This window comes from Chelatococcus albus (assembly GCF_030067675.1).
GTDB classification, from domain to species: domain Bacteria; phylum Pseudomonadota; class Alphaproteobacteria; order Rhizobiales; family Beijerinckiaceae; genus Chelatococcus_A; species Chelatococcus_A albus.
This window is the reverse complement of the sequence record NZ_JASJEV010000011.1, coordinates 1-111,565: the sequence shown is the minus strand read 5'-3', so window position 1 is coordinate 111,565 and position 111,565 is coordinate 1. Positions and strand designations below refer to the sequence as shown.

Sequence of the window (111,565 nt, the reverse complement as noted above, 5' to 3'; positions counted from 1 at the left end):
GCGCCATGGCGGCGCGCAGGTCGCCGATCGCCTCCGGTTGCGAACGCCCGCCGCCCCAGTTCCACCGGCCGCTCACCTCACGGTTGAGAACGTAGTAGCGTGCATCGACCCGGTAGTTGAGGGTGCGGGCGAGGTAATCGACCATGGCACTTGTCAGGGGTGCCACGTTGGCGTCGAGCAGCGGGTCGTCGAAACTGGAGCGCGCCGCGGTCGGATTGGGATTGAAGCCGGTCACCGCCCCGTCATAGAGGCTCGCGACGCGCTCCTTGTCGCGGTGGAGCTCGCGCACGAAGGTGCCCGTGTCGATCCGCCCGGCGAGGCGTTCCACCACGCCGCGATCGAGGCCCGAGAAGGCGGTGACGCGGTCGACCATGCGTGCCACCGCGGCCTTGTCGCGCGGGCCTCTGAGATAGTCGGCGATGTACTCCCCGGTGGCGTAGCGTTCCACCTCGGCGAGCCTCTCGCGCGTCACGGGCCCCTGCCCGCGTGCCTCCATGGCCGCAGCCGCGAGCGCCGGGAGCCGCGCGGCGGAGGCGAGCGGCAGGACGGAGCTGTCCACGCGCAGCGCGAAATCGAGGACGGGCGAGATCAGCACGAGGCCGGAGACGCCGACACCGTGACCGGTCTGCAGTTCCTGCGCCATCTTCGGCACGCGGAAGCCGCCGTAGCTCTCGCCGACGAGCACCTTCGGCGAGGTCATGCGGCCGGCCTCCGCCAGGTACTGCGAGACGAAACGCGCGAGCGCGTGGATGTCGCCCTCGACCGACCACATTCGCCGACGCACGTCCTCGCCCGCCTGCAGGAAGCGGCTGTAGCCGGTGCCGACCGGATCGATGAAGACGAGATCGGTGAAGTCGAGCCAGGTCTCGGCATTGTCGACAAGCACCGGAGGGGTCGAGGGGCCGTCGCCCTGGTTGCCGAAGGCGAGTCGTTTCGGCCCCATGGCGCCGAGATTGAGGAAGGCGGACGAGGCCCCCGGGCCGCCGTTGAGGACAAAGGTGATGGGCCGCTTCAACGGATCAGCCTCGTCAAGAACGTAGGCGACATAGGCGATCTCGGCGAGCGGGCGCCCCTCGGCTTCCCGCAGGGTGAGGCTTCCAGCTGTCGCGGCATAGCGCAGGATGCGGCCGCCGGCCTCGAGCACGTGCTTTGCCGTGACCGGGGCCGGCAGGCGCTGCAGGTCGTTGGCGGCAGGCTCACGCCGTTCAGGGCGGCCTGCTTGCGCCGTCTGCTGCTCCGCCCCACCGTCGGGCTCCCCGCGCTGTGCCGCGGCCGGGGCTGCAAGACCGAGACACAGCACGAATGCCAGGGACGAGGCGACTGTTCCCTTCATGCCCGCCTCCGCAGTTCGGCGCGACGCCCCGCGCGATCAATCCGCAACCAGGCGGGACCGCCCGATCGCAGGGAAGTTGATCGACCCCAACCGCTTGCGCATGATGCCCTTCAAGAGGTGGCTGCCGCTCTCCGGCATCATGCTCCAGGGACATGTCAGCTCCCGGCACCATCTTCAAGACCGCTCATGCCTTCTTCTGCCAGCGGCCGTTCTCATCCTGCTGCCAATAGGTCGCGGCATGGCCGGCAACCTTGGTCTTGCGCCACTCGTCGCGGGCCCGCGCCAGCGCCTCCTCGTCATTGCCGTTGAACAGCACGACGAGACGCTCGTAGGCAGCCGCGTCGTCCGGGACGCCGGCGCCGTCGACGAGGAAGCGAATGGCGGCACCGTTCGGATTGCCGGCGCCCGTGGTCAACACCACCGGCTGCTCGGCGGCGTCCGGATCGCGATCCGTACCGTGCGGCAGGAAGGCCGCATCGCTGTAGGTCCACAGGTGATCGTCGAGCGCGGCAAGCCGCTCCTGAGCCGGGACCTCGATGACGGCGCGCCACCCACGTTCGAGGCTCTTCTCCACGAGCGTCGGCAGCACGGCCTCGAGCGGCTGGCGCTGCAGGTGATAGAAGAGGACGTCGGTCATCGCTCGGCTTCGTCAGGCGTCGGCGCCGTTTCCATGCCGCCCCTCTCCCGCGGCGAAGCGCGCCGCGCCGCGCGCCCCCTCGCTCTCGATGAGACCGGCGGCGTTCTGCCATTCGAGGCGCATCGCCTCCATCACCGGGCGTCCGTGCTGGAGGCGGACCGCCCGTCGGTCGGCGCGCACGGCACCTTGCGGGAAGAGGGCGATCTCCTGCGCCAGCGCCTCTTCCGCGGCGCGCGCCTCGCCCCTGGGAACCACCCGGTCGCACAGGCCGATGCGGGCCGCCTCGTCGGCCGTGACCTTGCGGCCGGTGAGGATGATGTCGAGCGCCCTGCCCTCGCCGACGAGGCGCGGCAGGCGCACGGTGCCGCCATCGATCAGCGGGATGCCCCAGCGCCGGTTGTAGACGCCGAAATAGGCGTCCTCCTCCATGACGCGCAGGTCGCACCAGAGGGCGATCTCCATGCCGCCGGCGACCGCGGGACCCGCGATCGCGGCGATCACCGGTTTTGACAGTTCGAGCCGCGTCGGGCCCATCGGGCCGTGGGGAACAGCTTCCCCGGCAGGAGGGAAATCGAGCGCCGCGAGCGGCCGCTCCTGGCCCATGAGGGCGGCCGCGTGCTTCAGGTCCCAGCCGGAACAGAACACGCCACCCGCCCCCCACAGGACGGCGACCGAGGCTCCGGGATCCTGCTCGAAGGCCAGGAAGGCCTTGGCGAGCGCTTCGGCGCTCGCCGGATCGACTGCGTTGCGTGCCTCGTGGCGCGCGTGGATCACCGTCGTGACGGCGCCTTGCTTCTCGACGGTGACGGTCATGGCTCAACCTTCGTAGTGATCCCTCACGAGGCGGTCGAGCAGGCGCACACCCCAGCCTGCGCCCCAGCTCTTGTTGGTCTCGGTCTGGGGCGAGGCCATGCCGGTGCCGGCGATGTCGAGATGCGCCCACGGAACACCGTTGACGAAGCGCTGCAGGAACTGCGCGGCGGTGATCGAACCGGCGTTGCGGCCGGCCGAGTTCTTCATGTCGGCGACCTTCGAGTCGATCAGCTTGTCGTACTCAGGCCCGAGCGGCATGCGCCACACCTTCTCGCCCGTCGCCTTGCCGGCGGCCGCCAGGCGCTCCGCCAGCGCATCGTCGTTGGAGAAGAGGCCCGCGTGCTCGCTGGCGAGCGCCACGAGAATGGCGCCGGTGAGCGTCGCGAGGTTCACCATGAAGGCCGGCTTGAAGCGCTCCTGGGTGTACCAGAGCACGTCCGCCAGCACGAGGCGCCCCTCGGCATCGGTATTGATGATCTCGATGGTCTGGCCCGACATCGAGGTGACGATGTCGCCCGGGCGCTGCGCCTTGCCGTCCGGCATGTTCTCCACGAGGCCGATCACACCGACGGCGTTGACCTTGGCCTTGCGCGCGGCGAGCGCGTGCATGAGGCCGACGACGCAGGCGGCACCCGCCATGTCGCCCTTCATGTCCTCCATGCCCTGCGCCGGCTTGATGGAGATGCCGCCGGTGTCGAAGCAGACGCCCTTGCCGACGAAAGCGACAGGCTTCTCGTCGTCCTTGCCGCCGTGCCACTGCATGACGGCAACGCGGCTCTCGCGGGAGGAGCCCTGGCCAACGCCGAGGAGCGCGCGCATGCCGAGCTTCTTCAGCTGCTTCTCGTCGAGGATCTCGACTTCGACGCCGAGCTTGGAGAGGGCTGCAGCCCGGTCGGCGAATTCCTCCGGATAAAGGACGTTCGGCGGCTCGTTGACGAGATCGCGGGCGAGATTGACCCCGGCCGCCACGGCCTCCCGCGCCTTCGCGGCCTTCCTCGCCGCGGCCGGGTCAGCCACGTGCAGCGTGACCTTCGCCGGAAGCGCACCGTTCTCGTCGTCCTTCTTCTTCGTCTTGTACTTGTCGAAACGGTAGGCGCGCAGCTGCAGGCCCAGCGCGGTGTCGGCCGCGGCATCCGCGGTCACGGCCGGTTCGCCGGGCAAATCGAGAAGGACATGGGCGGTCGCTTCCGGCGACAGCTTGCCCATGACGAGGCCGCCGAGCGCGACCCAATCGAGCTTGGCGCGCTCGTCGCCCGCGCCGACCCCGGCAACGATCAGGCGATCGGCCTCGAGCCCCTGCGGCGCGGGAATGACCAGCGCCTTCTGCGCCTTGCCCTTGAAGCGCTCCGCAGCCGCGGCGCGGATGATCGTGGCACAGGCCTCGTCGCCGACGAGTCGCTTCACGTCGGCGGACGGCGCGAGGTCTTCACCGACGAAGACAACGACGTCGCCCCCGGCAGGACGCTCGAGGGGCTTGAACTCGACCTTGACGCGATCGGCCATGAGAACCTTCCTTGCAAGAATGCCGAGGGGCGCGGGCGCAGTCATGATCGAGGGCGAATCCGGGCTCCCGTCTCGTCGCGAGATATAGCACGGCCGATGGCGGAGTAAGGGCAAAGCGCCGGGCGCCGCCACGAAAGCGCCCTCCTCGCGGATCAGGGATTGCGCTACCCGCGTTCGCGGGCCTTGCAGGACGGGCGCGGAGCGTTTAGCTCCCCGTCTCAAGGCACGCCGGGAACGAAAAACGACAGCGCAATGGGTCTCATCGAGCGATACATTCTGCGCAACGCGGCGGTGGCCTTCGTCGCCTGCCTCGCGGCGCTCACGCTCGTCATCTGGATCACGACGATCCTGAGAGAGCTCGACCTGCTGACCGGCAAGGGCCAGACGCTCGGCATGTTCCTGCTCGTGACCGCCCTGTCGCTGCCGGCGCTGGTCACAATCATCGCTCCCGTCGCGCTCTTCATCGCCACGGTCTATGCTCTCAACAAGCTCAACGGCGATTCCGAACTCATCGTCATGAGCGCCGCCGGCGTGCCGCCGGCGCGCCTGCTGCGGCCCTTCGTCGTGCTCACGGCGGTGGCGGCGATCCTCGTGGGCACGATGACCATCTACCTCATGCCGGCGAGCTTCCAGGGACTGCGCGACCTCGTCACGAAGATCCGCGCCGACTTTGTCGCCAACATCGTCAAGGAAGGCCAGTTCACGACGCTCGATACGGGCATCACCTTTCACTACCGGGAGCGGGCCGGCAACGCCCTCCTCGGCATCTTCATGCAGGACCGGCGCGAACAGGACAAGACGATCGTCTACATCGCCGAGCGCGGCCAGACGACGGAGGTCGACGGCAACAGCTACCTCGTGCTGGAGAAGGGCTCGGTGCAGCGCCAGGTGCCCAACAGCCGTGATTCCAGCATCGTCGTGTTCGACCGCTACGCCATCGACCTTTCCGCCTTCAGCCAGGACAGCGGCATCATCGTCTACAAGCCGCGCGAGCGCTCCACCTGGGCCCTGCTCGCGCCCGATCCGAACGAGCCTTACTACCAGTCGCAGGAGGGGCGCTTCCGCGCCGAACTGCACGACCGCTTCTCGGCGCCACTCTATACCGTCGCCTTCATGCTGATTGCCTTCGCGGCGCTGGGCGAGGCCCGCACGACCCGCCAGGGCCGGGGAACGGCGATCGCGGCGGCCGTGGCCGCAGTCGTGGGCGTGCGCGTACTGGGCTTTGCCGGCTCGAGCGCCCTCGTGAAGTCGCCCCCGGCGGTGCTGCTCGTCTATGGCGCGCCGCTCGGCGCCGCGCTCGCTTCGCTCTTCGTCATATTCCAGGGGCCCCGCGTGAAGGCGCTCGTCGGGCGGGTCAGCCGATGGCTGGCCATGCGCGTCGGTCCCCTCCTGCCCATGCCGCGGGGGGCCTGATGCTCATCGGCGCAACCCTCGGCCGCTATTTCTCGGCGCGCTTCCTGCGCATGATCCTCGCCGTCTTCGGCACGGTCTTCGTGCTCGTCTATACCCTCGACTTCGTCGAATTGATGCGGCGGGCCGGCGATGCCGAAGGCGCGTCCGCCCGCCTCATGGCGACGCTCGCCCTGCTGCGGACGCCGACGGTCGCCGAACAGGTGCTGCCCTTCGCCGTCCTCTTCGGCTCGATGGCGACGCTTCTCACCCTGAGCCGCAAGCTGGAACTGGTCGTGGCCCGCGCGGCCGGCGTCTCTGTCTGGCAGTTCCTGCAACCGGCCTTCTTCGTCGCGCTCGCCATCGGCGTCGTATCGGTCACCGCCTACAATCCGCTGGCCGCCCTGCTGAAGCAGCACGCCACGAGCATCGAGGCGCGCATCTTCGCCAAGAGCAGCAAGGCTTCCTCCGGCAAGGACCTGTGGATCCGCCAGCGCAGCGTCGACGGCCAGGCGATCATCCGCGCCGAGTCGGCCATCGACGCCGCCGGCGCGCTGGCACGCGTCACCGCCTTCGTCTACGAGCCCGGCGGCGCATTCCGCGAACGAATCGAGGCCCCCCTGGCACGGCTCCACGACGGATACTGGGAGTTCCAGGACGCGCGCGTCCTGTCCGTCGGCGAGGAACCCCAGAACTACGGCGCCTACCTCCTCGCCACCACGCTGGACCCGGCGCAGGTGAGGCAATCCTTCACCCCGCCGGAGACCGTGCCCTTCTGGCAACTGTCGACGGTCATCGAGCGCACCGAGCGCGCCGGGCTCGACGCCACGGCCTATCGCCTGCACCGCGATGTACTCCTTGCGCGGCCTCTGCTTTTCGTCGCGATGGTGCTCGTGGCCGCGTCCGTTTCATTAAGATTCTTCCGATTTGGTGGTGTAGCGCGGATGGTTCTCGGTGGCGTCGCGGCGGGCTTCATGCTTTATGTCGCGACCGAACTCATGGAGGACCTCGGCGCGTCGGGACTGGTTGGCCCCGTCGTCGCCGCCTGGTTCCCGGCGGTCGTTGGAAGTTTGCTCGGTGCGCTCGCACTCCTCCATCAGGAGGACGGCTGATGGGCGCGGGCAATGACCTGGGTAGGGGTATGGCTTTCGGTCTCGGCACGGTCGCGCGGCTCGCTTTCGCCACGGCGCTCGCCACCCTGGTGGTGCCGCTGCCGGCGAGTGCTCAGACCGTCAGCGAGCGGCTCGCCGCCCAGGCTCAGGGCAACAAGGACGACAAGCTCCTCGTCGAGGCGAGGGAGATCGTCTACAACACTGACAAGAATACGGTTTCCGCCGTCGGCGACGTGCATCTCTACTACCAGGGCCGCACGCTCGAGGCCGACAAGGTCACGTACGACCGCAACAGCAAGCGCGTCTTCGCGGAGGGCAACGCCCGTCTCACCGAGAAGGACGGCACGGTCGCGACCGGCGACCGCTTCGAGCTGACCGACGACTTCAAGGACGGCTTCATCGAATCGCTGCGTGTGCAGCAGTCGACGGTCGCCGACGGCTTTCCGGTGACGACCCGCTTCTCCGCGCCGCGGGCGGAACGTACCTCCGGCGAAACGACGGTGTTCGACAAGGGCACCTATACAGCCTGCGAGTCCTGCAAGAAGGACCCCGGACGCCCGCCGTTGTGGCAGGTGAAGGCAGCCCGGATCATCCACGACAACAACGAGCGGATGATCTACTACGAGGATGCGACGCTCGAATTCTGGGGCCTTCCCGTCGCGTACATGCCCTATTTCTCGATGCCGGATCCGACGGTCAAGCGGAAGACCGGCGTCCTGGCTCCGCGTTTCCGCTATTCCAAGGCCCTCGGCGTCGGCGTGGGCGTGCCGATCTTCTGGAACATCGCGCCGAACTACGATCTCACCTTCACGCCGATGGGCCTGTCGCGCCAAGGCTTCCTCGGCGAGGTGGAATGGCGCCACCGCCTGATGAACGGCTCCTACAACATCCGCGCGGCCGGCATCTTCCAGCAGGACAAGAACGCCTTCCTGGCGCCGCCCTACGGCGCGCAGAACAAGGATTTCCGCGGCTCGATCGAGACGACGGGCCGCTTCGCCATCAATCCCCAGTGGAATTGGGGTTGGGACGTCGCCTTCCTGTCCGACAAGTGGTTCCTGCAGAACTACAAGATCAGGAGCGAGAGCCTTTCGAGCACCTACTTCCGCGAGTCGACCTCGACGGTCTACCTCACCGGGCAGAGCGAGACAGCCTTCTTCGACCTTCGCGGCTACTACATCCGTACCCTGTCCTACCAGGACTGGCAGAAGCAGCAGCCGATCGTCCATCCGACGCTCGACTACAACAAGCGCATCCAGACGCCCGGCAGCATCGGCGGCGAGCTTCAGGTCGACGTCAACGTCACGAGCCTGTCGCGAGACGCCGCGCAGTATCAGGGCCTCGGCACGAACGTCGCCACCATCGGCGGCGTCTACCCCACCTGCAACACCTTCAACCCGAGCAGCTGCTTCGTGCGGGGCATCGGCGGCAACTACACGCGCGCCAGCGCCAGCGCCTCGTGGCGCCGCAGCTTCATCGATCCGCTCGGCCAGGTGTGGATGCCCTTCGCGGGATTGCGCGCTGACGGCTTCTTCCAGGATATCAACACCACGCGCTATCAGAACGCGCAGATCGCCAATTTCATCGATCCCGATACCGATACCTCGGCCCGCTTCATGCCGACCATCGGCGTCGAGTATCGCTACCCGCTGATCGCGGCGACCAACGGCTTCGGCATGCACACCGTCGAGCCGATTGCCCAGCTCATCGCGCGTCCGACCGAGACGCGCATCGGCCGCCTGCCGAACGAGGACGCGCAGAGCCTCGTCTTCGACGACACGAACCTGTTCGAGTGGAACAAGTTCTCGGGCTATGACCGCGTCGAGGGGGGCGTGCGCGCCAATGTCGGCGTGAAATATGCCGTCACGACCGACACCGGCGGCTACAGCGATCTCCTCTTCGGACAGTCGTATCAGCTCGCCGGCAGGAACTCCTTCGCGGCGGGCGATCTCGCCAATACCGGCCTCAACTCGGGCCTCGAGACAACGCGCTCCGATTATGTGGCGCGCCTGCACGTCGCGCCCAATTCAAACCTGTCCTTCACGGGACGCGGCCGTTTCGACGAGCGCACGTTCAACATGCGCCGCATCGAGCTGCAGACGAACGTCACCCTCGGGCCTGTCACCACCTCCGCCATTTACGCGCGCTACGACGCGCAGCCGGAGCTCGGCATCGACCGCCGGAGGGAGGGACTCTATACGAGCGCCGGCCTCAGGCTGACACCGAACTGGTCGCTCAACGGCTCCGTGCTGTTCGACCTCGATCGCTATCTCCAGGATCGCCTGACGAATCCGACGGGCGCGCGGTCCACGCCTTGGTCGGTGGCCGGCCTGTCGCTCGGCGTCCTCTACCAGGACGAATGCACCGTCTTCGGCATCACCTATTCGTCGAGCTACAAGGACGCCGCCACCGGCACCAAGGATCGCGACACGACGGTGATGCTGCGCCTGGAGCTGCGCACTCTCGGCGAGATCAACATCTCGCAGAATCTGAGCGGCGGGGGCAGCCAGGACGGCATCAGCCAGTGACAGCGCGTCGGGCCTATCGAACCGAGGTGGTGCCCATTGCCCTGACCCAGGGCGATCCGGCCGGCATCGGACCGGAGCTGACACTCAAGGCTTGGCTGGCTCGACACGAGCGCCACATTCCGCCCTTTGTCGCGCTCACCGATCCGATGCTCCTGCGTCGGACGGCCGAGCATCTCGGCCTCGCCGTTCCCATCGCCGAGGTCGCGCCGGGAGCGGCCATCGACGCCTTCGTCGACGTTCTGCCCGTCGTGCCTCTCGGCCTGCCGGTCATGGCCGAAGCCGGGAGACCGGACCCAGGGACCGCGGCTGCGACACTCGCCTCGATCGATCAGGCGGTCGCGCTGGTGCGGTCGGGCGCGGCTTCGGCCGTGGTCACCAACCCGATTGCCAAGCGCGTGCTCTATGCCGCCGGCTTTCGGCATCCCGGCCACACGGAATATCTTGCTGCGCTCGCTGCAACGCCGGGCCAGGCCGCACCGCTGCCCGTGATGATGCTGTGGAGCGAAGCGCTCGCGGTGGTGCCCGTGACCATCCACGTCCCGCTGCGGGCCGTCCCGGATCTCCTGACGACGGATCTCATCGTCGAGACCGGGCGCATTGTCGCCCGCGATCTCGCGCGCCGCTTCGGCGTGGCGCATCCTCGCCTCGCGCTGGCGGGGCTCAACCCACACGCCGGCGAAGGCGGGGTCCTGGGACGGGAGGACGACGCGGTCATCGCGCCGGCGGTCGAGCGGCTGTGTCGGGAAGGCATCGACGCGCGCGGGCCCTCTCCTGCCGATACGCTCTTCCATGCCCGAGCACGCGCCACCTACGATGCCGTGCTCGCCATGTATCACGATCAGGCGCTCGTCCCGATCAAGACCATCGCCTTCGACGAGGCGGTGAACGTCACGCTCGGCCTGCCCTTCGTGCGCACCTCCCCCGACCACGGCACGGCCTTCGACATCGCCGGGCGGGGCGTGGCACGGCCGGACAGCCTCTGCGCCGCGCTCGTGCTCGCAGCGCGTCTCGCCGCGAACGAGCGGCAGGCCGGGGCATGAGCGCCATAGACGATCTGCCCCCCCTGCGCGAGGTCGTCCGCAAGTACGACCTTATGGCCCGGAAGGCACTCGGCCAGAATTTCCTCTTCGATCTCAACCTGACGGCGCGCATCGCGCGCGCTTCAGGACCGCTCGAAGGGGCAACCGTCGTCGAGATCGGTCCAGGCCCCGGGGGACTGACCAGGGCGCTGCTCGCGCTCGGCACCAAACGGGTGATCGCCGTCGAACGCGATGCGCGCTGCCTGCCCGCCCTCGCGGAAATCGCCGCCCGCTACCCCGGGCGGCTGACGGTGATCGAAGGTGACGCGCTCTGCGTCGATCTCGCCGCACTCGTCGGCAACGAGCCGGCGCGCATCGTCGCCAATCTGCCCTACAACGTCGGCACCGCGCTCCTGACCGGCTGGATCGCCGCCGAGGCCTGGCCGCCGTGGTGGGAGTCACTGACGCTGATGTTCCAGCGCGAGGTGGCGGAGCGCATCGTCGCGGACGAGAACAAGCCCAAGGACTACGGTCGTCTCGCCGTCCTGTGTGGCTGGCGCACGCGCGCCTCCATCCTCTTCGACGTCGCGCCGTCGGCCTTCGTGCCGCCGCCCAAGGTCACCTCCTCCGTCGTCAATCTCGTGCCACGGCGCGAGCCTCTGCCCTGTCGGCTCGGAGCGCTCGAGGCGGTCACGCAGGCTGCCTTCGGCCAGCGCCGCAAGATGTTGCGGCAGAGCCTCAAGAGCCTCACGCAGGCACCACTGGCGCTGATCGAGGCTGCCGGCCTTCCCCCTACGGCGCGCGCCGAGGACATTCCCGTGCAGGATTACGTCGCCCTCGCCCGCGCCTGGGACGCAATGCGGGAATCGCGCTAGCCTCACCGACGCAAGATCCCCTTGCGGCTGCGCAATCTGTACGTGGTGCCTGGAGTTACCACGTTTTCGCGCATCCAGCCGCCCGCCAGCGCGGCCCCTCGCCCGGTTTGCCTCCCCATGCAAGTCATCGACAGAACGACCGTCCTTCTCCTCGCCAACGGCGCCGTACTCGCCGCCTATACGCACATGGCCAAGTTCGCGAGCGCCGCGGGCGCTCCGCCGCTCACCTTCGCGCTCGCCCTCTCGGGTGGGGCCGCCATCCTCCTCTGCGTCCTCGGGCTCGCACGCCGGCAGGTGTCGGCCCCGAATGCGCGCCTGGTCCGCTACGGGCTCGTGGCGGGCCTCCTGTCCATCGCCCTGCCGCAGGCCCTCGTCTTCGCCGCGGCGCCGCGGATCGGCGGCGGCATCGCCGCGCTCGCCTATGCCTTTCCGACCCCGCTCACCTTCGCCCTTGCCGTCACGCTCGGCATGGAGCGGGCGACTGCCCTGCGGACGCTCGGCCTCGCCGTCGCCTGCGCCGGGGCGGTCTGGCTCGCCTTCGCCCGATCGGCTTCGATCGGCGGAGAGATCATCTGGATCGCGCTCGCCATGCTCGCGCCCTTCGCCATCGCCGGAGGCAACATCTTCCGCGCCCGCAATTGGCCTCCCGGCGCGACTTCCTTCGATCTCGCGCTCGCCATGGCGCTCGGCGCCGGGCTGTGGCTTGGCACGGCGATCTGTGGCCTGACGCTGCTCGCGCCGAATTCGCCGGTGCTGCCCGTCCAGGACGCGGGCTACACCTACCTCGCGGCCGTCGCGGTTCTCGCCGCCTTCGGCTGGATTCTCTATTTCGAGCTGCAGAAGTCGGCCGGCATCGTCACCTTCAGCCAGATGGGCTATGTCGGAGCGGGCTTCGGCCTGCTCGCGGGCGCGCTGCTCTTCGGCGAGAGCTACAGCGCCGCCGTGTGGGCCTCGGTCAGCGTGATCGCCACGGGCATCGTGATTGCCGAATGGGCCAGGCGGCGTGCGGCAGCCGCCTGAGAGGGGCCCATCAGCAGCGTTCCGCCAGCAACCTGTCCACGAAGGCCGAAAGGCCGACGCGGCGCTCGCGCTTCAGGCGCTCGCTGTGCAGGATCATCTCGAGGTCGCGGAAGGTGACACCCAGATCCTCGTTGACCAGAACGTAGTCGTAGAGCGCCCACCGCGAGATCTCACCACGGGCGTTCTCCAGCCGTTGGGCGATGACCTCCGGCGCGTCCTCGGCCCGGCGCACAAGGCGGGCCTTCAGCTCAGCCATCGACGGCGGCAGGATGAAGACCGTGACGACGTCGTCGCGCATCTTCTCGACGATCTGCTGCGTGCCCTGCCAGTCGATGTCGAAGACCATGTCCCGGCCGGCGGCCAGTGCCTGCTCCACCGGCTTGCGCGGCGTGCCGTAGAAATTGCCATGGACTTCGGCCCATTCGAGCAGGTCGCCGCGATCGCGCTGGAAGACGAACTGGTCCTTCTCGATGAAATGGTAGTGGACGCCGTCGATCTCGGAGGGCCGGCGCGGCCGCGTCGTTACCGAGATCGACAGGCGAAGCTCCAGCTCCGCCTTCTCGATCAGGTTGCGCGTCAGCGTCGTCTTGCCCGCCCCCGAGGGCGAGGACAGGATCAGCACGAGGCCGCGACGGGTGATGCTCTTGTCTGCCGTCATCACGCTCACTCGACGTTCTGAACCTGTTCGCGGAACTGCTCGACGACCGTCTTCAGATCGAGGCCGATCGTGGTCAGCGACACATCATTGGCCTTGGCACAGAGCGTGTTCGCCTCCCGCGAGAACTCCTGCGCCAGGAAGTCGAGGCGGCGGCCGATCACGCCGCCCTCGGCGAGCAGGGCGCGCGCCGCCGCGACATGGGCCCTGAGGCGATCGAGCTCTTCGCGGATGTCGGCCTTCGCGGCAAGGAGGACCGCCTCCTGGTGCAGGCGCTGCGGGTCGAGGCCGCCGTTCGCCTCGACGAGGCTCGCGACCTGCTCCGCAAGGCGCGCCCTGATCGCCTCGGGGCGCCGGGCCGGGCAGAGTTCGGCGGCCTCGGTGAGATGGGCGATGCCGTCGAGATGGTTGAGGAGAATCGTGCTGAGGGCCGCTCCTTCGCCGCGCCGAGCCGCCAGAAGTGCATCGAGCGCCCGGGCGAGCGCCGCGCGAAGGTCGGCGAGAAGCGCCTCGGCAAGGGCCTCGTCGTCGGCGTTCTCGACCACCTCGACCACGCCGCGCACGGCGAGCAGCCCGTCGAGGGACGCTGGGCCGACCGCCGCAGGCAGCGTCATGCGGCCCACGGCCGCCACGAGCGCGCCGAGCACATTCTCGTTCACCCGCACCGTCGGCTCGGCCTCAGAGCGGGTGATCGTCAGGCCCGCGTGGCAAGTGCCCCGACCGATGGCCTTGCCGATCGTCTGGCGGGCTTCCTCGCCGAGCGCATCGTATCCCGGCGGCGTCCGCAGCCGCACGTCGAGCCCTCGCGCATTGACCGTCTTCAGCTCCCATGCCCACCGGTAGGGCCCGGTAATGCCCGCCTCGCGGGCAAAGCCCGTCATACTTGCGATCGTCATGAAAAGCGCCCGAAGCCCTGCTGCGGAAGGCCGGCACCATAGTGCGCGCCCTCGGCCCCCTCAAGCGCCCTGACGCAGGCTCTCCCCATGTGACGCCCGGTGCCGCTCCCGCACGGCGTCGGCCGCCACTTCCGAGGTGCTTGACGCTCGCCCCCGGGGCCGCGGGCCGTTCCGTCACGGACGGATGGCGGGCACCGTTTTCGGCGAGTTGAGGTCGTAGGTCTTGTTGCGCAGCGGGTCCCTGTCGGTGCCCTCGGACGCGTCGAAGGCGCGGCTGCGCTGCCCCGGCTTGCCGCCGGGCTGGCGGCCGGCCGGCACGGGGAAGGTTTCGACGCCGGTCGGTGCGAAGGCGGCCGCACCGGCCGGCACGGCCGGGGCATCGCCGCGCACATCGTCCTTGGTGGGATCGACGCGGTCGACCGCGGTATCCGCCTTGCCCGCCGCCGCCTTCTGCGCCTCGATCTGCCGCCAGCGAGCAACGTTCTTCGCGTGCTGGTCGAGGGTCTCGGCGAAGACGTGGCCGCCGTTGCCGTCGGCCACGAAGTAGAGATCCCTGGTGCGCGAAGGATTGGCCGCCGCCTCGAGCGCCGCCCGGCCCGGATTGGCGATGGGCCCCGGCGGCAGGCCGTCGATCACGTAGGTGTTGTAGGGCGTGGCCTGGTTGATCTCGCTCTTCAGGATGCCGCGACCGAGCGTACCCTTGCCGCCCACGATGCCGTAGACGATGGTCGGGTCCGACTGCAGCTTCATCTTCTTCTGCAGGCGATTGATGAAGACGCCCGCGACGCGCGTGCGCTCGTCGGCACGGCCGGTCTCCTTCTCGACGATGGAGGCGAGGGTGACGAGTTCGTGCGGGGTCCTGATCGGCAGCTCGGGCGAGCGGCGCGCCCAGACCTCGTTGACGACCTTGCGTTGATCTTGCGCCATTCGCTCGATGATCGACTGGCGGGTCGTGCCGCGCGGCACCTTGTAGGTCTCGGGCAGGAGGCTGCCTTCCCGCGGCGGCTCACGGACCTCGCCGGTCAGAACGTCGATCTCCATCAGCCGCGCAACGATCTGCTCGCTGGTGAGCCCCTCGGGAATGGTGATGGAGTGCAGCACGGTCCGGCCGGCAACGAGCGTGTCCATCACGTCGCGCATGCTGGCGCCCTGCCTGAAGAGGTACTCGCCCGCCTTGATGTCGTCGTTCGCGCCGGACAGGTGCAGGCCGATGACGAAGAGCATCGGCTGCGAGATGACGCCCTCTCGCTGCAGCGTCTCGGCCACGGCCTGATTGCCGCCCTTGACGATGACGACCTTGTCCTCCGCCAGCGGCCCCGGCGTCGAGAACTGGCGCTTTCCCACATAGACGGCCCCACCGACGCCGAGGGCCGCCACGGCGAGGAAGGTGAAGAATCCGCTGAGGGCCGAGAGGAAGCCGCCGCGCCGCCGACGAACCGTCTTCGGCGGCGGTGGAGGCGCCGCCATGGGCTTGATCGCTTCGCTCGGGCTGCGGGGCGCGACGCGTGGCGCTGCGGCACGCTCGCCGGAATGATCGTTGTCGCGTTCAGCGAGTGCGTCGTGATTGTCGTCAGCCATCAGATGGCTCGGCTTCCTTCGAAAACGGCCGGGCCTTGCAGCCAACTGCCGGCGAATGTCATCCATTCGCTGGCGGAGAGCCGGCCACGACTCCTCGATCCACTCCTGGTCCGGCCCCGAACGACACTGCCCGCCGGCGCCCAACCAAAAAGCCTCGACCCTGCGGAGCGCACCGTTGAACCGGGGTCCCCGCCGGACGCGACTCACCGGCGACCGCTTGGCCCAGCCGGCGCCGTAACCCTAACGCGGATTATGGCGAAAGCGAGCCGGTACCCGCTTCCACGTCGAAGCACGGGGCGCAAGCGCGCAATACCACCCTTCGACCGGCGGCCGCAGCTCGCCAACCGCAATCATCCTCGCGCGCTTGGACTGCTCAGTCCAGGCGCTCCGTGAGCTAGGCCATGCGCCGCAGCACGAGCGAGGCGTTCGTACCGCCGAAGCCGAAGGAATTGGACAGGGCGACCTCGATCTCGCGCTTCCTGGCCTGGTGCGGCACGAGGTCGATGGCCGTCTCGACGGAGGGATTGTCGAGGTTCAGCGTCGGCGGAACGATCTGGTCGCGGATGGCAAGGATCGAGAAGATCGCCTCGACCGCACCGGCGGCGCCGAGCAGATGGCCCACTGCCGACTTCGTCGACGACATCGCAAGCTGCCCGGCGGCATTGCCGGCCAGCCGCTCGATGGCGCGCAGCTCGATCTCGTCGCCGAGCGGTGTCGAGGTGCCGTGTGCGTTGACATAGTCGACGTCGGCAGCCGACAGCCCGGCGCGCTTCAATGCCGCCTGCATGCAGCGATAGGCGCCGTCGCCGTCCTCGGAGGGCGACGTGATGTGATAGGCGTCGCCGGACAGGCCGTAGCCCACAACCTCGGCATAGATCCTCGCGCCGCGCGCCTTGGCGTGCTCGTAGTCCTCCAGCACGACCACGCCCGCGCCCTCGCCCATGACGAAGCCGTCGCGATCCCGGTCATAGGGGCGTGAGGCGCGCGTGGGCTCCTCGTTGAAGCCCGTCGAGAGCGCCCGGCAGGCGGCAAACCCTGCGAGCGACAGGCGATTGATCGGCGACTCGGCGCCGCCCGCCACCATGACGTCGGCATCGCCCAGCGCGATCAGGCGGGCGGCGTCGCCGATGGCGTGCGCGCCCGTGGAGCAGGCGGTGACGACCGAATGGTTCGGCCCCTTCAGTCCGTGCTCGATCGAGACGTAGCCCGAGGCGAGATTGATGAGACGGCCCGGGATGAAGAACGGCGAAATGCGCCGCGGCCCCTTCTCGGCGAGCGTGATGGAGGCGTCGTAGATGCCGCCGATGCCGCCTATGCCGGAGCCGATGAGCACGCCGGTCGAGACCTGATCCTCGTAGGAGGCAGGATGCCAGCCGGCATCGTCCAGCGCCTGCCTCGCCGCGGTCATCGCATAGACGATGAAGGGATCGACCTTGCGCTGCTCCTTCGGCTCCATCCACTGGTCGGGATTGAAGGTTCCGTTCGAGCCGTCGCCGCGCGGGATCTGGCAGGCGATGCGGCAGGGCAGGTCGGACACGTCGAAAGCCTCGACCTTCGATGCTCCGCTTTCGCCCGCGATGAGGCGCTGCCAGGTGGGCTCCACGCCGCATCCGAGCGGCGTAACCATACCAAGACCGGTGACGACGACTCGTCTCATCGAACGCTCAAATCACTGCCGCAGACAGAAAAATCGCGCGGACACTCCCGATGCTACAGCATCCCGGGGCGCTCCGCGCGATCGATGCTTACGCCGAGGCGTTCTTCTCAAGGAACTTGATGGCATCGCCGACCGTGACGATCGTCTCGGCCGCATCGTCCGGGATCTCGACGCCGAACTCCTCCTCGAACGCCATGACGAGCTCGACGGTGTCGAGGCTGTCGGCGCCGAGATCGTCAATGAAATTGGCGTTGTCGGTCACCTTCTCGGCGTCGACGCCCAGGTGCTCGACAACGATCTTCTTCACGCGCTCGGCGATATCGCTCATTGCTTCGTCCTCGTTCCACTCGTCGGAGGTCCTCGGACGGCACGTCCCAGGACAAGAGAAAGCTCGGTGCTGTTCGGCGCGGAGCGCGGCCGGCCGGCGACCGTCTCGTCCGCATCGCCCGCGCCTTGCGCAGGCTGCCTCAGCGCCCCCGCCTGCGCCGGGACCGCAAAGCCTTGCGGCGCCCGGCGGCGAGACAGGTGTGAACGGTTGTTAACATACCCCGATCGGGATGGCGAGAGGCAGAAAAGAGCTCTCAACCTGATTCCGATACAGGCCGTAACACCTTCAGATCATTGCCATTCCGCCGTTGACATGCAAAGTCGCACCGGTGACGTAACCGGCTTCCTCGGAGGCGAGATAGAGGACGGCGGCGGCAACATCGCGCCCCGTGCCCAGCCGCCCCGCCGGCACGTTCGCCAGGATCGATTCCCGCTGCTTGTCATTGAGCGCGTCGGTCATCGGCGACTCGATGAAGCCCGGCGCCACACAGTTCACCGTGATGTTGCGGCTCGCCACCTCGGCCGCGAGCGCCTTGCTCATGCCGACAAGACCGGCCTTGGAGGCCGCGTAATTGCCCTGCCCCGGGTTGCCAGTCGTCCCGACCACGGAACCGATGGACACGATGCGCCCGTAGCGGCGGCGCATCATCGTCTTCACCGCGGCGCGCATCAGGCGGAAGGATGCGGTGAGATTGACGGCGACGACCGCCTCCCACTCCTCGTCCTTCATGCGCATGAACAGATTGTCGCGCGTGATGCCGGCATTGTTGACGAGGATGTCGAGCCCGCCCATCGCCGCCTCGGCAGCGGGCACCAGGCCCTCCACGGCCTCCTTGTCGGAGAGGTTGGCGGGCACCACGTGGGTTCGGCCGCCGAGTTCGCCGGCGAGCGCGTCCAGTGCCTCGCGCCGCGTGCCGGACAAGGCGACCTCCGCGCCCTGGGCATGCAGCGCCCTGGCGATGGCACCGCCGATGCCGCCCGTGGCGCCGGTGACGAGCGCCTTGCGTCCGCTCAGATCGAACATGAAGTCCTCCGTTGTCAGGCGCGCGCCGCCTTGAAGGCGGCGACATCCTCGGGCGTGCCGACGGCAATGCCCTGCGCGCCGACGGCAATGCGTTTCACAAGCCCCGTCAGGACCTTGCCGGCCCCGACCTCATAGAATGAATCAACGCCCTGATCCGCCATATAGGCGACGCATTCGCGCCAGCGCACCGTACCGGTGACCTGGCGCACGAGGCTGTCCCGGATGGCGTCGGGGTCGCTGATGGCACTGGCCGCTACGTTTGCGACCACCGGCACCTTGGGCGCTGCGAGCGCGACCTCCGCGAGGGCGGCGCGCATGGCCTCCGCGGCCGGCTGCATCAGGGCGCAATGGAAGGGCGCGGACACGGGCAGGAGGATCGCGCGCTTGGCACCGCGCTGCGGCGCGAGCGCGACGGCCCGCTCCACCGCCGCCTTGTGGCCGGAGACGACGACCTGGCCACCGCCGTTGTCGTTCGCTGCCTCGCAGATGTCGCCGGCGGCGCCGCTGCGGGCAGCCTCCGCCGCGACCTCGGCGGCGGCCTCGAACTCGAGCCCGAGAAGGGCCGCCATCGCCCCCTCGCCGGCCGGCACGGCCTTCTGCATGGCGTCGCCGCGGATGCGCAGGAGGCGCGCCGTATCGGCAATGGTGAAGGTTCCCGCCGCCGCCAGGGCCGAATATTCACCGAGCGAGTGCCCGGCGACGAAGGCGACGTCACGCGCGAGATCAAGCCCTGCTTCCGCCTCGAGCACGCGCAGCACGGCGAGGCTCACCGCCATGAGCGCCGGTTGCGCATTGGCGGTCAGCGTCAGTTCCTCGGCCGGCCCTTCCCACATCAGCCGCGACAGGTTCTGCGACAGGGCGTCGTCCACCTCCGCGAAGACGGCGCGCGCCTGCGGGAACGCCTCGGCGATTGCCTTGCCCATGCCGACGGCCTGGCTGCCCTGCCCCGGAAAGGTGAATGCGACGGACATCGACAACTCCGTTCGAAAAGTCGCGCCGCAGTGCATGGACCCGGGCGGCATGTCAAGCGCGGGCCGCGATTCCGGCGCGGTTCTCCCCGATACGCTTGCGCTCGACGGCGCCACGGTGTAGTCACGCCCTTCAATCCGTTACAATCAGCCTGTGCGAGAAGGAGCCCTCACCATGGCTCGCGTCACCGTCGAAGATTGCATCGACAAGGTCGATAACCGCTTCGAGCTCGTGCTCCTCGCGAGCCATCGCGCTCGCCAGATTTCGCAGGGCTCGCAGCTCACGGTCGAGCGCGACCGCGACAAGAACCCCGTCGTGGCCCTGCGCGAGATCGCCGAGCAGACGATCACGCCCGAGGACCTCAAGGAAGACTTCATCCATTCGCTGCAGAAATATGTCGAGGTCGACGAGCCGGAGGCGGACGCCGTGCCGCTCATCGGCACGACCGTGGAGGGTGCCGGCAGCGACGACAGCGAGGTGCAGTTCGATCGCATGAGCGAGGAGGACCTGCTGCGCGGTCTCGAAGGTCTCGTGCCTCCGGCCGAGAGCGACGACGAGGAGTGAGCCGCGGGCGGGACTGCCTGCTTGCAGCGCTCCCGCGAGGGATTATGAAGAAAGCCCGGCCCTTGTGCCGGGCTTTTGCATTGGCCCTGCGACGCGAAGGCGCCGTGCCGAAGCTTGCCGCCGTAGCCTATCGTCATGATAAATTTTCAGAAACACGAGAGGGGAGGTCTTTCGTCCGCCCATGCGCCCCATGATGCGGCAATACGAGCTCGTCGAGCGGGTCAAGAGCTACGATCCCAACGCGGATGAAGGCCTGCTCGACCGCGCCTATGTCTATGCCATGCAGGCGCACGGGTCGCAGAAGCGCGCGTCGGGCGATCCCTTCTTCTCCCATCCCCTCGAAGTCGCCGCGATCCTCACCGACCTCAAGCTCGACGACGCCACCATCGTGGCCGCCGTGCTGCACGACACCATCGAGGACACGGCGGCGACGCGGGAGGAGATCGATCGCGTCTTCGGCCCCGAGATCGGCGCGCTCGTCGACGGCCTGACGAAGATCAAGAAGCTCGACTTCGTGTCCAAGAAGGCGACACAGGGCGAGAACTTCCGCAAGCTGCTGCTGGCTATCGCCGCCGATGTGCGCGTGCTGCTCGTCAAGCTCGCGGACCGGCTGCACAACATGCGCACGCTGCACTACGTGCCGCCCGAAAAACGCCTGCGCATCGCCGAGGAGACGCTGGAGATCTACGCCCCGCTCGCCGGGCGCATGGGCATCCAGGAGATGCGGGACGAGCTGGAGGACCTGTCCTTCCGCTACTTCAAGCCCGAGGCCTACGAGACCATCACCAAACGCCTCGAGGAGGTGACGCTCAAGAACGGCCGCCTCATCGAACAGATCAAGAAGGACCTCAGCGCCCGCTTGTCCGAGCGCGGCATCGAGGCCGTGGTGCGGGGACGGCAGAAGCGGCCCTATTCCATCTGGCGCAAGATGGAGCGCAAGTCCGTCGCCTTCGAGCAGCTGTCCGACATCTTCGGCTTCCGTGTCATCGTGAAGACGGTCGACGAATGCTACCGCGCACTCGGTGTCGTGCACACGACCTGGCCGATGGTGCCTGGTCGCTACAAGGACTACATCTCCACGCCCAAACAGAACGACTATCGGTCCATCCACACGACGGTGATCGGCCCGGGCCACCAGCGCGTCGAGCTGCAGATCCGCACCGAGGAGATGGACAATATCGCGGAATACGGCATCGCCGCCCACGCGCTTTACAAGGAAGGGCGGACCGGCGACGGTTCGACGCTCGCCAACGAAAGCCGCGCCTACCAGTGGCTGCGGCGCACCGTCGATCTCCTGGCCGAGGGCGACAGCCCCGAGGAATTCCTCGAGCACACCAAGCTCGAGCTCTTCCACGACCAGGTGTTCTGCTTCACGCCCAAGGGCCGCCTCATCGCCCTGCCGCGTGGCGCGACGCCGATCGATTTCGCCTATGCCGTGCACACCGACGTCGGCAACACCGCCGTCGGCTGCAAGATCAACGGGCGCATCGCCCCCCTGCTCTCCCAGCTGCAGAACGGCGACGAGGTCGAGATCGTGCGGGCCGAGGGGCAGGTGCCGCCCGCAGCCTGGGAGTCGCTCGTCATCACCGGCAAAGCACGCGCCGCCATTCGCAGGGCGACGCGCGCGGCCGTGCGCCGGCAATATGCGGGCCTCGGCCGGCAGATCCTGGAGCGCGCCTTCGAGCGCGCCGCCAAGGCCTTCTCGGACGACAAGCTGAAGGCCGCCCTGCCCCGCCTCGCGCGGGCATCGACCGACGATGTGCTCGCGGCGGTGGGGCGCGGCGAGATGTTCTCGGGAGACGTGGTGAAGGCCGTCTACCCCGATTTCAAGGAGGAGAAGAAGCCCAATGCCGAGGGCGCCACCGGCCAGGGCTGGTTCGGCGTCAAGGGAGGCGGCTTCAAGTTCAAGGTCCCGGAGAGCGGTGCGCCGGCCGAAGGCCGCAGCGCCATTCCGATCCGCGGGCTCAACAGCGACCTGCCCGTGCGCTTCGCGCCACGGGGCGGCGCGGTTCCGGGCGATCGCATCGTCGGCATCCTCACTCCCGGCGAGGGAATCACCATCTATCCCATCCAGTCGCCGGCTCTCGCCGCCTTCGAGAACGAGCCCGACCGCTGGCTCGACGTACGCTGGGACGTCGACGACGCCAATCCGCAGCGATTCCCTGCACGCATCGCTCTCGAATCGATCAACGAGCCCGGCACGCTCGCGCAGATCACGCAGGTGATCGCCGAGCACGACGGCAATATCGACAACATCAACATGAGCCGTCGCACGCAGGACTTCACTGATCTGACGATCGACGTCTCGGTGTGGGACCTGAAGCACCTCAACGCCATCATCGGCGAGCTGCGCGCCAAGCCGATCGTCAGCAAGGTGGAGCGTGTCACGGGCTGAGCGGTGCCGGATCGTCGCTGGCTGCGCGACATGGCAGGGCAACGGGGAAAGGCCCGAGGTGAATGGGCAATGGCTGCGGGCCACTCATGTGCCGGCAGCAGGCTCGTCGGGAATGACAAATCGGAATACCTGGGCTAGGAAGCTTAGAGTTGGGATAATCTGCAAAGCTTCCATGCTCCCCCTGACGACGTTCTCGCCGAGTTCCGCGCCGTCGGTGCCATCCATGACCGGCTCCCTCCCGCCCGCATGGCGCGCAGCGCCGTCGCGGTTCCGTCACGACCGGCGCCGCCGGCAGCGCCCCCGAAGCCGACCGCGGCAGGGCGCCGCGACCGCCGTCCCGGCGGGGGCCCCGGGTCGCGCCGTGATTTCGCGGCCACCCGCCGTGAGCCGCAATTTCGCCCGTCAGACCGGATAACCGCGGATCTTCCCATGGGGGTCGCCCGATCCGCGCGACATCTCGCCACCGTTAACCTTGCTGGTGAACTTCGGTAAAGATCAAGCGATGGGTCTCATTGCGATCCTTGACGAGATCTCGACACGATCGCTCTACTTCTCACACGAGACGTCCAGGGCCGAATTGTGGCCGATGTCGGCAATAGTAGTAGTGCCCCAATACCGACCGGCTCGATCCGATTTCGTCTAGCTTCCATCGGCCAAGGGTGCGGCCATTCCGCAATGAGCAACCGAGTACTGTTCTAATGACACAACCGCAACGTCTCGCCCTGTTCATCGACGGAGCGAACCTGTACGCCACGACCAAGACGCTCGGGTTCGACATCGATTACAAGCGGCTTCTCAAAGAGTTCCAGGGACGCGGCCGCCTCGTTCGGGCGTTCTATTACACGGCACTGGTAGAGGATCAGGAGTATTCCTCGATCCGCCCGCTTATCGACTGGCTCGATTACAACGGCTACCGCGTGGTCACCAAGCCGACCAAGGAGTTCGTCGATTCCACTGGCCGGCGGAAGGTCAAGGGCAACATGGACATCGAGCTCGCCATCGACGCGCTCGAGCTCGCCCCCTACATCGACGAGATGATCCTGTTCTCCGGGGACGGCGACTTCCGCTCGCTCGTCGAGGCCATGCAGCGTCGCGGCGTGCGCGTGTCGGTGGTCTCGACCATCTCGACCCAGCCGCCCATGATCGCCGACGAGTTGCGCCGGCAGGCCGACGAGTTCATGGAGATCATGCAGCTCGCTCCAAAGATCGGCCGCGATCCGGCGGAACGTGCCGAGCGCATGCAGCAGCGCATGCAGGCCGGCGGCTTCGAGGAGCGCGGCGAGCGCTACGAAGGCCCGCGCCCGCGCGGACCGGCACTCGAACGCCGCTACGGAATCCGGCAGCCCTCCCCGGCGGTCGACGACGATACCAGCGAAGGCTGATCGCCCGTCGCCGATCGAAGGTCCACGATGATCGACCCCGGCCGCGACTGTCCGACGTGCCCGCGCCTCGTCGCCTTCCGCGAGGCGTGGCGCGCGCGCGAGCCGGGCTGGCACAACGCGCCCGTCCCGTCCTTCGGTGCGGGCGACGCCCGCCTGCTCATCGTGGGGCTGGCGCCGGGCCTGCGCGGCGCCAACTGCACGGGCAGGCCCTTCACGGGCGACTATGCCGGCGACCTCCTGTACGAAACGCTGATCGAGTTCGGCTTCGCTCGCGGCACCTACGCTGCCTCGCGCGACGACGGGCTCGAGCTGACCGGCGCCATGCTGACCAACGCGGTGCGCTGCGTGCCGCCTGAAAACAAGCCGACCGGCGCGGAGATCGTCGCCTGCCGGTCGTTTCTCGCCGAGACCATCGCCCGCCTGCCCGAGCTGCGGGCCATCGTCGTCCTCGGGCGCATCGCCCACGACTCGACGGTACGGGCGCTCGGCCGCACCCCTTCGCGCGTCGTCTTCGGCCACGGGGCCGAGCACGACATCGGCAGGGTGCGCCTCTTCAGCAGTTACCACTGCTCTCGCTACAACACCAATACGGGCGTGCTGACGCCCACGATGTTCAAGGCGGTCTTTGCCCGGGTGCGCAGCTTTCTCGGCGCTGCCAATTAGGACGGCCGGCCCGCGACCGGAACCCCACGGCCACGGACCGGGCGAAGGGCTCAGCCCTTCTCGCGCATCAGGCGCGACTTCTCGCGCTCCCAGCTGCGCTTCTTCTCGGTCTCGCGCTTGTCGTGAAGCTTCTTGCCGCGCGCCAGTGCGATCTCGATCTTGGCGCGGCCGCGCTCGTTGAAATAGACCCGCAGCGGCACGATGGTGAAACCCTCGCGCTGGGTGGCGCCGATCAGCTTGTTGATCTGGCGCCTGTGCAGCAGGAGCTTGCGCGGCCGGCGCGGCTCGTGGTTGAAGCGGTTCGCCTGCAGGTATTCTGGGATATTGGCATTGAACAGCAGGATCTCCTCGCCGGAGGGTCCGGCGTAGGATTCGCCAATGGTCGCCTTGCCCTCGCGCAGCGATTTGACCTCCGTGCCCGTCAGCGCAAGGCCCGCCTCGAAGGTCTCCACGATCTCGTAGTTGAAACGGGCCTTCCGGTTGTCGGCGACGACCCGGACGGCCCCCTTGCCGCCAGCCGACATGACGTCACCCGTTGATGAGGCCGGCGTGGATCATCGCCTCGCGCACGGCCTTCTTCGTCGCTTCGGAGACTGGCACCATCGGCAGACGCACCTCGTCGCTCATGCGGCCGAGCAGCGACAGCGCATATTTGGCGGGCGAGGGATTTGTTTCCAGGAAGAGGCTCGTGTGCAGCGGCATCAGCCGGTCCTGGATCGCGAGTGCGACGGCATAGTCGCCCTTCAGGCAGGCCCTCTGGAACTCCGAGCACAGCTTCGGCGCGACGTTCGACGTCACCGAGATGCAGCCATGGCCGCCGTGCGCCATGAAGCCGAGCGCGGTCGCATCTTCGCCCGAAAGCTGGTTGAAATCGGGCCCCATCGCCTGACGCTGCAGGCTGGCGCGCGCCACGTTCGCGGTCGCGTCCTTGACGCCGGAGACGTTGGGCAGCTCGTAGAGCCGCGCCATGGTGTCGACCGACATGTCGATCACCGAGCGGCCGGGAATGTTGTAGATGATGATCGGAATACCGACGGCGTCGTTGATCGCCTTGAAATGCTGGAAAAGTCCCTCCTGCGTCGGCTTGTTGTAATAGGGCGTGACGACGAGCACGGCATCCGCCCCCGCCTTCTCGGCGTGGCGGGCGAGGTCGATCGCCTCGTGCGTATTGTTCGAGCCGGCGCCGGCGATGACGGGCGCGCGCCCCTTCGCCTCGGCGATGCACCATTCCACGACCTTCTTGTGCTCGTCGTGGCTCAGCGTCGGGCTCTCACCGGTTGTGCCCACGGGTACGAGGCCGTGCGTGCCGTTCTCGATCTGCCAGTCGACATGGGCGCGGAAGGCCTCCTCGTCGAGTCCGCCGTTCCTGAACGGCGTCACGAGGGCGGTGAAGGAACCCTTGAAGAGGCGGTGTGTCGTCATGCTCTGGCTCCCCGCGGCGTCCCGCGAGATCTCGCTGTCGTATCGTGTTATCGTGGCTTCCGGCCGGGCGGCCGCACGGGAAAGGAACACATAGCCGCTCGCGCACCGTAGCGCAAAGGGTCCGACGCCGTCCGGCGTTGGTTAGCACTTCCTCAACAGGATTGGTCCGAGACTGAAGGCTCGCAGGCTGATGCCCCACTGTTTTTGTGTTCCAGGAGTACGCCTGATGAAGCCGCTGACGCGCCTGCTGGCGTCCACCGCGTTCGTGACCCTGGCCGTCGTCACCGCCTGCGCCGAGAGCGAGCGGCTGGGCTGGACGCTGGGCGCCATTCCGTCGGCGGAGAGCGATGAGGTGACGGGCTCACTCCCGCAGCGCAACGGCGGCGCCCCGCGCGATGCCTCCGGCGCGCGCCTCGGCAGCTTCGATATGGAGCAACTCAAGCAGGCGATCGCCTGTTACCGGGACGGCGACATCGTCGAGGGCGACAAGCTCGCCGCGACCATTCGCGATCCCGCCGCCCGCGGACTGCTCGAATGGGTCGCGATCCGCCACAACGGCGCGGCGCTCGGCTTTGCGCGCATCACCACCTTCCTCAGGGAGCATCCGGGCTGGCCGGCCGCGACGACGACGCGGCGACGCGCCGAGGAGGCGCTCCTGAAGGAGGCCCGGCCCGCCGCCACCGTACGCTCCTACCTCTCCGCCAACAAGCCGGTGAGCGCGGCGGGCAAGGTGGCGCTCGCCCTCGCGTTGAAGGAACAGGGCGTCGAATCCCAGGCCACGGCCCTGGTGCGCGAGGCCTGGCGCGAGGATGCCCTCGGCAAGGAGCTCGAGGATCGGATCCGGGAGGAGTTCCGCAATGTCCTCACGCGCGCCGACCATCGGCAGCGGATGGAGCGCCTTCTCTTCAAGGGAGAATGGGAGGCGGCGCTGCGCGTCGCCGCCTTTGCCGGCCCGGACCATGTGCTTCTGGCCAAGGCGCGTGTCGCGGTCGGCCGCAAGGCTGGCAACGCTGCGGCCGCCCTCGACGCGGTGCCGGCGAGCCTTCGCTCCGACCCCTCCTACCTCTTCGCCCGGGCCCAATACCTGCGCCGCCAGGACAAGCCGGCGGAGGCGGCCAAGGTGCTGGCGGATGTGCCGCGCGACGCCAAGCTCCTCGTCGACGGCGACGAGTGGTGGACCGAGCGGCGGATCATCGCGCGCGCGCTCCTCGACGATGGCGACGCACGGGCCGCCTATCGCGTGGCGCGCGACCATGCCGCCGAGAGCGATGCGAACCGGATCGAGGCAGAATTCCATGCCGGCTGGATCGCACTGCGCTTCCTCGACGATCCTGCGACCGCCGCGCGCCATTTCGCCAGCGCCGCGAAGTTTGCCGAGACGCCGATCTCGGTGGCGCGTGCTGCCTATTGGCAGGGGCGGGCCGCCGAGGAACTGAAGAACGGCGACGCCCGGCACTTCTACGAGCGCGCGGCCAAGCACGCCGTGACCTACTACGGGCAGCTCGCGCGCATGAGGCTCGGCCTGCGTGACGTGCCCCTGCGCCGCGCGCCGGACGCGGGGGCTGCGGCCAATGCCGCCCTTGAGCGGCTGGAGACTGTGCGCGCCATCCGCATCGCCTATCAGGCGGACATGCGCGATCTCGCCATTCCGCTCTTCGCCGATCTGGCGCAGCGCCTCGCCGAGCCCGCCCAGCTCGACGCACTCGCGGATATCGCCGTCGGCTTCAAGGACGCCCGCGCCCTCCTCCTCGTCGGCAAGACGGCCGTGCAGCGTGGCTATCCCCTCGACACGGCGGCCTTCCCGACCATGGGGCTGCCGTCGTTCCAGCCGGCGGGCGAGCCGGTCGAGAAGCCGATGGTCTTTGCCATCGCGCGCCAGGAGAGCGCCTTCGACCCCAAGGTCGTGTCGAGCGCGGGCGCGCGCGGCCTGATGCAGCTCATGCCGGCCACGGCCAAGCGTACGGCAAGCCGTTTCGGCATCGGCTTCGACGTCAACAAGCTGACAAGCGACCCGTCCTACAACGCCAGGATCGGCGCGACCCACCTCGGTGAGCTGGTGGAGGAGTGGAAGGGCTCCTACATCCTCACCTTCGCGGCCTATAACGCGGGCTCCGCCAATGTGCGGAAATGGATCGCCGCCTACGGCGACCCCCGCTCCGGCAAGGTCGATCCCGTCGACTGGGTGGAGCGAATCCCCTTCTCGGAGACGCGCAACTACGTGCAGCGGGTGATGGAGAACCTGCAGGTCTATCGTCACCGCCTCGGCCAGCGCACGGCCCTCCTCATCGAGAGCGACTTGCGCCGCGGCTCGCCCGACCGGTAAATCCGCGCCGTGGACCGCACGGCAGGAACGCAACGATGGACGACGAGCGGGGCTTCGACAGCCGCTTCTTCTCGGCACGGGACGGCCTGAAGCTGCACGTGCGAGATTACCCCGCCAATGGCGCCAACGGCCTGCCGGTCGTCTGCCTGCCGGGGCTCGCCCGCACCGCGGCCGACTTCCACGAGCTCGCGCTGGCGCTCGCCGGTGACGCCAAACATCCACGCCGGGTGCTGGCACTCGATTATCGCGGCCGGGGCCTGTCCGAATACGACCGCAACTGGCGCAACTATGACCTCCGCGTCGAGCTCGACGACCTGATGCAGGTCCTGAGCGCAACCGGGGTGACGGAGGCTGTGTTCATCGGCACGTCGCGCGGCGGTCTCCTCACCATGGCGCTTGCCGCGGCGCGGCCCGCCGCCATCCGCGGGGCGGTCCTCAATGACGTCGGGCCAGTCATCGACGCCAAGGGCCTCATCCGTATCCGGGGCTACATCGGCAAGCTGCCCACGCCTCGGGACTTCGACGAGGGCGTGGACATCCTGCGCCGGCTCCTCGACGCTCAGTTCCCCAAGCTCACGGCCGCGCAGTGGCACACGATGGCGCGGCGCACCTGGCGACGCGTCGATGGCCGCCTGACGCCCGCCTACGACCCCGCCCTGATGAAGACGCTCGAGATCCTCGACCTCGAGGCACCGCTGCCGGCGCTGTGGTTTCTCTTCGACGGCCTGAAGGACGTGCCCGTCCTGGTGCTGCGGGGGGCCAATTCCGACCTGCTCTCGGAGGCGACACTCGAAGCGATGAAGGGCCGCCACCCGCATCTGGAGGCCGTGGTCGTCCCGGACCAGGGGCATGCCCCCCTCACCTCCGACACAGAGATGATCAACCGCATCCGCCGCTTCGTGGGCCACGTCGAGCGGACCTGAACGAACAGGACCACCGGTTGCGCCGCCGCGGTCTGCGCCCACGTCCGGCGAAGAACCCCGGCGGCATGCGCCGGGGTTTGCATGCGGACCGGGCAGGTCGATCAGAAGTCGCGCTGGAAGCGGATGCGCGCCTCGATGGCGTCGGCCGAACTCCTGGTCACGCCGGGCGCCACGAGAACCCGACCGCGCGGATCGAGCTTCGTGTAGAGAACCTCCACGCCGATGTCGAAATCCTTCTCCGGCGACCAGATGACGTTGGAGCCGACCGACCAGACCTTGAAGTCGCCGAAGCCGGTCTGCGCGGTGGCCGTGGCCGAATAGTCGACCGCCGTGTAATTGCCGAACAGCGCCTGGCGCACGGAAGGGGTCCAGTAGTGCAGGAAGGCGGCAGTGACGCCCCAGCCTTGTGTCCTCTTGACGGTGTCGCCCACGACCACGCCATCGGTGAGGAAGCCGGAGACCGGCCCGATCGTCGTCGGGCCCACACCGAGATAACCGATGGCGCCATCCGCATAGGCGGCCTGCACCCACAGCTGGTCGCCGGGCGCGAGGGCAGGAAGGTTGACCTGCGCTGCGCCCTGGACAGCGAAGCCGTATTCCGTATCGACGCGATTGCCGGCCGGACCGAGATAGACCGAGTTCAGCTGGTGCACCGCGCCCGACAGTTGGGCGGCGCCCCAGGACTGGTCGACGCGCAGCGCCGCCACGCCGTCGGGCACGCGCTCGCCGGCCGGATTGAGCGCCGGCACCGCGGCTCCAACGCCGTTGACGTAGTTTGCATCGGTGAGCCGCTGGTTGCGGTCCTCCACCGCAAGAGTGGCTGAGAAGCCCGAGCCGAAGGTTGCGGTATAGGCGAGCAGGTTCGTCTGGCCGGCGTCCGAGCCGTAGCTGCCGCCCCAATTCAACTCGTTGGCATAGAAATCGAAGAACGACTGGGCGACGCCGGCCGTCATGCCGGCAAACTGGATGAAGCCCTTGTCGAGGATCGCCGTACTGGCACCGTATACGCCGGTGTTGGCGGTCAGCTCATAGCGGAAGAAGGCACGTAGCGTGCCGTAGGCCGTGTCGGTGCGAGCGTCGATGTTGAGGCGCGCGAGCGCACGAAACCCGATCGCATCCTTCGCCCGTCCGTTCCCGGGCACGTCCCACAACGGCTCGCTGTAGCGATACTCGGCGCGCACGCGTCCCCCGATGCGCAGGCAGGTATCGGTGCCGGGAACATAGAAGAAGCCCTCCCCATGCGTAGCGCATACGCGGATATATTCGACCGGCGTCGCCTTGCGCATCGGCAGATCCGCCGCCAAGGCGAGACCGACCGAGGCCAATGCCGCGGCCGAGGCGAGAAGAGAGTAAGAGACCACGCGCATTATCATTGGCTCCTCAAATCCGATGGCTGCGTGCCCCCCGTGCCATCAGCGCGGATCGACCTTCGCCGATCGAGGAACGTTGGCCAACAGCAGAATGCGCCGCTCAATGCTCCATCAAGCATTCGACATACCTATCGTGACGCGAGCGCAACAGATCCTGACGATATCCTTATGTCTCCCGCCCAAACCGCTTGCAATTGCTTTGCATCCAGGCAGCAAACGCAGCACGATTAATCAAGAATAGTTCAAAAATAGGATACGATCGGCGGCCCGGCAAAGATCAACGCGGAATCAGCCGGCACTACTGGGGGCGTCCCGCACGTCGGCGACGAAGCGTCCGCGACGGAGCAACTGCCCTTGCGCGGCGCAGGCAAGAGATCGCGCGTTCCCGCCCTCGCATTCTGATACGGGGATCAGGGCCGGTCGTTGCCGAGAGGGGCATCGGCGCCCGCCGGCGCGCCATTGCCTTGGCGGGTTCCGATCCGACCCTGGGAAGGCCGAGAGCAGCCCCCCCTGCGGAAGGGCCCTGGACGCCCCCGTCCGGTCGGCGGTTCGACCGCATCTCCAAGGGCCATGGCCCGATCATGCTGCGAGACAAACGAAAACCCCGGCGCAGGGCGCCGGGGTTCCCGAATTCAGACCGGTTTGACCGATCAGAAGTCGCGCTGGAGGCGGAGACGGGCTTCCCACACGTCCTCCGAACCGCGGGTGCGGCCCGGCGCGACGGCGACACGGCCGCTCGGATCGAGCTTCGAGTAGAGAACCTCGACGCCGATGTCGAAGGCCGAGACCGGCGACCAGATGAGGTTCGAACCGATCGAGTAGACCTTGAAGTCACGCAGCGCGGGAACGCCACCGATCGTCGTGGCAGCAACGGTGCTGCTCGAGAAGTCGATCGAGGTGTAGGTGCCGAACAGCGCCTGACGGATGGACGGCGTCCAGTAGTGCTGGAACGCAGCGGTGACGTTCCAGCCCTTGGTCTTCTTGATGTCGCCGTTGACGAGGACGCCATCGGTCGCCGTGCCGGTGAGCGCGCCGATCGTCGTGCCGGAGCCGACGCCGAGGTAGTTGAGCGCGCCATCAGCATAGGCAGCCTGCAGCCAGAGCACGTCGCCGGGGGCGAGCTGCGGCAGGTTGACCTTCACGCCGCCCTGGACGGCGAAGCCGTACTCGGTGTCCGAACGCGAGCCGAGCGCGCCCGAGCCGACGCCGGCGCCGACGAAGCCCGCACCGATGTTGGTCGAGTTCAGCTGGTGCACGGCACCCGACAGCTGAGCCGAACCCCAGCCCTGGTCGACGCGGAGAGCGGCAACCACGTCCGGAACACGCTCACCAGCCTGGGCGTAGTTCGCAAAGCCGGCCCCCTGGACGGTGCGCTGGTTGCGATCCTCGAGCGACAGGGTCGCCGAGAAGCCCGAACCGAAGGTCGCCGTGTAGGCGAGGAGGTTCGTGGTGCCGTTATCCGAGCCGAAGCCCGCGAGCGGGCCGGTCGACCAGTTCAGGTCGTCGGCATAGAAGTCGAAGAACGACGCCGTAGCACCTGCCGTGATGCCGGCCCACTGGATGAAGGCCTTGTCGAGCCGCGCCGAGTTCCCGCCGTACACACCGGTGTTGGAGGTGAGCTCATAGCGGAAGAAGGCGCGCAGCGTGCCATAGGCCGTGCTGGTGCGCGCGTCGACGTTCAGACGACCGCGAGCGCGGAAGCCGATGGCGTCAACGTTGCGGCCATTGCCGGGGACCGACCACAGCGGCTCCTGGTAGCGATACTCGGCGCGGACGCGGCCGCCGATGCGGATGCAGGTGTCCGTGCCGGGGATGTAGAAGAAGCCCGCACCGTGGGTGGAGCAAACGCGCACGTACTCGACAGGCGCAGCCTTCTTCATGGGAAGATCGGCAGCCTGAGCGCCGGCCACCGCGGCAAAACCGGCGGCGGAACCGAGCAGAAGGCTCTTAACGAGCTTCATTCTGACCTCCAAAGTTTCGAGACCCTTCGGGAGCGGGTTCTGTCTTCTCTGGATCGGTCCCTCACGGTCCCAGGCCAGCGAAGCCCCTTTTCCCCTTGTCTTTCGAGCCCGTCGCCATCCTCGCCCGTTGCGAGGTGAGAATGCCGATAGACTCGGTGCGACTGGGGTGCCCCCGTCGCAGGGTCACCATGATCGAGGCACCCTTCCCGATCAACCGGAACGAGGGCCTGGAACGGCTCCAGACGCTGCTTTGTGCAGGGGCTGTTGCAGAAAGGGCACGAAGCACCCCGCCACAGCCGCTTTTCCTAAACAGGGCGTAAACGGGCGGCCCGACGCGGCGCCCGCAGGACGCCTCTCGCAGGTATCCGAGGACGGCGAATCCCCTGCCCTTCGGGCAACGTCGGCACAAGCCGACGCGGCTGATTCAGGCTTCGGTTCCCCGAGCGCCCCCGGCCATCATGGACGCAGAACCTGCCGGCCACTTCACGGAGCCCGGGGCGGCGCTGCCGGGGCGAGGGAGTTGCCCCGGCAGCGCTCACAGCGGCACGATGGTCACGTCGCGATCGGCGAAGCCGAGCCAGACGTCGGCGCCGGCAACGAGCGGCTCGTTCTTCACGCGGTCGATGACGAAGAGTTCGCCGAGCGGGCTTTCCACGGTGTATTCGAGGTGCTTGCCGAGATAGGCCGCCTTGGCGATGCGGGCGGCGATGGCGGGGCGTGCGGGCTTGGCCCCGGCGAGGAGGATCGCCTCCGGCCGCACGGCGAGCTTCACCGGCCCGCGCGTCGCGCCGCGCCGCGGCAGGTCGAGGTCGAGCCCGCCGACGCGCACGAGGGCGCGTTCCTCCCGCTCCTCCACCACCAGGGCATCGACGAGATTCGCGTCGCCGATGAAGTCGGCGACGAAGAGGCTCGCCGGCTCCTCGTAGAGTTCATGCGGCGTGCCGCTCTGGGCGATGCGGGCGTTCGACATGACGATGATGCGGTCGGAGACGGCGAGCGCCTCCTCCTGGTCGTGCGTCACGTAGGCGACGGTGAGGTTGAGCTTCAGCTGCAGCTCGCGGATGTCCTCGCGCACGCGCCGGCGCAGCTTGGCGTCGAGGTTCGACAGCGGCTCGTCGAAGAGCAGCACCTGCGGTTCCAGCACGAGGGCGCGCGCCACGGCCACGCGCTGCTGCTGCCCGCCGGAGAGCTCCGACGGCGCCCGCCGCTCGAGCCCCGCAAGGCCGACGAGGGCGAGCTTCTCCATGGCGAGCGCATGGGCCTTGGCCTTCGGCATGCCCTGGACGGTCGGCCCGTAGGCCACGTTCTCCAGCACCGACATGTGCGGGAACAGGGCATAGGACTGGAACACCATGCTCACGTCGCGATCGGCGGCGGAGAGGAAGGTCACGTCCTTGCCGCCGATGAGGATGCGCCCCTCGCTCGCGATCTCGAGGCCGGCGATGAGCCTGAGCGTCGTCGTCTTGCCGCAGCCGGAGGGGCCGAGCAGCGTCACCAGCGTGCCGGGCGCGATGGTGAAGGACACGTCGTCCACGGAGGTCACGGCACCATAGCGCTTCGTGACCGAGCGGAACTCGACGGAGGCGGGACCGGACTTCATCATCGGATCGACTTCCCTTCACTCGGACGACGGGGCGCAGGCGTCCTGCCCATTGCCCAGGGCTGATTGCGCCCTATGCCCGCGGCGACGTTGCCGTGCGGCCAACCTGCCGGTTTCATGCCGCCGCTCCCTGGACCGCGAGGGCGCCGGCGGTGCGGCGACCGAGGCGGCGCTCGCCGACGACCACCTGGATCATCAGGATGGCAACAAGCATGACGCCGATGAGCACCGAGGAATAGGCGATGGCGAGGCCGAACTCGCCCGCCTCGACCCGGCCGACGATATAGGTCGTCGCCATGTTGTATTCGGCCGAAACGAGGAAGATCACCGCGCTCACCGCCGTCATGGCGCGCACGAAGCTGTAGACGAGCGAGGCCACGATCGCCGGGCGCAGGAGCGGCAGCACGACGCGCCGCACCGTCGTGAAGGAGCGCGCGCCGAGCGTCAGCGAAGCCTCGTCGAGGCTCTTGTCGATCTGGCTCATGGTGGCGATGCCGGAGCGCACGCCGACCGGCATGTTGCGGAAGACGAAGCACATCACGAGGATGAAGCCCGTGCCCGTGATCTCGATCGGCGGCACGTTGAAGGCGAGGATGTAGGACACGCCCACCACGGTGCCCGGAATCGCGAAGCTCAGCAGCGTGCCGAACTCGAAGGCGCGCTGCCCGGCGAAGCGCTGGCGCGTGAGGAGATAGGCGGTGAGCAGGCCGATGGCGGCCGTGAGCGGCGCGGCGGTCGCGGCCACCTTCAGCGTGGCGAAGAAGGAATCCCAGGCGGAGCCCGAGAAGAAGAGGCCCCGCTCCGTCGTCTCGATGCGGAAACCGGTGAGGAAATGCTCGAGCGTCGGCGTGTAATCGCGCCCCATGGAGCGGACGAAGCCGCCGACGAGCACGATGGCGTAGACGATGAAGGTGAAGATCGCCCAGGGCACGGCGGTGGCGTAGCAGGCGACGGCGACGCCGCGCGGCAGGGGCGGCGGCAGCCCGGCGTCGCCCTTGCCCGTCACCGTCGTGTAGACGCGTTTGCCGAGCCAGGCGTGCTGCACCCAGAAGGCGCCGAGCGTGAAGGCGAGCAGGACGATCGACAGCACGGCGGCCCGTGACTGGTCGTGGGCGGCGCCGACCACCGCAAAGAAGATCTTGGTGGCGAGCACCTCGTAGTTGCCGCCGAGGATGAGGGGGTTGCCGAAGTCGGCCATGCTCTCGACGAAGCCGAGCAGGAAGGCGTTGGCGAGGCCCGGGCGCATCAGCGGCAGAGAGACGGTGCGGAACGTCGTCCAGGCCCTGGCGCGCAGCGTCTGGGCAGCCTCCTCCAGCGAGGGACTGATCCCCTGCACCACGCCGATGAGAACGAGGAAGGCGATGGGCGTGAAGGCGAGGAGCTGCGAGATGAAGATGCCCCAGAAGCCGTAGATCCAGCGCGAACGCGGGACGCCGAACCAGTCGGCGAGAAGCGCCGTCACCGAGCCGGAGCGGCCGAACATGAGGATGAGGGCAAGGCCGATGACGAAGGGCGGCGTGATGATGGGCAGGACGCTCAGGACCCTCAACAGGCCCTTGAAGCGGAAGGCCGTGCGCGTTGCGATGAGTGCGAAGGCAAGCCCGAGCACCGTCGTGCCCACGCCCACGACGACGGCAAGGAACAACGTGTTCCACGCGACGCCGCAGCGCAGGTCCGACGTCAGGCAGTCGAGGCCCCAGACCGAGCGATCGATGAACTTGGCGAAGAACTCACCCGGCGCGAAACGACCCGCGTTGTCCTGAAAGGCGCTCACGAGGATCGTCAGCACCGGAAGGAAGACGAAGACCGTGATGAGGGCCACGATCAGCCCGATCGCCGAGACGACGAAGGCATCGCCCCGGCACCAGCCCCGCGCGGCGAGGCCATGGCACAGGGTCATGAGGGAGGCGAGCGCGAGAAGCGCCGCGCCGAAGCCCATGCCCCGCTGCTGCGGGCCGGGCGCGCCGAGCAGTTCGCGAAGCCAGGCCGCGTTCCATCCTTCGAGACCGACGGCGAAGCCTTGGATCGCGAGGAGGGCGAGACCGAGAGCGCCCGCGGCGACGAGCCACCACCCGCCCTCCTCGCGGCCGTGGCGCCCGGCGAGCGGCCAGGCGGCGACGGCGAGCGGCAGGAGGAGCGGCAGGAGCCACCAGGCGCGCCCGCTCAGGGCCAGCACCAACCCCGGCGCAGCCGCGGCGGTCGGGTAGCCCGACAGGTCCGCGACCATGTACCAGGGAAGAACGGCAAAGCCAGTCCAGCCGAGAACGAGCCAGATGATGGACGCGCGGGTCATCCCGCCCTCCATGTCCAAGAGGATGCTTCCAAGGCAATCAGATCGGGCACCCCCCGGAGCCCGGACGCGGGCGCTCGCCTGCCTCGGAGCCCCCTATTTCGGCAGGTTCTTCACCTCGTTGTCCCACTTCGACAGAAGCCGCCTGCGCTCCTCGGAGGAACCGTACTTGGCGAAATCGAAGTTGATGAGCTTGATGTCGGCGAGCTTCGGCGCCTGCGGGGGCACGGTCGCCGTCCTGTTCGACGGCACCTGATAGGACTTCGCCTGCGCGCCGAGCGCCTGGGCCGCCGGCGTCAGTGCCCAATCATAGAACTTCTGCGCGTTCTCGAGATTGCGGGCGCCCTTGATGATCGACATGGAGCCGATCTCGTAGCCGGTGCCCTCGCAGGGGGCGACGACCTTCACGGGCGCCCCGTCAACCACCATGGTGACGATGTCGTGCATGAAGGCGATGCCGACCGCCGTCTCGCCGAGCGCCGTCGCCTTGGCCGGCGCCGCGCCGGACTTCGTATACTGATTGACGTTCTTGTGCAGGGACTTCAGGTAATCGAAGCCCTTCTGCTCGCCCATGATCTGCACGATGGTGGCGAGCAGCGTATAGGCCGTGCCCGAGGAATTGGGATCGGCCACCTGCACCTCGTCCTTCAGCTTGGCGCCGAGAAGGTCGGCCCAGCACTTGGGCTCGGGGATGCCCTTCGCCTTGATCTCGTTGGTGTTGTAGCCGAAGCCCAGCGCCCCGGAATAGACGCCGACCGTGCGCCCCTTGGACTGCTCCCACTGGCGCACCGCCCAGTCCTGCAATTCGGCGAGCTTGGGCGATTTGTACTCGAGCGTCAGCCCCTCCTCGGCCGCCTGCATGTGGGGATCGCCGGTGCCGCCCCACCAGATGTCGCCGCGCGGATTGGCCGCCTCCGCCTTTACCTGCGCGTAGGTCTCGCCCGAGCTCTTGCGCGTCATCGAGACCTTGATGCCGGTCTCCCGCTCGAAGGCGGTGACCATGGCGCGGCACCATTCCTCCTGAACCGAACAGTAGAGAACCAGCGAGCCTTGCGCCTGAGCGGTGCCGGCAGCCGAGAACAGGCCGCAGGCGAGGCCGAAGACACCCGCCAAACCGACGAGCACGCGCCTGCGGGGCAATTCCCTCATCAACATCGGCGTTTCCTCCAGAGATCCCGCGGTCTTTGCCGCATTGTTGTTTTGTCGGCTGATCATATCGCCGGCGACGGCCGGCGCTTGCATTTTCTTGCGTCGGCGCACCATCCGCGCCGCCGTCCCCTGTGAATTCGCCGGGCGCCCGGTCGGATCGCCGACCGTCCCCCGCCCATGCCTCTACCCGGCTGCGGCCGTTGCCGACAGCCCGGGAGAGATGCCGGTCGCCTGCACCAGCACGTCCTTCAGGGCGGGCGTGCAACCGAGCACAGGATTGCCCGAGCGCAGGGCATCCCCGCTCAGGAAGTCGTTCGCCCAGCCGCCGGCTTCCTCGATGAGGAGCAGCCCGGCGAGCGCATCCCAGGAATTGATGTGGAGTTCGCAATAGGCGTCGACGCGCCCGTCGGCCACATAGGCGAGGGCGAGCGCTCCCGAGCCGGCGCGCCGCACGCTCGCACCTGCCTGTTTCAGGCGCAGCAGGGCATCGGCATAGTTCTCGCTCGGCAGCCGCGTCGACCAGCCGAGCTCTACCGTGGCGTGGGCGATATTCGTCTCGCCGCTTACGGTGATCGCCCGTCCGTCGCGCGTCGCGCCCCTGCCGCGGCGGGCGGCATAGAGTTCGTCGGTCACGGGAGCATAGATGACGCCGATCTCGGTCCGGCCGTCGCTGACGAAGGCGATGGAAATGCAGTAATGCGGAATGCCGCGGGCGAAGTTGGACGTGCCGTCGATCGGGTCGACCACCCAGACGTTGCGCCCGAATTCGCCGCCCGCCTCTTCGCCGAAGAAGGAATCCGCCGGGAAGGCTGCGGCGAGGCGGGCACGGATCAGGCGCTCGACCTCGGCGTCGGTCTCGGTGAGGTAGTCGTGCGCGCCCTTCAAGGAGAGCGGCTTTCCCGGCGGCCGGTCGCGAAAATTGCGCTGGGCCATGCCCCCCGCCTCACGGGCGATCGCGCAGGCCGCAAGCAGGCGGTTCTGCAGTTCGATGTCAGTCATGTCCCCCCGCCCTGGCCGCGGCTCGCCCGCCTGATCGCGGAACGAACGCGCCTATTCACTCGTCTATGGAAAATTCATTCCATTCACTCCGATCCCCTGTCAAGCACACGTGTGCAAAATGGCGATGACCATCGGATGACGGGGCTCGCCTGCGGCTCCCGCCATGAGCCTCTGCCTTCACGCCAGTTCGAGCACGATGATGCCGATGACAACGAGGCCGATGCCGAGCCAGCCGACCGGCCGGATGCGCTGGCCGAAGGCGAGCCAGCCGACGATCGCCGTCATGACGAGCCCGAGCCCGCCCCAGACGGCATAGGCGACCGACAGGTCCATGCCGCGGATCGCCTGGGCGAGCGCGGCGAAGGCCGCGAGCGTGCAGGCGATGCCGGCGCCGCCGACAAGACGGCGGCGCAACCCGTCGGACAGCTTCAGCAAGAGCGTGCCGCCGACTTCGAGGAGGATGGCGAGAGCGAGCCAGGTGAAGGCGGCGGCATGAGGACCGGGAGCCATGGTCAGCGCTCCCCTTCCCGCTCGGCACCGCAGCCGGCGCCTCGCTCGAGCAGCAGGATGCCGCCGAGGATGGCAACGAGAGCGACGGCTCTCATGACCGACAGGTCCTCGCCGAAGAGGATGCGGCCGACGGCGGCGATGCCGATGATGCCGAGCCCCTCCCAGACGGCATAGGCAACAGCCACGGGAATGACGCGCAAGGCTATGCTGAGCAGCCCGAAGGACAGCCCGATCAGCACGAGAGGCAGGACGGCGACGATGTGAGAGGCGGCGCCGGCGGTCGCCTTCAGAGACGACGTGGCGACGACCTCGACGGCGATGGCCGCGAGCAGAACAAACCAATGGAAAGACATGATGCACACATGGGCGCCCGCCAGCAGGCATCGCCGAGGCATGCCCGCTGGTCGCGCCCCTCAGAGGAGCCAGCGTTTCGTATTGTCTCTAAGAAAGTGCCGGCCTAACGCTGCGACGTCACATCGCGCGCGAGATCGCAGTGGTCGCTGTGCCACCGTGATATTGCAATCTCGAAGCGAGCATTCTTGAAAAACATAAAATTATATAGCATGCGGCCAGCCCTGCCTGTCAACGCGCGGCACGGGCGTCGCTCCTCGCGCGGCCGTCCATCGGCCGCACGACCTGCGCGCCGGGCGGGCATCGCGTGGCCTCGCCCTTCAGTGCGCGGCGGCGCGTCCGGAGCGGGCTGCGGCCTCGTCCCCGGCCGGATGCGGCCGCAGCCGCGACTGACGCAGTTCGCCCGCCTCGTCGAGGATCGGATAGGCGACGGAGGTGATGTGCGCGTTGATGCGTTTGAGGTCGCGCAGCACGTCGAGATGGAGCGCGCTCGTCTGCAGGGTCTCGAGACGCCCCTCGCGCAGCCGCTCGATATGCCGCTCCGCCGAGGTGCGCTCGAGGGCGCGGATCTCGGTCTTCACCTCGAGGAGCTGACGGGCGAGCTTCACGTCGCGCGAGATGAAGATTCCCATGGCGATGCGCAGGTTCTCCATCGTGCGGGCGTGCAGGGCCTCGATCTCGGCCAGGCCTTCGTCGGAGAACCGCAGGTGATGCCTCGTCTTCTTCGCCACCAGATCGAGCAGGCTTTTCACGATGATATCGCCCATATGCTCGAGATTGATGGCGAAGGAGAGGATCTCGGTGGAGCGGCGCGCGTCCGCGTCATCCAGCCCGTCCCGGCCGAGGCGTGACAGGTAGAGCTTCACCGCTTCCTGCAGATCGTCGACCTCGTCGTCCATCTTGGCGATCTCGTGCCGCAGCTTGATGTCGTCGCGGCGCAGCGCGTCGAGGCTCCGGGCCAGCATCGTCTCCACCACATCGCCGACGCGCAGCGTCTCGCGCGCGGCGCAGGCGAGTGCCACGGCGGGCGTGTCGAGGGCCGATTCGTCGAGATGGCGCGGCCCGCGCTCCTCGGGCTGCGGCGCCGGCAAGACCCTCTGGGCGAGCGCGCCGAGCGCGCCGACGAGCGGGAGGAAGAGAAGCGCCAATGCCATGTTGAAGGCGACATGCGCGTCGACGACGAGGCTCGCCGGCCCCGCGGAGAAGGAAGCGAGCGCTTGCCCGAGGCGGCCGGCCAGCGGCAGGACAAGAAGGCAACCCGCCAGGCGCACCGCAAGGTTGCCGAGCGTGACACGCCGCGCGGAGGGGCCATAGGTCGCCGTCGCCAGATAAGGGGGCACCGCACCACCGAGATTGGCGCCAAGCACGAGCGCGACGGCGAGCCCCGGCGTCAACTCCCCGGCAGCGGCAAGCGACATCACCACGAGCACGACGGCGAGGCTGGACGAGGCGACGATCGCCAGGAGCGCGGCCACCAGCACCGCGAGCAGAGGCGCCTCGCCCAGCGCCGCGAGGAGGCTGCGGATGAGGGGGGAGTCGCGCATCGGCTCGGTCGCCGCTCCCAGGAGCTTCAACGCCAGGAGCATCAGCCCGAGCCCGACGAGAGCGCGCGCCACGGCGCGCGGCCGGCTCGCCTCGCTCGCCATGAAGGCCGCGACGCCCGCGAGGAAAAGCGCCGGCGACAGCCAGTGGACGTCAAGGGCGAGGATGCGCGCCACGAGGCTGGTGCCGACATCGGCGCCGATCATCACGGCCAGCGCCATGGCCGTGCTGACGAGCTCCCGGCTGGCGAAGGAAGCCGTCATCAAGGCGGTGGCCGTACTGCTCTGCACCGCCACGGTCGCGCCGAGACCCGCGAGGAAGGCCGCGAGACGATTGCGCGTGCCGACGCCGATCCAGTGGCGCAACCCCGCGCCGAAAGCCCGCGTCACGCCCGTCCTGACCATGCGCAGGCCCCACAGGAGCAGCGCTCCGGCGCCCAGGAGATCGACGAGCGTGAGAGTGGCGGAAATGGCGGCACCCTCCTCCCTGGCGGGACGATGCGTCACCCGCCCCGCCGTACAATGATACGTCGGGCTCGGAGGCACGAACAGGCGTCGGAACGCGCGCGCTCCCCGACGCGGGGCCGGAGTTCTTCGACCAGCTCGTTAGCCGGTTCAATAGATGGCGCGTCCTCGCCGCCCCCGCAAGCCGCCGATGCGCCGGCACGGAGCTCGCGGGTGCATGCGAACCACCTGCATAGAAGTGTATTAATTGGTTATTTTCAACATATTATAGTAATATGCTTACTTTGTTGTTGAGCATGGCTCGGCAGCGTCACACCCAGCCGCCATCCACCACATACTGCTGATTGGTGCAGGCCGAGGCCTCGTCGGACGCCAGGAAGACCGTGAAACGGGCGATCTCGTCGGGCATCAGTCTGCGCTTGAGGCACTGGCGCTGCATGAGTTCCGCCTCGCCCTCGGGGGTGAGCCATTTCTCGATCTGGCGCTGCGTCATGATCCAGCCGGGGGCGATGGCATTCACGCGGATGTTGTGAGGGCCGTAGTCGCGGGCGAGCGAGCGGGTGAGGCCGAGCACGGCCGACTTGGCAGCGGTATAGGCGGCCATGCCGCCCTGCCCCACCATCCATGACACCGAGCCGAAATTGATGATGACGCCGCCGCCGGCGGCCTTCATGTCCGGCAGCACCGCCTGCGCCGCAAAGAACTGGTGCTTCAGGTTCACCGCAATGCGATCGTCCCAGTATTCGGGCGTCACAGTCTCCGTCGCATGGCGCTCGTCGTGGGCGGCGTTGTTCACGAGGATCGTGATCGGTCCGAGCACCTCGCGGATGCGCGCGACGGCCGTGCGCAACGCTGTAATGTCGGTCAGGTCGGCCCGCTCGAACTGCACTGATGCGCCGCCGGCCTTCAGCTCCTCCGTCAAGGCGCGCGATTCCGGCTCCTTGATGTCGATGAAGCCGACGTTTGCCTTCTGCTCTGCAAAGCGCCGGACGATCGCCTCGCCGATGCCGGTCCCCCCGCCGGTGACGAGCACGGTCCTGCCCGCAAGGTCCGAATAGGTGGCAACCATTTTCCTGCCCTCCGCGAGTCGGGGCGAGCATCGCTCGCCGCATCTGACGTTCGTCACTCAAACTGCACGCAACACCCCCTCACTTACAAGCCCACATCGGGATGGGCACCTCAAACTCCTGTTCAAGACGATGCGCAAGCGCAGGGCCACAACCGCCGCGATGTCGATACTCATAAGGAAAACAATCGAAATCAGCCGGGAAACGCGCGACGCCTGACCTTCACGAGCGTTGAGTTGCGCACATCAGAAAATTTGATGTCCTCCGCAAAATTACGCTTGCGCAGACATCAGGCTTTCGTCATCGTCATGGACGGGAAAAGCCCCTCGACGGGCACCCGCGGCCCCCCCGTGGCCGGCACGAGCCCCCAAGGGCCGAGCGAGGGAGGAAAGCGAGTGGCGCTCCTGGAACTGCAGGGCATCGGCAAGGAGTTCGGTGCGATCCGGGCCCTGTCGAACGTCAGCCTGTCGATCGATCCGGGCGAGGTCGTCGGCCTCATGGGCGACAACGGCGCCGGCAAGTCGACGCTCGTGAAGATCATCGCGGGCAATTTCCCGCCATCGCACGGGGGCATCCGCTTCGACGGGCGCGAGGCGCATTTCACCAAGCCCGTTGACGCGCGGGCGGTCGGCATCGAGGTCGTCTACCAGGATCTCGCGCTCGCCGACAATCTGTCGGCGGCGGCCAACGTCTTTCTCGGCCGGGAGATGAGGCGACGCTTCGGCCCCTTCACCGTCCTCGACCACACCGCCATGAACAGGCGCGCCGCGCAGCTCTTCCGCGAGCTCAAATCCGAGACGCGCGCCGACGATCTCGTGCGCCAGATGTCCGGCGGCCAGCGCCAGGCGGTGGCCATCGCCCGCACGCGCCTCGCCGACGCCAAGCTTGTCATGATGGACGAACCCACCGCCGCCATCTCGGTGCGGCAGGTCGCCGAGGTGCTCGACCTCATCCGCCGCCTGCGCGACCACGGCATCGCCGTCATCCTCATATCGCACCGCATGCCGGATGTCTTTTCCGTATGCGACCGCGTCATCGTCCTGCGGCGCGGCAGGAAGGTGGCCGACAAGGCGATCGCGGACTCGAGCCCCGAGGAGGTCACCGCCCTGATCACAGGCGCAAAGGAGGCTGCCTGATGAGCGAGCTCTCGTCCCTCCCGCGCCGCCCGGCCGAGACGTCCGATTTCGCCAATGTCGGCCGCGCCGCCTGGTGGCAGCGGGGCTTCTTCGCCTCGCAGACGGCCTATGTCGGCCTCGCGCTCGTCGTCGTCATCGTCGCGATGACGCTCGCCAACCCCACCTTCCTCAGCGCCGGCAACGTCGCCAATGTGGCGAAGAACTTCTCCTTCATCGCCATCGCCACGCTCGGCATCACGCTCGTCATCATCACCGGCGGCATCGACCTGTCGGTGGGTGCGGTCATGTGCCTTGCGGCCATGGTGACCTCCATGACGATGCAGGGGCTCGACCAGGCGGGCATGGCCCTCCTGCCCGGCCTTTCGATGCTCCTCGCCGTCGTGGCCGGGCTCGCCGCGGCAGCCGTGGTGGGCCTCGTCAATGGCGTGCTCATCGCGCGGGTCGGTCTCTCCCCCTTCGTCACCACGCTCGGCATGCTGTCGATCGTGCGCGGCCTTTCCTACGTCGTCTCGAACGGCCGCGGCAGCTATCCCGCCGGGTCGGACGCCGACCTGTTCTACGGCCTCACCTCGGGCGATCTCTTCGGCATTCCAGCGCCCTTCATCTATCTCGTGCTTCTTGCGGGCCTGATGGGCTTCGTGCTGCACCACACGGCCTGGGGGCGCTACGTCTTCGCCGTGGGCGGCAACGAGAAGGCAGCCGAGCTTACCGGCGTGCCGGTGGCGCGCATGAAGATCGCGGTCTACACGCTGAGCGCGCTCGCGGCGGGCTTCAACGGCATCGTCATGTCGGGCTGGCTCGGGTCGGCGCCGGCCAATCTCGCCGATGGCTACGAGCTCAACATCATCGCGGCGGCCGTCATCGGCGGCGCCAACCTCGCCGGCGGCGTGGGCGGGCCGGTCGGTGCCGTCATCGGCTGCGTGCTCATCGAGGTCATCCGCAACGGCCTCGTGCTCGCGAACGTCAACGCCTACTGGCAGAAGGCCCTGGTCGGCTGCATCATCATTCTCGCCGTCCTCGTCGACAAGTTCAGAACACGCCGCGCGGGGTGACACGCATCCCGCGCCGGCGTGCCTGGAAGCAGCGCGCCACAACGACCGAACGAGCGCATGCAAGGAGGAACGTCATGAAGAGGTGGATCCTGGCGGCCGTGGGGCTCGTCGCCCTCGCCCTTCCCGCCGCGGCACAGCAGAAATACCGCTTCGCCGTCGTGCCCAAGGCCATGAACAACCCGTTCTTCGACCTCGCCCGCGACGGCTGCCAGAAGCGCGCCAAGGAGCTCGGCAACGTCGAGTGCATCTACAAGGGTCCCGTCGAGCACGAGCCGGCGACCCAGGCCCAGATCATCCAGGACTTCATCACGCAGAAGGTCGACGGGCTCGCCATCTCCGTTTCCGACGTTCCGGCCGCGACCCGCGTCATCAAGGCGGCGGTCGATGCCGGCATCCCGGTCATCACCTTCGATGCGGATGCCCCCGGCTCCGCCCGCTCGGCCTATGTCGGCACCAACAACAAGGACTTCGGCCTGGCGCTTGGCGAGATGCTGAAGACGCTGCGGCCGGACGGGGGCAAGTACGCCATGATCTCCGGCGGCCCGGCGGCGAAGAACCTCGCCGAGCGCGTCGAGGGCGTGCGCGAGGCGCTCAAGGGCTCGAAGTGGACGGAAGTCGCCGGCTCGCCGACCTTCTGCAACGACGACGTGACGCTCGCCGTCCAGCAGATGCAGGACCTCAAGACCGCCAATGCAGACCTGTCGGCGATCGTGCCGGTCGGCGGCTGGCCGATGTTTGCGCCGGAGGGCTTCAAGGGCTTCGCCAACCGCTACAGGAAGGACATGGCCGACGGCAAGTTCACCCTCGTCGTCGCCGACACCCTCAAGGTGCAGCTCGAGCTTCTGAAGGACGACTATGCCAACGCGCTGGTCGGCCAGCGCCCCTTCGAGATGGGCGAGAAGTCCATGGATACCCTCCTTGCCCTCAAGAAGGGGGAGAAGGTGCCGGAGATCATCTACACCGGCCTCGACAAGGTGACGAAGGACAACGTCGGCGCGATGCTCAAGATGTGAGCCCGCCGCCAGGAACGCACGAGCCGGCCCCGCCCGACGCCGCGCCGGCTCTGCATCCGACACGTCCGCAGCGCGGAACGTGCCGCAACAGAACGATGTTAGGGGGAAATCCATGAAGCATCTGATGCATCTTGCGATGCTCGCGGCCGGCGTGTCGCTCGGCGCCGTCGCGGCCCATGCCCAGACCGGCGTGCTCAGCAGGGCGGTCGGCGGCTATTCCTTCGAGGACGCGGCCAAGGAGGCGCCGGCGACGAAGGAGTTCAATTCCAAGGACGGCAGGCTCACCTTCGCCATCATCACGCATACGGCCGGCAACGGCTTCTTCGACCCGACCTATGTCGGCGCCAAGGTCGCGGCCAACGCCTTCGGCATCAACCTCATCATGCTGGGCTCGGAGGCGCCGGTCGACGACATTCCGCGCGAGATCCAGATCATCAACCAGGTGATCAACGATCCGACAATCGATGGCGTCATCATGACGACGCCGCAGTCGGGCGCCTACAACGACATCGTCAAGAAGCTCGCCGAACGCGGCATCCCCGTCGCCACGACGAATTCCTTCGACCCCAACATCCTCAACCGCTCGCAGATCTCGCACACGGGGCAGGATGCTTCCGCCGCGGCCATCGGCGGCGAGGCGCTGGCACAGTGCCTCATCAAGAACAACGTCAAGGGCGGTTCGATCATCTTCCCCTCGACCACCACGCTTGGCAATGTCGAGGTGAACAACCGCATCACCGCTGCCTTCCAGGCCACCGTGAAGGCGCTCAATGCAGCCGGCAAGCTCAAGGACTTCAAGATCGACGCCGGTCCGCAGAACATCGGCATCGACGTCGACCAGAACAACATCGTCGGCTCCATCGTGACGCTGATCGAGAGCCGCAAGGACGTGGTCGGCGCCTTCGCGGCCAACGGCTTCGTCACGCCGGCGCTGGGCGACGCGATCAGCCAGCTCAAGCTCAACGGCAAGGTCTGCGCCTTCGGCTTCGACCTCGGCCCGAAGCAGCAGGAGCAGATCCGGACCGGCGCGCTCACGGGCTCCCTCGGGCAACAGCCCTTCCTGCAGGGCTTCTGGCCGGTGGTGCAGCTCTACCTGCAGATCGACCGCGGCATCTCGGCGGCCAATCTCGACACGCGCGCCCAGCTCGTGACGAAGACCGACGTCGACAAGGTCGGCAAGCGCTACGAGAACTGAAGGCAGGTCGCGGCCAGGCCGCCGGAGGGGGTGCGTTCCAGACGCCCCCTCCCCCCGTCCCGGTCTTCACGGACCGGTTCTCCCTCTCCTCGCGAGGAGGGATCGCATCGGGCGCTGGTCGTGACCAGCGGCCGGATTGACAAGCACAGCGCCGGATCACCGATGGCTCTCGACGTAACCGCCGCATCGCCGCCGCAGCCACGGCCCCATCTGCCCGCCCAGCTCGTGGCCGGCTGGGAGGCCGGGCTTCTCGCCTTCATGGCCCTGCTCTATCTCGCCGGCGTCTTCATCAATCCCGCCTTCTTCGGCTCCACGGACGCGGTGTCCGCCGTGCTGCGCGACACGGCGCGCTTCGGCGTGATGGCGGTGGGCATGACCTTCGTCATCGTCAACCGCGACCTCGACCTCTCGGTCGGCTCGACGCTCGGCCTCACCGCGGTCGTCTTCTCAATCCTCTTCGGCCCCACCCATCTGGACCTCGGCGCCTGGCCCGCCGCGCTCGTCTGCCTCGGCCTCGGGCTTGGCATCGGGCTTCTCAACGGCGCCCTCGTCGCCGTGCTGCGCGTGCCGCCCTTCATCGCCACGCTCACCATGCTCTTCATCGGCCGCGGCCTCGTGCTCGGGCTCACCGGCGGCAAGACCATCGGCTACGAGGCGAAGGCACGCGACTACGTCTTCTTCGCCTTCGGCGAGACGAACAGCATCGGTTTCAACAACCAGATCCTCGTCTTCCTCGTCTTCGCCGTTGTCGGCGCGGTGGTGCTCGCCAAGACCCGCGCCGGCTACGAGACCTATGCCACCGGCGGCAACGAGCAGGCGGCGCAATATGCCGGCATCGCCACGCGCGGCGTGCGCATCCGCGGCTTCGTGCTCTCCTCGCTCTGCGCGGCGATCGCCGGCCTCATGAACGTGGCGCAGGACAAGGGGGTCACCTCCCAGTACGGCCAGGGGGCGGAGCTCATCGTCATCGCCGCCGTCATCGTCGGCGGCGCCTCCATCGTCGGCGGGCGCGGCCGCGTCGTCGGCGCCTGCATGGGCGCGGCCCTCGTCGTGCTCATCGACAAGGTGCTGCGCGAGGGCGTGCCCATCACGCGCGTCATCGACGTCGGCGGGGTGAAGATGGAGGTCGCGGCGCTGGCGCAATTGCCGCCCGGCGCGGTGCCGGCCTTCCTCGGCCTCATCCTCCTCGCCGCCGTGCTCATCGAGCCATGGGTCGTGCGGCGCAACCTCCTCGGCCGCCTCAAGGCCCGCCTCCTCGGCCAGGAGCCGCCGCCGGCGCTCGAGGTCGGCGGGGCGGCGATCGTCGGCGTGCAGACCAAGGGCGCGGTGAGCGAAGCGCGGGGGGTGGGCGCGCGCGGCCTGCGCGCCTTCCTGCATCGCCGGGATGCCGCCGCCATCCTGCTCATGGCGGCGCTGTGGCTCACGGGCCTGTGGCTCAGGCCCGACTTCTGGGGATCGCTCGACAATTCCTTCAACCTGCTGCTCGCCTTCACGGAGATCGGGCTGCTCGCCGTCGGGCTCACCTTCGTCATCGCCAACGGCGACATCGATTTGTCTGTGGGCTCGGTGCTCGCCTTCTCGGGCGCCACGGCCGCCTTCGTCATGAAGGAGATGGGGGGCGATCCGGGGGCGGCGATCCTTCTCGCCTTCCTCGCCGGAACGCTGTGCGGCGTGGTCAACGGCTGGCTCACGACGCGGCTCGGCCTGCCGGCCTTCGTCGCCACGCTCGGCATGTTCTACATCGCCCGCGGCCTCGCCGCCTGGCTGGTGGCGGGCCGCCAGCTCTCGGGCTTTCCGGAGAGCTACAACCTCATCGGGCGCAACCTGTTCGAGCTCCTGAACGCCATGGGGATGGCGCCGGCGGACGGTTTCGCCCTCGCCCTCGCGCGGGCGGTGAGCGTGCAGACGATCTTCCTCGCCGTCGTGGCGATTGCCGCGGGCATCGTGCTCGGTGCCATGCCCTTCGGCCAGAAGGTCTATGCCACCGGGGGCAATGAGCGCGCGGCAAGCTATTCCGGCATCGACACGGCGCGCGTGCGCTTCCTGTCGCTCGTCTTCTCGGCCATGTGCGCGGCGGCGGCGGGCGTCATCTACGTCGCCTACTATCGCAGCTTCAACCCGGCGGCGGGGCTCCTGCGCGAGCTCGACGCGATCGCCTCCGTCATCATCGGCGGCGGCTCCATCTTCGGCGGCTACGGCACGATCATCGGCTCGCTCGCCGGCGCCGCCGTCATAACCCTCATCCGCTCGCTCCTGTCGCTGCAGATCATCCTGCCGGACGGCTCTTCCTTCGTCATGCCGCAGCACTGGATGAACGTCTTCATCGGCCTGATCCTGATCGCCGCCGTGCTCGGCGACATCTGGTTCCGCCAGCAGGACATCCTGGGCGAGTGGCGCCGCAGATGGCAGGCGCGGGCTCAGGCCAAGCTCTCGGAGGCACGCTGATGACCACCCCGATCGTCGAGATGCGCGGCATCGTGAAGAGCTTCGGCGCCGTCCATGCGCTGAAGGGGGTCGACCTGCACCTGATGCCGGGCGAGATCCTCGGCCTCGTCGGCGACAATTCCGCCGGCAAGTCGACGCTGATGAAGGTACTCACCGGCGCCTATCACCGCGATGCGGGCGAGGTGCTCGTCAACGGCGCGCCCACCCATTTCAGGAGCCCGCACGAGAGCCGCGACGTCGGCATCGAGATGATCTACCAGGACTTCGCCCTGTGCGGGAACATGGACGTGGGCCAGAACATCTTCCTGGGGCGCTGGCCGAAGCGCTACGGCCTCTTCGTCGACCGCCCGCGCATGTACGAAGAGGCGCGCAAGGTGCTCGACAGGCTGAAGGTGGACGTCAACTCCGTCTTCCAGAAGGTGGAAAGCCTGTCGGGCGGGCGCCAGCAGTCGGTGGCCATCGCACGCGCCATCTCCTTCGAGCCGCAGGTCATCGTTTTCGACGAGCCGACAGCGAACCTCTCCGTCATGGCGACGGAGCGCCTGCTCGAGACGATGGCGGAGTTGAAGCGCCAGGGGGTGGCGCAGATCATCATCTCCCACCGCCTCACCGACATCTTCGAGGTGGGCGACCGCATCATGGTGCTCAAGCGCGGCGAGAACGTCGGCGACCGCTACATCCGCCACACGAGCGAGAAGGAAGTGCTCGAGCTCATCGTCTCGGGTACGCGCGAGACGGCGCTGACGGCGGACGAGGCCCTGCAGCAGGCGGCGTGAGCAGGCGCCGCCGGCGTCCTCCAGCGCCCTTATCTCCGCCGCCTGTTTGACGCGGAGGGCTCGCGGCGGGGCGGGCGCCGGCTGTCCGGCGGTGCCGCATGCGGGGCATGCGGGCATGCATGAGAGGGGCCGGGGCGCGGCTCCCGCCCCCGGTGTTTGAGGCTTGCTCCGTGAACGCTCTGGCGGGCTGACCTTTTTTCCCGCCACTGGTGGGTACGGTCGGTGACCCGGGCGATCACGGCCTGGGCCGCCGGAGGGGTGGGACGGGAGAATCGCAAGACAATATTCCTATGCCATCAAGTAGTCGCACTCCTGCCGGCCCCGCCCCGGGATGACCGGGGGTGGTTTTCGCGTGAACCTCCTCCCTGTCACCCCGGAAGCCGCGTGAGCGGCTGTCCGGGGGCCAGAAACGACAACGGTGCAAGCAAGGGCGCGGCGGCCGCCGCGCCTTCTGGTTCACCCGCATCGGTTCTCGGTCCCGGGCTCCTCGCTGCGCTCGGCGCCGGGATGACGGGGGTGGTGATCTCGCGACCCTCCCGCCGTCACCTGTCGATCCGTGTCGACAGGATGATGGACGACATGGTGCGCTCCACGCCGTCGAGCGCCCCGATACGGTCGATGAGGAGGTCGAGCTCGCTGATCGAAGGGGCGACGACGATGGCAATCATGTCGAAGGAGCCACTGACCGAATGCAGCGTGCGCACCTCCATGATGCGCCGCAGCTCCGCCTCCACGCGCTGGGCGAGCTTCGGCATGGCGGTGATGAGCACATGCGCCTTGACGAGGCCGCGCTCGTAGTCATCCGACAGGCGCACGCCGTAGCCGGCGATGATGCCGCGCCGCTCCAGGCGCTCGATGCGGCTCTGCACGGTGGTGCGCGACAGACCGAGCCTGCGCGCGAGTTCAGCGGTCGACGCACGGGCGTTCTCGCGCAGCAGGGTCAGGAGGGTGCGGTCCGTCTCGTCGATCGTCATTATGCCGACATTCTACATCGTTTCGACGACAACGATGAGCAGATTCGTCGCTTCCTCCCCTTCCATCCGCCGAGCGCGTGGTGACGATGGGCCCGACGGCGCTGCCCCGCCAACGGGAATCCCTCGGCGGCATGCGGCGCCTCCCAATCCGCATCCTCGCGCCCAAGGGCCCAGCAAACACAAGGGGGAAGCCATGAAGGACATTCTCATCGCCGGCGCCGGCAAGATCGGCTCCACCATCGCCGACATGCTCGCCGCGACGGGCGACTATCGCGTCACCATCGCCGATCGGGCGGCAGCCCAGCTCGAGGCCCTCGACACGGCACATCCGGTCGATACGCTCGTCCTCGACATCGAGAACGCGGCGGCACTCGGGACGGCGCTGGCCGGCAAGTTCGCCGTGCTCAGCGCCGCGCCCTACCACCTGACGACGCGCATTGCCGAGGGCGCCGCCTTGGCCGGCGTGCACTATCTCGACCTGACCGAGGACGTGGCGAGCACGCGGCGCGTGAAGGAGCTCGCGGCCGAGGCGCGGACCGCCTTCATCCCGCAATGCGGGCTTGCGCCGGGCTTCATCTCCATCGTCGCCTACGATCTCGCCAAGCGCTTCGACACGCTCGACAGCGTGCGCATGCGGGTTGGCGCCCTGCCGCAGTTCCCGTCCAACGCGCTCAACTACAACCTGACCTGGAGCACCGACGGCGTCATCAACGAATATTGCGAGCCCTGCGAGGCGATCGTCGACGGGGAACTCGTCGAAGTGCCGCCGCTGGAGGAACGCGAGGAGTTCTCGCTCGATGGCGTCGCCTACGAGGCCTTCAACACCTCGGGCGGCCTCGGGACGCTGTGCGAGACGCTCGCGGGCAAGGTGCGAACCCTCAACTACCGCACCATTCGCTACCCCGGCCACGCCGCCATCATGAAGGCGCTGCTCAACGACCTGCGCCTGCGCGACCGCCGCGACGTGATGAAGGACATCCTCGAGCACGCGTTGCCGACGACGCTGCAGGACGTGGTCATCGTCTTCGTCACGGTCAGCGGCCGCAAGCATGGCCGCCTGGTGCAGGAGACCTACGCCAACAAGATCTACAGCCGGACGGTCAACGGCGTCCTCCGCAGCGCCATCCAGGTGACGACAGCCTCCGGCATCGCCGCGGTGCTCGACATGCTGGCCGGGGGCGTCCTGCCGCAGAAGGGCTTCGTGCGGCAGGAGGACATCGCGCTCGACGCCTTCCTCGCCAATCGCTTCGGCCGCACCTACGCGCAGACAGCGCAAGCCGGTCACACCGCCGCGGCCTAGCGGATTGATGCGCCCATGGACCTGCCGCCGCGGGCCGCGGCGGCAGGTCACTCAGGCGAGCTGCGCCACGAGATCCAGGAGTTCGCCGAGATGGGTGAGGCGCCTGAAGCGCGGCGCATCGACCGGCGCCTCGCCGTGTTCCAGCGCCCAGGTCAGGGCATGCGGGACATGGACGCCCCAGCTCCCCGCGGCGATCGCCGGAATGATGTCGGACTTGATCGAATTGCCGACCATCATGCTCCGGTCCGGTCCGTCGCCGTGGCGGTTGAAGACACGCTGGTAGGTCGCGGTCGTCTTCTCGCTGACGATCTCGACAGCGTCGAACAGGTCGCCGAGGCCAGATTGCGCAAGCTTGCGCTCCTGGTCGAAGAGATCGCCCTTGGTGATCAGGATGAGCCTGAACGAACCGGCGAGGGCATGAAGCGTCTCGCGGACGTGGGGCAACGTCTCGACCGGATGGGCGAGCATGTCGCGCCCGGCGGCGAGGATCTCCCGGATGACCGAGGCGGGAGCGCGGCCACCGGTGACCTCGATCGCCGTTTCGATCATGGAAAGCGTGAAGCCCTTGATGCCGTAGCCGTAAAGCCCGAGGTTCCGCCTCTCGGCCGCAAGCAGCCTCACGGAAATGTCCGCCGCCTCCGCATGATCGGCGAGGAGCGCCGTGAAGCGCTCCTCCGTCCAGCGGAAGAACTGCTCGTTCTGCCACAGGGTGTCATCGGCATCGAAGCCGATGGCGGACAGGGACGACGGGCGAGGCTGCATGGCGGATCGCGGATCGGCAGGTTGGCGGCGACGGAATGTAGACCCCGATCCCTTCCGATGAAATCGCCATTGCCGCCCGTCGCGCGCCCTCCCGCCAGCGCGTCTGCGCGATCTCGGCGCCGGCCATCTTTTCGGGCCGGGTGTTCACGCTTACACAACGGGTCAGAGGTGGGATCCAGCCGTCGGGAAGCTGCGGATGAGCGATGTGGATGCAGTCGTCGTGGGCGCGGGCGTCGTCGGCCTCGCCGTGGCGCGGAATCTCGCGCTGGCCGGACATGACGTGCTGGTCATGGAGGCAGCGGAGGCCATTGGCACCGAGACATCCTCGCGCAACAGCGAGGTCATCCACGCAGGCATCTACTACCCCCCCGGCAGCCTGAAGGCGCGGCTGTGCGTCGAGGGCAAGCGGATGCTCTATGCCTATTGCGCCGAGCGCGGCGTGCCGCACCGGCGCTGCGGCAAGCTGATCGTGGCGACTGAGGAGGGCGAGCTCGCCACTTTCGAGGGCATCGCTGCGCGGGCGCGTGCCAATGGCGTCGACGACATCGTGGCTCTGCCGGTCGCCGAGGTCCGCGCCATGGAGCCCGCCCTTGCCACCGTCGGCGCCCTGTGGTCGCCCTCGACCGGCATTCTCGACAGCCACGCCTACATGCTGTCGCTCCAGGGCGATGCGGAGGCCGCCGGCGCCGCCTTCGCCTTCCGCACGCCCTTCCTTGGTGCCGAGCCTGGGCCGGATGGCTTCAACGTGCGGGCCGGCGGCACGGAGCCGACGACACTGACTGCGCGGCTCCTCGTCAATGCCGCGGGCCTGCACGCCTCACGGGTCGCGCGCACGATCGACGGGCTCGAGGCGCCGGCAATCCCCGATACGCGCTACTGCAAGGGTAACTATTTCGTGCTCGGCGGCCGGGCGCCCTTCTCGCACCTCGTCTATCCTGCGCCGCAGACGCACGGGCTCGGCGTGCATCTGACGCTCGACCTCGGCGGCCAGGCGCGCTTCGGCCCGGACACGGAATGGGTCGAGGAGCTGTCCTACACCGTCGATCCCCGGCGCGTCGAAGGCTTCATCGACGCCATCCGCCGCTACTGGCCCGGCCTGCCCGCCGCAGCCCTGACGCCGGGCTATTGCGGCATCCGGCCGAAGATCGCCGGGCCGCAGGAGGCCGCGCCCGATTTCCGCATCGACGGCCCCGAGCGCCACGGCCTGCCCGGCCTCGTCAATCTCTTCGGGATCGAGAGCCCGGGCCTCACCGCCTCGCTCGCCATCGCAAGCGAGGTTGCCGCGCGCCTCGCCCATGCGGGCTGAGGGCGCACGGACCGGGGCGCGGCCCGGCGCCTCGAGCAACCGGCATCAGTGCAACGTGTCGCCATGGCCCGCGATGCGGCCGCCCCGCCGGGCATCAGTGCCAAGAAAAAGCCCGTGTGCCGCATCCCCCGTCCGGGCGATGGGCAACACGGGCTTCATCCCGCGCTCCCGGCAATGCCGCCGGGAGCGTGTTTCGAATCGGATCAGCCGCCGACCGAGATGTCGCGGGCCTCGCGGCCCTTGTCGCTCGTCACGACCTGCATGGTGACGCGCTCGCCCTCGGCGAGATCCTGCAGGCCGGCGCGGCGCAAGGCCGAGGCGTGGACGAACACGTCCTTGCCGCCGTCGTCGGGCTGGATGAAGCCGAAGCCCTTGTCGCGGTTGTACCACTTCACCGTGCCGAGCGCTTCCTCGGCCGGGAGGTGGGCGTGCGGGCCGCCGCCACCCCGGCGCGGGCCGCCGAAGCCGCCGCCGCCGCCGCGATCGCTCGGGACGGCGTTCGGATCGCCGGCTCCGAGTTCGACCACCTCGGCGACCTGGATGCCCTTCGCGCCGTTGCGGACGCGAACCTTGATCGGCGCGCCGGGCTCCGCGGTCGAGTGACCGGCCGCCTCGATGGCGCGCAGGGGCAGGAAGGCGTCGCCGGAGCCGTCGTTGCAGGTGATGAAGCCGAAGCCCTTGGCAGGGTTGAACCACTTCACCACGCCATCGATCACCGGGCCGGTCGGCGCCTGGAAATAATCGCCGCCTTCATCGCCGAAGCGCCCGCCGCCGGGGCCACGGTCACGACGCGGCGCGCCGAAACCGTCATCATGGAAAGACCGCCCACCACGGCCAGAGCCACGGCGCGAGTCACGAAAATCGTCATATCGGTTCATGCGGAAGTCCAGGGAGTTACAATCAGATCCGCAGCTTCGGAACGGAACGGTACCGGCGAACGCAGCAGGCTCTGCCGCAGGACAATACAGCGACTACCCCGCATCTGTCACCAGCATTGTAGTCCGCTACGTAGTTTTTCGGAACCTTCATTGATTAACAACTTATTAGCGATATCTGACCCGGGTCGTTAATAGATCATCCCTTCTCCTTGCTCCAATCACGTGCAACTAAAGACTACGCTGCGATGAGGTTTCGTCAGACGACTCGATTCGGGCAATCACGCGAGCGCTGGGGAAAGCGTGATGAGGGGTAATGCGCAACAAACACTCATCTCGGGCCTGCCCATGCTTGCGGGTGCTGGGGTTCTGTTCGTCGGAGGGCTATTACTGGCGGTGCTCCGCGACATTGGCACGCTGGAGTTGTACCTACTCGGCGCGCTGCTGGCAATCTCCTGCGCCAATCTCGCGCTCGTCATGGACCTGCGCGCCGCAGCCCGTCGCTCCCCGGCGGCGCCCGGACAACGCCCCGCCGGCGTCGAGGGTGGCCTGGCCATGCACGATCGGCCGCGAGCGCCCTCCGCGACGGCCCTCGCGTCGGCCGCCGCCAACAGCAGCCCCCGACTCATCCTGATGCGCAGAGGGCGGAGATGAGGGGAGAAAGGAGACGGGCGGCGTGCCACGAGGCCCGCCGCCCCAGCCCTTGGGCCGATCAGGCCGCCTCGACGGTCCGCAAGGTCGGGTAGTCGGTATAGCCCTTGGCGCCGCCGCCGTAGAGCGTATCCTGGTCGAGCTCGTTCAGCGCGGCGTCGCGGCGCAGGCGTTCGACGAGATCGGGGTTGGAGATGAACGCCTTGCCGAAGGCGACGAGATCGGCCACCCCAGCTTCCACGGCGCGCAGCGCAAGGTCCCGGTCATAGCCGTTGTTGGCCATGTAGGCGCCCTTGAAGCGCGCGCGCAGAGCCTTGAGGTCCGCCCCTGGCGGCAGGTCGCGCGAGCCGCTCGTCTGGCCCTCGACCAGATGCAGATAGGCGAGGCCGAAATCGCTCGCGCGCTCGATCGCGTAGCCGAAGGTCGCCATCGGGTCGCTGTCGGCCACGTCATTGACGTTGCTGAACGGGCTCAGGCGCAGGCCGATGCGACCGGGCGGCAGGACGCCGACCAGCGCCTCCAGCACTTCGACGAGGAGGCGGGCGCGATTCGCGGTCGACCCGCCATAGGCGTCCGTGCGCCTGTTCGAGCCGTCGCGCAGGAACTGGTCGATGAGATAGCCGTTGGCGGCGTGCAGCTCGACCCCGTCGAAGCCCGCCTCGCGCGCATTCTCCGCCGCTCGACGATAGTCGCCGACGATACGGGCGATCTAGGCCGTCTCGAGCGCCCGCGGCGTGGAGGTGTCGACGAAGGCCGTCCCGTCGAAGGTGCGCGTCCGGGCAACGATGGCGGAGGGCGCGACCGGCGCGGCGCCGCCGGGCTGCAGGGAGGTGTGCGACACCCGCCCCACGTGCCAGAGCTGGATGACGATCTTGCCCCCCTCGGCATGGACGGCCTCGGTGATGCGCCGCCACCCCTTCACCTGCTCGGCGCTGTAGATGCCGGGCGTCCAGGCATAGCCCTTGCCCTCCGGCGAGATCTGCGACGCCTCGGTGATGATGAGGCCGGCCTGCGCCCGCTGGGCATAGTATTCGGCCATCAGGGGCGTGGGCACGTCGCCCTCGGGCGCCGCGCGGTTGCGCGTGAGCGGCGCCATGACGATGCGGTTCGCGAGATCGAGCTCGCCGACCTTCAAGGGGCTGAAGAGCGTCGCAGTGGTCATCCTTGCACTCCAGGTTCGGCCATATATGGATCGATCGGTCCATAATTGGCACTGACAAGACCGGGCGAACGCGCTCCCCTTCAGGCGAGGAGCGCCTCCGACTCGGCCAAAAGGGTTTCGATCCGCTCCGCCGAAGCGCCCGCCTTGCGCAGGACCGTGGCGCCCAGCGCGAGCGACAGCAATGCGCTCGCCCGGGCGCGGTCGCTGGCATTGGGCGCGCCCCGCCGGCCGCGCCGAGCCGCCACGAGACCAGTGAGCAGGTGCTCGACCTCGTCGAGGTGACGCCGCCCGACCGCCTCGATCGCCTCGTCCTGCGGGGCAAGCTCGGTGATGCAGTTGATGAGGAAGCAGCCCTCTCGCCCACCCGCCACGTTGACGAGGGCCGCGACCGCCGCTGGCAGCGCCTCCTCGCCCCGCCCCTCGGCCAGCGCCGCGAGGCTCTCCAGCCGCTCGTCGCTGTAGCGGCGGATGGCGGCGACGAGACAGGCATGCTTGGAGCCGTAGCAGGCGTAGAAGCTCGACCGGCTGATGCCCATGGCCTTCGTCAGGTCGTCCAGCGAGGTGGCCTCGTAGCCCTGGCGCCAGAAGACGTCGAGCGCCGCTGCAAGGGCGACGTCGGCATCGAACTCACGCGGCCGGCCGGGATGGGCGACGGTGGTGTCCATGCACGCAATATGGACTGCCCGTTCCGTATTTCAAGGCCACGCATCAGGTCCGCTGCCGCTCGTATCCCCCCGCCGTGCCTCATGCGCCGAGGGGCGCGCGGCGGAAATAGCGATCGAGCGCCGGATGCCGGGCGCCGGCGAGGAGCTTCGCCGGCGTGTCGGTGGCGATCACCTTTCCCTCGGCCACGAAGGCCATCAGATCGGCGACGTCGGCGGCGTCTTCCGGCGTATGGATGGACATCAGCACCGTCAGCCTGCGCTCGCGCCGAAGCTGGTCGACGAGCCCGATCATCTCGAGCCTGAGGCCGGGATCGAGCCCGCCGAAGGGCTCGTCGAGCAGGATGAGGGGGCGGTTGCGCACGAGGGCGCGGGCGAGCGCGACGCGTTGGCGCTGGCCGCCGGAGAGCTGCGCCGGCAGGCGTTCTGCGAGGCCGGCGAGGCCGACGCGCGCGAGCGCGGCGTCGACCGCTGCGCGCTGGGCCGCTGCGAGCCTGAGCCCCGGGTCGAGCCCCAGCCCCACGTTCTGCGCCGCCGTCAGGTGCGGGAAGAGATTGTGCTCCTGGAAGAGGATGGACAGGGGCCGCTCGGCGGGCTTCAGCCGCGTCAGATCCACGCCCTCGAAGCGCAACGTGCCGCGTGGCGGCCGCCCGAAGCCGGCGACCGCATGGAGCAGTGTCGTCTTGCCGCCGCCGGACGGCCCGATGAGCGCGCACAGCGCGCCCTTCGGCACGAGGAGGTCGTAGTGCGCGGAAAACTCCGGATAATCGATGGCGAGATCAGCGATCTCCAGCACGGCCGTCCCCGGAGAAGTGTTGCGCAAGGATGAAGAAGGCGAAGGCGAGGAGCGCAAGGAGCAGCGCCACCGACGCCGCCTCGTCCATGCGATAGGCCCCGAGACGCTGGTGCAGCAAGACGGGGAGCGTGACGAATTCGCCGGAACCGAAGAAGGCCGCGACGCCGAGATCGCCGAGCGACAGGGCCGTCGCCGCGGCGAAGGCGACGATCACGGGGCGCCGGAGCAGGGGCGCGTCGACGAGGCGCAGGCGGTCCGTCCCGACGATGCCCAGGCTCTCGGCCAGGTGGCCGTAGCGCTCGGCCGAGAGCATGAGCGGCGGCTCCACCTGCCGCAGCACGAGCGGCAGCGCCATCAGGGCGTTGACGAGGGCGAGGAGCGGCAGGCCGAGCGCGAAGGGGTCGGCCACAAGGCGCAGCACGACGAAGAGACCGGCCGCCAGCGTGAATGGCGGCATGACGAGGATGACGAGGCCCGCGAGCGACACGGCATCCGCCGCGCGCGGCCGTGCCCGCGCGATGCGCAAGCGCCGCGTCAGGCCGGCGAAGGCGAGCGCCAGTGCGACCGAAAGCGCGCCCGCCGGTATTGCGACGACGACGCTCGTCGCCAGCGAGGCAAGGACCTCGGGCTGCGCGAGAGTTGCGAGCGCCCTCGCTCCCGACAGGGCGACAGCGGCGAGCGGCGGCAGGACGAGCCCGGTGCCGAGCGCGAGCACCAGCGCGTCCAGAACCTTTGGCAGGACGGCCTCAACATCCGGCCGCGCCTCGACGAAGCCCGTGGCCGCCGCTTCGGCCGCGCGCGTGCCGAGCCGCAGAATCGGCAGCACGAGAACGAGGCCAAGCACGATCTGCAAGGCCGCCAGCACGCCGGCGCGACCGAAATCGACGTCGAAGCGCAAGGCCTCGTAGATCGACACTTCAAGCGTCGCTGCCCGTGGCCCGCCACCGAGCGCGAGGACCACGGCGAAGCTCGTGAAGCAGAGCAGGAAGACGAGCCCGGCGAGACCCGGGGCCTCGCGCAGGAGCACGGGCCGGTCGATGAAGCGAAAGACGGCGAGCGGCCCCATGCCGAGCTGGGCGGCGAGGCGCCAGTGCTCCGCCGGCACGGCGGCGAGGCCCGCGAGGAAGACGCGGGCCGCGAGCGGGGCGTTGAAGAAGACGTGGGCGATGAGGATGCCCGGCAGGCCGTAGAGCCAGCTGCCCATGTCGAACCCGAGCGCCCGCATGCCCTCCCCCAGCCAGCCGGCGCGCCCGAACACGGTGACGACGCCGAAGACGACGACGATCGCCGGCAGCACGGTGGCGAGGTTCATCGCCGCGATGAGCAGGGTGCGGCCGGCAAAGCGCGTGCGCCGTGCGAGCGCGAGCGCAAGGCCCGCCCCCAGCGCGAGCGACAGGATGGTCGAGACGAGCGCCTGCCAGAGGCTGAAGGCGACAACGCCGCCGACATAACCCCAGGGCACGACGGGCAGCGACGGACCGGCGGCGAGCGCAAGGCCCGCGAGCGCCGCGGCGACCACGCCGAGGACGAGCGCCAGCGCCAGGAGGCCCGGGACCATGCCGGCGAGAACCCGCTCAGCGGCGCAGGGCGCCGAGCCAGACGTCCGTCCAGGCGCGGCGGCCGTCGCGCACGACCTCGGGCGCGAGGAGCAGCGACTTCTGCGGCTTGTCGAGCCCGGCGAAGGAGGCCGGCAGGCCGCCCTGCGGAACCTTGGCCGGATACATCCAGTTGCCTTCCGGCATGGCGGACTGGAAGGCCTCCGACAGGACGAAGCGCAGGAACGAGCGGGCGAGGTCGGGCTTCTCGGACGACTTCACGAGGCCGGCGACCTCGACCTGCAGATAGTGACCTTCGGGAAAGATCGCGGCCTTGTAGTTCGTCTTCTTCTCGACGCCCACATGATAGGCGGGCGAGGTCGTGTAGCTCAGCACCATGTCGGCCTCCCCCTTGAGGAAGAGCCCGTAGGCCTCCGACCAGCCCTTGGTCACGGTGACGATGCGCGGCGCAAGCCTCGCCCAGACATCGCCGGCCTTGTCGCCGTAGAGCGCCTGCACCCAGAGCATCAGCCCGAGGCCCGGCGTCGAGGTTCGGGGATCCTGGATGATGATCTTCGGCCCGTCAGCCGCCTCGACGAACGCCTTGAAGCTTGCCGGCGGGTTCCTCAGCTTGTCGGAATCGTAGACGAAGGCGAACCATCCCCAGTCGAAGGGGATGAAGCTGTCGTCGGTCCACGGAACCGGCAGGTCGAGGCCCGCAGTATCGAGGCCGTGAGGCACGACGAGCCCGGCGGCGCGCGCCTCGGCCGTCTGATTCGTGTCCAGGCCGAGGACGACGTCGGCCTTGGTGTCCTTGCCTTCGAGCTTGAGGCGGGCCAGCAGCGAGCCGGCATCGTCGGTCTGCACCAGATCGAGCGTGCAGGCGCAGGCCGCCTCGAAACGCTCCTTCACCCTGGCGCCGGGCCCGTATTTCCCGGCGAAGGCGCGGTAGGTGTAGACGGTGAGCGTGGGCTTGTCGGACTGTGCCACGGCTTGCGGCGCGGTGAGGCCCAAGGTCGCCAGGAAGGCGACCGACAGAGCGAACATGCGGAACATCGCGATACGCCTCCTCGATCGATGCCGGCCGGTGATCCGGGCGGCCGGGGCGGCGAGAGCGGCCCGTCGCGGTGCCATCGTCTCGGTCCCTCCGCCGGCACGACCCGGATCAGGTTCGACGGGTTGGCGGCGTGAAGCCGCCTCTCAGCCTCGTCAGGCACCCCGCGAGATCGCCCGATCCGTAGACCCTCGGCCGCGGAGTGGCAAGAAATCGCAGGAAAGCTGCCCGGGAGTTCCCCAGGCGTCATGCGGGAAGCGGCGCCCGCCCGCTCGCGGGCATCAGGGCCGCGCCCTCGCGGGTTTCACCGGCGGGCCCCGGCGGCCCAGCTGCGGCGCTATCGATGATGCCGCGCGCGGGAGTATCGTCATTGTGACGGCGCCCTGCGGGCGGGATGCGCCGGCGCGCGAGGAGCGCCATGCCCGAGACCGTCACCTATGCCATCGGGGATATCCACGGCTGCTTCGACCAGCTGGCGCGGCTTGTCTTCGAGTGTCGGCGCCACTGCGGGCGGCGCAGGTTCAAGTTCGTCTTCCTCGGCGACTACGTCGATCGCGGGCCGGATACGCGCAAGGTCGTCGAGTATCTCATGCACCTGCAGAACGAAGCGCCCGAGCGGGTGATCTGCCTGAAGGGCAACCACGAGGACATGCTGCTGACGGCGGCCCGCAGCGGATCGCCCGATACCGTCCTGTGGTGGCTTTTGCAGGGCGGCCTGCAGACGCTGCAGAGCTATGCCGTCGCCCACCCGCGCGACATTCCGGCCAGCCACCTCGGCTGGCTCGCCACGCTGCCGCTCTACCACGACGACGGCGTGCGCTTCTTCGTGCATGCCGGCGTCCGCCCGGGCGTCGCGCTCGCCAAGCAGACGGTGCACGACATGCTCTGGATCCGCGAACCGTTCCTGTCGGAGGACTACCATTTCGGGCGGTTCGTCGTGCACGGCCACACGCCGACGGACGGCCTGCCCGACTGCCGCCCCTACCGTCTCAATCTCGACACGGGCGCGGTCGGCGGCGGGCCGCTGACGGCTGCCGTGTTCCTCGACGAGGCACCCGTCGAGTTTCTCTCGCTCTCGCGCGACTGAGCCGGCGCCTTGCCGCCGGGGAGCGGCCATCTGCCCCTGTGCCGCGGGGCGTGGAAGAGGCTATGGTCCGCCACTCGGGACGGACGAGAGGGGCGGAATCCATGTCTGCCTTCGCCGGCCCCACCACGTCAGGCAGGGAAGGAAGACATGAAAGCGCGCGTCAAATGGGTCGACGGCATGGCCTTCATGGCCGAGGCGGGCAGCGGTCACGCGGTCGTTCTCGACGGCGCGCCGGAATACGGCGGGCGCAATATCGGCATCCGCCCGATGGAAATGCTGCTGATGGGCCTCGGCGGCTGCACCGCCTTCGACGTGGTGCTCATCCTCAAGCGCGGTCGCCAGCCCGTGACGGACTGTGCCGTCGAGGTGGAGGCCGAGCGCGCCGAGACCGATCCCAAGGTCTTCACCAGGATCCACATCACCTACAGGGTGAGCGGCCGCGGCCTCGCCCGCGACAAGGTGGAACGCGCCATCGAGCTCTCGAAGGAGAAATATTGCTCCGCCTCGATCATGCTGGGCCAGGTCGCCGAGATCACCCACGATCTCGTTCTGACCGACGAATCGGCCGAAGCCGCTGCATCCGCCTGACCTTCTGCGCCATGAACCGCATTCACATGGACACGCCCATGGCCGATCACCCGACCCGCGGCGGCGGCGCGGATGCACCGCCGCCCCTCGTGTCCGCCGCGTGGCTCGCCATGCAGCTCGGGCGGGGCGATCTTCTCGTGCTCGACATCCGCTCGGCGGTCGATGGCGGCGGGCGCGAGGCCTACGAGGCCGCGCATGTTCCCGGTGCCGTCCACAGCGACTACGGCAAGGACGGCTGGCGCGCCGCGCGCGGCCCAGCGGCCGGGGCACTGCCGGAGCCGGCGGCGCTCGCCGCGCTCTTCGGCCGTCTCGGCCTCGAACCACGGCACCATGTCGTCATCGTGCCGGCAGGCGTGAGCGCCGGCGACTTCAGCGCAGCCGCGCGCGTCTACTGGACGCTGAAGGTCGCCGGTCACGCGCGCCTGTCGATCCTCGACGGCGGCTTTGCCGCCTGGCGCGCGGATGGGAGCCGGCCGGTGGAGAGCGGGCCCTCGCCCGACCGCGCGGCGACCCGCTATCCGGTCGCCCTGCGTCCGCAGTTGCAGGCGGAGGTCGCGCGGGTCGAGGCTGCCGTGGCGCATTCGTCCGAGACTCTGCTCGACGGCCGCTCGGAGGCCCATTTCGAGGGACGGGAGAAAAGCCCGCAGGCGGCGCGCCCCGGCCGCCTGCCCGGTGCCATTCACCTCGACCATGCCCTCGCCTACGACGGCACGCGCAACGGCCTGCGCCAGCGGGAAGAGCTCGAACGCCTGTTCGCAGCCGTCCCTGCCGGCCCGGTGATCAGCTATTGCAACACCGGCCACCTCGCCTCGACCAACTGGTTCGTGCTGTCCGAGGTCCTGCGCCGGCCCGACGTGAGCCTCTACGACGGCTCAATGTCCGAATGGACGGCGGACGAGCGGCGGCCGGTGGCGACGGGAGCCTAGGACGCACCCGTTCGGCGGGCCCCTGCCGACGACCGGCGGCGGGGCGGCGCCCCGTCACACCTGCGCGAGTGCCTGCTTCAGGTCGCCGACGAGATCGTCCGGGTGTTCGAGGCCGACCGAGAGGCGCACCAACCCCTCCGACACGCCCATGGCGGCGCGCTGCTCGGGCGTGAAACGCTGGTGCGTGGTCGTCGCCGGATGGGTGATGAGGCTCTTGGCGTCGCCGAGATTGTTGGAGATGCGCACGAGCCTCAGCGCGTTCATGAAGCGGAAGGCCCCCGCCTTGCCGCCCGCGACATCGAAGGCGACGAGCGTCGAGCCGCCGGTCATCTGCCGGGCGATGATGGCGGCCTGCGGATGGTCCGGCCGACCGGCGTAGATCAGCCGCTCGATCTTCGGTAGCCCGGCGAGCGCGTCCGCCACCGCGACCGCCGTGCGCGTCTGGCGCTCGATGCGCAGGGGCAGCGTCTCGAGCGCCTTGAGGAGCACCCAGGCGTTGAAGGGCGACAGCGCCGGCCCCGTCTGGCGCAGGAAGGTGTGGACGTGCTTCTGGATGAAGTCCTCCGACGCCAGGATCACGCCGCCGAGACAGCGCCCCTGACCGTCGATGTGCTTCGTCGCCGAATAGACGACGCAGTCGGCGCCGAGCGCCAGCGGCTTCTGCCACAGGGGCGTGGCGAAGACGTTGTCGACGACGAGGGCGGCCCCCGCCGCATGCGCGATGTCAGCCACCGCCTTTATGTCGATGACCTCGAGCGTCGGATTCGACGGGCTTTCGAGGAAGAAGACCCTGGTTTCCGGCCGAACGGCGGCGCGCCACTCGTCGAGGTTCGTGCCGTCGACCAGGGTCGAGGGTACGCCGAAACGCGGCAGCAGCTCCTCGATCACGTAGCGGCACGAGCCGAATAACGCGCGCGAGGCAACCACATGATCGCCCGCCTTGAGCTGGGAGAGGAGTGCCGCCGTCACGGCCGCCATGCCGGTGGCCGTGGCGCGCGCCGCTTCCGCGCCCTCCATCGCCGCCATCCGCTCCTCGAACATGGCGACGGTCGGGTTGGAGAAGCGGGCGTAGATGAAGCCCGGGCTGTCGCCCGTGAAGCGCGCCTCGCACTCCTCCGCGCTCGGATAGACGTGGCCCTGTGTCAGGAAGAGAGCCTCGGAAGTCTCGCCAAACTGCGAGCGGAGCGTGCCCGCATGCACGAGGCGCGTATCGGGATGCAGGCTCTCGAGGGCGGGCAGGTGCGGCGGCTGAAGCTGCGACATGGGCTGTTCCGTCGGCAATGATCGACTGTTCCAAAGCGTTGGGCCGGCGCGCACCGGCACCGCCTTCATAGCGCATTGTTCGGAAAAAAGAACGATCGTTCTTCCTGCGGAAGCGCTATACCGACGGACATTCGCGAGCGGCCGGACCGAACGCCGTCCGTTGGCCCGCGGAGGATATATAACTTAAGAAGAATGTATATTACACAATCATGCATTCATGATCGGATTTTAATTGACGCCGGGCCCCGCCTCGTGAATTGTCGCGCCCATCGCCGTCGCAGCTGCGGGAGGACGAGCCATGGCCATCGCCATCAAGGGCATCGAGAAACGCTTCGCCGATGCGCCGGTGCTGCGCGGCATCGATCTCACCATTGCCGATGGCGAGCTCGTCGCGCTGCTCGGGGCGTCCGGCTCCGGCAAGACGACCCTTCTGCGCATCCTGGCCGGGCTCGAATGGCCGCAGGCCGGCAGCGTCACGGTTGACGGGCGGGACTGGCTCGCCCTCGAGGCCCAGCGCCGGCGGGTGGGCTTCGTGTTCCAGCACTACGCGCTCTTCCAGCACATGAGCGTGCGCGACAACGTCGCCTTCGGGCTGACCGTGCGCCCGCGCGCCAGCCGTCCGCCGAAGGGCGAGATCCGCGCCCGTGTCGAGGCGCTGCTCGACCTCGTCGAGATCGGCCATCTCGCCAACCGCTTTCCGGCGCAGCTCTCCGGCGGCCAGCGCCAGCGCGTCGCGCTCGCCCGCGCTCTCGCCATCGAGCCGAAGGTGCTGCTGCTCGACGAGCCCTTCGGCGCTCTCGACGCGCGCATCCGCAAGGACCTGCGCCGCTGGCTGCGAGAGCTCCACGACCGGCTCGGCATGACCACCATCTTCGTCACCCACGACCAGGACGAGGCCTTCGAGCTCGCCGACCGCGTCGTCATCATGAGCGACGGCCGCATCGAGCAGGCCGGCACGCCCGACGAGATCTACGACCATCCGGCGAGCCCCTTCGTCGCCCGCTTTCTCGGCGGCGTGAACGAACTGCCGGCGGAACTCGCCGCGGGCCGGCTTGTCGTGCCCGGTGCCGACGCCGGAGCGGTCACGCCGCCCGCCGGCACCGACGGGACAGCCACGCTCTTCGTGCGCCCGCACGAGATCGACCTCGTGGCCGACAGCCGCGCCCCCGCCCGCATCCGCAACATGCTCACGAGCGGCCCGAGCATCCGCTACGACGTCGACCTTCCCGGCCTCGCAACGCCGGTGGAGGTGGAACTGCCGCGCGAGGCTGCGCGCCTGCGCAATCTGCGCCGGGGTGACGCCGTCCGCCTGCGCCTCCTGCGCGGCCGCGTCTTCTCCGCTCACGGCGCCCCGCTGCCGCCGGCAGCCCCCTCGCCCGAACGCCATCGCATCCTCGAGGCGGCCCTCTGAGCCGCCCGATCCGCCAACACCCCGGAGCACTGCCCATGAAGCGCATCGCCAGCCTCGCGGCGGCCTTCGTCCTGTCCGTCAGCCCGCTCGCGGCGCAGGACAAGCCGGTCGAGATCCTCAACGCCTCCTATGACATCGCCCGCGAGCTCTTCGCGCAGATCAACCCGGCCTTCACCGCCACCTGGAAGGCGAAGACCGGCCAGACCATCGAGATCAAGCAATCCCACGGCGGCTCCTCGCGCCAGGCGCGCGCCATCCTGGAAGGCCTGCAGGCGGATGTCGTCACGTTCAACCAGGTGACCGATATCGACGTGCTGCGGGACAAGGGCGGCTATGTCGCGCGCGACTGGCAGAGGCGCTTTCCGAACAACGCCTCGCCCTACTACTCCCTGCCCGCCTTCCTCGTGCGCAAGGGCAACCCGAAGGGCATCAGGGACTGGAGCGACCTCGTCCGCCCCGATGTGCAGTCCGTCTTCCCCAACCCCAAGACCTCCGGCAACGCGCGTTACACCTATCTCGCTGCCTATGCCTTCGCGCTGGAACAGGCCCAGGGCGACCAGGCCAGGGCGCAGGACTTCGTGAAGCGGCTGCTCGCCAACGTGCCGGTGTTCGACACGGGCGGGCGTGCCGCCACGACCACCTTCGTCGAGCGCGGCATCGGCGATGTGCTCATCACCTTCGAGGCCGAGGTGAACGGCATCCGCAAGGAGTACGGCGACAAGGGCTTCGAGATCGTCGTGCCGTCCCTGAGCATCCTCGCCGAATTCCCCGTCGCGGTGGTGGACAAGGTGGCGGGCAAGCGCGGCACGGAGGCCACCGCCAAGGCCTATCTCGACTTCCTCTACAGCCAAGCCGGGCAGGAGATCCTCGCCGAGAACTACAACCGCGTGCATCACCCGGCGGTAATCGAGCGCCACAAGGGCCGGTTCCCGGCTGTCCGCCTTGTCAGGGTGGAAGAGGTCTTCGGCGGCTGGGACAAGGTCACGGCCGAGCATTTCGCGGAGGGCGGCATTCTCGACAAGGTCTTCGTGAAGCGCTGAGACAGGCCCCTCGACCATCTTCCGCCGAAGCGGCGGCCGCTTCGGCGAAGGAGATGGCCTGACTTCCACATGGCGAGCGCCCATTCCGGCTCAAATGGATCGGAACGGGCGCCGGCCCCGCACCCCGATCGATCATGACTGCAGCCGCCTTGCGTATCGGGCTTCGCTCCCGGCGCGTCCTCCCCGGGTTCGGCCTCACCATGGGCACGACGCTGACCTATGTCGCGCTCGTCGTGCTCCTGCCGCTCGCCGCCCTTCTCCTCAAGTCGGCGGAAATCGGGCCGGACGGCTTCCTGCGGCTCGTGACCGGCGAGCGCGCGCTCGCCGCCTTCCAGGTGACGCTCACCGCTGCGGCATTCGCCACCGCGTTCAACGCCGCCTACGGCCTGCTGATGGCCTGGGTGCTGGTGCGCTACGAATTTGCGGGCAAGCGCATCCTTGATGCGCTCATGGACATCCCCTTCGCCCTGCCGACGGCCGTGGCAGGCGTGGCGCTCACGGCCCTCTATGCGGCCAACGGCTGGTTCGGCCAGTTGTTCGAGATGGCCGGCCTCAAGATCGTCTACACGGTCACGGGGGTCGCCCTCGCCATGGCTTTCACCAGCGCCCCCTTCGTCGTGCGTACGGTCCAGCCGGTGCTCGAGAGCCTCCAGCCCGACATCGAGGAGGCCTCCGCCACGCTCGGCGCCTATCCCGGCGTCATCTTCCGCCGCGTGATCTATCCGGTGATCTTCCCGGCTCATCTGACCGGTTGCGCGCTCGCCTTCGCGCGCAGCCTCGGCGAGTTCGGCGCCGTGATCTTCATCGCCGGCAACCTGCCCTTCAAGACCGAGATCGTGTCGCTCCTCGTCTTCATCCGTCTGGAGGAGTACGACTACGCGGCCGCATCGGCGATTGCCGTCGTGCTGCTCGCCACGGCCTTCGCCGTCCTGCTCGCCACCAACGCGCTGCAGGCACTGGCGCAACGCCATGCGCGCAAGGGTTGATCGCAGGGGAGCCCCAGGGTCAGCATGAGCGATGTCGCCTCTCCCCCCATCGCCGCACACCGCTCGCGCGCCGTGCCGCGTCTCCTGATCGGCCTCGGCGTCGTGCTCACTCTCGCCTTCGTGGCGATGCCGGTCGCCGTCATCTTCGCCCAGGCGCTGTCGAAGGGCCTTGCGGTCTATCGGGCCAACGTCCTCGCGCCCGACACGCTGCACGCAATCTACCTGACCGTCGTCATCGCCGTTGTCGTCGTGCCCGTGAACATGCTTTTCGGGCTGGCGGCGGCCTGGCTCATCACCCGCTTCGCCTTTCCCGGGCGCAAGCTGCTCGTCACGCTCATCGAGCTGCCTTTCTCGATCTCGCCCATCGTCGCGGGCGTGATCTATCTGCTGCTCTACGGAGCCCAGGGGCTCCTCGGCCCCTTCCTTGAGGCGCACGACATCCGCATCATGTTCGCCCTGCCTGGGATGATGCTCGTGACGCTCTTCGTCACGAGCCCCTTTGTTGCGCGCGAGCTCATCCCGCTCATGCAGGTGCAGGGGGCCGACCAGGAGGAGGCGGCGGTGACGCTCGGCGCGAGCGGCTGGCAGACCTTCTGGCGCGTGACGCTGCCCAACATCCGCTGGGCGCTGCTCTATGGCGCCGTGCTTTGCACGGCACGTGCCATCGGCGAGTTCGGCGCCGTGTCCGTCGTCTCCGGCAACGTGCGGGGCGAGACGAACACGCTGCCGCTGCACGTCGAGCTGCTCTACCACGACTACAACGCCGTTGGCGCCTTCGCCGCGGCGACGACGCTGACGCTGATCGCCCTCGTCACCCTCGTTCTCAAGGCCCTGCTGGAGCGGCGGCTCGAACGCCGATAGCCCCCGGCGCGAATCACCTCTCGCCTCCTGCCCCGCAGCCGGCGCGACGGAGAACCGACACATCGATCCACCGGACGAGGCCGCAGGGACGTGCCCGAGCCCCTTCCCCCGCAACCCCGGCAGGCGGCGGATTGGCCCCTGTCGCGGCGAACGGGCGGCCCGCCACGCCCGCGCTGCACGCCCCGCGACAGATCGCGGCGGAGCGATGCGGGCGCCCGCCGGCACGGCCGACGGTCAGGTCAGGGGTTGTCCAACGCCGCCCTTGTCAACGACGGACGGGTCGGGCATACAGCGCCTACGCTTGCCGGACGGAGACGTGGCCGAGAGGCTGAAGGCGGCGGTTTGCTAAACCGTTATAGGGTTGTAAAGCCCTATCGAGGGTTCGAATCCCTCCGTCTCCGCCACCACTCATGAATTCGCGCAATTGTCGCGGGTTGCGTGAGGTCAAGACAAGCCGCCTTGAGCCGCCTTCCCATCACGGGTTGTTGACAGGACTTCACTGCTCTGCCGTTTGTCTTGCTATCGTGCGCTGCTTCACTGAAGCTACCGTTCACATATGTGCTTTGGTGTGGCGATCGGCTAGCTTCCCGGCATGAGCTATTGCGTTTTCATGCACCGGTCTGATTCGATTTACGACGACAGCCCGGCGGAGCGGTACCAGTTCCCGAAGCAATATCTCGGTCGTGCCGAGGCAAGCGTCGGTAGTTGGATTATCTATCTGGAGCCAACGAAGGTTGCCGGTACGCGCGGCTACTTCGCGATCGCGCGGGTGCAGCGGATTATCCCCGATCCGAAGGCGCCTGACATGTATCTCGCGCTCATCGAGCCGGGCTCCTATCTCGATTTCCCCAGCCCGGTTCCATTCAGCGATGGCGATGGCCCGATTGAACGTGGCTTGCTGAACGAGCAGGGAAAGCTTTCAGGTCGCGCGCAGTCGGCGGTTCGCCCGATTTCGCCGCAGGATTTTCATCGCATCATCGAACGCGGTCTTGATGATCACGAACCGCTGCTTCCGCGCGTCGGCGCACCCGCCGCCGGCTTCGAGGAGGCGCAAGTGCCTTATCTCTTCGAGCAACAGCGCGACCGCGTGCAGTACTTTACATCAAGGACCATGCGCGATCGTGTGTTCCGAAAGATCGTACTGCGCGCCTATAACGAAACCTGCGCGATCACCGGGCTGAAGCTGATCAACGGTGGAGGACGTGCTGAGGTCGACGCCGCCCATATCCGCCCGGTTCAGGCGAATGGGCCGGATATTGTGAACAACGGGCTGGCTCTGTCGGGTACGGCGCATTGGATGTTCGACCGCGGATTGATCAGCTTGGATGACGACTTGAAGATCCTGATCTCCCGCCAGGTGAATGATGTGGATCGCGTTCGCGGCTTCATCAACAAGACGGGGTTCGCTTTTGCTCCGGATCGCGCCGTAGATAGACCGCACCCGCATTTCCTGAAGTGGCATCGCGAGAATTGCTTCAAGAATTGACTTGGCTTGAACGCGACAGCTTACTCTTAATCACGGGGAGACCGTGCGGACATCGCTTCCCATTGCCTGCCATTCTCCTCGCCGTGGACCCCTTGAGATTCACTGAAAATTATCGCCTGGCTTGACCCGCGCGGCCCGGTCGTTCAACAAGGACGTCCAACACACGTCCAACATGGACGCATCGCAGGACGCGAGGGGGCGCCCAAGACGGGCCGGGTTCCGGCCTCGATGGCTCTGTCGCTGGCCCTTCGCATGACGGCGCGGCCAGCGTCGACCGGCCGACGGCATGGGCCGCAGCCTCGCTCCCCCTTTCGGCCAGCTGTCCGCGGGCCGGGTTCACACGTAACCTGAATGCGCTCGGGGCGCGCTCGCCGGTCGCTCCGGAAGGTGAACAGCGGCCATGACGAGCGGCGATCCATCTGATGCTCCGGAGCGGCCGGAGCCCGCCCAAGCACCGATCGACGAGACGATCGATTCCACCTTCCGGAACGGCTCGCTCACGGCGATCGGCGTGCTTGTCGGCTTCCCGCTCGGCTTTCTCACGCGCTGGGCGGTGTCGCCCGGCCCATGGTCCGCGACGGACCTCATTGCCGTCTCCTTGATCACGGCCGGCATCACCGTGCAGATCACGGCGCTCGCCAGTATGCTCTCGGTTCGCTCGCTCGTGCTCGCCCGCCACAACCGTGCGGTCCGGATCTTCGTCGCCGGGCTCGTCCTGGTGTCGATCGGCGTCGTGGTCGCGATCTTCCTGGACGTGCTGGGCTTCCAGTCGACCGTGTTCCACGACTGAAGGCGGGAGGCGCAGGAGAAGATGGGCCGCTCGGCCATGGCGCGCCTCAGCGCGCCACGACCTTGCGGTAGAGGTGCCAGGTAGCGTGGCCGAGCACCGGCATGACGATGATGAGGCCGACCAGGAGCGGCAACGAGCCGATGACGAGGCCGGCGACGACGATCATGCCCCAGCAGGCCATCGGAATGGGGTTCTTGAGGACGGTGCGGATCGACGTCCACACGGCCGTGCCCACGCCCACGTGCCGGTCGAGGAGCAGCGGGAAGGACACGACACTCACCGCGAACGACAGGCAGGCGAAGAGGAAACCGACCCCCACCCCCACAACGATCATCGTGCGGCCCGCGGCGGTCATGAAGACGTCGCGGACGAAGGCCTCGACCGATTCCGGCGGTTCGGGCCCGAGCGTTGCGTTGTAGATGAGCTGCGCGGCGATGAGCCAGGCGAGGAAGATCGCCATGAGGATGAAGCCGAGCACCAGGATCGCGGCGAAGGCCGGGGAGCGGAGCACACCGAAGGCGTCCACCCAGGAGATGACGGCCCCCTCCTCCCGGCGCCGGCTCATCTCGTAGAGGCCGATCGCCACGAAGGGCCCGACCAGCGCGAAACCGGAGGCGAGCGGGAACAGGAGCGGCAGCATGTCGTAGCCCACCGCCACCCGCCCGAGGACAAGGCCGACGACGGGATAGATGAGGCTGATGAAGATGACGTCTGTGCGATAGGCCGCGAAATCTTCGACGCCCTTGACGAGGACCTCCCTCAGGTCGGACACCGCGATGCGGCGGACCTTCGGCATGAGGACATTCGGGCTTTCGTCGGCGTGATAGACCGCGTGACTGGCCGATTCCACAGCCCGCGTCGCCATCTTGAGCTGCGCCGCGCCCCATTCGACAGGGTTTCGGATGGTCATGTCCGTCTCTCCCGAACCGCTGGTTCGAGGAGCCGCAGGTCACCCGTGGCCGGACGCCCGTTTCGGGGGGCCGGTCACGCATGAGCTGCGACCCGCCACGGAAAAAAGCATACTCCGAACGGAGGCGCGCGTCCCCCCTCTTGCAGGCAAGAGCCCGCCCCGGCTCGCCGGCCGCCCCGGGACGCCGGACGTTCAGCCTGCGGCCCCCCGCCCGGCCGCCCGCACCCTCACCGCACAGAACTTGAACTCCGGAATCTTGCCGAAGGGATCGAGGGCGGGATTGGTGAGGAGATTCGCCGCCGCTTCGGCATAGCAGAAGGGCATGAAGACCATGTTCGGCGGCACGTCGCGGTCGGCGCGGACCTTGACGTCCACGGTGCCGCGGCGCGTCTCCAGGCGCACGAAGTCCCCCGGGGCCACCCCTTGGCGCTCGAGGTCGTCCGGCGAGAGGAAGGCTACGGCCTCGGGCTCCAGCGCGTCGAGCACTTCGGCACGACGCGTCATGGAGCCGGTGTGCCAGTGCTCGAGCACCCGGCCCGTCGAGAGAACCATCGGATAATCGTCGTCCGGCACCTCGTCGGGCGGCGTGACGCGCGCCGGGACGATGCGCCCGCGCCCGTTCTCGGTCGGGAAGCCCGTGGCGAAGATGATCTCGCTGCCCGGCACGTCCGGCGCATCGACCGGATAGGTCACCGCCCCTTCCCGGGTAAGCCGCTCCCAGGTGATGTTGCGAAGGGACGGCATGACCTCAGCCATCTCGGCGAAGACGTCCGCGGGGCCGGCGTAGCTCCAGGCGAGCCCCATGCGCCGGGCGATCTCCTGGATGATCCACAGATCCTGGCGGGCGTCGCCCGGCGGAGCGACGACGGGCCGGGCGAGCTGCACGCGCCGGTCCGTATTGGTGAAGGTGCCGGCCTTCTCGGCAAAGGCGGAGGCGGGCAGCACGACGTCCGCGTGGAAGGCTGTCTCGGTCAGGAAGATGTCCTGCACCACGAGATGGTCGAGCATGGCGAGCGCTTCGCGCGCGTGCTGCAGGTCGGGGTCGGACATCGCCGGGTTCTCGCCTTCGATGTACATGCCCCGGATCTCGCCCGCGTGGATCGCGTCCATGATCTCGACGACGGTGAGGCCGCGCCTCGCGTCGAGCTCGCTGTGCCAGAAGGCTTCGAAGAGCGCCCGCACCTCCGGTTTTTCGACGGACTGGTAGTCCGGATAGACCATCGGGATGAGGCCGGCGTCGGAGGCGCCTTGCACGTTGTTCTGCCCCCGGAGGGGATGGAGGCCCGTTCCCGGGCGGCCGATCTGGCCGGTGGTGAGGGCGAGCGCGATGAGGCAGCGGGCATTGTCCGTGCCGTGCACGTGCTGGCTCACCCCCATGCCCCAGAAGATGATGGAGGCGCGCGAGGTGGCGTAGAGCCGCGCGACCTCCCGGATCGTCGCGGCCGGGATGCCGCAGACGGGCTCCATCGCCTCGGGCGTGAAATCGACGATGCGCTCCTTCAGCGCGGCGAAGCCTTCCGTATAGCCGGCGATGTACTGCTCGTCCGCCAGGCCTTCCGTCACGATGACGTTGAGGATGGCGTTGAGCAGTGCCACATCGCTGCCCGGCTTGAAGGCGAGGTGGTAGGTCGCGTGGCGGGACAGCGCCTGCCGGCGCGGATCGATGACCACGAGCTTGGCGCCGCGCTTCACGGCGTTCTTGATGTAGGTCGCGGCCACGGGATGGTTGACCGCCGGATTGGCACCGATGACGACGATCACCTCGGCATCGAGGGCGGCGGCAAAGGGGGCGGTGACGGCGCCGGAGTTGAGCCCCTCCATGAGCGCGGCCACCGAGGAGGCGTGGCACAGCCGCGTGCAGTGGTCGACGTTGTTGGAGCCGAAGCCGGTGCGCACCAGCTTCTGGAACAGATAGGCCTCCTCGTTCGAGCCCTTGGCCGAGCCGAAACCGGCGAGCGCCTTCTTTCCAAGCCTGTCGCGAATGCGCATGAGGCCGGCGGCGGCGAGGTCGAGCGCCTCCTGCCAGGTCGCCACGCGAAAGTGCGTCCAGGGATTGGCGGGGTCGACGACATCGTCCGCCCGTTTCGGCACACCGGGCAGGCGCACGAGCGGGCGCGTCAGGCGATGCGGATGGGCGATGTAGTCGAAGCCGAAGCGGCCCTTCACGCAGAGGCGGTTGTGATTGGCCGGCCCGTCGCGCCCCTCGGCATAGACGATCCGCTCGTCCTTGACGTGGTAGGTCACCTGGCAGCCCACGCCGCAGTAGGGGCAGAGCGAATCCACCTTGCGATCGGCCCAGACGACGCGCCGCTCGCTCGTGTCGAGGAAGGCCGAAGGCATCAGCGCGCCGGTCGGGCAGGCCTGCACGCACTCGCCGCAGGCGACGCAGGTGGACTGCCCCATGGGATCGTCGAAGTCGAAGACGACCTTGGCGCCCGCATTGCGGTAAGCCATGCCGATGACGTCGTTGACCTGCACCTCGCGGCAGGCCCGCACGCACAGCCCGCACTGGATACAGGCGTCGAGATTGACGTGCATGGCCGGATGGCTCGTGTCCGGCGGCTGGCGCCCGGCCGCGGGAAAGCGGCTCTCATGCACGCCGACCCGGTCTGCCCAGGCCCAGAAGGCCGAATCCGGATCGTGCGCCGCCTCGCGCGGCGGCTGGTCGGCAACGAGCAGCTCCATCACCATGCGCTGCGCCTTCTCGGCGCGCGCGCTTGCACTGAGCACCTTCATGCCCGGCGCGGGCTTCCTCACGCAGGAGGCGGCGAGCACACGCTCGCCCTCAATCTCGACCATGCAGGCACGGCAGTTGCCGTCCGCCCGGTAGTCGGGCTCGGGCCGGTGGCAGAGATGCGGAATCTCGGTGCCGCAGCGCTTCGCCACCTGCCAGATGGTCTCGCCCGCTTCCGCCGTCACCGTGCGGCCGTCGAGCTCGAAGGTGATCGTCTCGCTCATCGCGCCGCCTCCCCGTTCGCGAAGGTCTCGGGGAAGTAGCGCATGACTGACGCAAGCGGGTTCGACGCCGCCTGGCCGAGGCCGCAGATCGAGGCGTCGCGCATCACCTGCGACAGCTCGGCGAGGAGCTCGCGGTCCCACACCGGGCGCTGCATGAGCATGACGGCCTTCTGCGTGCCGACGCGGCAGGGCGTGCACTGGCCGCAGCTCTCGTCCTCGAAGAAGCGCATCAGGTTGAGGGCGGCCGCCCTCACGTCGTCCCTGTCCGACAGCACCACGACGGCGCCCGAGCCGACGAAGCAGCCGTGCGGCTCGAGCTTCCCGAAATCGAGCGGGATGTCGGCCATCGCCGCCGGCAGGATGCCGCCCGAGGCGCCGCCTGGCAGATAGGCCCGGAACATGTGGCCCGGAGCCATGCCGCCGCAGAATTCCTCGATCAGTTCCCGGGCCGTGATGCCCGCCGGGGCGATCTTGACGCCCGGCCGCGCCACGCGGCCGGAGACGGAATAGGCCCTGAGGCCCTGGCCGCCATGGCGCCCCTGCGCCGCCCACCACTCGGGCCCCTTCTCCAGGATGTCGCGCACCCAGGCGAGAGTCTCGACGTTGTTGACGAGTGTCGGGCGGCCGAAGAGGCCGACCTGGAAGGGATAGGGCGGCTTGTGGCGGGGCAGGCCGCGCTTGCCCTCGAGGCTCTCGATGAGCGCCGATTCCTCGCCGCAGATATAGGCGCCCGCCCCGCGGCGCAGGTGGATCGCGGGGCCGGGGTCGGTGATCTCGCGGGGCAGCTTCGCGATCTCCTCGCGCAGGATCGCGAGCGCCTCCGGATATTCGTCGCGCACATAGACGTAGATCGCCTCCGCCGCGACCACATGGGCAGCGATGAGCATGCCCTCGAGGACGCGATGCGGATCCTCCTCGAGGAAATGGCGGTCCTTGAAGGTGCCGGGCTCGCCCTCGTCGGCGTTGACGACCATGAGCCGCGGCCCCGGCTCGCCGCGCAGGGCGCGCCACTTGCGCGCCGCCGAGAAACCCGCCCCGCCGAGGCCGCGCAGGCCCGCGGCCTCGAGCCTGTCGAGCACCGTCTCGACGGTCAGTGCGCCCTCGCGCAGGCTGCGGAGCAGCGCATAGCCGCCGCCCGCCAGATAGGCCTCGCAGTGCACCCCCGCCTGCGGCGCCGCATGGGCGGCGGGCGCGGCCGACCTCACCGCGGCAACGACCTCGGCGACGGTCGCGCAGTCCACGACATGGTGGCCGACTGCGGCCACCGGCGCGCGGTCGCAGTGGCCCATGCAGGGCGCGCGCACGACGCGCACATCCCGCCCGACGCACTCCGCTAGGTCGCGCATCAGCGCGTCGGCGCCGTGCATGGCGCAGGTGAGGCTGTCGCAGACGCGCACGGTCACGGCCGGCAGGGGCGCCTCGCCCTCCTTCACCACGTCGAAATGGGCGTAGAAGGTCGCGACCTCGAAGACCTCCGCCTGGGAGAGGCGCATCTCCTCGGCGAGCGCCGCGAGATGGGCGGCGGAGATCTGGCCGTAGGCGTCCTGTATGCGATGCAGATGCTCGATCAGGAGGTCGCGCCGGCGCGGCGCATCGCCGAGCAGAGCCCGGATCTCGACCAGGGAGGCCTCGTCCACCTGCCGGCCCTTGGGCACGGCGCGCGCCCTTCTCTCGCCCCGCCCGGGGTGCTGCCGTGCCGTGCCGATGATATCCGTAGCGGCCATGGGGGCGCCTGCCTCGCGTGATCGTTCAATAGAGTGTGGCGTAGGGGAAGAACGACACGGTGTCGCCCTCGACGACGCCGTCCGTCTCCTCCGGCAACTCCGCGAGCCCATCCGTCTCGGTGAGGGAGGTGAGGACACCCGCGCCTTCACGCGCGTATTTCACGGCCTCGACCAGCCCGTCTGCCCCGCGGCGCAGGCTGACGCGCACATATTCGCGGCGGCCGGGCTTCTTGCGGTAGTGGAAGGCCACGCGCACCGGCAGGCCGAGCGGCCGCTCGACCACGCCGCCGGACAGCGCCGCGAGGAGCGGGCGCACGATCCAGGAGAAGGTGACGTAGACGGCGACGGGATTGCCCGGCAGGCCGACGAAGGGCGTGCCGCGGACGACGCCCATCGCCACGGGGCGCCCCGGCTTGATGGCGATGCGCCAGAAGACGAGAGAGCCGACCTGCTCCACCGCCGCCTTGACGTGGTCCTCCTCGCCGGTCGAGACGCCGCCCGAGGTCAGGATGAGGTCGTGGCCGCCCGCTGCGGCGGCGAGGTTTTCGGCGAGGCCGTCCGGCTCGTCGCGCAGGATGCCGAGGTCGGATACCGCAACGCCGAGACGGCGCAGGAGGGCGACCAGCGCCGCGCGATTGGAATCGTAGACGCTCGCCGGGCCGAGCGGCGCGCCCGGCTCCGCGAGTTCGTCGCCGGTGGAGAACACGGCGACGCGCAGGCGGCGACGCACCGTAAGCATGCGGTGCCCGACGGCGGCTGCGAGCGCCACGTCCTGCGGCCTCAGGCGCCGGCCAGCGGGCAGCGCGACCGCGCCGGCCGCCACGTCCTCCCCCGCCGGGCGCGCATTGGCCCCGCGCTTCAGCCCCGCTGGCAGGACGACGCGGCCGCCCTCGGCGCGCACATCCTCCTGCATGAACACCGTGTCGGCGTCGACCGGCATGGGCGCGCCGGTGAAGATGCGCACGGCGCAGCCCTCGGCCCTGACACCCTCGGCGCTGGCGCCTGCCGGGAGGCGCCCCACCTCGGGCAGCACCGTCTCACCTGCGGGCGCGAGATCGGCGTAGCGCACGGCCCAGCCGTCGACGGCGGAATTGGCGAAGGGGGGCAGGTCGACGCGGGCGACCACGTCGGCCGCGAGCACCCGCCCGTCGGCGTCTCCCAGCGGCACGCTCTCGGTCTCGGCGACGGGCGCGACACGCTCGCCGATCAGCGCCAGCGCCGCCTCGACGGACAGGAGCGGCCCGCCGAAGGCAAAGCAGTCGTCACTGAGCTGCGCCATGGACCTCGAGCCTCCGCGCCACGGCCTCGATCGGTTCGGCGTAGCGCAGCACCATGTCCGCGATCGCCGCGATGTCGTCCAGGGAGACCACCGGCCGGCCCGCCCCGGGAAAGGGCGTGTCGCTCGCCACCGCCAGGATGCGGTCGTCGGTTGGATGGAGCGGCGGCTTGGCGTTCTCGCGGCGAAAGACCTCGATCTTCGGATGCCCCGCCCGCTTGAAGCCCTCGACGATGACGATGTCGCACGGTGACAAGCGGGCGAGCAGGTCGGGCAGGGTCGGCTCCGCCTCGCCGTGCAGTTCGTGCATCTGCACCCAGCGCCGCGCCGAGGAGACGATCACCTCGCAGGCGCCCGCCTTCCGGTGTTGCCAGGAATCCTTGCCCGGCTGGTCGACATCGAAGCCGTGATGCGCGTGCTTGATGGTGGACACCTTGAGGCCGCGCGCCGCGAGCGCCGGAATGAGCCGCGTGACGAGCGTCGTCTTGCCGGAGCCGCTCCAGCCGGCGAGACCGATGACGCGCATGATGTGATCCGACTGCATGAACCCGTTCGAATGACAAACGGGCGCATCCTGGATGCGCCCGTCGTCAGAATGACACGCGACGGGAACGTCCGTCGAGCCTGCCCTCATTCTGCCGGCACGGCCGCTCCGCCACCGGCGGCACGAGCCTTGCTCATCTCCTCCTCGACCCAGAGGCTGTGGTGCTCCTTGGCCCAGTTGAGGTCCACCTCGCCCGTCCCCATGGCGTCGAAGGCGCCTTCCATGCCGAGCGTACCGATGTAGATATGCGCCAGGATGACGGCGATCATCAGCACGCCGAGCACGCCGTGGATGATCTGCGCCACCTGCATGTCGGCGATATTCGTGCCGTAGAAGGGGAACATCAGCACGTAGCCGCTCGCGGCGATGGCCGCGCCAACGAGGACGACGGACCAGAAGATGAGCTTCTGGCCGCCGTTGAACTTGCCCGCCGGCGGATGCGCATGGCCGAGGATGCCGCCGCCCTGCTTCGCCCAGGCGATGTCCGTGCGGTTCGGGATGTTCTCCGTCACCCAGATCACGAACGTCAGCACGATGCCGGCGGCAAAGGCGAAGCTCAGGTAGTTGTGGGCATATTTCGCCCATTGCGAGAAGACGGCGAACGCGTCGCTGCCGACGAGCGGCAGCAGCAGCACCTTGCCGAACACGACGTTCAGCCCCGAGAGGGCCAGGACGATGAAGGAGGAGGCCGTCAGCCAGTGCACGAAGCGCTCGAAGGTCGTAAAGCGCATGATCTTGACGCCCGCCCAGCCGTGCTCGATCCGGATCTTGCCGCGGACGGAATAGAAGAGCGCCAGCACGGCGAGCATGCCGAGAATGGCGATGCCGCCGATCCAGTGCAGCGTGCGCTCGTGATAGGCCCGCCACTCGCGCCCCTCAGGCTGGATGAGGGTGCCAGCCTTGCTGTCCGGGATGGAAACCCGGCCCGTCACCCGGTCGAGCTCCTTCAGGAGCTGCTCCTCCTTCACGGCCTGGGCGGTCGGGTTGACGCCCTGCCGGGCCTGCTGCGCCCAGCCGGCGCGCGGGGCCAGCGTCATCGCCAGACAGACAGAAAAGAGGGCGACGAACGCCGCCACGGCGATCCGCCGGCCGAAGCCCCCACGCGTCATGGCCTGTCCTCCCGTATGCATATGACGGCGTCGCCGGGCGCTGCCGCCTGCGGCCCGCCCGGCGCGAGCGCCCTTCGAAGCCTCAGACATCGATGCCTTCGCGATAGGCCGTCTTCCAGCCCCACGCGCCGGAGCCGTAGCCGCGCTTGACGACGCGCTCCTTGTAGATCTGCGCGATGATCTCGCCGTCGCCGGCGAGCAGCGCCTTGGTCGAGCACATCTCGGCGCAGAGTGGCAGCTTGCCCTCGGCCAGACGGTTGGCGCCGTACTTCTCGTACTCAGCCATCGTCAGGTCGGCCTCGGGCCCGCCGGCGCAGTAGGTGCACTTGTCCATCTTGCCGCGCGAGCCGAAGTTGCCCACGCGCGGATACTGCGGCGCGCCGAAGGGGCAGGCGTAGAAGCAGTAGCCGCAGCCGATGCACAGATCCTTCGAGTGCAGCACCACGCCGTCAGCCGTGGTGAAGAAGCAGTCGACCGGGCACACCGCCTTGCAGGGCGCATCCGTGCAGTGCATGCAGGCCATGGAGATCGAGCGCTCGCCGGGCTTGCCGTCGTTGATCGTGACGACGCGGCGACGGTTGATGCCCCACGGCACCTCGTTCTCGTTCTTGCAGGCGGTGACGCAGGCGTTGCACTCGATGCAGCGGTCGCCGTCGCAGAGGAATTTGACGCGGGCCATTGCTGTTCTCCTTACGCCGCGCGGATCTGGCAGAGCGTCGCCTTCGGCTCCTGCATGAAGGTGACGGGGTCGTAGCCGTAGGTGGTCAGGGTGTTGACCGACTCGCCGAGCACGATCGGATCGGTGCCCTTCGGATAGTTGCCGCGCTGGTCCTGCCCCATGAACCAGCCGGAGAAGTGGAAGGGCATGAAGGCGACACCCTTGCCGACGCGGTCCGTCACCAGCGCCCTGACGCGGGTCCTGGCGTCATTGGCGGCGCCGTAGACCCACACCCAGGCGCCGTCCTTGATGCCGCGCTCGGCCGCGTCCGCCGTGTTGATCTCGACGAACATGTCCTGCTGCAGCTCGGCCAGCCACTTGTTGGAGCGCGTCTCCTCGCCGCCGCCCTCATATTCAACCAGACGACCGGAGGTGAGGATGATCGGGAACTCCTTCGCGAGGCCCTTGTCCACCACCGCCTTCTGCACCGTGAAGCCGATGTTCGGCACACGGAAGGCGCGCGTGTCGGGCAGCGTCGGATACTTCGCAACGAGATCGGGCCGCGGCGAGTAGATCGGCTCGCGATGCGTCGGGATCGGATCGGGCAGGTTCCAGGCCACCGCCCGTGCCTTGGCGTTGCCATAGGGCATGACGCCGTGCTCGAGGCAGACGCGGATGATGCCGCCCGACAGGTCGGTCGCCCAGGACACCTTGTCGGCGCCCTCGGGCGAGCCGCCGACGCGTTCGAGCATGGCGAGCTCGGCCGCCGTCAGGTCCTTGTCCCAGCCGAGCTTCTTCAGCACGGCGAGCGTGAACTCGGGATAGCCGTCCTTCAGCTCCGAGCCCATCGAATAGGAGCCCTCGGCGAGCAGGGTCGCGCCGTTCCTCTCCACGCCGAAGCGGGCCCGGAAGGTGCCGCCGCCATCCTTCACGTGCAGGTTCGTGTTGTAGAGGATCGGCGTGCCCGGATGCCTGATCTCGGGCGAGCCCCAGCAGGGCCACGGCAGGCCGTAGTAGTCCCCGCCCACCTCCGGATCGTCCTTCGGGGCGCGCAGCGTCACCAGGTCGAACTTCTCCTGGTTCTTCATGTGCGCCTTCAGGCGTTCCGGCGACTGGCCGGAATAGCCCGTGGACCAGCCGCCGCGGTTGATCTCGCGCAGGATGTCCTCCGGCGACGGGCGGTTGCCCTCGACCTTGATGTTCCTGAACATCTTGTCGGCGAAGCCGAGCTTCTTCGCCAGGAGGTACATGACCTCGTAGTCGTCCTTCGACTCGAAGATCGGCTTGACGATCTGCTCGCCCCACTGCAGCGAGCGGTTCGAGGCCGTGCGCGAGCCCGACGTTTCGAGCTGCGTGCACATGGGCAGGAGATAGGTGCCGTTCCTGCGGTTGGAGACCGCGGCGAATGTCGTCGGATGCGGGTCGGCGATGACGAGAAGGTCGAGCTTCTCGAGGCCCTTCACCATCTCCGGCATGCGCGTGACGGTGTTGCCGCCGTGGCCGAAGACCACCATGGCGCGCACGTTGTCGGGCTGCTCCACCTGATCCTTCGGCAAGAGGACGGCGTCGAACCAGCGCGTCGAGGGGATGCCGGGCTGCTCCATCGCCTTCTTCGAGGCGAAGCGCGACACCATCCAGTCGTAGTCGACCTCCCAAACGCGGCACCAGTGCTTCCAGGCCGCCTCGGTCAGGCCGTAGTAGAGCGGCAGGGTCGTGACGTCGAGGCCGAGGTCGGTGGCGCCCTGCACGTTGCAATGGCCGCGGAAGATGTTGGCGCCGCTGCCGGGGCCGCCGACATTGCCGGTGGCAAGCAGGAGGACGCAGCTCGCCCGCACGTTCGCCGTGCCCACCGTGTGCTGTGTCTGGCCCATGCACCAGATGAGCGTCGCCGGCTTCTGCTTGGCGAACATCTCCGCGACGCGCTTCAACTGCTCACCGGGCACGCCGGAGACGCGCTCGACCTCGTCGGGCGTCCACTTGGCGATCTCCTTGCGGATCTCGTCCATGCCATAGACGCGGGCCTTGATGAACTCCTTGTCTTCCCAGCCGTTCTCGAAGATGTGCCAGAGCATGCCGTAGAGCACGGGGATGTCCGTGCCCGGGCGCAGGCGCACGTATTCGGTGGCGTGGGCCGCCGTGCGGGTGAAGCGCGGGTCGATGACGATGAAGTTCGCCCGGTTGATCTCCTTGCCGGCGAGGAGATGCTGCAGCGACACCGGATGGGCCTCTGCCGGATTGCCGCCCATGATGATGAGCGTCTTGGAGTTCCGGATGTCGTTGTAGCTGTTGGTCATGGCGCCATAGCCCCACGTGTTCGCGACGCCAGCGACCGTGGTGGAATGGCAGATGCGCGCCTGATGATCCGAAGTGTTGGTGCCCCAGAAGGCGGCGAGCTTGCGGTTGAGATAGGCTCCTTCGTTGGAGAACTTGGCGGAGCCGAGCCAGAAGACGGAATCCGGGCCGGACTTGCCGCGGATCTCCATGAGCTTGTCGCCGATCTCTTCGATCGCCTGGTCCCAGGTGATGCGCCGCCACTGGCCGTCGACCAGTTTCATCGGGTACTTGAGGCGGCGGTCACCGTGCACGAGCTCCCGGATGGCCGCGCCCTTGGCGCAATGAGACCCGCGGTTGATCGGGCTTTCCCAGGCAGGCTCCTGCCCCACCCAGACGCCGTTCTGCACCTCGGCGATCACGGTGCAGCCCACCGAACAGTGGGTGCACATGTTCTTGCGCCGCTCGATCGGCTGGCCGAAGTTCGTCGGACCGGCCTCGGCCCTGCGCACGGCGCCGACCGACAGGCTGCCGACGGCGGCGAGCGCACCCGCCGCCAGACCCGATTTCCGCAGGAAGGAACGGCGGTCGACGAGCTCGCTGCCGAACCCTGCCACGAGAGCCTGCAGGCGGCCACGCGCGGCGTCTGCGTCCTTGCGCTTGATCAGCATGGCAGGCTCCCTCAGTAGCGGTTGACCTTGTAGAAGGTCTTGACGTGCTCGCTCTCGCGATAGCGCGCCTTGCCCTCGTCGCCCGGCGGCTTCATCGCCTGCGCCTCGGTGGCCGTCAGGGGAACGGCCGCGGTGACCGCGGCCCCCGCGCCCATGGCGCGCAGGAATCCACGGCGGTCCAGCCCCTCGGGCTTCTTCTTGTCGGACATCGCTCGTCCTCCTCGGGCATCCGTTTGAGATCAGGCCGGCAGCGCGAAGGCCTCGGCCTCGATCGTCGTCAAGAGCCGCCCGATCGTGCCGACCGGACGGTAGAAGCGGGCGAACCTCGCCGTCTCGAGGTCGGCAAAGAAGCGCGCCGCCCACGGCTCGACATGGCGGGTGAAAAAGGTCTTCTCGTCGATCCCCTCGGCCGCGAAGTCGCCGCGGATCAGCCCCGCCATGACCTCGCACAGGATCGCGATGTGGTCCTCGGGCTCCGCCACGCGCTCGGCGCGCTCGACGCCGATGAGCGCGAGGTCGCCGCGCAGCCTGGCCAGCGGCCGCTCGTGCAGGAAACCGGTGAGATAGTACGAGGCGTAGGGCAGGAGCTCACCACGGCCAAGGCCGACGAAGAGGTCGAAGAACTCGCGGCCGACGACATCCGCGTCCGTCCGCGCCGCGGCCTCGGCCAGCGCCAGATGCGCGACGCCGAGCTCGCTCGCGTCGCCGCGCAGCTTCGCCAGGCGCGTCAGCACGGCCGCGTCGGGAGCGCGCCAGAGGAGGGTGCCGATGAGCTCGTATTCGGCCGCCCGGGCGGCATCCGTCGAATCGAGCCCGCCCGCCGGATCGGCGGGCGGATAGAGATCGGGGCGCAAGGTCGTCCGGGCGACGCCGGTCAGCGCCTCGACGGCAAGGACCCGGTCGGCCGGCACCCTCTTCCAGGTCGAGACCGCCGGCTGCGACACGCCCAGCTGACGGGCCAGCGAGCGCACGCCGCCGGCAGCCGAAATCGCTCGTTCGAGTCCCGCATCACGCATGGCGGATAAGCACCTGTCCGCCCGACTCAATTGGGCTGATAGGCGGACCCTATCAGCGAGCCCGCGAGCTTTTCAATGCTTCTAATTCGAACTTAAACAGGCATCGCACTACCACCGCGGCGACGCCCTCGCATCGGCAGCGGTCGCGCGGCGGGTGGGGTAGCGGGTTCATCCCGCAATGCATCATCGGCGCCGGCCTCCGGCGCCTGCGCGGCAACCCCTGTCGGCACGGCCTGTTCGCTGCCGCCAGCGTCTTCCCCGCTGCGCACCACGGCTCCTTGCGAAGCCGTTTCTTGCTGCATCGCAACAGCTTGCAATGGGGCTTCCACACCCTGCGCCGCGACAGCCTGCGACGGCTCGTCGCAGGGCGGCGGCGGGGCCGCAGCGGTCAGCGGCTGCAGCGCTCCCTCGTCGAGCCCCATCGCCCGGGCGAGGAGTTTCTCCACGTCGTCGGAGGCCCCAAGCGGCCCGTAGCCGGGCATGCCGCCCGGGGTGTTCCAGTCCCAGGCGTAGTCGGCCGGCCCGACGAAATCGCGGATGGCCGGATCGGCGGACCAGAGGCGCCGCAGGGCCGCCTGTTTCCAGCTCTCCGGCACCTTGCGCTTCAGCCAGGCGGTGAGATCCGTGTCGGGGCCGATCGTGTCGACGGGCGGCAGCTCCTCAATCGGAACCTCGGCTTCCGCCTCGGCCGGCGGCGCCTTCGCCGCCTCCTCGACCGCGACGTCGGGCACGCGCCGTTCGGCCTCCTCGCGCGCTCCGCGCTTGAGGCGCGACCAGCGGGACAGGAAGCTGTCGCCCGTCATTCCTCTTCTCCCTCGGCGCGCCCCGGGCCAGACACACGCGCTCCCAGTGCCTCAGGATCGGCCCGGTCGCGCTTGCGCTTGAAGAAGACACGCTCGACGTGGTGCGCGGCGACGAAGGCCGCGATCCGCGCGGCGATCTCGGGGGGCATGGGCACCGCCTCCACCGTGTCGTCACCCGCCTCGGTGAAGGCCTCGCCCTCGGCCGGATCGGCGGTGATGCCGGCGATGCGGATGGGATGCCCCCCCTCGTCGGCGCGAGCGGCGATCCAGATCTTCGGCTCCCCGCTCGCGAGATTGTCGCGGTAGTTCGCCGTCTCCGTGCGATAGAGGTCGATGTCGAAGGCGCCGACATAGAAGCGGTCGGCGGTTGCGATCTCGCCGAGCGGCGTCCAGGGCGCCACATCGGGCGCGTCGGGCAGGACGGCGACCGGCAGCCAGATATGGTCGGCCCAGGGGCTCGAGAGCTTGCGCCGCTCCACCACGACACCGACGGTAAGGCGCTCCTGCGCCATGCGATCCTCCGTCAGTTTGCCGTCGCCGCCTCCGCGACCGGCAGCCCGGTCACGAGGTTCTGCGGCTTCATGCGCAGCATGCGATCCGGCCCCATGGCGAGCAGGAGATAGACCGGCCGGCCCGCCGCCTGGGGCAGCACCGGCACCGCCGGGTCCATGGTCAGCCGGAAGAGCGCGAGCACGCGGTTCAGGCGCTCCTCGTCGACGGCCTCCCCGCGCCAGAGCGCATTGCCGATCACCGTCGCCTCCGCATCGAGCCCGACGAACCAGCGCCAATCGGCGTCCTCGATGCGCTCGACCGCCTCGACGGTGACGTCGAAACCGTGGATCTGCCGCAGCCAGCGTTCGAGGGCGCCGGCGATGGCCGCCCGGCCACCCGGCTCGCCGCCGAGGTCGAGCACCATGTCGTGCGCGTCGCTGCGCCCCCAATAGTCATCCGCATTGGCGCGCGTCAGCACGTCGAGTTCGCAGACGGCCGGACCGCCCAGCATGGCGAGGAGCGGCGAGGCCTGCCGGTTCATCTCGTGCCCCTCGATCACCTCGGCATCGGCGAGCAGCACCTTGCCCTCGTGCACCGAGACGCGCTGGGGACGGTAGAACAGCTCGCCGGCGCGCGCCACGAAAGCGTCGTCGCAGCCGTCGAGGGCATTGCGCATGATCACGTGCGCGAGCTGGTTGAGAAACAGCGGCGGCACGCGCGCGACCCCGTCGCGGATCAGGCGCCCGTAGGCCGCCTCCAGCGTCGGCGCCGCGAGGAGCCGGTCGCGGAAGGCGAGCATCAGCTCCCAGTTCTCGCGCGCGTCGGCATCGACGATGGCGGCGATCTCCATGGGCGAGACCGTCGCCTGCGGGCGCGCCATGAGTTTCGCATGCAGCGCGCGCTCGGCCGCGCAGGCCTCCTCCGGCGGCATCAGTTCCGGCCGCGCCAGGTAAGCCTTGAGGAACTCGTCCGTCACCAGGAGGCCGCCGCCCGCATCCCTGTCGAGCAGCAGGTGGCCGGAAGACACCCAGAAATCGTTCATGCCCGCCCCTCTTTCGTGAGCGACAGAAGATCGACCGTCTCGTCCGGCCCCTGCCCTTCCTCCACCTCGAAGAACTCGAATGCGCGGAAGACGTCGCGCGGAGCGTCGGCGCGCGGCGTCAGGGTGCGGAAGCGCTCGCGCATCTCGCCGCTCTCCGTCGTGCGCTGCACCGCGACGAGCGTTCCCGGCGGGTGGTCGCACAGGCTCTCGGCATAGGCGACCTCCTCCTCCGCCGCCGCCTGCGCCGTTGCAAGGTCGGGCGCGCCGAGCCGCTCCACGAGATGGCGGGCGAGCGTCTCGACGGCCGCGGCGCGGTCCGCCCCCGTCGCCTCGGTGACGACGGCAAGCGTCGACCAGGCGAAGCTCGCGACGCCGAGGATGCCGGAGCGGAAGGCGACGCGCGCCTTGGCGGGCAATGTCGCCGGGTCGAGGTCCCAGAACAGGAAGGCGCCCGAAACCGCCCATTCGCCCGGCTCAGCCGCCCGCTCGAAGACGAAGGCGTCGGAAGGGTCGAGCCGTATGGTGCGCAACAGCTTCACAGCCACGGCTCCCCTCGTGCGGGATCGAGCCACGAGGGCTCTGCCAGCGCCGCGCGGAACGCGCGCCGCTCCTCCTCCCCGTCGCAGCGGACGATGAGGTCACCGTTCGCGTCGATGCCGTGCTGCGCCCCTTCCTCGCCGGGGAAGCGTTCGAGCCAGCGGCGCGCGGCGGCCTTGGCGCCTGCCTCCTGCCATTCGTGCAGGTTGGCCATGAGGTGACGCGCGAAGCTCTCCACGATGGCGCCCGTATCCACGCCCTCGAAGAAGCCGGTCTCCTCGAGGGTCGTGCCGATCCGCCACGTGCCCGGCTCGCCCGCACCGAGGGCAGCGGCGCGCAGCATCACGCCAAAGACGAGCCACGGCGGAGCCTCGTCCTCACGGGCCTCTGCCGGCCACGCGAGCCGGCCCCCGCCGACGAGCCCGTCGTCGAAGTGGAGCGCGTCCGGCCAGCCGAAGGCGAGCGGCTTCTCCGGGGGGCAATGCACAGCGATGGCGTCGGCAAGCGCGCTCATCGCCGGATAGAGGACGAGGCGCGCGAGCGCCAGCGGCTCCTCCGGCTCCAGCACCACGGCGAATTCCACGAGGTCGAAGCGCCGCGCCCAGACGAGCGTGCCCGCACCGCGGTCGGGTGCGAGCGCCTGCGCACTGGCGAAGGCGTCACCCGATTCCCGCAGGGTGTGCAGGGAAAAGAGCGGTGGCAGATCGAGCTCGCGCCGCCCCACCGACCGCACGTCGACCGGCATTTCGGGCCGTCCTTTCCGCGACGCTTCGTCCAAGGATATGGAATTGTTCCAAATCTATATACTGTTGCCGTCGAATGAGCGGAAGGCGCCGGCCGACGGCGCCGCCCAAGAAGATCCGTCCGAGGAGACGTGGATGGCCGGCGAGAAGCCAAGGGTGTTCGCCTGTTCCTGCGAAGACACCATGCCGCTCGATGCGGAGACGATCCGGCGCGGCCTCCCCGATTCGGGGCTGCGCACCTGCCGCCAGCTCTGCCGCAGTCAGCTCGACCTGTTCAGGGCGGCGCTCGCGGAAGCCGGGCCGCTCGTCGTCGGCTGCACGCAGGAGGCTCCGCTCTTCGAGGAGGTGGCGGGCGAATCGGGTTTCGCCGCGCCGCTTACCTTCGCCAACCTGCGCGAGACCGGCGGCTGGTCGGCCGAGGCCCGGGCCGCCGGGCCGAAGATGGCGGCGCTCCTCGCCGCCGCTGCACTCGACATGCCCGACACGCCGATGGTGTCGCTGAAGAGCGAAGGCGTCGCGCTCGTTTACGGGCGGGACGCAACCGCCATCGACCTCGCCCATCGTCTCGCCGACGTGCTCGACGTGACCGTGCTCCTGACGCGGCCGGGCGAGATCGTGCCGCCGCGGCGGACGGACTTTCCCGTGCTCAAGGGCACGATCAAGACGGCCAAGGGCCATCTCGGCGCCTTCGAGCTGACGGTCGACGGCTTCGCCCAGCCCGCCCCCTCCTCGCGCGCCGGCCTCGCCTTCGGGCCGGAGCGCAACGGCACCGTCTCGCGCTGCGACATCGTCATCGACGTCTCGGGCGGCGTGCCGCTCTTTCCCGCGCACGACCTGCGGCCGGGCTATCTGCGTGCCGATCCGGGCGACCGGGCGGCGGTCGAGCGCCTGGCCTTCGAGGCCTCCCAGCTCGTCGGCGAGTTCGACAAACCGCGCTACGTCGCCTTCGACGCGGCGCTCTGCGCCCATTCCCGCTCGCGCAAGACGGGCTGCACGCGCTGCCTCGATCTCTGCCCGACCGGGGCGATCACGCCGGCCGGCGATCACGTGGCCATCGACCCGGCCGTCTGCGCCGGCTGCGGCGCCTGCGCCGCCGTGTGCCCGACGGGTGCGGCGACCTATGCCCTGCCGCCCGCGGGCTCCCTCCTCGCCCGCCTGCGGGCCATGCTCGTGGCCTATGCGGAGACGGGTGGAAGGACGCCGGTGCTCCTCCTCCACGACGCCGACCACGGTGAACCGCTGATCGACGCGCTCGCGCGCTTCGGCGACGGGCTGCCGGCGAACGTGCTGCCCGTGGCGGTGAACGAGGTGACGCAGGTCGGCCTCGACGTGGTGGCGGCCGCCATGGCCTGTGGCGCGGCGGCCGTGCGCTTCCTCACGCGTGCACGACCGAAGCACGATCTCACCGGCCTTTACCGCACGATCGACTACGCCAATGCGGTGCTGCGGCCGCTCGGCTTCGGCGAGGGCCTCGCCGCCACCATCGAGACGGACGATCCGGACGGCCTCGCCGCGGCGCTCGCGGCCGTCAAGCCGGGCACGCCGCCCACCGAGCCGGCGCGCTTCCTGCCGCTCGGCAGCGGGCGGGAACTCCTCAGCCTCACCATGCGCGAGCTGCACCGCGCCGCGCCGACGCCCGTGGACGTGGTGCCGATGCCCGAGCGCGCGCCCTTCGGCACGGTGCATGTCGACACGGAGGGCTGCACGCTCTGCCTCGCCTGCGTCTCCGCCTGCCCGACGGGCGCGCTGTCGGACGACCCCGACCGGCCGACGCTACGCTTTTCCGAGGACCGCTGCGTGCAATGCGGCCTGTGCCAGGCCACCTGCCCGGAGAAGGTCATCTCGCTCGAACCGCGCATCGACTTTGGGGCCTGGGGCGCGCCGCCGAAGGTGGTGAAGGAGGAGGAGCCCTTCCACTGCATCAGCTGCGGCAAACCCTTCGGTACGCGGTCCACCATCGAGCGGATCGTCGCCAGGCTGGAGGGCAAGCACTGGATGTTCGCCGGGGAGAACGCGCGGCGCATCGCGGTGGTGAAGATGTGCGACGACTGCCGCGTCGAGGCCGTGGTCAACGAGGGCTTCGACCCGCACGGCGCAACCGAGCGGCCGAAGCCGCGCATGAGCGAGGACTATCTGCGCGAGCGCGACGCGGCAAATGGCAAGGACCCGCTCGCCTGATCCCGTCGCCGTGAGCCGGGCAGGCTTCGTCGAATGCAATCCTCCCTCTCATTCCGAGGCGCCGCGTCAGCGACGAGCCCGGAATCGAGAACCGATGCCCGGTCTCAATATAGCCGCACACCTGGCCATCCGCGGACTTGGTCGTCGCGCCCTCTCGATGACCGGTATCGGTTCTGGATTCCGGGCTCCGCCCTGCGGGCGGCCCCGGAATGAGAGGACGGGGGGAGAGAGGCGCTCCCGTCGTTCTCACCCGCCCTCACCGTGGCGCGGTTGCCTTCTCCAGGAAGGTCACCAGCGCCTCGCGGTCCTTCGGATCGGTCACCTTCTGCTCCGGCATCTTCGTGCCCGGCGTGTAGAGGCTCGGGCCGATCTCGAACAGGCGCGCCACCGTCTCGTGCGTCCAGACGATGTCGAGCTTCTTCAGCCCTTCGGAATAGGCGTAGCCCGGAAGGCCGGCGATGCGGCGGCCGAAGAGGCCGTAGAGCGACGGGCCGGCGCGGTTGCCGCCGTCGGGGGTCAGGGTGTGGCAGGCGGCGCAGGCACGAAACAGCTCCGCGCCGCGGTCGCCGGCGAAGGCCGCGAGCGGATCCTCGCCCAGCGTTGAAGCCGTCGTGCCGAGACGAGCCCCGCTTGCTGCATTCCAGCGGCGCACCACGCGGTCGGCCCCGCCCGCCAGGAGCTCGCGCCCGTCGGGCGAGAAGGCGAGCGACCACACCGGCAGGCTGCCACCGGCGAGGACGGTCCTCACCCGCCGCGCCTTGCGGTCGACGAGGGCGACGTCGCCATGGAGCCCGCTCGCCGCGACCGTCGCTCCGTCCGGCGACAGCGCGAGGGCGACGGCCGGCGCCTGGCCGACCGGCGCTTCGGCGAGCGGCTGTCCGCCGGCGGAAAGGATGTGCAGTTGCCCGTCGGCGCCCGCGGCAAGGATCTCTCCGTCTGGCGCCACGAGCACGGCGTTGAGCGGCGCCGGCAAGGTGGCGACGACGGGCGTGCCATCCCTCGACCAGATACGGAGCGTCGCGTCGTAGCCCGCGCTGACCACCGTCCCGTCGCGAGTGACCGCGACGCCATTGACGTTGCCACGATGACCCTCGAGGACGCGGCCCGGCCCCCCGTCCAGCGGCCACAGGCGGACGGTCCCGTCCCAGGCGGCGGAGGCGAGCAGCCGCCCGTCAGGCGAGACGGCAAGGGCCGCGACCGGCCCGCCGTGCCCTGTCAGGACCCGCTCGGGCGTCGCCGCCGTGCCGCGCCAGATGGCGATGCGGCTGTCCTCCCCGCCGGTGGCAAAGACTCCCTCCCCGAGCGCCGCGACGGCATTGACCGCGCCGTCGTGGACGCGGAGCACGGCCAGGGCCGCGCCCGTATCGAGCCGCCACAGGATGGCAGACTGGTCGAAGCTGCCGGTCATGGCCGCGCGCCCATCCGGGGCCACGGCGATGGCACGAACCGGCCCGCCGTGGCCACGCAGGTCCTGCGCCGCGGCGCCGGCGAGGCCAAGCGCGAGGCCCGCGGCGAGGAACGGAAGGGATGCGCAGGGCAGACGCACGATGAAGCTCATCCTCCGCGGCCACGGGCCGCCGCGCGGCCGCCACGCCGCGCCCGGTTGCCGCCGTGCCTGCGGGCGGGCATAGTCCGCCGCGTTTCGCCCCCGGGCCCCGGTTCCCAGCCTACGATACGATGACCGACACCGTTCTCAACCTGCGCGGCCTGAAATGTCCCCTGCCCGCGCTGCGCACGCGCAAGGCGCTCCGGAGCGTGGCGCCCGGCGACATCCTCGTGGTCGAATGCACGGATCCCATGGCGGCGATCGACATCCCGAACCTCGTGCGCGAGACGGGTGACGTCCTCGAGATGCAGGAGCGGCGCGACAACGTGCTCGTCTTCGGCATCCGCAAGGTCAGGCCGCCGGCCTGAGCCTGGGGCCACGGCCGGTCAGTTGACGTCGCTGAGCCGCACGCCGCTCGTGGAGAAGGCGACGGAGGCCGGCTCCTGGAAGCGGGAGAGTACGTAGGACGCGCCGAGGGCGACGACGAAGGCGGCGATGAGAGCCAGAACGAATGCACGCATGTCCCCAGTCCTCCGGGCGTGATCGCGAGGGCAGAGCGGGCCGCGCGGGAACCTGCCCTGCGCATGTGCCGCTCCGGCTCGGGCGAATCGCACGCCGTGATTTCGCATCGATTCAAGCGAAAGTCATCGCCGTCCGAAAGGACCTTGCGGCTGAATCATTGTGAGCGAGGCCCTCCTCGAACCCGGCAGCCACAGGCCGCGCGAGCCGCGCCGTCCTTGCTACGGATGCGCGCGAGCAGGCTCGGGCTGCTGAAGGGACGCCGCAATCCGCTCGGCCGCGGCGAGATCATCGGGCGCGTTGGCGTTGAAGAACGGATCATAGGGCCGAACCGGCCATTCCGCGATCGCCGTGCGGTAGCGGCCCGTGAAACGGTCGATCTTGCGCTCGCCCGCTTCGACCAGCGCCCGCCGCAGGTCGGCCCGCAGGGCGACCGGCCACAGGCCGATGACGGGATGCGTGCGGCCGCCCGAAGCGGCGCAGGCGAGCTCCGCCCCCTCGGCCTCGCGCCGGCCATGCAGGCGGGCGACGAGGTCGGACGGCAGGAAGGGGGTGTCGGCGGCGATGCTGACCACCCAGTCGATGCCCGGCCGTTGGCGCGCGGCCCAGTCGAGCCCGGCGAGGATGCCCGCGAGGGGCCCGGCGAAATCCGGGACGTCGTCGGCCACGACGGGCAGGCCGTAGGCCGCAAAGCGTGCCGGATCGCCGTTGGCATTGAGCAGCAATCCGTCGCACTGCGGTGCGGCGCGCGCGACGACATGGGTGAGGATGGGCCGGCCGCCGATCGTGCGCAGCGGCTTGTCGCCCCCGCCCATGCGGCGGGCAAGCCCCCCGGCGAGCAGCAGGCCGAGCGTTGGCGGGTGGGCCTCAGTCATCGAAGGTCGCTCCCTTGCGCCGATGCTTCATCGCCTCCTCCTCGACATAGGCGAGGTCCTGGTCGAAGACGATGCGCTCGACCCCGGACAGGGCGACGAAACGCTTGCCGCGGGCGCGGCCGATGAGCGTCAGGCCCGCCTTGCGGGCGAGCTCCACGCCCCAGGCCGTGAAGCCGGAGCGCGAGACCAGCACGGGAATGCCCATGCGCACCGTCTTGATGACCATCTCGGAGGTGAGCCGGCCGGTGGTGTAGAAGATCTTGTCACTGCCCGGCATGCCGTGGCGGAACATGTAACCGGCGATCTTGTCGACGGCGTTGTGGCGGCCGACGTCCTCCATATAGACGAGGGGGCGGTCCCTCTCGCACAGCACGCAGCCGTGGATGGCACCCGCCTCGAGATAGAGCGAGGGCGTCGTGTTGATCTTGTGCGTCAACGCATAGAGCCAGGAGGTGCGCAGCTCGGCCTGCGGCAGCTCGGCCTGGTCGATGACGTCCATCAGGTCGCCGAAGGCCGTGCCCTGAGCGCAGCCGGAGGTGAGCGTCTTCTTGCGCAGCTTCTCCTCGTAGTCGGTCTGCCGCTCCGTGCGCACCACGACCACGTCGAGCTCCGGATCGAACTCGACGTCGGTCACGACGTCGTCCGGGCGCAGCATGTTCTGGTTGAGGAGATAGCCGAGCGCCAGATAATCGGGATGGTCGCCGATCGTCATCATGGTGACGATCTCGCGCGCATTGAGGTAGAGCGTCAGCGCCCGCTCGACGACGACGCGCGTCTCGGTTCGCTGCCCGGTGTGGTCGACGCCCGCCACCGCCCGGCTCAGGCGCGGATCGAGCGGATCGGGCCGCACCAGATAGTCGTCGAGGAAGGTGAGGCTGTCTGCATCCACGGCGGACATGGCCGCCTCCGTCCGCGCGGCGCTCACGCCGGCGCCCTTGCGGCAACCTGAGCGAAGCACCAGCCCTCCAGCGCCTCCAGGGAGGCGTCGAGGGACTCCCACGCCCCGCCCACGAAGTCGTTCCAGGCCGGCAGCACCGCTTCGCCGACCGAGGTCAAGGTGGGGATACCCCCGGTGAGCGCCTGGGCGAATTCGGCGCGCACGCCCCGCCCCTCGGCCTCGGCCTTGCCGAACTTGTTGAAGATGACGAGGTCGACGCCGCCGGCGATGGCCGCGCCCGCGAGCGCGCCCGCCTCGGCGAGGCCGCGGGGATCGAGCCGGCAGCCCCTGGCGCCGGGCCCGCGGTCCTGCGAGATGGCGATCAGGCGGCCCGTGGCGAGATCCTCCACGTCCATGGCGGCGCAGAACGGCCCTGCCGTCGCCCCGTTGTGCTGCACGAGGCCGCCGAGGCGCAGCCCCCGTGCCTTGAGGCGCCCGGCCAGCGCGACGAGAAGATCGTCCACCGGCCGGCGCGGATCATAGAGGACGGCGGCGACCGGTGCGGGCGCCTGGTCCGTGCCAGGATCGTGCGTCATGTCGACTCCCGAGGTTGAGGGCCATGCTAGAGCATGGCGCCCGGAGCGACAAAGACGGCCGGCTGCCGCAAGCAGCCATTCCTTCCTCAGGCCGCGGCCTCGATCTTCTCACCGTCGAGCGTCACCGTCTGGATCACCTCGAAGCCCTCGAACTGCGGGTGGCCGATGAACAGCGGCTTGCCCTCGCCGGCGCCCCGGTGCGCGGCGCGGAAGGCTTCGGACTTCGTCCAGGCCTCGAAATCGGCCTTCGAGCGCCAGACCGTATGCGAGGAATAGAGCACATGGTCGTCGTTGCGCGGACCGCGCAGGAGATGAAACTCCACGAAGCCCGGAACGGTGTGGATATAGACGTCGCGCGACAGCCAAACCTTCTCGAAAGCCTCCTCGGAGCCGAACGGCACCTTGAAGCGGTTCATGGCGATGAACATCGATTGAGTCTCCTTGCAAGTTCCAGATGATGACACGTTCCCGCCGATCATGATCGGCGGCGCTCCCGCCGTCCGCCTCACTTCGACGCGAACTTCACGGTGAGGCCGAGCTTGGCGGTGAGGCCAGGGCTTGCGGCCCCGTCGCGATACTGGACGTACTGCTTGTCGAAGAGGTTCTCGATGACGAAGTCGCCGCGAACCGTGTCGCTGTACTCGTAGGACGCGAAGAGGTCGACGAGGCCGTAGGCCTTGCTGGCCTTGATCGCGCTCGTGGACGGCAGGTCGGTCTTGCTGTCGACGAGCGTGACGCGCGTGCCGAGCGTCAGCCTGTCGTCGAGAAGGCGCAGGCCGAGCGTGCCGGCGATGCGGTTCGGCGGGACGCTGACCAGCGCCTGGTCGGTCGCCTTGTTCTTGCCCTCGATATGCGCGCCGGCGAGGGTGAAGAAGCCGCCGCCCCAGTCGTAGGTCGCCTCGAGCTCGACACCCGAGAGGCGGGCCTCGGCGATGTTCTGGTACTGCTGGTTGAAGACGCAGGCGGCCGGCCGTCTCCGGCAATAGGCGGGCCAGGCGACCGGCGGAATGATCGAGCCCGGGTTCATGCCGGGGCCGAAGACCGGGATGCCCGTGCCGACGCTGACGATGTCGATGTAGTCGTCGACCGTGTTGACGAAGGCCGTCGCCTTGGCGCGGAAAGCGTCGCCGTCCTTGAACACGTTGTCGTACTTGATGTTCACACCGCCTTCGATGTTGTGCGCCACCTCCGGCCGCAGGTTGGGATTGGGCTGGATGGCGAAGGCGGGGAACGGATGCAGCCCGTTCACCAGCGTCTCGGTGATGGCCGGGGCGCGGTAACCCTCGGCATAGGTCGCATAGAGCTCGATGCCCTGGATGGGCGTGACGCCGAGGGTGATCTTCGGCGACAGGCGATTGCCGCTCGACTCGTTGCCGCCGCCCTCCAGCTTGTAGTCGTCGAAGCGCAGGGCGCCGATGACACGCAGCCAGTTGCTGTAGCGCAGCTCGTCCTGGACGAAGCCGCCGGTGAGGCGCCGCGTTCCCGACGGGGTCAGGGCCGAGCCGTAGCCGCCCGCCGCATCGACGGTGTCGACGTTGTCGCGCACGCCGTCGGCGCCGAAGGTGAAGGCATGATTGAGCCCGAGGGCGTCGAAGCGCGCCGTGTTGCTGACGTCGAAGCCGTAGGTCTCGATGTCGAACCTCAGCTTGGCGCCAGGCCGTACGCCGAGCGCCGAATAGGTCGTGCTCGGACGCAGCACGGTCTGGTCGTCGTTCGTCGTCGAATAGTAGGTCTTCAGCGACAGGTCGAGCCACGGCACGTCCGGCCACTGGAAGCGATAGCCGAGCGTGTAGTTGCCGGTCGCCACGTCGTGGGAGAGGCGCGTGCCGGTGGGGCTGCCGCTCGAACCGTTGTTCGTGAACTGATAGTCCTGCACCTGCGCCGAAGCGCTGATCTCGTGGCCGTCCGCCGGGCGGACGTTGAACTTCACCAGGCCGCCGACGAGTTCGTTGCCGCTGTCCGGCACCTTGGCGCCGGCGCCGTCCTTGTAGGTGTTGGTGTTGCGGTAGACGAACTGGCCGAAGATGTCAGCCGCCGTGCCGAGTCGCGCGCCGAGCGCCGTGCTGTTGACGAAGCCCGCGCCATTGGTGCCGACGCCCACCTTCTGCGCGCCGCCGAACTTCTCGTCCTCGGCCAGGATGTCGTCGATCGTGCGCGTGCGGAAGGCCACGACGCCGCCGATGGCACCCGAGCCGTAGATGGTCGACACCGGGCCGCGCACCACGTCGACGCCGCCGATGAACTCGGGGTCGAGATAGAAGACGCCATTGGCGTTGTGGCCCGACGTCTGGAAGTTCTGGCGCGCACCATCGACGAGGACATTGACGCGGCCGAAGTCCTGCAGGCCGCGGATGTTGACCGCCTGGGCGGGGTCGCTAAAATTCTGCTGGACGGTGACGCCGGGCACGCTGCGCAGCACGTCCGACACGCGCGAGGCCTGGAACCGGTCGATGTCCTCCCGCGTCACCGTGCTCGCCCCGGCGAGCGTGTCGATGACCTTCTCCTCGGTTTTCGTCGCGGTGACGGTGACCGTGTCGAGAACAATGTCCGGCTCCGCCTCGGCCGCTGAAATGGCGAAAATGGACGCTGTGGCGAGCAGCATCGCGCGAGCGGTCACGCTCATCAGTCTCAAGCCCCCGATGGTGTCGAACTGGGTCGGGCTGGCTGGCTGGCAGGTCGAGGCGTCGAGACCGCTGGCTGGCTGGCGCAAAGGCGGCCGTCGCAATCCTCCGACGGCCGGTTTGCGTTTCCTAGTTAAACAACCTAATTACGTCAATCATCTTGTCGGAACGGCAGTTTTTCATTGTTCTAAACAAGAATGACTGCTGGAGGCGAGAGAATAAGCACAATTCGAAATACTCCAAACTGGACAACTGTTATGACTGCGGAGCGAGCGACCGTCCCCCCACCGGCCATGGACCCCACGTCGGGGCCGCCCCCCGTGCCGGCCGTGGAGGTGCAAGAGCTCCTCAAGGGCGGCCGCGAGCTCGTCATCATCCACAACGACGAGCGCTACCGGCTGCGCATCACGGCCAGGGGCAAGCTGATCCTGACGAAGTGACGATGATGACCGACCGCTTCGCACGGCGCGTGCGCCGCCTTCTCGCGCCGCTCGCCCTCCTCGCCCTTGCCGGCGCCGCGGCGCCAGGCGCCTCGGCGCTGGCGCAAGCGCCCCTTCCCGGGGCGGCGGCCACCGCCGGCGACCGCATCGTCTCGGTTGGCGGGGCCGTCACCGAGATCCTCTACGCCCTCGGGCTCGAGCGGCGCATCGCGGGCGTCGACACGACGAGCCTCTTTCCGGCGCGGGCCTTGCAGGACAAGCCCAATGTCGGCTACGTGCGCGCCCTCTCGCCGGAGGGCGTGCTGTCACTGAGGCCCTCGCTTGTCATCACGAGCGAGGCCGCCGGGCCGCCCGATGCGGTCAAGCTCATCCAGGAGGCGGGCATCCGCATCGCGCGCGTGCCCGACGAGCCGACGGCCGAAGGGGTGATTCGCAAGATCGCGGAAGTCGGGCGCCTGACCGGCGCAGAGGCGGACGCCGGCCGGCTCGCTGCTGCCGTCGACCGGCGCTTCGCGGTGCTCGCCAAGGCGCGGGCCTCGATCGACAGGCCGGTCAAGGTGCTGTTCGTCCTTGCCCTGCAGAACGGACGCCCCCTCGTCGGCGGCGCCGGCACCTCCGCCGACAGCATCATCCGCCTCGCCGGCGGCGCGAACGCTGCCGGGACCATCCAGGGCTACAAGCCCATGACTGACGAAGCCGTCATCGCCGCGGCCCCCGAGATCGTGGTGATGATGACCCGCGGCGACGCCGCCCCAAAGGTGGAAGACGTCTTCGCCACTGTCGGCCTCGCCGCGACGCCGGCAGGCGCGCGGCGAGCCCTCGTCGTCATGGACGGCCTCTATCTCCTGGGCTTCGGGCCGCGCACGCCGGATGCGGCGCGCGATCTCATGAAGGCGTTCTACCCGGCGCTCGATCCCCCGGCCCTGCCGGGACCGGCCGACGGCGGTGCACGGCCATGACCGCGATCGCTCCAGAGGCGGCGCAGAGCCTCGCCGCAGCGGTGGCCGGCCGCCGCAAGCGGACGGTCGCCACCTTCTCCGCCCTCTCCGCCGCCTGCCTTCTCGTCGTGCTCCTGTCCATCGGCACGGGCGCGGTGAAGCTCTCACCGGCCCAGGTGCTCGACATTCTCCTGTCGGCGTCGGGCGGCGTCAGCGACCCGGCGACGGCCGGTCATGCGCTCGTGGTCGTCAATATCCGCCTGCCGCGCATCCTCGTCGGCCTGATGGTCGGTGCCGCACTCGCCGTATCCGGGGCGCTCATGCAGGGCCTGTTTCGCAACCCCCTTGCCGATCCGGGGCTCGTCGGCGTGTCGGCCGGAGCCGGCCTTGCCGCGGCCGCCACCATCGTCCTCGGCGACCGTCTGCTCGCAGCCGGCGCGCTGCCCACGGCGGCCCTGCCCGGCGGTGCCTTCGCCGGCGGCCTCGCAGTGACGGCCCTGCTCTACGGAATGGCGACACGGCAGGGACGGACCTCGATCGCCGTCATGCTGCTCGCGGGCGTCGCGATCGGGGCCCTGGCCGGATCGCTCATGGGCCTTCTCTCCTACATCAGCGACGACCGGCAGTTGCGCGATGTCACCTTCTGGATGCTGGGCAGCCTGGGCGGCGCGAGCTGGAGCAAGGTGACGAGCCTCGCGCCCGCCGTCCTGCCGGTGCTCGTGGCCGTCCCGTTCCTCGCGCGCGGCCTCAACGCGCTGGTGCTCGGCGAGGCGGAGGCCTTTCACCTCGGCATGCCCGTGCAGCGGCTGAAGCGCCTTTGCATCGTGCTCGTCGCCCTGGCCGTCGGCGCGTCGGTCGCCGTGTCGGGCATCATCGGTTTCGTCGGCATCGTCGTGCCGCACGTGCTGCGCCTCGCGCTCGGCGCCGACCACCGTGTTCTCCTGCCCGGCAGCGCATTGCTGGGCGGCACCCTGCTCGTCGGCGCGGACATGCTCGCACGCACGATCGTCGCCCCGGCGGAATTGCCGATCGGCATTCTCACGAGCCTGCTCGGTGCGCCCTTCTTCCTGTGGCTTCTGCTGAAGCGTGGCGGGAGTTTCGAGGCATGACAAGGTTGCTCGAGGCCCGGGATCTCGGCTTTGCAATCAGCGGGCGCACGCTGGTGGCGGAAGCCCGATTGACGATCGCTGCGGGCGAGCTCGTCGTCGTCATCGGCCCGAACGGGGCCGGCAAGTCCACATTGCTGCGGCTCCTCGACGGAGAGCTCAGGCCGACCACGGGCAGCATCACCTATGGCGGCACGGCGATCGGGACCCTGCCCGCATGGCGGCTTGCCTGCAAGCGGGCCGTCCTGCCGCAGGCGTCGCGGCTGTCCTTTCCCTTCACGGTCTTCGAGGTGGCGCGGCTCGGGCTCGACGGCATCGGGCGGGCGCTGCCCGGCGCGCGCAGGGACCTCATCGCCTGGAGCGCCCTCGAGACCGCCGATGTCGCCCATCTCGCCGGGCGCGCCTATCAGACGCTGTCCGGCGGCGAGCAGCAGCGCGCGCAGTTCGCCCGCGTGCTGTGCCAGCTGGAGGCGGGCCGCACGGTGGAGGCGGAGCAGGTCCTCTTCCTCGACGAGCCGACGGCAAGCCTCGACCTCAAGCACCAGATCGGCCTTCTCGAAGCGGCGCGGGCGCTTTGCGACACGGGCATCGGCGTGCTCGCCATCCTGCACGATCTCAATATCGCTGCAGCCTATGCCCACAAGCTCGTCGTCATGCGCCAGGGGCGCGTCGTAGCCTCGGGCCCGCCGGCGGCCGTGCTGACGGACGCGCTCGTCCGGGAGGTCTTCGAAGTGCCCCTCTCGGTCGGCACGCTGCCACCCCCGGAGGTGCCCTTCCTGCTGCCGCAGGCAGGGCGGCGCGGGGCGCAACCGGCGGCCTGAGAGCCTGCGACGGAGGCCGGCCGACAGGGTGCCTCACGTCCGTCGCAATTCGGTGATCACAGGATACCCATCCTTGATACCGAACGGGACCCGACCATGTCGATTGCGCGTCGCACCGTCATCGCCTTCGCCTTCGCCGCCGCCGCCATGCCGGCCCTGGCCGCCGACGACGGCGCGCGCAGCGAGCGCGGCCGCATATCCCTCTCTGGAGAGGGCATCATCGCCGCCGCGCCGGACATCGCCACGATCACGACCGGCGTCGTCACGGACGCCAAGAGCGCGCGCGAGGCGCTCGACGGCAACAGCAAGGCGATGGCGGCCGTCATCGAGACGCTGAAGAAGGCGGGCATCGCGCCCAGGGACATCGCCACCGACGGCTTTTCGGTGCAGCCGCGCTACACCCATCCCCGGCAGGGATCGAGCGAGGCCCCGCGCATCGACGGCTATGAAGTGCGCAACCAGGTGACGATCCGCGTGCGCGACCTCGCGCGCCTCGGCACGATCCTCGATGCCGCCGTGTCGACCGGCTCAAACCAGATCGGCGGCATCTCCTTCGACGTGGCTGAGCCCGCAGCGCTCCTCGACAAGGCGCGCACCGCCGCCCTCGCCGACGCGACGCGCAAGGCCAGGCTCTACTCCGAGGCCGCGGGCGTGACGCTCGGACGCATCGTCGCCATTGCGGAGCCGGCCGCCGACCTGCCCCGCCCGATGATGGCGCGTGCGGAGTTCTCCGCCGCCAAGGCGGCGCCCGTGCCCGTGGAAACCGGCGAGCGCGAGTTCAAGGTGCGCGTCAACGTCACCTGGGAGCTCGCGGAATAGCCGAAGCTCCCGGGCTCAGAACCTGGGGGCCGGACAGCCATCCCGCCCCCGAAGGGCCGCGGACGGCCCGCCTCCGCGGCGCAGCGAGAACGCTCGCGGACCATCGCCGGACGGCGGCCCGGCAAGAACGAGGGCGGCGCCTCCTCGCGCGGAGGGAGCGCCGCCTTCACGCTCGGACGATGGAGGGAGCCTGCTGGCGCCCTGCCGCCCGCATCGCTTACTGACGGGGCGGGTTGAGGTCGATGTTGCCGATGGCGCTCTTTCCGCCGCCAATGGCGGGCGGCAGCACGTCGCGGCCGAAGCGGTCGTCACGCGTCGGCGCCGCATCGACATCACCCCGTGCGCGCTGCGGCGCGGGATAGGCCGGCAGGACGCCGGGCTGGTCGAAATAGTTCTCCTGCGCCGCCTGCCCGCGCGGCTTTTGCCGGGTCTGTGCCGCAGCGGCATCGACGACGCCGGCCAAGGCGAGTGTGGTCACGAGAAGCGTTGCGACGCGGCGCATCGAGAGATCCTGTCGAAGGAGATTCAGTCGGGCCATTCGTACAGCCCTCGTCCGCCGAAACAAGCACTTTCGCATGCGCGGCATCATCAGCGTTACCGGGCGAAAGATACGCGCAACAGACAAGGACCGGGGCGAAGGACACGGCGCGCGGCCGTCGCCCTCGACCCGGCGATCGACCGGGTCGATGAAGAGTTCGACGGTTTCGCCGCAGGTGCCCTTGCGTTTCCCCATGATCCGCCGCCCGGGCGGATCGATCGCGCGACCAAGCGCACTGAAACCCTGCCGCCCCGGGCCGTTCGCGGCAGCACCCGCGCCCGGCCCCGGCCCGGGCAGGAGGGGCCCGGAGGGCCTTCACGCTTTGTTGACAAATTGGGATACTTTTACCGCTACCCCGATTGGAGTAGATTACCTCCATGGAAGCGGCGGTTCAGGCTTCCATGCTGCTGAAAGAGCAGAGACCCCGCACGGACTCCCGCGCTCGATCGCCATCCCGTGCGTCAACCGGGCGGGGTCTTCCTTTTGGAGGAAACCAGAGTGAGGAATGCTTGCTGCGACTGCGCGCAGCAAGGCTGTTCGCTCGCCCTCAGTTCGCTCGACCGGAAAACGATAGCACAAGCTCCCCCGGGCAGGCATCACATGCCTGTTATGCCCCCTCACAAGCTCCTGCCCGCGTCACCAGCACCCGCGAGCCGGGGGGGGCGGTGATGGAAGGACGCATCGGCGCAGTGCGTCGATCCCGCCGATACATGCGCGGCCTGCGAGTGCCGATCCCGTCCCGGGCGGTGCCTCCCGCCCACGTCTGCGGCTGTGGCGCCGGCGATGGCGGTTTCACGCGTGTGCGGTGATCATGAGGCTCAAGGCCCGCGCGACGTCGTCCCGGAGCTCCGGCGGCAGGACGGCGACGAGCTGCCGCTCGACAGCGGCGTGGTCCGCCATGGCTGCATCAGCGAGGGAAAGGCCGCGCTCGGTGAGCTCCACGATCACGCCGCGGCCGTCCCGCGCGTCGGCCATGCGGCGGACGTGGCCGGCCTTCTCCATGCGCCGCAGGAGGTTCGACAGACCGCCGGAGGTGAGCAGCAGCGTCTGACCCAGCGCCGAGGGTGACATGCGATAGGGCGCACCTTCCACCCGCAGCGTCGCGAGCACCGCATAGGCGGGATATTTCAGGCCGTGCCGCGCCAAGGTCCGGTTCACGGCCTTCAGGATGACGTCGTGCATCTGCAGGACGCGGCCGACGATGGCCTTGCCAGAGCAATCGATGTCGGGCCGTGCGCGCCGCCAGCGCGCCATGCCGCGGGCAACCAGGTCGTTCTCCCAGACGGCTGCAACCGCCGGCCCCTCGTCCTTCCTCTTGCCCGCAAGCGGTCCGCGCATCGCCTCCTCCCGATCAGTCCGACCCACCCTTAGAACCGATTCCACGCGCGTGGAATCCACCCGGCTGTGTCGATCGGCCTCCGCTCACGCGCTGCAGGGCACGGCCGCCACTCCGCCGCGGCAGGAGAGGCTCCGGATGCCCCTTCGCGCGGCCATGCGGAGCCGGCACCACAAGGGCCGATGCCTGAATGTATCTTCAAATTATCTTTCTTAAAAGATATTATCGCAAGAACTACGATGCACCCGCCGCGGCGAAACAACCGTTCGTGACGCGGCCGGCAGCGAAGCCATCCCCGGCACGGTGGCGCTACGCTCCTTCACCGGCGCACGCGTGCAATATGTGGTGCGCGTGGCCGGTGACGTGGAACTCGTCGCCGAGGCGCCCTTGAGCAGCGCGGAGGCGGACCTCGCGCCCGGGACTGCCGTCGCCCTGTCGATCGACCCGACAGCGGTTTTCGCCATGCCGCAGCATTCCGGAGGCCGGTCGTGACCCCGCGGCGCGCCGGCTCGGCGCTGATCGCGCCGCTGGTGCTGGTGCTCGCCGGCGCCTTCCTGGCGCCGGTCTGCTGATGGTCCCAACGAGCTTCCGGGACTATCTGCCCGGCGTCGGCATCGTCCCCGGCTCGTGGACCATCGAGAACTACACGCGCATCCTCACCGACGACTACTACCGGGAGGTCGTGTGGCGCACGCTCGGGCTCGGCCTGGCGGTGACCCTGCTCTGCCTCGTCCTCGGCTATCCGCTCGCCTATCTCATCGCCCGGGGTCCGGCGCGCTGGCGGCTGCCGCTCATTCTGCTCGTCATCTTTCCGATGATGCTGAACCTCGTGGTGCGCTCCTTCGGCTGGATCGCGCTCCTCGCCAACCGCGGCCTCGTCAACAACCTCCTCGTCGATCTCGGGCTGATCGCCGCGCCGATCAAGCTCATGTTCAATCTCACGGGCCTCATCATCGGGCTCACCCACATCTATCTGCCGTTCATGGTGCTCATGCTCGTCGCGGCCATCCAGAACGTGCCGCGCGACGTGGAGGCGGCGGCGGCGACACTCCGCTCGACCCGGCTGCACGTCTTTGCCTCGGTGACCCTGCCGCTGACCGCGCCGGGCATCCTCGCAGGGTCGATCCTCGTCTTCGTGCTGACCATCAGCGCGCTCGTCACGCCGCGCATGCTGGGCGGGCCGACCTACAAGGTCATGGCGACGCTCATCTACGACGAATACATGCAGCTCCTCGACCGGCCGAGCGGCTCGGCGCTGGCCTTCGCGCTGACGCTCGTCGCCATCGCGGTCATCTGGCTGTCGAGCCTCATCACCAAACGCTGGGCGGGCATGGCATGAGCGACGAGAAGCCCGGACATCTCACCACCGCGCTTGCGCTCGCAGTCGTCGTCTTCCTGCAGGTGCCGGTGATCGTCGTCGTGCTGGCCGCATTCAGCAGGACGGCCTATCTGACGATCCCGCCGCAGGGGCTGACGTTCGCCTGGTTCGGCAAGGTCCTCAGCGACCCCGACTATCTCGATGCCATTCGCCTCAGCCTCATCCTCGCCGTGGGCTCCACAGTGCTCTCGCTCGGCCTCGGCATCGCCGCGGCCTATGCCCTCTTCCGCCGCCTCGTGCCGGCGTCGGAGGCGATCACGTCCTTCCTCATGGCGCCGCTCGTCTTCCCGTCGGTCGTCATCGGCGTGGCGCTCCTGCAGTACTACAGCCTCGTCGGCCTGCGCGGCAGCCTCGCGGGCCTGCTCGTCGCCCATGTCGTCATCACCGTGCCCTACATCGTGCGCGCCGCGCTCGCGAGCCTCTCCGGGCTCGACATGTCGGTGGAGGAGGCCGCGCGCGTCCTCGGTGCGGACGGTGTCACCGCCTTTCGCCTCGTGACGCTGCCGCTCATCAAGCCCGGCCTCGTCGCCGGCAGCCTCTTCGCCTTCATCACCTCGCTCGACAATGTGCCTGTGACGATCTTTCTGCTCGGCGCACGCCAGCAGACCCTGCCCGTCCTGATCTTCACCTCGGTCGAGCACGGCGTCGATCCGAGTGTCGCGGCGATCTCCACGCTGCTCATCGCCGCGACCGGCCTCGCGCTCGTGCTCGCCGAGCGCTGGACCGGCTTCCACCGTTTCGTCTGATCGCCCCCCGGGAGGCCGCCATGCCGCTGACGAGCAAGGGTTTTCCCCTCTTCCTCACCTTCGATCTGGATGCCGAGACCATGTGGACGGCACGCGATCCCGCGAATGCGGGGCGCCCCATCGTCATGTCGCAGGGAGCCTACGGCTGGAAGGTCGGCATCTGGCGCGTGCTCGACCTGCTCGACCGCTACGGCATCAAGTCCACCTTCTTCATCCCCGGCCTCGTCATCGAGCAGCGGCCCGAGGTCGTCGAGGCGATCCTCGCGCGCGGCCACGAGATCGCCCACCACAGCTACAGCCACGCCTGGATCGTCAACCTGACGCCCGACGAGGAACGGGAGGAGATGGCGCGGGGCTTCGAGGTCATCCGGCGAGCGACGGGGCGTGCTCCCCGCGGCTGGCGCTCGCCGGCGGCGGAGTTCAGCGCCATCACCATGTCGCTGCTCGTCGAATACGGCTTCGACTATTCCTCGAACTTCTTCGACGACGACGCGCCCTACCTGCACCGACACGACGGACGCCGCACCAGGCTCGTGGAGCTGCCGTTCCGCTGGGCGCTCGATGACGCACCCTTCTTCCAATATGCGATCACCCTGCCCGGCCGCACCCTGCAGCCACCCTCGGCCGTGATCGAGACATGGATCGGCGAGTTCGACGCGCTCTACGCCGAGGACCGCATGATGATGGTGGCGATGCATCCCGAGATCATCGGCCAGCCCTCACGCCTCGTCGTCCTCGAAAGCCTGATCAAGCACGCGCTGAAGCACCCCAATGTCTGGATGGGGCGCTGCGACGAGATCGTCGACGACATGCGCCCGTATCTCGAAGGCCCCCCCTCGTGAGCGACCGCCTCGCCGGGCGGCGCATCCTCGTCACGGGCGGGGCAAGCGGCATCGGCCGCGCCTGCGTCGCGCGCTTCCGCGGCGAGGGCGCGCGCGTCGCCCTCCTCGACCGCGACCGGGCCGCGACCGAACGATGCGTCGCCGAACTCGGACGCGACGGCCTCGTGGCGCTGCCAGCGGACGCCGCGGCGCCCGACGAGGTGAATGCGGCTGTGGCTGCCGCCGCCGACGGGCTCGGCGGCCTCGACGGCGTCGTCGCCTGCGCCGGGATCGACATGGAGAAGCCGCTCGCTGACCTTTCTGACGAGGACTGGGCGCTAACGCTCGGCGTCAACCTCACCGCGCCCATGCTCGTCAGCCGGGCCGCCCTGCCCCACCTGCGCCGGCAGGGCGGCACGATCGTCATCGTCACATCCGCCGCGGGGCTCGTGCCCGTTCCCGGCCGCAGCGCCTATTGCGCCGCCAAGGCCGGCGCGATCATGCTGGCCAAGGCGCTGGCGGTCGAGCTCGCGCCCGAGCGCATCCGCGTCAATGCCGTGTGTCCCGGCGCGGTCGATACCCCCCTCCTGCGCAGCTCGTGGGAGACAAAGCCCGATCCGCAGGCGGCGCGCGCCGCCATCGAGGCGCGCTACGCCCTGAAGCGCATCGCCGCGCCGGGGGAGATCGCGGACGCGGTGCTGTGGCTGACGAGCGCGGAATCCTCCTACGTCACCGGCACGGCGGTGGCCGTCGACGGCGGGCGCAGCTTCCACTGACAGGAGAGGGCCATGCGCGGTCTGGCCGGCAAGATCGTCATCGTCACGGGTGCGGCCCACGGCATCGGTGCCGCCACCGTCCGCCGATTCCTCGCCGAGGGGGCCCACATCGCCGCTGCGGACCTCGACGAGGCGGCGCTCGGCACCCTCTTTCGCGACGTGCCGGCCGGGCGCCACGTCTTCGTCGCTGGCGATTGCACGGACGGCGCCATGCTCACGGAGCTCTTCGAGCGCACGCGCGCGACACTCGGTCCCGCCGATATCCTCTTCAACAACGTCGGTCAGAGCGCCCGCGAGAGGGCGAGCGCCTTCCACCTCTCGGACGAGGCCACCTGGCGCTTCGTGCTCGAGGTGTCTCTGATGACTGCCATGCGCGCCTCGCGCCTCGTCGCACCCGCCATGCGCGAGCGCGGCTCCGGCCGCATCATCAACATGTCGAGCGACGCCGCCTTCGTCGGCGACGCGGGCCTCGTCGACTACGCCACGGCGAAGATGGGTATCATCGGCTTCACCCGGGCGCTTGCGCGCGAACTCGCGCCCTTCGGCGTCACGGTGAATGCCGTCGCGCCCGGCGCCATCCGTACGCGGGCGCACGACCGCCTGTCGGAGGAGGTGGTCGACCGGATCCGCCGCGCCACGCCCGCCGGCTATGTCGGCGAGCCGGAGGACGTAGCCGGCGTGGTGGCCTTCCTGGCAAGCGAGGATGCCCGCTACGTCACCGGTCAGACCCTGCTCGTCGACGGCGGCCGCTGGATGCTCTGAGGAGGCCGCCCATGACCGGTCTTGCCGATCTTTCCGCCCGCGAGCTCGCGGCCGCGATCAGGACGAAGGCCATATCGCCGGTCGACGCCGTCGAGGCGGCGCTGTCGCGCATCGAGGCGCGCTCGGCGCTCAATGCCTTCGTCACGGTCTGCGCCGAGCGCGCACGCGCCGAGGCGCGGCAAGCCGAGGCCACCGTCATGGCGGAGGAGCCCCTCGGGCCGCTGCACGGCGTGCCCTTCTCGGTGAAGGACCTGACGCTCACCGCCGGCTTACGCACGACCATGGGCTCGGCCCTCCATGCCGACTTCGTCCCGAAGGAGGACGCCGTCGCTGTTGCCCGCGCGCGCGCCGCCGGCGCCATCCTCATCGGCAAGACGACGACGCCCGAGTTCGGGCACAAGCCGCTCACCGAGGCGCCGATCTTCGGACGGACGCTCAACCCTCTCGATCCGCAGCGCACCTGCGGCGGTTCCTCAGGCGGCGCGGCCGTTGCAGTCGCGGCCGGCATGGGCCCCATCGCGCTCGGCACGGACGGCGGCGGCTCGATCCGTATTCCCGCCGCCTGCTGCGGCGTCGTCGGCCTCAAGCCGACGCTCGGGGCCGTCCCCAACCTGCAGGCCCCCGACCTGTTCGCCGCCAATTCCTACGTCGGGCCGATGGCCCGCGACGTGGCCGACACCGCCCTCCTCTTCGAGACCATCGCCGGGCCCCATCCGGGCGACCCCTACGGCCAGGCGGACCCCCGGCCAGCGCGGCGCGCCGCGACGCTCGCGGGCCTGCGGATCGCCTGGCTGCCGCGCTGCGGCAATATCCTCGATCCGGAGGTCGAGCGGGTCACGACGGCTGCGATCCGCGCGGCCGAGGCGCTGGGGGCCGTCGTCGAACCGGTGGAACTGGACTTCGTGGCGCTCGAGCCAGCCTTTCTCGTCATCCTCGAATCCGCTCTGGCGGCCCGTCTCGGGTCCCAGGTCGAGCGCCATCGCGGGCGGCTCGATCCCTCACTCGTGACGGCCGTCGAGAAGGGCCTCGCCCACGGCGCGGCGGCCCTCCAGCAGGCGGCCTTCGCCCGCACGGACTGCTTCCGTGCCGTCCAGGCCGTCCTCGAACGGCATGACGTGATCGTCTCGCCGACGCTCTCGGCACCGCCGCTGCCGGTCGACCAGGACCCGCACGGCCGCGTGACGATCGCGGGCCGGGACGCCGGCACGATCCGCGGCGCATGGTATCCGTACACCTTTCCCTTCAACCTCACGGGCCACCCGGCCCTGTCCCTGCCCTGCGGCCGCGACGCCGGCGGTCTGCCCGTCGGCCTGCAGATCGTCGGCCGCTGGCGCGACGACCGTCTCCTCCTCGACATCGCCGCGCTGTTCGAGGCGCGATGATCGAAGGATCGGCCGGGCCGGTGAACAGCGTTCAGAAGGTCGGGGGCGTGCAGGCGCTCACAACCTCGCAGGGCTCGGGGCCGACGCACCGGAAGCGGTGGGGACGGCGGCTGCTGAAGTAATAGGCGTCGCCCGCCCCGAGAATGCGCCGCTCTTCATCGACCGTGACCTCCAGCCGCCCGCTGATCACGATGCCGCCCTCCTCCCCGTCATGGACGAGCGGCACGCGCCCCGTATCCGATCCGGGCTCGTAGCGCTCCTTCAGGATCTGCAGCGCCCGTCCGAAGAGATGCTCGCCGACCTGCCGGTACGAGATCGCGCCCTTGCCGATCTCGACGAGCTCGTCTGCGCGGTAGAAGGCCTTGTGGCGGCCTGCCGGCTCGAGCGCGAAGAACTCGGCCAGGCCGATCGGAATGCCGTCGAGGATGCGCTTCAGCGCGCCCACGGACGGATTCATCTGGTTCGACTCGATGAGCGAGATCGTCGAATTCGTCACGCCGGCCCGCTTGGCGAGCTCGCGTTGGGAGAGCTTGTGCAACCCGCGGACATAGCGCAGCCGCGCGCCGACATCGATCGACATGGTCAGGCCTGTTTCACATGTTCACGATCACGCAAATACACGCCGCATCACCATATGAAAACAACAGCTTGGCCGAAACGAGAAAAGGACTTGTTGCGCAGGGTGAAGCATGCCCCTCTCCCGCCGAGACCAGCCAGGAGCCGGCCATGACCGTTCACGAGACCCCGGGCGCGATCCGCGCAAACTCCCCCAGCCTTGACGCCTACTGGATGCCGTTCACGGCAAACCGGCAGTTCAAGCGGGCCCCCCGCCTCCTCGCCGCGGCGGAGGGCATGCACTACACGAGCGGCGATGGCCGCCGGATCCTCGACGGCACGGCCGGCCTCTGGTGCGTCAATGCCGGCCATGGCCGCCGCCGGATCGCCGAGGCGGTCGAGCGGCAGCTGCGCACGCTGGATTATGCGCCGTCCTTCCAGATGGGGCATCCGATCGCCTTCGACTTCGCCGAACGCCTCGCGGCGATCGCACCGGCGGGCCTCGACCGCATATTCTTCACGGGATCTGGCTCCGAGTCCGTCGACACGGCACTCAAGATCGCGCTCGCCTATCATCGCGCCACCGGCAACGCCTCGCGCACGCGTCTGATCGGCCGCGAGCGCGGCTACCACGGCGTCGGCTTCGGCGGCATCTCCGTGGGCGGCCTCGTCAACAACCGGCGTGTCTTCACCACGCTCCCGGGAGTCGACCACATCCGGCACACGCACGATCCGCGCAACGCCTTCGCGAAGGGCCAGCCCGAGCACGGCGCGGAATACGCGGACGACGTCGAGCGGCTCGTCGCGCTGCACGGTGCGGAGACCATCGCCGCCGTGATCGTCGAGCCGGTCGCCGGGTCGACCGGCGTGCTCGTGCCGCCGAAGGGCTATCTCGAGCGCCTGCGCTCGCTCTGCGACAGGCACGGCATCCTCCTGATCTTCGACGAGGTCATCACCGGCTTCGGCCGCCTCGGCACGCCCTTCGCCGCCGACTATTTCGGCGTGAAGCCGGATCTCTTCACCACCGCGAAGGGCCTCACCAACGGCGCCATCCCGATGGGCGCGGTCTTCGTCCGGCGGGAGATCCACGATGCGCTGATGCACGGGCCGGAGAGCCAGATCGAGCTGTTCCACGGCTATACCTACTCGGGCCATCCCGCCGCCTGTGCGGCCGGCCTCGCAACCCTCGACATCTACACCGAGGAAGGCCTCCTGACGCGCGGCGCCGAGCTCGCCGGCTACTGGGAGAACGCCGTGCACGGGCTCAGGGGCAGCCGCCACGTCGTCGATATCCGCAACCTCGGTCTTGTCGTCGGTATCGAGCTCGAGCCGCGGACGGGCGCCCCCGGCGCCCGCGCCTACGACGTTCTGAACGACTGCTTCAATCGCGGGCTGCTGATCCGGGTCACGGGCGACATCATCGCCCTTTCGCCGCCTCTCATCGTCGAGCGCGAGCACATCGACACGATGGTGCAGACGCTCTCGGACGCGCTCGCCCGCCTCGACTGATTACCGGAAGGTTCCATGATGCGCACCATTGGTCATTTCATTGGCGGTCGTGAGGTTCCCGGATCGTCCGGCCGCTACGGCGACGTCTTCGAGCCCATGACGGGGGAGGTTGCCGCGAAGGTGGCGCTGGCCTCGGCGGCGGAGGTGCGCCAGGCTGTGGCGAACGCCAGGGAGGCGCAGCCCGCCTGGGCCGCCACCAACCCGCAGCGCCGCGCCCGCGTGCTGATGAAGTT

At 68.9% G+C, this 111,565-nt stretch carries 104 protein-coding genes, 1 tRNA gene, 1 pseudogene and 1 riboswitch (1 of these 107 cut by a window edge); of the genes and pseudogenes, 47 read left to right on the top strand and 59 right to left on the bottom strand.

What is annotated here, in order from left to right; all coding sequences use genetic code 11:
* From QNA08_RS15795 to QNA08_RS15780, 4 genes are all read right to left on the bottom strand, one after another.
* Positions 1-1,333: the 5' portion of a S10 family peptidase gene (locus QNA08_RS15795; RefSeq protein ID WP_283741686.1), read on the bottom strand. 221 nt of this gene lie to the left of the window's left edge; the window shows 1,333 of its 1,554 coding nt (coding positions 1-1,333); it begins with the start codon at positions 1,331-1,333; its stop codon lies off the left edge, out of view.
* Positions 1,334-1,517: 184 nt separating this feature from the next.
* Entirely contained in the window at positions 1,518-1,970 is a 453-nt protein-coding gene (locus tag QNA08_RS15790; protein ID WP_283741685.1) for a DNA polymerase III subunit chi, read from the bottom strand.
* A 12-nt stretch (positions 1,971-1,982) separates the two neighbouring features.
* On the bottom strand, positions 1,983-2,783 hold the full coding sequence (locus QNA08_RS15785) for a crotonase/enoyl-CoA hydratase family protein (RefSeq protein ID WP_283741684.1): 801 nt from the start codon (positions 2,781-2,783) through the stop codon (positions 1,983-1,985).
* A gap of 3 nt (positions 2,784-2,786) precedes the next feature.
* Positions 2,787-4,286: a leucyl aminopeptidase gene (locus tag QNA08_RS15780; protein ID WP_283741683.1), complete on the bottom strand. Its 1,500-nt coding sequence runs from the start codon at positions 4,284-4,286 to the stop codon at positions 2,787-2,789.
* Positions 4,287-4,538: 252 nt separating this feature from the next.
* Here QNA08_RS15780 and lptF point away from each other — a divergent pair, with 252 nt between their 5' ends.
* From lptF to QNA08_RS15750, 6 genes are all read left to right on the top strand, one after another.
* The gene (gene lptF, locus QNA08_RS15775) at positions 4,539-5,699 is read left to right on the top strand and encodes an LPS export ABC transporter permease LptF (protein WP_283741682.1); all 1,161 of its coding nucleotides are present in this window, start codon (positions 4,539-4,541) and stop codon (positions 5,697-5,699) included.
* Entirely contained in the window at positions 5,699-6,787 is a 1,089-nt protein-coding gene (lptG, locus tag QNA08_RS15770) for an LPS export ABC transporter permease LptG (protein WP_283741681.1), read from the top strand. Before lptF ends, lptG begins: the two co-directional genes overlap by 1 nt.
* Before the next feature lie 29 nt (positions 6,788-6,816).
* On the top strand, positions 6,817-9,312 hold the full coding sequence (locus tag QNA08_RS15765) for an LPS-assembly protein LptD (protein WP_283741680.1): 2,496 nt from the start codon (positions 6,817-6,819) through the stop codon (positions 9,310-9,312).
* 26 nt (positions 9,313-9,338) lie between these two features.
* A complete protein-coding gene (gene pdxA, locus QNA08_RS15760; RefSeq protein ID WP_422679932.1) occupies positions 9,339-10,352 on the top strand; it encodes a 4-hydroxythreonine-4-phosphate dehydrogenase PdxA in 1,014 nt (337 codons plus the stop codon).
* The gene (gene rsmA / locus QNA08_RS15755; protein WP_283741678.1) at positions 10,349-11,206 is read left to right on the top strand and encodes a 16S rRNA (adenine(1518)-N(6)/adenine(1519)-N(6))-dimethyltransferase RsmA; all 858 of its coding nucleotides are present in this window, start codon (positions 10,349-10,351) and stop codon (positions 11,204-11,206) included. The genes pdxA and rsmA overlap by 4 nt, the downstream gene beginning before the upstream one ends.
* Before the next feature lie 117 nt (positions 11,207-11,323).
* Positions 11,324-12,226, top strand: a complete 903-nt coding sequence (locus QNA08_RS15750) for a DMT family transporter (RefSeq protein ID WP_283741677.1) — start codon at positions 11,324-11,326, stop codon at positions 12,224-12,226.
* Between the two features lie 10 nt (positions 12,227-12,236).
* Here the strand turns inward: QNA08_RS15750 and gmk are convergent, their stop codons facing one another.
* The 7 genes from gmk to fabD all read right to left on the bottom strand — a co-directional run bounded on the left by gmk (position 12,237) and on the right by fabD (position 19,334).
* The gene (gene gmk / locus QNA08_RS15745; protein WP_283741676.1) at positions 12,237-12,884 is read right to left on the bottom strand and encodes a guanylate kinase; all 648 of its coding nucleotides are present in this window, start codon (positions 12,882-12,884) and stop codon (positions 12,237-12,239) included.
* Positions 12,885-12,889: 5 nt separating this feature from the next.
* On the bottom strand, positions 12,890-13,777 hold the full coding sequence (locus QNA08_RS15740) for a YicC/YloC family endoribonuclease (RefSeq protein ID WP_283741675.1): 888 nt from the start codon (positions 13,775-13,777) through the stop codon (positions 12,890-12,892).
* Between the two features lie 174 nt (positions 13,778-13,951).
* Complete coding sequence (mltG, locus tag QNA08_RS15735) at positions 13,952-15,355, bottom strand: endolytic transglycosylase MltG (protein ID WP_283741674.1); 1,404 nt, start codon at positions 15,353-15,355, stop codon at positions 13,952-13,954.
* Between the two features lie 394 nt (positions 15,356-15,749).
* The gene (gene fabF / locus QNA08_RS15730) at positions 15,750-17,012 is read right to left on the bottom strand and encodes a beta-ketoacyl-ACP synthase II (RefSeq protein WP_283741673.1); all 1,263 of its coding nucleotides are present in this window, start codon (positions 17,010-17,012) and stop codon (positions 15,750-15,752) included.
* A gap of 88 nt (positions 17,013-17,100) precedes the next feature.
* A complete protein-coding gene (locus QNA08_RS15725) occupies positions 17,101-17,340 on the bottom strand; it encodes an acyl carrier protein (protein ID WP_283741672.1) in 240 nt (79 codons plus the stop codon).
* 285 nt (positions 17,341-17,625) lie between these two features.
* A complete protein-coding gene (gene fabG, locus QNA08_RS15720) occupies positions 17,626-18,363 on the bottom strand; it encodes a 3-oxoacyl-[acyl-carrier-protein] reductase (protein ID WP_283741671.1) in 738 nt (245 codons plus the stop codon).
* Between the two features lie 14 nt (positions 18,364-18,377).
* Positions 18,378-19,334, bottom strand: coding sequence for an ACP S-malonyltransferase (fabD, locus tag QNA08_RS15715; protein ID WP_283741670.1), 957 nt, complete (start codon positions 19,332-19,334; stop codon positions 18,378-18,380).
* 172 nt (positions 19,335-19,506) lie between these two features.
* Between fabD and rpoZ the strand changes: the two genes are divergently transcribed.
* A complete protein-coding gene (gene rpoZ, locus QNA08_RS15710) occupies positions 19,507-19,896 on the top strand; it encodes a DNA-directed RNA polymerase subunit omega (RefSeq protein WP_283741669.1) in 390 nt (129 codons plus the stop codon).
* A 190-nt stretch (positions 19,897-20,086) separates the two neighbouring features.
* Positions 20,087-22,291, top strand: a complete 2,205-nt coding sequence (locus tag QNA08_RS15705) for a RelA/SpoT family protein (RefSeq protein ID WP_283741693.1) — start codon at positions 20,087-20,089, stop codon at positions 22,289-22,291.
* An 84-nt stretch (positions 22,292-22,375) separates the two neighbouring features.
* Here the strand turns inward: QNA08_RS15705 and QNA08_RS15700 are convergent, their stop codons facing one another.
* Positions 22,376-22,516, bottom strand: a complete 141-nt coding sequence (locus tag QNA08_RS15700) for a hypothetical protein (protein ID WP_283741668.1) — start codon at positions 22,514-22,516, stop codon at positions 22,376-22,378.
* Between the two features lie 473 nt (positions 22,517-22,989).
* Between QNA08_RS15700 and QNA08_RS15695 the strand changes: the two genes are divergently transcribed.
* Together QNA08_RS15695 and QNA08_RS15690 are read left to right on the top strand one after the other, a co-directional pair.
* On the top strand, positions 22,990-23,673 hold the full coding sequence (locus tag QNA08_RS15695) for a LabA-like NYN domain-containing protein (RefSeq protein ID WP_283741667.1): 684 nt from the start codon (positions 22,990-22,992) through the stop codon (positions 23,671-23,673).
* Positions 23,674-23,700: 27 nt separating this feature from the next.
* Positions 23,701-24,336: a uracil-DNA glycosylase gene (locus QNA08_RS15690; RefSeq protein ID WP_283741666.1), complete on the top strand. Its 636-nt coding sequence runs from the start codon at positions 23,701-23,703 to the stop codon at positions 24,334-24,336.
* Positions 24,337-24,386: 50 nt separating this feature from the next.
* On the opposite strand, the gene smpB is transcribed toward QNA08_RS15690, so the two are convergent.
* Entirely contained in the window at positions 24,387-24,860 is a 474-nt protein-coding gene (smpB, locus tag QNA08_RS15685; protein WP_283741665.1) for an SsrA-binding protein SmpB, read from the bottom strand.
* A 4-nt stretch (positions 24,861-24,864) separates the two neighbouring features.
* The gene (gene dapA / locus QNA08_RS15680; RefSeq protein ID WP_283741664.1) at positions 24,865-25,758 is read right to left on the bottom strand and encodes a 4-hydroxy-tetrahydrodipicolinate synthase; all 894 of its coding nucleotides are present in this window, start codon (positions 25,756-25,758) and stop codon (positions 24,865-24,867) included.
* A gap of 226 nt (positions 25,759-25,984) precedes the next feature.
* Here dapA and QNA08_RS15675 point away from each other — a divergent pair, with 226 nt between their 5' ends.
* Together QNA08_RS15675 and QNA08_RS15670 are read left to right on the top strand one after the other, a co-directional pair.
* Positions 25,985-28,081, top strand: coding sequence for a lytic transglycosylase domain-containing protein (locus QNA08_RS15675; protein WP_283741663.1), 2,097 nt, complete (start codon positions 25,985-25,987; stop codon positions 28,079-28,081).
* A 35-nt stretch (positions 28,082-28,116) separates the two neighbouring features.
* Positions 28,117-29,004 (top strand): alpha/beta fold hydrolase, encoded by an 888-nt coding sequence (locus QNA08_RS15670; RefSeq protein WP_283741662.1) that lies wholly within the window; start codon positions 28,117-28,119, stop codon positions 29,002-29,004.
* Positions 29,005-29,105: 101 nt separating this feature from the next.
* Here QNA08_RS15670 and QNA08_RS15665 read toward each other — a convergent pair whose 3' ends face one another.
* The 10 genes from QNA08_RS15665 to QNA08_RS15620 form a co-directional block, all read right to left on the bottom strand.
* Positions 29,106-30,371 (bottom strand): porin, encoded by a 1,266-nt coding sequence (locus QNA08_RS15665; protein ID WP_283741661.1) that lies wholly within the window; start codon positions 30,369-30,371, stop codon positions 29,106-29,108.
* A gap of 653 nt (positions 30,372-31,024) precedes the next feature.
* Entirely contained in the window at positions 31,025-32,335 is a 1,311-nt protein-coding gene (locus QNA08_RS15660) for a porin (protein ID WP_283741660.1), read from the bottom strand.
* A gap of 535 nt (positions 32,336-32,870) precedes the next feature.
* Positions 32,871-33,938, bottom strand: a complete 1,068-nt coding sequence (locus QNA08_RS15655; protein ID WP_283741659.1) for an ABC transporter ATP-binding protein — start codon at positions 33,936-33,938, stop codon at positions 32,871-32,873.
* A gap of 112 nt (positions 33,939-34,050) precedes the next feature.
* Positions 34,051-36,228, bottom strand: a complete 2,178-nt coding sequence (locus QNA08_RS15650; protein ID WP_283741658.1) for an ABC transporter permease — start codon at positions 36,226-36,228, stop codon at positions 34,051-34,053.
* Positions 36,229-36,321: 93 nt separating this feature from the next.
* On the bottom strand, positions 36,322-37,374 hold the full coding sequence (locus tag QNA08_RS15645) for an ABC transporter substrate-binding protein (RefSeq protein ID WP_422679931.1): 1,053 nt from the start codon (positions 37,372-37,374) through the stop codon (positions 36,322-36,324).
* A gap of 183 nt (positions 37,375-37,557) precedes the next feature.
* Entirely contained in the window at positions 37,558-38,373 is an 816-nt protein-coding gene (locus QNA08_RS15640) for an inositol monophosphatase family protein (RefSeq protein WP_283741656.1), read from the bottom strand.
* Between the two features lie 177 nt (positions 38,374-38,550).
* Positions 38,551-38,883, bottom strand: a complete 333-nt coding sequence (gene mdtI / locus QNA08_RS15635) for a multidrug/spermidine efflux SMR transporter subunit MdtI (RefSeq protein ID WP_283741655.1) — start codon at positions 38,881-38,883, stop codon at positions 38,551-38,553.
* 2 nt (positions 38,884-38,885) lie between these two features.
* Positions 38,886-39,236 carry a DMT family transporter gene (locus QNA08_RS15630; RefSeq protein WP_283741654.1) on the bottom strand — a complete coding sequence of 117 codons (351 nt, stop codon included), beginning with the start codon at positions 39,234-39,236 and terminating at the stop codon, positions 38,886-38,888.
* A 318-nt stretch (positions 39,237-39,554) separates the two neighbouring features.
* Positions 39,555-41,246 carry a Na/Pi cotransporter family protein gene (locus tag QNA08_RS15625; protein WP_283741692.1) on the bottom strand — a complete coding sequence of 564 codons (1,692 nt, stop codon included), beginning with the start codon at positions 41,244-41,246 and terminating at the stop codon, positions 39,555-39,557.
* 304 nt (positions 41,247-41,550) lie between these two features.
* On the bottom strand, positions 41,551-42,309 hold the full coding sequence (locus QNA08_RS15620; RefSeq protein ID WP_283741653.1) for an SDR family NAD(P)-dependent oxidoreductase: 759 nt from the start codon (positions 42,307-42,309) through the stop codon (positions 41,551-41,553).
* Between the two features lie 393 nt (positions 42,310-42,702).
* Here QNA08_RS15620 and QNA08_RS15615 point away from each other — a divergent pair, with 393 nt between their 5' ends.
* From QNA08_RS15615 to QNA08_RS15590, 6 genes are all read left to right on the top strand, one after another.
* Positions 42,703-43,443: an ATP-binding cassette domain-containing protein gene (locus tag QNA08_RS15615; RefSeq protein WP_283741652.1), complete on the top strand. Its 741-nt coding sequence runs from the start codon at positions 42,703-42,705 to the stop codon at positions 43,441-43,443.
* Positions 43,443-44,495 carry an ABC transporter permease gene (locus QNA08_RS15610; RefSeq protein WP_283741651.1) on the top strand — a complete coding sequence of 351 codons (1,053 nt, stop codon included), beginning with the start codon at positions 43,443-43,445 and terminating at the stop codon, positions 44,493-44,495. The genes QNA08_RS15615 and QNA08_RS15610 overlap by 1 nt, the downstream gene beginning before the upstream one ends.
* A gap of 74 nt (positions 44,496-44,569) precedes the next feature.
* A complete protein-coding gene (locus tag QNA08_RS15605; RefSeq protein ID WP_283741650.1) occupies positions 44,570-45,508 on the top strand; it encodes a sugar-binding protein in 939 nt (312 codons plus the stop codon).
* 112 nt (positions 45,509-45,620) lie between these two features.
* The gene (locus tag QNA08_RS15600; RefSeq protein ID WP_283741649.1) at positions 45,621-46,703 is read left to right on the top strand and encodes a substrate-binding domain-containing protein; all 1,083 of its coding nucleotides are present in this window, start codon (positions 45,621-45,623) and stop codon (positions 46,701-46,703) included.
* A gap of 162 nt (positions 46,704-46,865) precedes the next feature.
* Positions 46,866-49,148 (top strand): ABC transporter permease, encoded by a 2,283-nt coding sequence (locus tag QNA08_RS15595; RefSeq protein WP_283741648.1) that lies wholly within the window; start codon positions 46,866-46,868, stop codon positions 49,146-49,148.
* Complete coding sequence (locus QNA08_RS15590; RefSeq protein WP_283741647.1) at positions 49,148-49,924, top strand: ATP-binding cassette domain-containing protein; 777 nt, start codon at positions 49,148-49,150, stop codon at positions 49,922-49,924. The genes QNA08_RS15595 and QNA08_RS15590 overlap by 1 nt, the downstream gene beginning before the upstream one ends.
* 542 nt (positions 49,925-50,466) lie before the next feature.
* On the opposite strand, the gene QNA08_RS15585 is transcribed toward QNA08_RS15590, so the two are convergent.
* Positions 50,467-50,898 (bottom strand): Lrp/AsnC family transcriptional regulator, encoded by a 432-nt coding sequence (locus tag QNA08_RS15585; RefSeq protein WP_283741646.1) that lies wholly within the window; start codon positions 50,896-50,898, stop codon positions 50,467-50,469.
* 193 nt (positions 50,899-51,091) lie between these two features.
* Between QNA08_RS15585 and QNA08_RS15580 the strand changes: the two genes are divergently transcribed.
* On the top strand, positions 51,092-52,198 hold the full coding sequence (locus QNA08_RS15580) for a saccharopine dehydrogenase family protein (protein WP_283741645.1): 1,107 nt from the start codon (positions 51,092-51,094) through the stop codon (positions 52,196-52,198).
* Positions 52,199-52,249: 51 nt separating this feature from the next.
* On the opposite strand, the gene QNA08_RS15575 is transcribed toward QNA08_RS15580, so the two are convergent.
* Positions 52,250-52,960 carry an HAD family hydrolase gene (locus tag QNA08_RS15575; RefSeq protein ID WP_283741644.1) on the bottom strand — a complete coding sequence of 237 codons (711 nt, stop codon included), beginning with the start codon at positions 52,958-52,960 and terminating at the stop codon, positions 52,250-52,252.
* Positions 52,961-53,156: 196 nt separating this feature from the next.
* Here QNA08_RS15575 and QNA08_RS15570 point away from each other — a divergent pair, with 196 nt between their 5' ends.
* A complete protein-coding gene (locus QNA08_RS15570; protein WP_283741643.1) occupies positions 53,157-54,266 on the top strand; it encodes an NAD(P)/FAD-dependent oxidoreductase in 1,110 nt (369 codons plus the stop codon).
* Positions 54,267-54,469: 203 nt separating this feature from the next.
* On the opposite strand, the gene QNA08_RS15565 is transcribed toward QNA08_RS15570, so the two are convergent.
* A complete protein-coding gene (locus tag QNA08_RS15565; protein ID WP_340322268.1) occupies positions 54,470-54,982 on the bottom strand; it encodes a cold-shock protein in 513 nt (170 codons plus the stop codon).
* Positions 54,979-55,134 (bottom strand): hypothetical protein, encoded by a 156-nt coding sequence (locus tag QNA08_RS18995; RefSeq protein ID WP_340322266.1) that lies wholly within the window; start codon positions 55,132-55,134, stop codon positions 54,979-54,981. The genes QNA08_RS15565 and QNA08_RS18995 overlap by 4 nt, the downstream gene beginning before the upstream one ends.
* 313 nt (positions 55,135-55,447) lie before the next feature.
* Between QNA08_RS18995 and QNA08_RS15560 the strand changes: the two genes are divergently transcribed.
* The gene (locus tag QNA08_RS15560) at positions 55,448-55,795 is read left to right on the top strand and encodes a hypothetical protein (RefSeq protein WP_283741641.1); all 348 of its coding nucleotides are present in this window, start codon (positions 55,448-55,450) and stop codon (positions 55,793-55,795) included.
* A gap of 58 nt (positions 55,796-55,853) precedes the next feature.
* Here the strand turns inward: QNA08_RS15560 and QNA08_RS15555 are convergent.
* The 5 genes and pseudogenes from QNA08_RS15555 to thiB form a co-directional block, all read right to left on the bottom strand.
* Positions 55,854-56,954: pseudogene (locus QNA08_RS15555) on the bottom strand (alkene reductase).
* Positions 56,955-57,034: 80 nt separating this feature from the next.
* Positions 57,035-57,619: a TetR/AcrR family transcriptional regulator gene (locus QNA08_RS15550; protein ID WP_283741640.1), complete on the bottom strand. Its 585-nt coding sequence runs from the start codon at positions 57,617-57,619 to the stop codon at positions 57,035-57,037.
* A gap of 79 nt (positions 57,620-57,698) precedes the next feature.
* Entirely contained in the window at positions 57,699-58,412 is a 714-nt protein-coding gene (gene thiQ, locus QNA08_RS15545) for a thiamine ABC transporter ATP-binding protein (protein WP_283741639.1), read from the bottom strand.
* Positions 58,396-59,970 (bottom strand): ABC transporter permease subunit, encoded by a 1,575-nt coding sequence (locus QNA08_RS15540; protein ID WP_283741638.1) that lies wholly within the window; start codon positions 59,968-59,970, stop codon positions 58,396-58,398. The genes thiQ and QNA08_RS15540 overlap by 17 nt, the downstream gene beginning before the upstream one ends.
* A 16-nt stretch (positions 59,971-59,986) precedes the next feature.
* Positions 59,987-60,994, bottom strand: a complete 1,008-nt coding sequence (thiB, locus tag QNA08_RS15535; protein WP_283741637.1) for a thiamine ABC transporter substrate binding subunit — start codon at positions 60,992-60,994, stop codon at positions 59,987-59,989.
* Positions 60,995-61,071: 77 nt separating this feature from the next.
* Positions 61,072-61,178, bottom strand: a riboswitch (TPP riboswitch).
* Positions 61,179-61,419: 241 nt separating this feature from the next.
* Here thiB and QNA08_RS15530 point away from each other — a divergent pair.
* From QNA08_RS15530 to QNA08_RS15520, 3 genes are all read left to right on the top strand, one after another.
* Positions 61,420-62,088 carry a metallophosphoesterase family protein gene (locus tag QNA08_RS15530; protein WP_283741636.1) on the top strand — a complete coding sequence of 223 codons (669 nt, stop codon included), beginning with the start codon at positions 61,420-61,422 and terminating at the stop codon, positions 62,086-62,088.
* A gap of 147 nt (positions 62,089-62,235) precedes the next feature.
* Positions 62,236-62,676: an OsmC family protein gene (locus tag QNA08_RS15525; RefSeq protein ID WP_283741635.1), complete on the top strand. Its 441-nt coding sequence runs from the start codon at positions 62,236-62,238 to the stop codon at positions 62,674-62,676.
* 11 nt (positions 62,677-62,687) lie between these two features.
* Complete coding sequence (locus tag QNA08_RS15520; RefSeq protein WP_283741634.1) at positions 62,688-63,602, top strand: sulfurtransferase; 915 nt, start codon at positions 62,688-62,690, stop codon at positions 63,600-63,602.
* Between the two features lie 54 nt (positions 63,603-63,656).
* Here QNA08_RS15520 and QNA08_RS15515 read toward each other — a convergent pair whose 3' ends face one another.
* Positions 63,657-64,865, bottom strand: coding sequence for an O-succinylhomoserine sulfhydrylase (locus QNA08_RS15515; RefSeq protein ID WP_283741633.1), 1,209 nt, complete (start codon positions 64,863-64,865; stop codon positions 63,657-63,659).
* Between the two features lie 298 nt (positions 64,866-65,163).
* On the opposite strand from QNA08_RS15515, the gene QNA08_RS15510 reads away from it, so the two are divergent.
* The 7 genes from QNA08_RS15510 (at position 65,164) to QNA08_RS15480 (ending at position 71,439) form a co-directional block, all read left to right on the top strand.
* The gene (locus tag QNA08_RS15510) at positions 65,164-66,276 is read left to right on the top strand and encodes a sulfate/molybdate ABC transporter ATP-binding protein (protein WP_283741632.1); all 1,113 of its coding nucleotides are present in this window, start codon (positions 65,164-65,166) and stop codon (positions 66,274-66,276) included.
* Positions 66,277-66,311: 35 nt separating this feature from the next.
* The gene (gene cysP, locus QNA08_RS15505) at positions 66,312-67,316 is read left to right on the top strand and encodes a thiosulfate ABC transporter substrate-binding protein CysP (RefSeq protein WP_283741631.1); all 1,005 of its coding nucleotides are present in this window, start codon (positions 66,312-66,314) and stop codon (positions 67,314-67,316) included.
* 134 nt (positions 67,317-67,450) lie between these two features.
* Positions 67,451-68,302 (top strand): sulfate ABC transporter permease subunit CysT, encoded by an 852-nt coding sequence (gene cysT / locus QNA08_RS15500; RefSeq protein ID WP_283741630.1) that lies wholly within the window; start codon positions 67,451-67,453, stop codon positions 68,300-68,302.
* A gap of 24 nt (positions 68,303-68,326) precedes the next feature.
* Complete coding sequence (cysW, locus tag QNA08_RS15495) at positions 68,327-69,163, top strand: sulfate ABC transporter permease subunit CysW (protein ID WP_283741629.1); 837 nt, start codon at positions 68,327-68,329, stop codon at positions 69,161-69,163.
* Between the two features lie 310 nt (positions 69,164-69,473).
* Positions 69,474-69,567 (top strand) — tRNA-Ser (locus QNA08_RS15490).
* A 188-nt stretch (positions 69,568-69,755) separates the two neighbouring features.
* Positions 69,756-70,649 carry an HNH endonuclease gene (locus tag QNA08_RS15485; RefSeq protein ID WP_283741628.1) on the top strand — a complete coding sequence of 298 codons (894 nt, stop codon included), beginning with the start codon at positions 69,756-69,758 and terminating at the stop codon, positions 70,647-70,649.
* 400 nt (positions 70,650-71,049) lie between these two features.
* Complete coding sequence (locus tag QNA08_RS15480) at positions 71,050-71,439, top strand: hypothetical protein (protein WP_283741627.1); 390 nt, start codon at positions 71,050-71,052, stop codon at positions 71,437-71,439.
* A gap of 46 nt (positions 71,440-71,485) precedes the next feature.
* On the opposite strand, the gene QNA08_RS15475 is transcribed toward QNA08_RS15480, so the two are convergent.
* From QNA08_RS15475 to QNA08_RS15405, 15 genes are all read right to left on the bottom strand, one after another.
* Positions 71,486-72,349 carry a DUF2189 domain-containing protein gene (locus tag QNA08_RS15475; protein ID WP_283741626.1) on the bottom strand — a complete coding sequence of 288 codons (864 nt, stop codon included), beginning with the start codon at positions 72,347-72,349 and terminating at the stop codon, positions 71,486-71,488.
* A 192-nt stretch (positions 72,350-72,541) separates the two neighbouring features.
* Positions 72,542-75,307 (bottom strand): formate dehydrogenase subunit alpha, encoded by a 2,766-nt coding sequence (fdhF, locus tag QNA08_RS15470; protein ID WP_283741625.1) that lies wholly within the window; start codon positions 75,305-75,307, stop codon positions 72,542-72,544.
* Positions 75,304-77,031 carry an NAD(P)H-dependent oxidoreductase subunit E gene (locus QNA08_RS15465; RefSeq protein ID WP_283741624.1) on the bottom strand — a complete coding sequence of 576 codons (1,728 nt, stop codon included), beginning with the start codon at positions 77,029-77,031 and terminating at the stop codon, positions 75,304-75,306. The genes fdhF and QNA08_RS15465 overlap by 4 nt, the downstream gene beginning before the upstream one ends.
* A 25-nt stretch (positions 77,032-77,056) precedes the next feature.
* Positions 77,057-78,310 carry a molybdopterin molybdotransferase MoeA gene (locus tag QNA08_RS15460; RefSeq protein ID WP_283741623.1) on the bottom strand — a complete coding sequence of 418 codons (1,254 nt, stop codon included), beginning with the start codon at positions 78,308-78,310 and terminating at the stop codon, positions 77,057-77,059.
* Complete coding sequence (gene mobB / locus QNA08_RS15455; RefSeq protein ID WP_283741622.1) at positions 78,294-78,833, bottom strand: molybdopterin-guanine dinucleotide biosynthesis protein B; 540 nt, start codon at positions 78,831-78,833, stop codon at positions 78,294-78,296. Before mobB ends, QNA08_RS15460 begins: the two co-directional genes overlap by 17 nt.
* Before the next feature lie 104 nt (positions 78,834-78,937).
* Positions 78,938-79,960, bottom strand: coding sequence for a formate dehydrogenase subunit gamma (locus QNA08_RS15450; RefSeq protein WP_283741621.1), 1,023 nt, complete (start codon positions 79,958-79,960; stop codon positions 78,938-78,940).
* Between the two features lie 82 nt (positions 79,961-80,042).
* Positions 80,043-80,639, bottom strand: coding sequence for a formate dehydrogenase FDH3 subunit beta (gene fdh3B / locus QNA08_RS15445; protein ID WP_283741620.1), 597 nt, complete (start codon positions 80,637-80,639; stop codon positions 80,043-80,045).
* Between the two features lie 11 nt (positions 80,640-80,650).
* Positions 80,651-83,560 (bottom strand): formate dehydrogenase subunit alpha, encoded by a 2,910-nt coding sequence (locus QNA08_RS15440; RefSeq protein ID WP_283741619.1) that lies wholly within the window; start codon positions 83,558-83,560, stop codon positions 80,651-80,653.
* A gap of 11 nt (positions 83,561-83,571) precedes the next feature.
* Positions 83,572-83,769, bottom strand: coding sequence for a formate dehydrogenase (locus QNA08_RS15435; protein WP_283741618.1), 198 nt, complete (start codon positions 83,767-83,769; stop codon positions 83,572-83,574).
* A 30-nt stretch (positions 83,770-83,799) separates the two neighbouring features.
* On the bottom strand, positions 83,800-84,576 hold the full coding sequence (locus tag QNA08_RS15430; protein ID WP_283741617.1) for a Cro/CI family transcriptional regulator: 777 nt from the start codon (positions 84,574-84,576) through the stop codon (positions 83,800-83,802).
* Between the two features lie 92 nt (positions 84,577-84,668).
* Positions 84,669-85,379, bottom strand: coding sequence for a DUF3306 domain-containing protein (locus QNA08_RS15425; protein WP_283741616.1), 711 nt, complete (start codon positions 85,377-85,379; stop codon positions 84,669-84,671).
* Entirely contained in the window at positions 85,376-85,891 is a 516-nt protein-coding gene (locus QNA08_RS15420; RefSeq protein WP_283741615.1) for a DUF3305 domain-containing protein, read from the bottom strand. The genes QNA08_RS15425 and QNA08_RS15420 overlap by 4 nt, the downstream gene beginning before the upstream one ends.
* A gap of 11 nt (positions 85,892-85,902) precedes the next feature.
* The gene (locus QNA08_RS15415) at positions 85,903-86,913 is read right to left on the bottom strand and encodes a DUF6352 family protein (protein ID WP_283741614.1); all 1,011 of its coding nucleotides are present in this window, start codon (positions 86,911-86,913) and stop codon (positions 85,903-85,905) included.
* Entirely contained in the window at positions 86,910-87,452 is a 543-nt protein-coding gene (locus QNA08_RS15410; RefSeq protein ID WP_422679930.1) for a DUF6505 family protein, read from the bottom strand. Before QNA08_RS15410 ends, QNA08_RS15415 begins: the two co-directional genes overlap by 4 nt.
* Positions 87,449-88,195: a biotin/lipoate--protein ligase family protein gene (locus tag QNA08_RS15405; RefSeq protein ID WP_283741612.1), complete on the bottom strand. Its 747-nt coding sequence runs from the start codon at positions 88,193-88,195 to the stop codon at positions 87,449-87,451. The genes QNA08_RS15410 and QNA08_RS15405 overlap by 4 nt, the downstream gene beginning before the upstream one ends.
* A gap of 133 nt (positions 88,196-88,328) precedes the next feature.
* On the opposite strand from QNA08_RS15405, the gene QNA08_RS15400 reads away from it, so the two are divergent.
* Positions 88,329-90,371 carry a 4Fe-4S binding protein gene (locus QNA08_RS15400; RefSeq protein WP_283741611.1) on the top strand — a complete coding sequence of 681 codons (2,043 nt, stop codon included), beginning with the start codon at positions 88,329-88,331 and terminating at the stop codon, positions 90,369-90,371.
* 256 nt (positions 90,372-90,627) lie between these two features.
* Here QNA08_RS15400 and QNA08_RS15395 read toward each other — a convergent pair whose 3' ends face one another.
* Positions 90,628-91,929 carry a c-type cytochrome gene (locus QNA08_RS15395; RefSeq protein ID WP_422679929.1) on the bottom strand — a complete coding sequence of 434 codons (1,302 nt, stop codon included), beginning with the start codon at positions 91,927-91,929 and terminating at the stop codon, positions 90,628-90,630.
* A gap of 119 nt (positions 91,930-92,048) precedes the next feature.
* On the opposite strand from QNA08_RS15395, the gene QNA08_RS15390 reads away from it, so the two are divergent.
* Positions 92,049-92,285, top strand: coding sequence for a sulfurtransferase TusA family protein (locus tag QNA08_RS15390; RefSeq protein ID WP_283741609.1), 237 nt, complete (start codon positions 92,049-92,051; stop codon positions 92,283-92,285).
* 18 nt (positions 92,286-92,303) lie between these two features.
* Here QNA08_RS15390 and QNA08_RS15385 read toward each other — a convergent pair whose 3' ends face one another.
* The 6 genes from QNA08_RS15385 to QNA08_RS15360 all read right to left on the bottom strand — a co-directional run bounded on the left by QNA08_RS15385 (position 92,304) and on the right by QNA08_RS15360 (position 97,407).
* Positions 92,304-92,438, bottom strand: a complete 135-nt coding sequence (locus QNA08_RS15385) for a hypothetical protein (RefSeq protein WP_283741608.1) — start codon at positions 92,436-92,438, stop codon at positions 92,304-92,306.
* 219 nt (positions 92,439-92,657) lie between these two features.
* Entirely contained in the window at positions 92,658-93,311 is a 654-nt protein-coding gene (gene mobA / locus QNA08_RS15380) for a molybdenum cofactor guanylyltransferase MobA (RefSeq protein ID WP_283741607.1), read from the bottom strand.
* Positions 93,304-94,209, bottom strand: coding sequence for a formate dehydrogenase accessory sulfurtransferase FdhD (locus QNA08_RS15375; RefSeq protein WP_283741606.1), 906 nt, complete (start codon positions 94,207-94,209; stop codon positions 93,304-93,306). The genes mobA and QNA08_RS15375 overlap by 8 nt, the downstream gene beginning before the upstream one ends.
* Before the next feature lie 23 nt (positions 94,210-94,232).
* Positions 94,233-94,784, bottom strand: a complete 552-nt coding sequence (locus QNA08_RS15370; protein WP_283741605.1) for a DUF2478 domain-containing protein — start codon at positions 94,782-94,784, stop codon at positions 94,233-94,235.
* 86 nt (positions 94,785-94,870) lie between these two features.
* Complete coding sequence (hmuQ, locus tag QNA08_RS15365; protein ID WP_283741604.1) at positions 94,871-95,212, bottom strand: heme-degrading protein HmuQ; 342 nt, start codon at positions 95,210-95,212, stop codon at positions 94,871-94,873.
* A 77-nt stretch (positions 95,213-95,289) separates the two neighbouring features.
* On the bottom strand, positions 95,290-97,407 hold the full coding sequence (locus QNA08_RS15360) for a TonB-dependent hemoglobin/transferrin/lactoferrin family receptor (RefSeq protein WP_283741603.1): 2,118 nt from the start codon (positions 97,405-97,407) through the stop codon (positions 95,290-95,292).
* A 255-nt stretch (positions 97,408-97,662) separates the two neighbouring features.
* On the opposite strand from QNA08_RS15360, the gene hemP reads away from it, so the two are divergent.
* From hemP to QNA08_RS15335, 5 genes are all read left to right on the top strand, one after another.
* A complete protein-coding gene (hemP, locus tag QNA08_RS15355; RefSeq protein ID WP_340322249.1) occupies positions 97,663-97,845 on the top strand; it encodes a hemin uptake protein HemP in 183 nt (60 codons plus the stop codon).
* Positions 97,846-97,847: 2 nt separating this feature from the next.
* Positions 97,848-98,804, top strand: a complete 957-nt coding sequence (locus QNA08_RS15350; RefSeq protein WP_283741602.1) for a heme/hemin ABC transporter substrate-binding protein — start codon at positions 97,848-97,850, stop codon at positions 98,802-98,804.
* Complete coding sequence (locus QNA08_RS15345) at positions 98,801-99,892, top strand: FecCD family ABC transporter permease (protein ID WP_283741601.1); 1,092 nt, start codon at positions 98,801-98,803, stop codon at positions 99,890-99,892. The genes QNA08_RS15350 and QNA08_RS15345 overlap by 4 nt, the downstream gene beginning before the upstream one ends.
* Positions 99,889-100,710 carry a heme ABC transporter ATP-binding protein gene (locus QNA08_RS15340; RefSeq protein ID WP_283741600.1) on the top strand — a complete coding sequence of 274 codons (822 nt, stop codon included), beginning with the start codon at positions 99,889-99,891 and terminating at the stop codon, positions 100,708-100,710. Before QNA08_RS15345 ends, QNA08_RS15340 begins: the two co-directional genes overlap by 4 nt.
* Positions 100,711-100,806: 96 nt before the next feature.
* Positions 100,807-101,529 (top strand): SIMPL domain-containing protein, encoded by a 723-nt coding sequence (locus QNA08_RS15335; RefSeq protein WP_283741599.1) that lies wholly within the window; start codon positions 100,807-100,809, stop codon positions 101,527-101,529.
* Positions 101,530-101,746: 217 nt separating this feature from the next.
* Here the strand turns inward: QNA08_RS15335 and QNA08_RS15330 are convergent, their stop codons facing one another.
* Together QNA08_RS15330 and QNA08_RS15325 are read right to left on the bottom strand one after the other, a co-directional pair.
* Positions 101,747-102,262 carry a hypothetical protein gene (locus QNA08_RS15330; RefSeq protein ID WP_283741598.1) on the bottom strand — a complete coding sequence of 172 codons (516 nt, stop codon included), beginning with the start codon at positions 102,260-102,262 and terminating at the stop codon, positions 101,747-101,749.
* A gap of 597 nt (positions 102,263-102,859) precedes the next feature.
* Positions 102,860-103,405: a MarR family winged helix-turn-helix transcriptional regulator gene (locus QNA08_RS15325; protein ID WP_283741597.1), complete on the bottom strand. Its 546-nt coding sequence runs from the start codon at positions 103,403-103,405 to the stop codon at positions 102,860-102,862.
* 217 nt (positions 103,406-103,622) lie between these two features.
* On the opposite strand from QNA08_RS15325, the gene QNA08_RS15320 reads away from it, so the two are divergent.
* From QNA08_RS15320 to QNA08_RS15290, 7 genes are all read left to right on the top strand, one after another.
* Positions 103,623-103,895: a TOBE domain-containing protein gene (locus tag QNA08_RS15320; RefSeq protein ID WP_283741690.1), complete on the top strand. Its 273-nt coding sequence runs from the start codon at positions 103,623-103,625 to the stop codon at positions 103,893-103,895.
* Between the two features lie 79 nt (positions 103,896-103,974).
* Positions 103,975-104,742 (top strand): ABC transporter permease, encoded by a 768-nt coding sequence (locus tag QNA08_RS15315; RefSeq protein WP_283741596.1) that lies wholly within the window; start codon positions 103,975-103,977, stop codon positions 104,740-104,742.
* The gene (locus QNA08_RS15310; protein WP_283741595.1) at positions 104,739-105,527 is read left to right on the top strand and encodes an ABC transporter permease; all 789 of its coding nucleotides are present in this window, start codon (positions 104,739-104,741) and stop codon (positions 105,525-105,527) included. Before QNA08_RS15315 ends, QNA08_RS15310 begins: the two co-directional genes overlap by 4 nt.
* A 20-nt stretch (positions 105,528-105,547) precedes the next feature.
* Entirely contained in the window at positions 105,548-106,369 is an 822-nt protein-coding gene (locus QNA08_RS15305; RefSeq protein ID WP_283741594.1) for a polysaccharide deacetylase family protein, read from the top strand.
* Entirely contained in the window at positions 106,366-107,124 is a 759-nt protein-coding gene (locus tag QNA08_RS15300; protein WP_283741593.1) for an SDR family NAD(P)-dependent oxidoreductase, read from the top strand. Before QNA08_RS15305 ends, QNA08_RS15300 begins: the two co-directional genes overlap by 4 nt.
* A 12-nt stretch (positions 107,125-107,136) precedes the next feature.
* The gene (locus QNA08_RS15295; RefSeq protein ID WP_283741592.1) at positions 107,137-107,886 is read left to right on the top strand and encodes an SDR family NAD(P)-dependent oxidoreductase; all 750 of its coding nucleotides are present in this window, start codon (positions 107,137-107,139) and stop codon (positions 107,884-107,886) included.
* An 11-nt stretch (positions 107,887-107,897) separates the two neighbouring features.
* Positions 107,898-109,268, top strand: a complete 1,371-nt coding sequence (locus tag QNA08_RS15290; protein WP_283741591.1) for an amidase — start codon at positions 107,898-107,900, stop codon at positions 109,266-109,268.
* A 31-nt stretch (positions 109,269-109,299) separates the two neighbouring features.
* On the opposite strand, the gene QNA08_RS15285 is transcribed toward QNA08_RS15290, so the two are convergent.
* A complete protein-coding gene (locus tag QNA08_RS15285; RefSeq protein WP_283741590.1) occupies positions 109,300-109,848 on the bottom strand; it encodes a cupin domain-containing protein in 549 nt (182 codons plus the stop codon).
* A gap of 146 nt (positions 109,849-109,994) precedes the next feature.
* Here QNA08_RS15285 and aptA point away from each other — a divergent pair, with 146 nt between their 5' ends.
* Positions 109,995-111,332, top strand: coding sequence for an omega-aminotransferase AptA (aptA, locus tag QNA08_RS15280; protein ID WP_283741589.1), 1,338 nt, complete (start codon positions 109,995-109,997; stop codon positions 111,330-111,332).
* Between the two features lie 18 nt (positions 111,333-111,350).
* On the top strand, positions 111,351-111,565 hold a 215-nt coding region (locus QNA08_RS15275; RefSeq protein ID WP_283741588.1), incomplete at its 3' end, for an aldehyde dehydrogenase family protein.

What these genes read in the sequence shown, in the direction of transcription:
- QNA08_RS15790 (WP_283741685.1), bottom strand. Translation starts at nt 1,970, where the DNA reads ATGACCGACGTCCTCTTCTATCACCTGCAGCGCCAGCCGCTCGAGGCC.
- QNA08_RS15785 (WP_283741684.1), bottom strand. Translation starts at nt 2,783, where the DNA reads ATGACCGTCACCGTCGAGAAGCAAGGCGCCGTCACGACGGTGATCCAC.
- QNA08_RS15780 (WP_283741683.1), bottom strand. Translation starts at nt 4,286, where the DNA reads ATGGCCGATCGCGTCAAGGTCGAGTTCAAGCCCCTCGAGCGTCCTGCC.
- lptF (WP_283741682.1), top strand. Translation starts at nt 4,539, where the DNA reads ATGGGTCTCATCGAGCGATACATTCTGCGCAACGCGGCGGTGGCCTTC.
- lptG (WP_283741681.1), top strand. Translation starts at nt 5,699, where the DNA reads ATGCTCATCGGCGCAACCCTCGGCCGCTATTTCTCGGCGCGCTTCCTG.
- QNA08_RS15765 (WP_283741680.1), top strand. Translation starts at nt 6,817, where the DNA reads ATGGCTTTCGGTCTCGGCACGGTCGCGCGGCTCGCTTTCGCCACGGCG.
- rsmA (WP_283741678.1), top strand. Translation starts at nt 10,349, where the DNA reads ATGAGCGCCATAGACGATCTGCCCCCCCTGCGCGAGGTCGTCCGCAAG.
- QNA08_RS15750 (WP_283741677.1), top strand. Translation starts at nt 11,324, where the DNA reads ATGCAAGTCATCGACAGAACGACCGTCCTTCTCCTCGCCAACGGCGCC.
- gmk (WP_283741676.1), bottom strand. Translation starts at nt 12,884, where the DNA reads ATGACGGCAGACAAGAGCATCACCCGTCGCGGCCTCGTGCTGATCCTG.
- QNA08_RS15740 (WP_283741675.1), bottom strand. Translation starts at nt 13,777, where the DNA reads ATGACGATCGCAAGTATGACGGGCTTTGCCCGCGAGGCGGGCATTACC.
- mltG (WP_283741674.1), bottom strand. Translation starts at nt 15,355, where the DNA reads ATGGCTGACGACAATCACGACGCACTCGCTGAACGCGACAACGATCAT.
- fabF (WP_283741673.1), bottom strand. Translation starts at nt 17,012, where the DNA reads ATGAGACGAGTCGTCGTCACCGGTCTTGGTATGGTTACGCCGCTCGGA.
- QNA08_RS15725 (WP_283741672.1), bottom strand. Translation starts at nt 17,340, where the DNA reads ATGAGCGATATCGCCGAGCGCGTGAAGAAGATCGTTGTCGAGCACCTG.
- fabG (WP_283741671.1), bottom strand. Translation starts at nt 18,363, where the DNA reads ATGTTCGATCTGAGCGGACGCAAGGCGCTCGTCACCGGCGCCACGGGC.
- fabD (WP_283741670.1), bottom strand. Translation starts at nt 19,334, where the DNA reads ATGTCCGTCGCATTCACCTTTCCGGGGCAGGGCAGCCAGGCCGTCGGC.
- rpoZ (WP_283741669.1), top strand. Translation starts at nt 19,507, where the DNA reads ATGGCTCGCGTCACCGTCGAAGATTGCATCGACAAGGTCGATAACCGC.
- QNA08_RS15705 (WP_283741693.1), top strand. Translation starts at nt 20,087, where the DNA reads ATGATGCGGCAATACGAGCTCGTCGAGCGGGTCAAGAGCTACGATCCC.
- QNA08_RS15700 (WP_283741668.1), bottom strand. Translation starts at nt 22,516, where the DNA reads ATGGATGGCACCGACGGCGCGGAACTCGGCGAGAACGTCGTCAGGGGG.
- QNA08_RS15695 (WP_283741667.1), top strand. Translation starts at nt 22,990, where the DNA reads ATGACACAACCGCAACGTCTCGCCCTGTTCATCGACGGAGCGAACCTG.
- QNA08_RS15690 (WP_283741666.1), top strand. Translation starts at nt 23,701, where the DNA reads ATGATCGACCCCGGCCGCGACTGTCCGACGTGCCCGCGCCTCGTCGCC.
- smpB (WP_283741665.1), bottom strand. Translation starts at nt 24,860, where the DNA reads ATGTCGGCTGGCGGCAAGGGGGCCGTCCGGGTCGTCGCCGACAACCGG.
- dapA (WP_283741664.1), bottom strand. Translation starts at nt 25,758, where the DNA reads ATGACGACACACCGCCTCTTCAAGGGTTCCTTCACCGCCCTCGTGACG.
- QNA08_RS15675 (WP_283741663.1), top strand. Translation starts at nt 25,985, where the DNA reads ATGAAGCCGCTGACGCGCCTGCTGGCGTCCACCGCGTTCGTGACCCTG.
- QNA08_RS15670 (WP_283741662.1), top strand. Translation starts at nt 28,117, where the DNA reads ATGGACGACGAGCGGGGCTTCGACAGCCGCTTCTTCTCGGCACGGGAC.
- QNA08_RS15665 (WP_283741661.1), bottom strand. Translation starts at nt 30,371, where the DNA reads ATGCGCGTGGTCTCTTACTCTCTTCTCGCCTCGGCCGCGGCATTGGCC.
- QNA08_RS15660 (WP_283741660.1), bottom strand. Translation starts at nt 32,335, where the DNA reads ATGAAGCTCGTTAAGAGCCTTCTGCTCGGTTCCGCCGCCGGTTTTGCC.
- QNA08_RS15655 (WP_283741659.1), bottom strand. Translation starts at nt 33,938, where the DNA reads ATGATGAAGTCCGGTCCCGCCTCCGTCGAGTTCCGCTCGGTCACGAAG.
- QNA08_RS15650 (WP_283741658.1), bottom strand. Translation starts at nt 36,228, where the DNA reads ATGACCCGCGCGTCCATCATCTGGCTCGTTCTCGGCTGGACTGGCTTT.
- QNA08_RS15645 (WP_422679931.1), bottom strand. Translation starts at nt 37,374, where the DNA reads ATGAGGGAATTGCCCCGCAGGCGCGTGCTCGTCGGTTTGGCGGGTGTC.
- QNA08_RS15640 (WP_283741656.1), bottom strand. Translation starts at nt 38,373, where the DNA reads ATGACTGACATCGAACTGCAGAACCGCCTGCTTGCGGCCTGCGCGATC.
- mdtI (WP_283741655.1), bottom strand. Translation starts at nt 38,883, where the DNA reads ATGGCTCCCGGTCCTCATGCCGCCGCCTTCACCTGGCTCGCTCTCGCC.
- QNA08_RS15630 (WP_283741654.1), bottom strand. Translation starts at nt 39,236, where the DNA reads ATGTCTTTCCATTGGTTTGTTCTGCTCGCGGCCATCGCCGTCGAGGTC.
- QNA08_RS15620 (WP_283741653.1), bottom strand. Translation starts at nt 42,309, where the DNA reads ATGGTTGCCACCTATTCGGACCTTGCGGGCAGGACCGTGCTCGTCACC.
- QNA08_RS15610 (WP_283741651.1), top strand. Translation starts at nt 43,443, where the DNA reads ATGAGCGAGCTCTCGTCCCTCCCGCGCCGCCCGGCCGAGACGTCCGAT.
- QNA08_RS15605 (WP_283741650.1), top strand. Translation starts at nt 44,570, where the DNA reads ATGAAGAGGTGGATCCTGGCGGCCGTGGGGCTCGTCGCCCTCGCCCTT.
- QNA08_RS15600 (WP_283741649.1), top strand. Translation starts at nt 45,621, where the DNA reads ATGAAGCATCTGATGCATCTTGCGATGCTCGCGGCCGGCGTGTCGCTC.
- QNA08_RS15595 (WP_283741648.1), top strand. Translation starts at nt 46,866, where the DNA reads ATGGCTCTCGACGTAACCGCCGCATCGCCGCCGCAGCCACGGCCCCAT.
- QNA08_RS15590 (WP_283741647.1), top strand. Translation starts at nt 49,148, where the DNA reads ATGACCACCCCGATCGTCGAGATGCGCGGCATCGTGAAGAGCTTCGGC.
- QNA08_RS15585 (WP_283741646.1), bottom strand. Translation starts at nt 50,898, where the DNA reads ATGACGATCGACGAGACGGACCGCACCCTCCTGACCCTGCTGCGCGAG.
- QNA08_RS15580 (WP_283741645.1), top strand. Translation starts at nt 51,092, where the DNA reads ATGAAGGACATTCTCATCGCCGGCGCCGGCAAGATCGGCTCCACCATC.
- QNA08_RS15575 (WP_283741644.1), bottom strand. Translation starts at nt 52,960, where the DNA reads ATGCAGCCTCGCCCGTCGTCCCTGTCCGCCATCGGCTTCGATGCCGAT.
- QNA08_RS15570 (WP_283741643.1), top strand. Translation starts at nt 53,157, where the DNA reads ATGAGCGATGTGGATGCAGTCGTCGTGGGCGCGGGCGTCGTCGGCCTC.
- QNA08_RS18995 (WP_340322266.1), bottom strand. Translation starts at nt 55,134, where the DNA reads ATGACGATTTTCGTGACTCGCGCCGTGGCTCTGGCCGTGGTGGGCGGT.
- QNA08_RS15560 (WP_283741641.1), top strand. Translation starts at nt 55,448, where the DNA reads ATGAGGGGTAATGCGCAACAAACACTCATCTCGGGCCTGCCCATGCTT.
- QNA08_RS15550 (WP_283741640.1), bottom strand. Translation starts at nt 57,619, where the DNA reads ATGGACACCACCGTCGCCCATCCCGGCCGGCCGCGTGAGTTCGATGCC.
- QNA08_RS15540 (WP_283741638.1), bottom strand. Translation starts at nt 59,970, where the DNA reads ATGGTCCCGGGCCTCCTGGCGCTGGCGCTCGTCCTCGGCGTGGTCGCC.
- thiB (WP_283741637.1), bottom strand. Translation starts at nt 60,994, where the DNA reads ATGTTCGCTCTGTCGGTCGCCTTCCTGGCGACCTTGGGCCTCACCGCG.
- QNA08_RS15530 (WP_283741636.1), top strand. Translation starts at nt 61,420, where the DNA reads ATGCCCGAGACCGTCACCTATGCCATCGGGGATATCCACGGCTGCTTC.
- QNA08_RS15525 (WP_283741635.1), top strand. Translation starts at nt 62,236, where the DNA reads ATGAAAGCGCGCGTCAAATGGGTCGACGGCATGGCCTTCATGGCCGAG.
- QNA08_RS15520 (WP_283741634.1), top strand. Translation starts at nt 62,688, where the DNA reads ATGAACCGCATTCACATGGACACGCCCATGGCCGATCACCCGACCCGC.
- QNA08_RS15515 (WP_283741633.1), bottom strand. Translation starts at nt 64,865, where the DNA reads ATGTCGCAGCTTCAGCCGCCGCACCTGCCCGCCCTCGAGAGCCTGCAT.
- QNA08_RS15510 (WP_283741632.1), top strand. Translation starts at nt 65,164, where the DNA reads ATGGCCATCGCCATCAAGGGCATCGAGAAACGCTTCGCCGATGCGCCG.
- cysP (WP_283741631.1), top strand. Translation starts at nt 66,312, where the DNA reads ATGAAGCGCATCGCCAGCCTCGCGGCGGCCTTCGTCCTGTCCGTCAGC.
- cysT (WP_283741630.1), top strand. Translation starts at nt 67,451, where the DNA reads ATGACTGCAGCCGCCTTGCGTATCGGGCTTCGCTCCCGGCGCGTCCTC.
- cysW (WP_283741629.1), top strand. Translation starts at nt 68,327, where the DNA reads ATGAGCGATGTCGCCTCTCCCCCCATCGCCGCACACCGCTCGCGCGCC.
- QNA08_RS15485 (WP_283741628.1), top strand. Translation starts at nt 69,756, where the DNA reads ATGAGCTATTGCGTTTTCATGCACCGGTCTGATTCGATTTACGACGAC.
- QNA08_RS15480 (WP_283741627.1), top strand. Translation starts at nt 71,050, where the DNA reads ATGACGAGCGGCGATCCATCTGATGCTCCGGAGCGGCCGGAGCCCGCC.
- QNA08_RS15475 (WP_283741626.1), bottom strand. Translation starts at nt 72,349, where the DNA reads ATGACCATCCGAAACCCTGTCGAATGGGGCGCGGCGCAGCTCAAGATG.
- fdhF (WP_283741625.1), bottom strand. Translation starts at nt 75,307, where the DNA reads ATGAGCGAGACGATCACCTTCGAGCTCGACGGCCGCACGGTGACGGCG.
- QNA08_RS15465 (WP_283741624.1), bottom strand. Translation starts at nt 77,031, where the DNA reads ATGGCCGCTACGGATATCATCGGCACGGCACGGCAGCACCCCGGGCGG.
- QNA08_RS15460 (WP_283741623.1), bottom strand. Translation starts at nt 78,310, where the DNA reads ATGGCGCAGCTCAGTGACGACTGCTTTGCCTTCGGCGGGCCGCTCCTG.
- mobB (WP_283741622.1), bottom strand. Translation starts at nt 78,833, where the DNA reads ATGCGCGTCATCGGTCTCGCCGGCTGGAGCGGCTCCGGCAAGACGACG.
- QNA08_RS15450 (WP_283741621.1), bottom strand. Translation starts at nt 79,960, where the DNA reads ATGACGCGTGGGGGCTTCGGCCGGCGGATCGCCGTGGCGGCGTTCGTC.
- fdh3B (WP_283741620.1), bottom strand. Translation starts at nt 80,639, where the DNA reads ATGGCCCGCGTCAAATTCCTCTGCGACGGCGACCGCTGCATCGAGTGC.
- QNA08_RS15440 (WP_283741619.1), bottom strand. Translation starts at nt 83,560, where the DNA reads ATGCTGATCAAGCGCAAGGACGCAGACGCCGCGCGTGGCCGCCTGCAG.
- QNA08_RS15435 (WP_283741618.1), bottom strand. Translation starts at nt 83,769, where the DNA reads ATGTCCGACAAGAAGAAGCCCGAGGGGCTGGACCGCCGTGGATTCCTG.
- QNA08_RS15430 (WP_283741617.1), bottom strand. Translation starts at nt 84,576, where the DNA reads ATGCGTGATGCGGGACTCGAACGAGCGATTTCGGCTGCCGGCGGCGTG.
- QNA08_RS15425 (WP_283741616.1), bottom strand. Translation starts at nt 85,379, where the DNA reads ATGACGGGCGACAGCTTCCTGTCCCGCTGGTCGCGCCTCAAGCGCGGA.
- QNA08_RS15420 (WP_283741615.1), bottom strand. Translation starts at nt 85,891, where the DNA reads ATGGCGCAGGAGCGCCTTACCGTCGGTGTCGTGGTGGAGCGGCGCAAG.
- QNA08_RS15415 (WP_283741614.1), bottom strand. Translation starts at nt 86,913, where the DNA reads ATGAACGATTTCTGGGTGTCTTCCGGCCACCTGCTGCTCGACAGGGAT.
- QNA08_RS15405 (WP_283741612.1), bottom strand. Translation starts at nt 88,195, where the DNA reads ATGCCGGTCGACGTGCGGTCGGTGGGGCGGCGCGAGCTCGATCTGCCA.
- QNA08_RS15400 (WP_283741611.1), top strand. Translation starts at nt 88,329, where the DNA reads ATGGCCGGCGAGAAGCCAAGGGTGTTCGCCTGTTCCTGCGAAGACACC.
- QNA08_RS15395 (WP_422679929.1), bottom strand. Translation starts at nt 91,929, where the DNA reads ATGAGCTTCATCGTGCGTCTGCCCTGCGCATCCCTTCCGTTCCTCGCC.
- QNA08_RS15390 (WP_283741609.1), top strand. Translation starts at nt 92,049, where the DNA reads ATGACCGACACCGTTCTCAACCTGCGCGGCCTGAAATGTCCCCTGCCC.
- QNA08_RS15385 (WP_283741608.1), bottom strand. Translation starts at nt 92,438, where the DNA reads ATGCGTGCATTCGTTCTGGCTCTCATCGCCGCCTTCGTCGTCGCCCTC.
- mobA (WP_283741607.1), bottom strand. Translation starts at nt 93,311, where the DNA reads ATGACTGAGGCCCACCCGCCAACGCTCGGCCTGCTGCTCGCCGGGGGG.
- QNA08_RS15375 (WP_283741606.1), bottom strand. Translation starts at nt 94,209, where the DNA reads ATGTCCGCCGTGGATGCAGACAGCCTCACCTTCCTCGACGACTATCTG.
- QNA08_RS15370 (WP_283741605.1), bottom strand. Translation starts at nt 94,784, where the DNA reads ATGACGCACGATCCTGGCACGGACCAGGCGCCCGCACCGGTCGCCGCC.
- hmuQ (WP_283741604.1), bottom strand. Translation starts at nt 95,212, where the DNA reads ATGTTCATCGCCATGAACCGCTTCAAGGTGCCGTTCGGCTCCGAGGAG.
- QNA08_RS15360 (WP_283741603.1), bottom strand. Translation starts at nt 97,407, where the DNA reads ATGAGCGTGACCGCTCGCGCGATGCTGCTCGCCACAGCGTCCATTTTC.
- hemP (WP_340322249.1), top strand. Translation starts at nt 97,663, where the DNA reads ATGACTGCGGAGCGAGCGACCGTCCCCCCACCGGCCATGGACCCCACG.
- QNA08_RS15350 (WP_283741602.1), top strand. Translation starts at nt 97,848, where the DNA reads ATGATGACCGACCGCTTCGCACGGCGCGTGCGCCGCCTTCTCGCGCCG.
- QNA08_RS15345 (WP_283741601.1), top strand. Translation starts at nt 98,801, where the DNA reads ATGACCGCGATCGCTCCAGAGGCGGCGCAGAGCCTCGCCGCAGCGGTG.
- QNA08_RS15340 (WP_283741600.1), top strand. Translation starts at nt 99,889, where the DNA reads ATGACAAGGTTGCTCGAGGCCCGGGATCTCGGCTTTGCAATCAGCGGG.
- QNA08_RS15335 (WP_283741599.1), top strand. Translation starts at nt 100,807, where the DNA reads ATGTCGATTGCGCGTCGCACCGTCATCGCCTTCGCCTTCGCCGCCGCC.
- QNA08_RS15330 (WP_283741598.1), bottom strand. Translation starts at nt 102,262, where the DNA reads ATGGGGAAACGCAAGGGCACCTGCGGCGAAACCGTCGAACTCTTCATC.
- QNA08_RS15325 (WP_283741597.1), bottom strand. Translation starts at nt 103,405, where the DNA reads ATGCGCGGACCGCTTGCGGGCAAGAGGAAGGACGAGGGGCCGGCGGTT.
- QNA08_RS15315 (WP_283741596.1), top strand. Translation starts at nt 103,975, where the DNA reads ATGGTCCCAACGAGCTTCCGGGACTATCTGCCCGGCGTCGGCATCGTC.
- QNA08_RS15310 (WP_283741595.1), top strand. Translation starts at nt 104,739, where the DNA reads ATGAGCGACGAGAAGCCCGGACATCTCACCACCGCGCTTGCGCTCGCA.
- QNA08_RS15305 (WP_283741594.1), top strand. Translation starts at nt 105,548, where the DNA reads ATGCCGCTGACGAGCAAGGGTTTTCCCCTCTTCCTCACCTTCGATCTG.
- QNA08_RS15295 (WP_283741592.1), top strand. Translation starts at nt 107,137, where the DNA reads ATGCGCGGTCTGGCCGGCAAGATCGTCATCGTCACGGGTGCGGCCCAC.
- QNA08_RS15290 (WP_283741591.1), top strand. Translation starts at nt 107,898, where the DNA reads ATGACCGGTCTTGCCGATCTTTCCGCCCGCGAGCTCGCGGCCGCGATC.
- QNA08_RS15285 (WP_283741590.1), bottom strand. Translation starts at nt 109,848, where the DNA reads ATGTCGATCGATGTCGGCGCGCGGCTGCGCTATGTCCGCGGGTTGCAC.
- aptA (WP_283741589.1), top strand. Translation starts at nt 109,995, where the DNA reads ATGACCGTTCACGAGACCCCGGGCGCGATCCGCGCAAACTCCCCCAGC.